Origin of the sequence: Neorhizobium sp. T7_12 (assembly GCF_002968535.1) — a bacterium.
Lineage (GTDB): Bacteria > Pseudomonadota > Alphaproteobacteria > Rhizobiales > Rhizobiaceae > Neorhizobium > Neorhizobium tomejilense.
The window spans coordinates 1-113497 of record NZ_PVBK01000017.1; the positions used below are offsets into that span (position 1 = coordinate 1).

Here is a 113497-nt window from a genome sequence, read left to right on the forward strand (position 1 = left end):
CGGTCCCAACCAGCATGCGCCAATCAATCAGTGATTTCTGAAGAACGAAAGTCGTCGTCGCCAGCAGCGCCGCCGCCCTCGTTCAGTGAGCGGGTTATAGAGCCGACCCCAGTTTGAAGTCAACAGCATTGATTCAGAAATCTTGAGAAATCGTACAAATTACTGTTTTCACAGGGTAATCTCCGATTTTGGAGAATCCTGAGGCGTTAATATTCGTTAACTGCACTCTATATAGGGCTCTTCATCGACCGCGGGACCGATTCACCCGTGAAGGCGGCCATTCCTTCCATTCTTGTGCCGCTGCGGCAAAACATGCGATAGCAGGATGCCCCCGAAACTCTCTGGAAAGTGGTCCCCCGTGCGCGTTCTCTCCGATGCCTTCATTCCCGAATTGCCGAACCCCTATCGCGGCAAGGTACGCGAGAACTACGATCTGCCGGACGGCAGCCGCATCATCATCGCAACCGATCGCCTCAGCGCTTTCGATCGCATCCTGACCGCGATCCCCGACAAGGGGCATGTCCTGACCCAGACCGCGCGTTACTGGTTCGAGGCAACAAAGGACATCTGCCCCAACCATGTGATCGCCTATCCGGATCCGAATGTGGTGATCGGCAAGCGGCTCGACATCCTGCCGGTCGAGATCGTCGTGCGCGGTTATCTTGCCGGCACGACAGGCACGTCGCTGCTCACCCTATATAAGAGAGGAGAGCGGACCATGTACGGGCTCGATCTCCCGGACGGCCTCAAGGACAACGAAATCCTCCCCGCCCCGGTCATCACGCCGACCAGCAAGGCCTTCGACGGCGGTCACGACGAACCCCTGACGCCGAGCGAGATCGTCGAGCAGGGGCTTCTGACCGCCGAACAATGGACGACCCTCTCCCGTTATGCGCTGGCGCTTTTTGCGCGCGGGCAGCAGCTGGCGGCGCAACGCGGCCTGATTCTCGTCGATACCAAATACGAGTTCGGCACGGATGCCGAGGGCACCATCATCCTTGCCGACGAGATCCATACGCCGGACAGCAGCCGCTACTGGATCGCCGACAGTTATGGTGAGGCCTTCCGCAACGGCACGCGGCCGAAGAGTTTCGACAAGGATTTCATCCGGGCCTGGGTGGTCGAGCGTTGCGACCCCTATAAGGATGAGATCCCTGCGATCCCGGCCGAGCTCGTCGAGGAGACCGCCAAAGTCTACCGCACGGCTTACGAGACGATCACCGGCGAGACTTTCGTGCCCGATACCAGCGGCGCGACCGTGCTCGACCGTATCCGCCGGAACCTGGCGCCCTATTTTACCGCGCGTTGAACAATTGCCGGAAAATCGATCCGGCATTATGAAGAGGATAGAGTGCGCAGACCGAGACGCAAGGCGGAAGAAACCCGCGGAGATATCCTCAACACGGCAGAGACGCTCTTCCGTGAACGGGGGATTGCCAAGTGTTCGATCGCCGACGTCGCCCATGCGCTGCACATGTCGCCCGCCAACATCTTCAAGCATTTCCATTCCAAGGCATCCCTGGCGGATGCCATCTGCGACCGGCATATAAGCCGCATGATCGGCCGGTTCGAAACGCTCGACGAGCCGGCGCCGGCGCCCGAACGGCTGGCGATCGTCGTCCGCAAGCTGATGGAGGCGCATCTCCAGGACCTCCGCGACAATCCCTTCCTGTTCGAGATGATCTTCCTGATGTCGGAGGCGGATCTGCCGAGCGGCCAGCATTACAAGCGGCTGATCGAGAACCTGTTCAGCGATCTGATACGGCAGGGCGTCGAAAGCGGTGCCTATAAATGTACCGACCCGCAGGCGATCAGCCAGCACGTGGCGGCCGCCTTTGCGAGCGTGCTGCATCCGGTCCTTCTGGCCAAGGCCGGTGAGGCGGAATTGCGTGACCGCTGCAATGGCCTTGCCAGACTTGTGAATGCTGCGCTGCAAAATCCGCTTGCCAAGTGACGGTTTTATATTTACGTCACTTTCGCGAACCTGGAACGCCGGTTGAACTTACGTTTTCGACCACTACTGTTCCGACCGCCTGAGACGGGTTAATCTCCCCGCCTTCCGCCCCGGCACATCCGCCTGCCGAGGCGATCGCCCAGATGTTTTGCCTTGGATGACGCCATGACCGGATGCAAACTGATACTTCCCCTGCTTTTTTCCGTGGCGCTCGCTGCCTGCAGCGATTCGGGTCAGACGCCGGCCGGCAACGGTGCGGCAGGCGGCGCTCCGCAGCGCCCGCCTCAACCGGTCAGCGTAGTGATCATGAAGAAGTCCGAGCAACCGATCACGGCCGTCCTGCCGGGCCGGGCGGCACCCTTCCAGATCGCCGACATCCGCCCGCGCGTCACCGGGGAGATCAAGCAGATCGCCTTCAAGCAGGGCAACGAGGTCAAGGCCGGAGACCTTCTCTACAAGATCGAGGACAGCACCTATGCGGCCGAGGTCGCCCAGGCGAAGGCGACCGTCTCGAAGGCGGAAGCCAGTATCCCGAGCGCCCAGGCGAACCTCTCCCGCTACGAGCGGCTGGTCAACAGCGGTGCGACGCAGATCGAATATGAGAGCGCGCGGGTGACACTTCTCCAGGCGCAGGCGGATGTCGAACAGGCCAATGCCGCGCTCAATGCCGCCCAGATCAATCTCGACCTGACCGAAATCCGGGCGCCCTTCGACGGCGTCACGTCGATCTCCAATGTCAGCATCGGCAATATCGTCACCGCCAACCAGACGACGGCATTGACGACGCTGCGCCGTCTCGATCCGATCTACATCGACCTGATCGATTCCAGCACCAACCTTCTCGAACTGCGCTCGGCCATGGCTTCCGGCCGCCTCAGCGGCGATCCGCGCAAGGCCGATATCCGCCTGACACTTGAAGACGGTACGGACTACCCGCTGACCGGCAAGCTGGACATGGCCGACATGGCCGTCAGCGAAACGACCGGCACCTACCAAATCCGCGCATTGTTCGATAATCCGAGCGACATGATCCTGCCGGGCACCTATATGCGCGCCACCGTCACCCTCGGTAACGAGAACGGTTACCTGATCCCGCAGCGTGCCGCGACGCGCAATGCCCGCGGGGAGCTTTCCGCCAAGTTCGTCACGGCGGACGGCAAGGTCGAGACCCGCATCTTCCCGACCAGCGGCGTTTCCGGCAGCAACTGGCTGGTCACGCAGGGCGTAACCGATGGCGACCGCCTGGTCGTCGACGGCTTCCAGTGGATCGCCGATGGCGCCACGGTTCAACCGGTCGAGGCGACCGTCGACGACAAGGGTTTCGTCGTCGAGGCGCCGAAACCAGCCGCTGCAAAGCCGTGAGGCCCCGAGCGGAACCGATCATGACGAAACGCGGCAAGGAATAATCTGAATGGCCAAGTTCTTTATCCGGCGACCGGTATTCGCCTGGGTCATCGCGATCGTCATCATGCTCGGCGGCGCGCTCGCCATTGCGACGCTCTCGATCTCGCAATATCCCGACATCGCGCCGACCACGGTCAGGATCACGGCAAGCTACAACGGTGCAAGCGCGGAAACCGTCGAGAAATCGGTGACGACGATCATCGAGGACGGCATGACCGGCCTTGACGACCTCACCTATATGACGTCGTCCTCCTCGACCGGCCGCGCCAACGTCACACTCACTTTCGGCAGCAGCGTTCTTCCGGACATCGCCCAGGTGCAGGTGCAGAACAAGCTGCAGCTCGTACAGTCGCAGCTCCCCGATGTGGTGCAGCAGGCGGGCATCGAGGTCGCCCGTTCGACCTCGAGCATTCTGATGGTCGGCGCGCTGGTTTCCACTGACAAGAAGCGAAGCTCCGTAGATCTCGGCGACCTGTTTTCCACGCAGATCGAGGACCAGGTCAAGCGTCTGGAAGGTGTCGGCAGCATCGACATCTTCGGGTCCGGTTACGCAATGCGCGTCTGGCTCGATCCCTACAAGCTGCAGAAATACCAGCTGACGCCCGCCGACGTGACGTCCGCGATCCAGTCCCAGAACACCCAGGTTTCGGTCGGCGCCCTCGGCGGCCTTCCGGCCAAGGCGGAGCAGCAGCTGACGGTCACCATGACCGCGCAAAGCCAGCTGACGACCGTCGACGATTTCGAGCGGATCATCCTCAAGGTCGAACAGGACGGCGCGACGGTGCGCCTCAGCGATGTTGCCCGCGTCGAGATCGGCGAAGAGAGTTATGGCGGCGGTTCCCGCCAGAACGGCCTGCCGTCCACCGGTTTCGCCGTGAACCTCGCGACCGGCGCCAACGCTCTCGATACCGCCGCGCGCGTCAGGGAGGCGCTGACCGCCATCGGACCCAATCTTCCGGACGGCGTGGAGATCACCTATCCCTACGACACGACGCCCTTCGTGCAGCTTTCGATCGAGAAGGTCGTTCACACACTCATCGAAGCGATCATCCTGGTTTTCGTGGTCCTGCTCGTCTTCCTGCAAAATCTGCGTGCCACGCTGATCCCGATGATTGCGGTGCCCGTCGTCCTGCTCGGCACGTTCGGGGTGCTGGCTATGACCGGATATTCCATCAACACGCTGACGATGTTCGCCATGGTTCTGGCCATCGGCCTTTTGGTCGACGACGCCATCGTCGTCGTCGAGAATGTCGAGCGCATCATGGACGAGGAGGGCTTGAGTCCGCTCGAAGCGACCGAAAAGTCCATGGGCGAGATCACCGGGGCCATCATCGGCATCGCGCTCGTCCTGACCGCGGTGTTTATCCCGATGGCCTTTTTCGGTGGCTCGACCGGCATCATTTACCGGCAGTTCTCGATCACCATCGTCTCCGCCATGCTGCTTTCGGCGCTGGTCGCCATCGTGCTGACGCCGGCGCTTTGCGCCACCATGCTGAAGCCGATCGATCATCACAAGAAACGTCGCGGCATTGGCGCCCTGTTCAATCGCGGGTTCGAGCGGTCTACGAGCGGATATGTCAGCACCATCGGCTATCTCCTGAAGCGCCCGTTCCGTGTGATGCTGGTGTTCCTGCTGGTGATCGGCGGCTGCGCCTGGCTTTTCACCAGGCTGCCGAATTCCTTCCTTCCGCAGGAAGACCAGGGCGTTCTGCTGACCATCATCCAGACGCCCGTCGGCGCCACCACGCCGCGCACCGACGAGGCGGTCAAGAAGGTCGAGGCCTATTTCCTCGAAAAGGAAAAGGACAATGTGGATGCTGTATTCGGCGTCCTCGGCTTCAGCTTCAGCGGAAGCGGCCAGAACAACGCGATCGTCTTCACCAAGCTGAAGGACTTCGCCGAGCGAACCAGGCCGGAGCAGTCCGCCGCAGCTATCGTCCAGCGGGCGAGCGGCTATTTCTTCAGCATCCGCGATGCGCAGGTCTTCGCGCTTCTGCCGCCGGCCATCCAGGGACTGGGCACGTCGAGCGGCTTCTCCATGTATCTGGTCGACAGCGGCAACAACGGCAATGCGGCGCTGACCACGGCATCGCAGCAGCTCATCCAGGCCGGCACCGGCAATCCGAACATCAGTTCGCTGCGCAGCAGCACCCAGCGGTCCGAAACCCAGCTCAAGATCCTGCTCGACCAGGAAAAGCTGGGCGCGATGGGCGTCGACCTCGCTTCGGTCAATTCGATGCTGGCGACCATCTTCGCTGGACGCGACGTCAACGACTTCACCCTCAACAACGAGCTGAAGCCTGTCTATGTCCAGGGCGATGCGCCCTACCGTATGCAGCCGGACGACCTGAAACACTGGTTCGCCCGCAACACTAGCGGCGAGATGGTTCCCTTCTCCGCCTTCAGCACCGTCCAGTGGATCAACGGCACGCCGCAGCTTGCGCGCTTCAACGGCACCAGCGCCATTCCCTTCGACGGCGCGGCGGGTCCCGGCGTCAGTACCGGCCAGGCCATGGACGAGATGCAGAGGCTGACATCCGCACTGCCTGGCGGTTATTCGGTGGCCTGGCAGGGCATTTCCTACCAGGAGCGGCTGTCCGGCTCGCAGGCGCCGATGCTCTACGCGCTATCGGTCCTGATCGTCTTCCTCTGCCTTGCGGCGCTTTATGAAAGCTGGTCGATCCCGTTCTCCGTCATATTGGCCGTGCCGATCGGCGTGCTCGGTGCGCTTTCCGCCGCGTATTTCTTCGGCCAGTCGAACGACGTCTACTTCAAGGTCGGGCTCCTGACGACGATCGGCCTGGCGGCGAAGAACGCCATTCTGATTGTCGAATTCGCCAAGGATCGTCAGGCCGGCGGGATGAAAATGATCGAGGCCACCCTCGAGGCCGCGCGCCTGCGACTGAGGCCAATCGTCATGACATCGCTCGCTTTCATCCTCGGCGTCGTGCCGCTGGCGATCGCGACCGGCGCCGGATCCGCGGCCCAGAACGCCATCGGCGTCGGCGTGCTGGGTGGTATGCTTTCTGCAACACTTCTCGGAATTTTCTTCGTTCCGTCCTTCTTTGTTGTCGTTAGACAGTTATCAAAGCGTGAAAAAGAGTAGGATGACGATTACGTTCGTTAACGTATTCGACCTTTAATGCCGTCAGAAGCTATGCGAATCGCTGCTGACGGGACAATCGGAAGAGGCATGAGTGCTGACCTTCCACGCGTTATAGGGCACTGGGACAGAAAAATGTTATCCATTCGTGTTGTTGCTCCTCTCACTATGCTGCTGCTTTCGGGCTGCGTCGTCGGTCCAGATCACAAGGCGCCGGAAATTGCTCTTCCGGGTAAATTTGCCGAAGCCGGCAAGACCAGCAACGGCGATGTTTCGCAGGTTGCCTGGTGGACCGCATTTAATGACAGCCGTCTGAACGGCTATGTAAATCAGGGGATCGGTCAGAACCTCGATATCCTCCAGGCTCTGGAGCGGATCACGTCTGCCGAGGCCAACGTTACCGTCGCCGGCGCGGGCGCTCTCCCGTCGCTGGATCTCTCGGCCGCCAGCACGACCACCGGCACTCGTACCAGCCCCGGTTCGTTCTCGCGGACGACCGTGACGGCGGGTACTGCCGATGCGTCCTGGTTCCTCGATCTTTTCGGCCTCTACAGGCGTTCCAAGGAAAGTGCGCTAGCAAGCCTCGATGCTGCCTATGCCAGCGAGGACGTCGCACGTCTCTCGTTCCTGTCTCAGATCGCCGCGGCCTATATCGACGTACGCTACTATCAGGAGCGTATTGCGATTGCCCGCCGGAACCTCGATTCGCGGCGCGAAACACTGAGCCTCACCAAGCTCCAGCTTGATGCCGGCGCGGCGTCCCGCCTCGATGTCGTCCAGTCGGAAGGCTTGGTCAATTCGACGATCGCGGAAATTCCGGGCCTGGAAACGAGTTTCCGGGGTGCGGCGCACCGTGTCGCCACGCTTCTCGCAATGCCTGCGTCGTCGCTCGTTCCTGAACTGCAGAAAGGCGCCCGCCAGCCGGTCGCCCGCTTCAGCACCAAGGCCGGCGTCCCGGCGGACCTGATCCGCAACCGTCCGGACATCCGTGCCGCGGAACGCCAACTCGCATCGGCAGTCGCCGAAATCGGCGTCGCCGAGGCCCAGCTCTATCCTGCCATTACGCTCGGCGGCTCCATTTCTCCGAGATACAACGCACTTACCCCCGGCCTCGATAGCCGGGCCTTGACCTGGTCCTTCGGGCCGCAGCTGAGCCTGCCGATCTTCGACGGCGGCCGTCTGCGCGGCAACGTCAAGATCGCCGAATCCAGCGCCCGCGGACAGTATCTCGCCTGGAAGCAGACGGTTCTGAACGCGGTCGAGGAAGTGGAAAATGCACTGGCCGCAGTCGCCCGCGACAGCCGCACGGTTTCCGCACTTCAGGCAACTGTGAAGTCCTACGAAGAAGCCCTGCAGCTCGGCACCGCCAGCTATCGTGACGGCGCTTCCTCGCTGCTCGACGTTCTCGACGCCCAGCGTGAGGTCTCGACCGCTCAGTCGAACCTCGCAGCCGCCGTGCGTCAGATGGCGCAGGACTACGTCTCGCTCAACGTAGCGATCGGCGGCGGTTACGCCTTCGGCAAGACCGATACCAAGGTCGCGTCGGTGGTCGTCAAGAAGTAGGCTCCGCCCCAACATAACCGACAACAAAAAACCTCCGGAGCCAGCGCTTCGGAGGTTTTTTTATCACCCCCGGAAAGGCCGGGGACGATCAATTCGACGATCAGTTCTTGGCGCGCTCGACGTAGGAATTGTCTTCGGTGGCGATCACGACGCGGGTGCCGGCATCGACATGCGGCGGAACCGCCGTGCGGATGCCGTTCGACAGCATGGCCGGCTTGTAGGACGAGGATGCCGTCTGGCCCTTGACGACCGGCTCGGTCTCGACGATCTCGAGCGTCACGTGGCGCGGCAGCTGAAGAGCCAGCGCAATGCCTTCATGCATGGACAGAACGCAGGTCATGCCTTCCTGAAGATAGGCCTTCTGGTCGCCCATCGTATCCACGTCCACCACGACCTGGTCGTAGTTTTCCGGGTTCATGAAGTGGAAGCCTTCGCCGTCTTGATAGAGGAACTGGTGGTTGACGTCCTCGACGAAGGCGCGCTCGACCTGCTCGGTCGTCCGCCAGCGCTCGGACACCTTCACGCCGTCGACGATGCGGCGCATATTGACCTGCGTGACAGGCGTGCCCTTGCCGGGATGGAAGTTCTCGGCGGTGAGAACGACATAAAGCTTGCCGTCCACATCGATGACGTTGCCCTTGCGGACAGAAGAGGCGATGACCTTGACCATAGGATTCCTTGTGGTGCGAACCGGCTTGTAACTGCCGAAAATGCGTCGTAGAGGACCGGGCGATAACCGGCCCGAAGGACGGATCGTCTGTTTTCCGGCCGGAACTACTCCAAAACCGCGCAAAGTGGAAGCCTTGCCGGGGAGAACCGGCGAAGAAAGCCGTAAATGAGCTCGTCGCGACCTGCCATATCCCGCTCGCCCTGGTGGACGCCGGCAAACCACGCCGACCGTCGGCCCTTCCTGATGGGCCGCAACGCGGTCCAGACGACGTTGCGCGACTTCTTCTCGCAGCGCGATTTCATCGAGGTCGATACGGCGACGCTCCAGGTTTCCCCGGGCAACGAGACCCACCTGCATGCCTTCGCAACCGAAGCGATCGCCATCGATGGCGGCAGGGCGCCGCTCTATCTGCACACGTCGCCGGAATTTGCCGCCAAGAAGCTGCTGGCCGCCGGCGAGGAGCGCATCTTCACCTTCGCGCATGTCTACCGCAACCGGGAACGCGGGCCGCTGCACCATCCGGAATTCACCATGCTGGAATGGTACCGCGTCGGCGAAAGCTACGAACAGCTGATGGCCGATTGCGCCGAGATGCTGGCACTGGCCGCCGACACCACCAGGACCGGGCGCTTTGCCTTCCGCGGGCTGGAAGTCGATCCTTTCGCCGAGCCGGAACGCCTGACGCTCGCCGAGGCCTTCGACCGGTTCGCCGGCATCGACCTGCTCGCTTCCGTCGCGACGAACGGCGATACCGACCGCGATCTCTTGGCGGCCGGCCTGAAAAAGGCCAATATCCGCTTTGCCGAAGACGATACCTGGGCAGACCTCTTCAGCAGAGTCCTGGTCGAGAAGGTCGAGCCGCATCTCGGCCAGGACCGCGCGACGATCCTCCACGAATACCCCGTTTCCGAGGCAGCGCTCGCCCGGCCGTCCCCCCGTGATCCGCGCGTCGCCGAACGTTTCGAGCTTTATGCCTGCGGCGTCGAGCTTGCCAACGCCTTCGGAGAACTGACCGACGCCGGCGAACAACGCCGCCGTTTCGAGCACGAGATGGCCGAAAAATCCCGCATCTACGGCGAACGTTACCCGCTCGACGAAGACTTTCTCGACGCGCTTTCGATCATGCCCGACGCGAGCGGCGCCGCACTCGGCTTCGATCGGCTCGCCATGCTGGCAACGGGCGCGACCCGCATCGAACAGGTCATGTGGGCGCCGGTCGCGGAGGTGTTTTCGTGACCGCAGTCCGTTCATTGAAAACCCCGGAAGATCTCGCGGCCGCCGGCCTGATCGAGCCCCAAAAGCTCGACGGCATCCGAGCCGTCGCAGACCGCTACGCGATCGCGCTGACGCCAACCGTGGTTTCGCTCATCGACCGAACCGATCAAAACGATCCGATCGCTCGGCAGTTCGTGCCAGATCCGAACGAATTGCTGACGACTCCGGAAGAGCGTGCCGACCCGATCGGCGATCAGGCGCACAGCCCGGTCAAGGGTATCGTTCACCGCTATCCGGACCGTGTGCTGCTGAAGGCCGTGCATATCTGCCCGGTCTATTGCCGCTTCTGCTTCCGCCGCGAGATGGTCGGGCCGCAAGGCGACGGAACGCTGGCGCCCGAGGAGCTGTCGGCGGCGCTCGCTTATATCCGCGAGCATCCGGAGATTTGGGAAGTGATCCTCACCGGCGGCGACCCGCTGGTCCTTTCGCCGAGACGGCTTGCTGCCATCATGCGCGGCCTTGCCGATATTCCCCATGTAAAGATCGTCCGCTTCCACACGCGGGTGCCCGTCGTCGAGCCCGAGCGCATCGACGCGGCAATGATTGCGGCACTGAAGGAAAACGGCAAGGTCGTCTACATCGCGCTGCACGCCAACCACCCGCGCGAAATGACCGACGCCGCCCGCACCGCCTGCGCCCGCCTGGTCGATGCCGGTTTTCCGATGGTGAGCCAGACGGTGCTTTTGCGCGGCGTCAACGACGATCCGGCGGTGATTGGCGACCTGATGAAGGCTTTCGTCGAGACCCGGATCAAGCCCTATTACCTTCATCATCCGGATCTCGCACCCGGCACCAGCCACTTCCGGCTGGATATCGCCGAAGGCCAGAAGATCGTCTCGGCGCTGCGCGGCACCATCTCCGGCCTCTGCCAGCCGACCTATGTCCTGGATATCCCCGGCGGCCACGGCAAGGCGGTGATCGGCGAAAGCGCCGTGCGCGGCGAAGGCGGCTGTTATTCCGTCAGCGATTTCCGCGGCGGGGAGCATGCGTATCCTCCGAAATGACACGGGTTCTTGTTCACGCGGCGAAATGCGCCCGTGGCTTGGCCCGGAATTGGAGAGCCCACACGAATGCGGAACCTCGATTGATTTTTAATGGTGGCTCCGCATTCGCGTGGCCTTCGGCGTCTTTTCGGGGCTTCCGGCCCCTACAGGTGATCATCTCGCCTCGCTGCGTGGCTTTGTTCGCGCCCATCCTTTCGGGACAGGCCTGCCACTTGCACGGCTCAACCGAACCGGACATGGCTGTCCGGGGGAGGCTTGATAGGGAGACTTCATCTCCCATGGCTTTCACCTCTTCCACCATCCCCGCACGTTACGGTTCCGATGAAAGCGCCGGCCTCCGCCTGCCCGCGAACGTCTCGCGAAACACTCCGGCGACGGAAGCGGGGGGATTGTAGGCATGGGTTTCGAGGGCGGGGAAAAAGAGGACGGTATTTTTCTCCCAAGGCTTTGAATAACCTCGCCGGGCTTCCTCTTCCCCGCCCCAACGTGTCCCCTCACGGCGAATGAACTGGCTTCCACATCGGAGGGGATAGGATCAGCTCACTCCTTCTCGACCGGCATATAAAGATCGCCACCGTCGCGATATTTCGCAGCCATGGCTTCCAGGCCCTCCTTCTGCGCTTCGGCGCGGATGTCGTGGGAAATCCGCATCGAGCAGAATTTCGGGCCGCACATGGAGCAGAAATGCGCCACCTTGTGCGCCTCCTTCGGCAAGGTCTCGTCATGCATCGAGCGGGCCGTTTCCGGATCGAGCGACAGGTTGAACTGGTCCTCCCAGCGGAATTCGAAGCGGGCGCGCGACAGCGCGTCGTCGCGCACCTGCGCCGCCGGATGGCCTTTGGCGAGATCGGCGGCATGTGCCGCGATCTTGTAGGTGATGACGCCAACCTTGACGTCGTTGCGGTCCGGCAGGCCGAGATGTTCCTTGGGCGTCACGTAGCAGAGCATGGCGGTGCCGAACCAGCCGATCATCGCCGCCCCGATACCCGACGTGATGTGGTCGTAGCCCGGCGCGATATCGGTGGTCAGCGGCCCGAGCGTGTAGAACGGCGCCTCGCCGCAGACCGCGAGCTGCTTGTCCATGTTGGCCTTGATCTTGTGCATCGGCACATGGCCGGGGCCTTCGATCATCACCTGGCAATCCTTCGCCCAGGCGATCTTCGTCAATTCCCCGAGGGTCTCCAGTTCCGCGAACTGCGCCGCGTCATTGGCATCGGCGATCGAACCCGGGCGAAGACCGTCGCCGAGCGAGAACGACACGTCGTAGGCCCGGGCGATGTCGCAGATTTCCTCGAAATGTTCGTAGAGGAAACTTTCCTTGTGGTGGTGCAGACACCACTTGGCCATGATCGAGCCGCCGCGGGAAACGATGCCGGTGACGCGGTTGACGGTGAGCGGGATATAGGCGAGCCGCACGCCGGCATGGATGGTGAAGTAGTCGACACCCTGCTCCGCCTGCTCGATCAGCGTGTCGCGATAGACCTCCCAGGTCAGGTCTTCGGCAACGCCGTTCACCTTTTCGAGCGCCTGGTAGAGCGGCACGGTGCCGATCGGCACCGGCGAATTGCGGATGATCCAGTCGCGGATATTGTGGATGTTGCGGCCGGTCGACAGGTCCATGACCGTATCGGCGCCCCAGCGGATCGCCCAGACCATCTTCTCGACTTCCTCGGCCATCGACGAGGTGACGGCCGAATTGCCGATATTGGCATTGATCTTCACCAGGAAGTTCCGGCCGATGATCATCGGTTCGGATTCGGGATGGTTGATGTTGGCAGGAATGATCGCCCTGCCTTCCGCGACTTCGCGCCGAACGAATTCCGGCGTCACGAAGTCCGGCACATGGGCGCCGAAACTTTCGCCGTCGCGGATGAGCGGCTCGCTGGCCGCCTGCCGGCCGAGGTTCTCGCGGATGGCGACGAATTCCATCTCCGGCGTGACGATGCCGGCCCGCGCATAGGCGATCTGGGTGACGGCCCTGCCCGTCTTCGCCTTGAACGGTTGGTTGCGGATCGGGAATTCCGGCGTCAGGTGGCTGCCGGACACGAAGCCGTTATCCTCCGGCCTGACGATGCGGCCCTCATAGGTTTCGACATCGCCGCGGGCGGCAATCCAGCTTTCGCGCAGGCGCGGCAGGCCGGCATCGATGCTGATCGCGGCGCCTTCGACGGTATAGGGACCGGAGGAATCGTAGACGGTGACCGGCGGTTCGCCGGAGGTCGGATGCAATGCGATCTGGCGCATCGGCACGCGGACGTCCGGGTGGATCGTTCCTGCTTTCAGGACCTTCGTGGAAACGGGAAGCGGGCCGGTGGTGACGACCGGGGTGAGCTTGGTGGTTGCGATATTCATGGTTCAAGGCTCCAAGGTTTGACGTTTGGAGACCCAGTTCCAGTGTTGGAATGATGGAAAAACACCCCGGAATGCGAAGGACGGTTTCCCGCCCTCGCTGCCGCAGCGCCCGCACCGTCCCTACGCCAGTATGAACTGGATCAGGTTCAACGGGTCACTGCGCCTCGGCCGGCCAAAGCCGTTCCGACCAGCAGTATCTCAGCCCCTTGGCGGGACCCCCCTGGTGAATGGCGCCATCAGAAACCCGCGGGCCGTTGATGTCAAGCCGGGCCATGCCGATGGCGATCGATCGGATTTTACGGAATCCCGCAGCCCTAACTTCACGACGTTTATTGCCGGAATCTTATGCTTTCCTGCGTAGTAACGTCCCCAGCGATGAACGCAGATTTGAACGATCCGGAGATGTCGAGATGAACGAGACCATTCGCGAATTGCTCACACGTGTAGGCGGCCTTCCGGTCGCGGTGACCGAGCTGGAAGACGGCGCCGATCTTTATGCGGCCGGCCTCTCCTCATTTGCATCCGTACAACTGATGCTCGGCCTGGAAGAGGCCTTCGACATCGAGTTTCCCGACAGCCTTTTGAACCGCAAGTCCTTCGCCAGCATAGCTGCGATCGAGCAGACGGTTTCGCATATCCTGAAAGCGCGCGAGGCCGCTTGAGATGAGCCTCCCCGCCTTTGCCGCCGACATGAGCCTGAGCGCCCGCGCTCACCGCGTGGCAACCGTAGCGGCCGAATTTGCCGACCGCGTCGATCATGACGGCCGCTTCCCCCGCGAAGCGGTCGATGCCATGAAAGCCGAGCGCCTGATCGGCATCCAGATCCCGGCCGCGTTCGGCGGCGAGAGCGCTTCGATCGCCGAGATCGCCGAGGTCTGCTCCATCCTGGGACAGGCCTGCGCCGCGAGCGCCATGGTTTTCGCCATGCACCAGATTAAGGTTTCGAGCCTCGTGGAGCATGGTGGCGACAGCGAATGGCATAAGGACTTCATGCGCGAGCTTGCCGGCCGCCAGCTTCTCGTCGCCTCCGCGACGACCGAGGGCGGCATCGGCGGCAATATGCGCAACTCCATCTGCGCGATCGAGGTCGAGGGCGACGTCTGCCGCCTGACCAAGGATGCGACGGTGATTTCCTACGGCGCCCACGCCGATGCGATCATGGTCACCTCGCGCTCCAACGAAAAGGCCGCACCGACCGACCAGGTCATGACCGTCTTCAAGCAAGGCCAGTATACCCTGCAGAAGACCGTCGACTGGGATACGCTCGGCATGCGCGGCACTTGCTCCGACGGCTTCCTCTTCAGGGGCGAGGCGCCGTCCGTCCAGATCTTTCCAAAGCCGTTCGCCGAAATCGCGGCGCAATCGATGCTCGCCACCTCGCATCTCCTCTGGAGCGCGGTCTGGTACGGGATCGCCGCCGATGCGGTACTGCGCGCCCAGGCCTTCGTGCGCGCCGCCGCCCGCAAGGCCGGCGGCACCCAACCGCCCGGCGCGCTGAGGCTCGCCGAAGCCTCGAACCTGCTGCAGCTCCTCAAGGCCGGCATCCTCTCCGGCCTCAGGATCTACGCGGATGCCAAGGCGGATCACGTCCAGCTGTCGTCCATGGCGTTTTCGATCGCCATGAACAACGTCAAGCTGGCTTCCTCCGAGACGATCCTGACCATCATCAACCAGGCGATGATCATCTGCGGCATCATGGGCTACAAGAACGGCACGCCCTACAGTCTCGGCCGGCATCTGCGCGACGCGCATTCCGCCCAGCTGATGATTTCCAACGACCGCATCCTCGGCAATACGTCGACCATGCTGCTCGTTCAGAAACCGGACACCAGCCTGCTCGGCTGACGCCCCGATCATTTCATATGTAAACCATTGAAAAGAATGAGGTAAAGCCATGGATATGCAAGTTTCCTTTCTCGACCGACTGTTCGATGCAGGCCTGCTGATCGAGACGGGCGTCGACGGGCTGTATGGCCGCAGCGGCCAGTTCGAAGACGTCATCGCCGCCTTCGAGCGGCTGATCGACAAGGTCGGCGGCGGCGATGGTGCCGAGGCGATGCGCTTCCCGCCGGGCATGAACCGCGCCTTCTTCGAGACCAGCGGCTATATGAAGAGCTTTCCGCAGCTCGCCGGCACGGTGCATTCGTTCTGCGGCAACGAACTCGACCATATGAGCCTGCTGAAATGCATGGAAGTCGGCGAGGAGGACTGGACCAAGGGCCAGGAAGCGACCGACATCGTGCTGACGCCGGCGGCCTGCTATCCGCTCTATCCGACCGTGGCGCGGCGCGGCAGCCTGCCTGCCGGCGGCGCTCTCTTCGACCTGCAGAGCTACTGCTTCCGCCACGAGCCCTCCAAGGATCCGGCCCGCCAGCAGCTTTTCCGCATGCGCGAATATGTCTGCATGGGCACTGAAAGCCACGTCACCGACTTCCGCCAGCTGTGGATGGATCGCGGCGTCGAGATGATGAAGTCGCTCGGCCTCGAGGTGGAGATCGACATCGCCAACGACCCGTTCTTCGGCCGCGCCGGCAAGATGCTGGTCAACAACCAGCGCGACCAGAACCTGAAGTTCGAGCTCCTGATCCCGATCACCTCCGTCGCCAAGCCGACCGCCTGCATGAGCTTCAACTATCATCAGGACAGTTTCGGCCTGAAATGGGGCCTCAACCTGGAAGATGGCAGCGTCGCTCACACGGCCTGCGTCGGTTTCGGCCTTGAGCGCATCGCGCTTGCGCTCTTCCACACCCATGGTCTGGACGTAAAAGAGTGGCCGGGCTCCGTCCGCGCCACGCTCTGGGGCTGATCCAATGACGGCGGTATTTCCGGCGCTCGATCCGGCGAACTACAGGACGCATGCGCTGCATTCGGCCGAGCGCATGTGGCCGGAGACGAATTGTTACGTCGATCTGTGGATAGAGGTGCTTTCGGCGCAGGGCCTGCCGCCGGAAGCCATGCTCGGTTTCACCCTGACCCAGGATTTCGAGGGCGACCAGTTCACCTTCTTCAAGGTGCCGCTCGAAGACCTCGAGACCCTGTTCGGCATCCGCGTCACCGAACTGGCGATCTTCGACCGGCCGGAATGGCATGTTACGGAGCAGATCCGCCGCGGCCGACTGACGCTGCTCGAACTCGACAGCTTTTACCTGCCCGATACGCGCGGCGTCGCCTATCGCCAGGAACACGGCAAGACGACGGTGGCGATCAACCGGCTGGACCTCGAACGCCGCGAGCTCGACTATTTCCACAATGGCGGCTTCTTCACCCTTTCCGGCGAGGATTTCGATGGCCTGTTCCAGTTGAACGCCGGCCCGGAAGCGCTGCCCTTCCTGCCCTATACCGAATTCGCCAAGTTCCCCGCCGTTTATCCGGATGCGAGGGAAATTCGCGAAACCGCCTGGAAGCTGCTCAGGCATCATTTTCCCCGGCGGCCGCAGGACAATCCCATCCGTGCGTTCGGCAAAGTCTTCCCGGCGCAGGTGGAGCGGATCGCCGAGAGGGATTTCGGCTTCTTTCACAAATACGCGTTCAACACGCTGCGGCAGGTCGGCGCCAATTTCGAGCTGCTGGCGAGCCATCTCGCCTGGCTGAACCACAAGGCGTTCGCCCAGCCTGAACGGCAGGCGCTGAGGATTTCGGAAGTGGCGAAATCCACCCAGTTCCAGCTTGCCCGCGCCCTGACCCGCAAGAAGTTCGAACCGCTGGCGACAGCGCTCGATCCGGCCGCCGACGCCTGGGACCTCTTGATAGGAGACCTGGCATCGACGCTGAGCCACGCCCGCGAGGCCGCGTGAGCCTTCTTTCCCCGATCGGATCAAGGACCAGCCTTCTTGCCGAGGGCTGGTCTTTGGCGTTGACGGAGCCCGGCGCCTACACCCTGCCGTCCGATCTTCCTCCGGACCTGGAATGCCTCCCGGCCATGGTGCCCGGCACGGTCGCCGCCGCCCTGGAGGCCGCAGGCCGCTTCGACCGCAACAATCCCGAGCCGCTGATCGACAGGGATGCCTGGTATAGCTGCCCGCTTGCCGGTGAAGCACCCGGACCGGCGATCCTGCGGTTTGCCGGGCTTGCGACTGTGGCCGAGGTGTTTTTCGGCGAGACGCTGATCCTGTCCTCGACAAGCATGTTTGAAAGCCACGATGTCGCCGTGGAACTGACGGGCACCGAAGCGCTGTCGATCTGCTTTCGAGCCCTGAAACCGCATCTGGAAAAGGCCGGACCTCGTGCCCGCTGGCGTCCGCGGCTGATGAACAGCCAAGGCCTCCGCCTGATCCGCACGACCGCACTTGGCTTCATGCCGGGATGGTGTCCGGAGGTTCATGCAGTGGGACCCTGGCGGCCGGTTTCGGTGATGCGCATCGCCGATAACCGCTTGGCTTCGCCCCCCTCATCCGGCCCTGCGGGCCACCTTCTCCCCGCCGGGGAGAAGAGGGAGCTCACCATCTCCGCCGAGCTTGATGAAAGCGAAGCAGGCCTTCTCAAGGTCAGCTTTGCCTTTGACGGACCGTCCCACGATCTCCGTCTCGTCTGCAATGGCAGAGAGACCCATTTTACAAATGACGGCGGCCGATATTCGGCCGAGCTTCACCTGCCGGGAATAGAACCCTGGTGGCCGCATACCCATGGCGCGCCAGCGCTTTACGACGTGGCGCTCAAGGTCGATGACGAAGAATTCCCGCTCGTCCGGACCGGCTTCCGCAGCCTGAAGGTCGATCGCGGCACGGACGGCGACGATTTCGCCGTCATCGTCAACGGCGAGAAGATATTCTGCCGCGGCGCCGTCTGGACCTCCGCCGATATCGTCGATCTGCCGGGCGATCGCGCCGGCTATGAGCCCTGGCTCAGGCTCGCGAAAGACGCGGGCATGAACATGATCCGCATTCCGGGCATCGCCACCTATGAAAGCCCGGATTTCTTCGCGCTGTGCGACGAGCTCGGCCTGCTGGTCTGGCAGGATCTTATGCTTGCCAATTTCGACTATCCGGCGGGCGATCCGGATTTCGTGATTCACGTGAAAACGGAGGTCGAGCAATTCCTGGCGCCGACGCAGGCCTCGCCGTCGCTGGCGGTCCTTTGCGGCGGCAGCGAAATCTACCAGCAAGGCGCCATGCTGGGCCTGCCGGAGCGGATCTGGAAAGGTCCGCTTTGCGAAGAAATCCTTCCTGCCTTGGCTGCCGATTGCCGGCCGGACCTGCCCTATGTGGCGAACTCGCCCTCCGGCGGCGCCTTGCCTTTCTACCCGAATGCCGGCGTCGCCCATTATTACGGTGTCGGCGCCTACAAGCGGCCGCTCGAGGATGCGCGGCGGGCGAATATCCGTTTCGCAGCTGAGTGCCTGGCCTTTTCAAACCTCTCCGATTCGGAAACGCTGGCCGGCTGCAAATCCGGAATTCCGCGTGATGCCGGGGTGGACTGGGATTTCGAGGACGTTCGCGATCATTACCTCGGCACGCTTTATGATGCCGATCCGCAGACGCTGCGTGCGCAGCAGCCGGAACGATATCTCGCCCTCTCCCGCGCCGTGACCGGGGAGGTGATGGAAGCGGCCTTCGCCGAATGGCGCCGGCCCGGCTCGACCTGCAACGGCGCGCTCGCCTTCACCTTCCAGGATGTCATGCCCGGTCCCGGCTGGGGCGTGGTTGGCGTCAACTGCGTGCCGAAACCTGCCTGGTTCGCACTGAAGCGGGCCTTCCGGCCGGTCCAGGCCATGTTTGCCGACGAGGGCACCAACGGGCTGGATATCCACCTTCTCAATGAAACACCCGCCGACCTGCCGGTGATTCTCGAACTCGCCTGCCTGCGGGACGGCAGGATGCCGGTCGTATCCGGCCGCCGAGAGCTGACGCTTACCTCGCGCAGCAGCGAGAGCATCGCCTCGACCGACCTGTTCGGCGCCTTCTTCGACACCAACTACGCCTACCGTTTCGGCCCACCCTCTCACGACGTGACGGTTGCGCGGCTGAAACACGCGCAAACGGGGGAGATTGTCGCGGAGGCTTTCCATTTCCCGCTTGGACGCGCCCACGCTTTCCACGATGCGGAGATTGCGGTTTCGGTCGCAGAGGGCGACGGAGAGTTCTGGCTGGAGCTTTCGACGGATAGTTTTGCGCAGTCGGTCAGCATCGAATGTGCCGGTTATCGCCCCTCCGACAATGGCTTTCACCTGGCGCCCGGCGCAATCAGGCGCATCCACCTTGCCGTACTCCCAGAGGCCGCCGACAGACCCGGCGGCACGATCCGTTCACTCGGCAGCGATCGAATCCTGCGTTTTTGAATAGGCGAGCTCTTCCAGCGGAAAGCGGAAGGCCATTTGCCTGAGAGCCTTGAGATAGGCAGCCCGGGCGTGCTCCGGCGTCAGATTGTGGTCGGCATCCGGAATGATCTCCGCCGATACATTGGGGAAACGGCTCAAGCCGGACCCGTCATGGCCGAAATAAAAATCGTATTGCTCGAGGCCGAGATCGTTTTCGCTATAGATCAGCGAGATGGAGGTGCCGCGCAGGTGGAGGGTGCGGAAAGCGCCGTAGATCGCCCGACCCTCGGGCAGGAAACCACGAAAGGCATGCAGGATCTTGTGCTTGGCCCGATTGCCGAGGCTCTTCGCGATATTGCGGGCCGCGGCAATGGTATCGACCTCGCCTCGGATGATGCGCTTGAACGTTTCGGCTCTTAAGGCCCGCCTGCGATAGTCCTGCAGGCTGCGCGTGCCGTTGACGATCGCATCCTCGACCGAGCGCCCCGGCGACCAGCGAAACACCGCGGGATTGACGGATACATTGCCGGCGATGCGCGGTTCGGCGACCGAGGCCTGGAAGCCGAGATAGGCACCGCTGCAGCGGCCCGCGGTCACGACCGGCGTTAGGCGGCGGCTTTGGAGAAAATCGATCGCCTCCGATACGTCGGCATTTTGGGTGGAATGATAAAGGACCTGCTCCGGCCGGCCCGGCACCGGCGGGCTATCGCCTGCATTGGCCGTATCGAAACGCAGCGAAGGAATGCCGGAGCGTGCCAGCGACCGGGCCAGCGCCACCGTCGAGCGGCCCCAGCCGGCATGCCTGTCGTACGCCGATGTCAGGAAAAGCACCGTGGCGCCCGCGCGGCCGTGGTTCGGCTCGCAGAGGACCCCGAACAGCCGTTCGTCGAGCCCGAAACGAACCGGGGTTTCCGTGAAACCGTCACCGATGAGCGGCTCCGCCTGCACCGGCGGGCGGTGCGCCGCGGAGATTGCCTCCGCGGGTAACGCAGCGATCCAGTCCGCCAGCTTGTCCGCCACCGGAAGCGGCAATCTTGCAATCGCCGGGTTGGAGACCAGCTGATCATAACCTTCGAAAGCCTGCTCGGTCACATCCGCCCCGAGCGCCCGGAGCCGCGCGGCGAATTGCATATCGGCCGGCCGGTCAGCCCGTCCGACGACCAGAACGCGCGGCGCGGCCTGCCGATCGATCATCAGCAGATCGACCTTGCGAACCTCGTCGGCGATCTGGCCGGGCATGGTGAGGGAAGCGATGGACACACCGGTCTTGTCGCGCTGCTCGTCGGCAAGGCCCAGATTTTCATCTACCACCCTGGACCAGACCGCAAGCTCGCGAATATGCAGGCGACCGGAAACGACCGGCGCCATATAGGCGATGCCGGCCAGATCTTCGAGCCTGTCGGCGGCCTTGGTCGCGACGACGGCCCCCAGGCCTTGGGAAACGAGGACGATCCGCTCGCAGCCGGAAAGCGCCTTGAGATGGGTGGCAGCGGAAACGAGGCTGTCGGACCAGACGGAAAGCCCGCCCTCGAAGTCGAAGTTGTCAAGCGCATCGCCGGTCCCGGGATAGTCGAACCGCAGGCTGGCAATGCCGCGATCGGCAAGCTTTTCCGAGATGATGCGCCAGAACTTGCGCGTGCACATTTCCTCCAGTCCCCAGGGGCTGGCAAACAGCACGGCCACGCCGGACGGCGCGGCTCCCGCGGGCGGTGGCGTGAAAAGCCCGACGGTGCTGTCGAACGTCAACGGTTGCGACGCCGCGCGTTGAAGCAGGGGCGAGGTTCCCCCGGCGGCCGGGGATTTATGTCGAGCGTCCATCATGGTCGTGCCGGCAGGTTTTTGATCACTGCGCCAGCAATACGTCCGGCCTTGCTTCCAGGCGCTTAAACTATCCGGCGCAATTTTACCGATTGCAGCCGGATTGTTCCGAAAAGACGCGGGAGAGAATCTGCATCTGCGGCCGGTCGCCGCTTTTGGTCGGCTGGATGTTGAGCGGCTCGTTTTCCGGCCACCATTCGCCGCCGGCCCAATAGGACCAGCCGCAACCTGCCACCATAACCTTTAGCAAATGCGAATCGTTGCCGAAGCGCTCCCGCGGCGGTGATGCGCGCGCCGACGGCGCAAAAGGAACGGAATTTTGGGTGGCTGGCTTTAAGGTCGGCAGGTAAGAAGCTCATCTGGACAGACAAACAAGACGGGCTGTACACATTCCAGAACCAAGACTGGGCCTCGCCGGGCATTTTCCCGTCCTACGTGGGGTCGGATATTGTCCGGCACCAATTTTATGTATACACGGAGTGGCCGACCGATGGCAGAGGAGGGAGAATTTGCATGAACAACTATGTCCTGACCGTATCCTGCAAGACGACACGCGGCATTGTCGCGGCGATTTCCGGCTTTCTGGCGGAAAAGGGTTGCAACATCATCGACAGTTCGCAGTTCGATGACCTCGACACGGGCAAGTTCTTCATGCGCGTCAGCTTCCTCTCCGAAGAAGGCGCCGAACGTCCGGCACTGCTCGAAGGCTTCAAGCCGATCGCCGACCAGTTCGAGATGGAATGGGAGATTTTCGACACCGAAGAGCGCATGAAAGTGCTGCTGATGGTGTCGCGTTTCGGCCATTGCCTCAACGACCTGCTCTACCGCTGGAAGATCGGTGCCCTGCCGATCAACATCGTCGGCGTCGTGTCCAACCATTTCGACTACCAGAAGCTCGTGGTCAACAACGACATTCCTTTCCACCACATCAAGGTGACGAAGGAAAACAAGCCGCAGGCCGAAGCCCAGCTTCTCGATCTGGTCGAGCAGAGCGGCACCGAACTCATCGTGCTGGCCCGCTACATGCAGGTCCTGTCCGACAGCCTCTGCAAGAAGATGTCCGGCAAGATCATCAACATCCACCACTCCTTCCTTCCGTCGTTCAAGGGCGCCAACCCCTACAAGCAGGCCTATACCCGCGGCGTGAAGCTGATCGGCGCGACGGCCCATTACGTCACCGCCGACCTCGACGAAGGCCCGATCCTCGAGCAGGACACGGTGCGCATCACCCATGCGCAGTCGGCCGATGACTATGTTTCGCTCGGCCGTGACGTCGAAAGCCAGGTCCTGGCGCGCGCCATCCACGCCCATATCCATCACCGCACCTTCATCAACGGCAACCGCACCGTCGTCTTCCCGCCGAGCCCCGGCTCCTACGCTTCGGAGCGCATGGGCTGAGGCTCATCCAAAGTCGGTAGAAAGGCCTATGGACGCAGGCCTTTAACGCTCTATCCTCTTCGGAAGCGCCCTTCCGGAGAGGTTCATGTCCGACATACTGCCCGAACTCATCGAGCCTCCTGCAAATGACGTTCCGATCGAAGCGATCGAGGACGTTCTACGTGACCATTACGGGCTTTCCGGGCAGATCTTCCCGATCGAGGGCCGGCAAAACCCCTATTTCCTGATCGACAACGGCCACATGCGCTACCTGCTCAAGGTGGCGCCCGCCGAAGGGCCTCTCGAGGAGATCGAGGCTGAACACGCCCTGATGCGCCATATCCTGCGCAGCCCGGACGGGCCGCGGGTTCCCGAGCCGGTGGTGACCAGGGATGGCGGCGATACGCTCGTCCTGCCGCTCGGCGGCGAAGACCGGTGCATCCGGCTCCTCACCTTTCTCGACGGCACGGCTCCGCCAAGTGGCGAGAAACTGCCGGACCAGGCCGTGGCAGCCTTCGGGGCAATCTCCGCAGCACTTGCAAAAAGCCTGCTGGATTTCGAACATCCGGTCCTGCAGCGCGAGCCGGAAGGGGACCTGCGCAAGGCCGGCCCGCAGACGGTCACGCTTCTCTCCGCCGTCGCCGACCAGGAAATCCGCGACGTGATCGCCAAGGCGATGGTGACGGCGCTCCGGCGCATCCAGCCGCTCGGGCCCAGCCTGAGGGTCGCGGCGGCGCACCAGAACATCAACGGCGAAACCGTCGTCGGCGAGGATACGGACGGCGCATGGCTGCCGACCGGGGTGACGGACTTCACCGGCATTTCCAACGGCTGGCTGGTCGCAGGTTTCGCCAATACCTGCGCCTATCTGCTCGCCGACCGCGACGGCGATCCTTTCGCGCTGCTGCCGGCGATCCGCGCCTATCACGACATCTACCCGTTCACCCTGAACGAACTCGAGGCGCTGTGGCCGCTGGTCGTCGCCCGCACCGGCATCCTCGCCGCCGAAGCCGAAAGCCGTCAGACCGGGTCACCCGACGACCAGCAAACCAGGGAAGGCGCGGAGAAACGCCGCGCCGTCCTGAACGCCGCAGCCTCCGTTGCGCCGGCACAGGTACTTGCGGCCATCCTTGATACGACGGGCATGGAAAAACCGCTGCCGGAGATAGGCCGCCTCCTGCCCGATATCGACCCGGAAACTTTCCGGCTGGTGGATTTGAGCGTCACCAGCCCGCTTCTCTACGGCGGGAACTGGACGGATGCCGACAACGACTGGAAGCTGCTTGCCCACATCGCCCGGGAGACCGGCCGGGCCAGCACCCGCTACGGTGAATACCGGCTTTCGAAAAGCAGCACCGACCCGCAGCAGGAACCGGAAAGTTTCGCGCTTCACATCGATGCCTGCATACCCGCCCGGATGCCGGCGGTGGCGCCCTTTGCGGGTACGCTGAAAACCGCCGGACCCCGCCTCGTCCTTGTCGGCCGCGACCTGACCCTGCATGTCGAAGGCCTCGAATGTATGCTGGCCGAAGAGACCGAGCTCGCCGCGGGTGACCCGCTTGGTGTCATCGCGGGGGCCGAAAATTCCGTCGGCGGCCTGCGCCTCAGGTTCTGCCTCGACCCGGATCTCGTGCCGCCGCTCTTCTGCAAGCCGACCGAGGTGGGCACGTGGGCGAGATTATGCCCTTCGCCGTCGGCGCTGCTCGGTATCGACGCGAATGCCCCGGCGCCGAAATATCCCGATCAGCCCGCCCGCGGCTGGAGGGAATACCTCTTCGACGCGACGGGTCGCAGCGCCCTCGATCTTACCGGCCAGGCGCCGCTGATCGGCTACGGACATCCGCGCCTTGCTGCCGCGGCCTACCGCCAGACCATCCTCCTCAACCGCGCCGCAGGCCACCCGTCTGAATCGGAAGAGGCTCTGCGCGCCCAACTGACCGAGCTTGCGCCCGAAGGGCTGAGCCATGTCTTTTTTGTCTCTGGCCGCGCGGAGGCGCTGGATCTCGGCTTCAGGCTTGCCCGCAGCCATACCAACAAGCGTGGCATCATCGGCCTGCCGGGGCTGCGGACGGACCGTCGGGATCCGGACTTCTTCACCGTTCCATCCGTTGGAACGGCAACCGACATGATCCACGATCTCGACGATGTCGCGGCTGTGCTGGCGCAAGGTTATGGCGAGGCCGCGAACCTGGACGGGCCCTTGACGGAGCTTCGGCAGAAGGCCGGCCTGCTGATCGTCGACGAAACCGGAACCGGTTATGGCCGCCTCGGCCACCACACCTGGGGCTTTTCGCACCGGGGGCTGGCGCCGGACATCGTGTTTGTGGACGGGCCGGAGGGCGGCGCTCCGTCGTTTCTGATGACACGGCCCGAGATCGCCGCAAACCTCCCCTCGGACCAACACCCGCCGGCGATCTGCCCCGTCAGGGCGGCCTCAGCCATCGCGGCGCTCGACGTTATCCGGGAGGAACAAATGCGCGAAAATACGCGCGAGATCGGCAGCCATCTGAAGACACGGCTCGAAAGCCTGGCCGAACGTTTTCCCGCGATCTCCGCCGTATCGGGAAGCGGGCTGCTGCTCGTCATCGATCTCACCAACGAAGCGGCGGACCTCGGCGAACGGCTGCGACCCGGCATTGTCGCGGATATCGGCACTCCCAGACGCCTCGTCCTGCGTCCGCCGCTGTGCTTCAGCCGCCAAAGCGCGGACGGGCTGGTGGATCGGATCGAGACCCTGCTCTCGGAAATTTGAGGTGGCCGATCCGGTCGTTGCCGGAAATTTTCCACCGTCGATCCTTGCTTGAGTGGAAAAGCCACCTATCTCTGGGCTGACAGGCGTTAGCCAAGAATCGCGAATGAAATTTCACAATTCGGCCTTCTTCCTGTCATCAGTCGGAAAAAAATTCTAGGTAGACTGATTTTCGTTGATCATTTTGTGGGATTCGCCTACAGATGATTTTCGTTCGGCCTGCTGAGTCTGGCTGATTTTCGCGCAACACCGTGAAGGGAGAGTGACATGTTTAAATTCATCCGCGTCGCCGCCTTTGGTGAGGCCGCGTTCAAAATGAATGGCACGGATCGCCGCTCCCTTCCGTGCTGTCGAATGTAACGCTTCAGTTCAATCGTTCCTGAAAATTTTCATTCGCCAGAGCTGCGTCGCAAGCAGCCAAAGCGGGAGTCTGCCATGCAGAAGCAAGTAATCGAGTTCGGCGGCGAGCCCGTCGGTATTGTCATTCCTGACGCGGACCGGCTGAAGTTCATCGCCGTGAAATTCCATGTCATCGATCTGGACGAGCAGCGTTTCGGCTCTGCCGACGAAGTGCGTCTTGCCATCCGCGAGCTGGTTCGCTCGCGCAACAGCGCCTCCGCGGCGCATGTCTGATATTTTTTAAGTTCAATTTCAAAAGCCGCCCCTGTGGCGGCTTTTTTATTGCGCTCAGAACGCAGTGAAGGTCATCGTCGTCAGCGAACGTTCGATGCCCGGGATCGACGCGATCTTCTCGTTCACGAAGCGGCCGATCTCGTCGTTGTCCTTGATATAGACCTTCAACAGCAGGTCCCAGTCGCCGCTGGTCGAATACAGTTCGGACGCGAGCTCGGTCTTGTAGATGGCGTCGGCAACCTCGTAGGTCTTGCCGGGCTTGCAGCGGAGCTGGACGAAAATAGGTTTCATGGACGTCTTCCCGTCGGTCGGATCGCCTGAGCGATCATGATGGACATGTCCGACTATTGGCCGATGCCGCCGCCGTTCGCAAGCATATCCTGGCGATTCTCGTCGTGATGAATTTCGTCGGTGATCCAGTCCCGGAAGGCGGCAAGCGGCGGGTAGGTCGCCCGGTCGGGCGGATAGACGAGATGATATTGCCCGGTCTCCATCTTCTCGGCCTCCACGGCGGGCACCAGCAGGCCCTGTTCCAGTTCGCGCCCGATCAGGAACCGCGGCAGCAGAGCCGCACCGAGGCCGGCGGTCGCCGCCTCCACCATGGTCATGAACTGGTCGAACAGCATGCCGTGCAGCGCATCGAAGCCTATCCGGTTCCTGGAAAACCACAATTCCCAGGCATCCGGCCTCGTGTTGAGATGCAGGAGAGGCGCCCGAAGCATGTCCGCCGGCGTTTGAAGATCATGCTTGGTCTTGAAGGCCGGGCTGCAGGCCGGCACGACCTCCTCATCCATGAGAAAGGTGAGCGTGGCGCCCGGCCAGCGGGCAGAGCCGAAATGGATCGCGGCATCCAGAGTATCGAACCGGAAATCGAAAGGCTCGAGCCGCGTGATGAGATTGACGACCACGCCCGGATGTGCCTCCAGAAAGCGGCCGATGCGCGGGGTGAGCCATCGCGTGCCGAAAAACGGCAGGACTGCGAGGTTCAGCGTGCCGCCGGATGGATTGGCCCTGAGGTTGAGCGACGCATGCGAAATGCGCCTGAGCGCCTCCCGCACCTCGCGGGCATAACCGTCGCCGGCAAGCGTCAACCGGATCGTCTGCCGTTCGCGCAGGAACAAAGCCACGCCGAGCTGTCTTTCCAGCGCCGAAATCTGGCGGCTGACGGCGCTCTGGGTGAGGCCAAGCTCGTTTGCCGCCGCAGTGACGCTGCCGGTGCGGGCCGCCGCCTCGAAAGCGGAGAGCAGCGAGAATGACGGGAGAAAGCGCCGGGGTGGCAGCATGTCATTCCTCCAGCGAATGATCTGTTGAGAACATGTCGATATTCATCGATAACGGCTCCCTGTAAAGAGTTGGCGATCAACGCTCCCGGACAATCATCATGCTGAACGATCCCCGCTCTCACGGCCTCTGGGAAAAGACCGCTCCCGCCCGCCGCCCACCACCCGGCTGGAGGAGGCGATATCTGCCGATGTGGTGATTGTCGGCGGCGGATATACGGGTCTCTCGGCCGCCCTGCATCTTGCGCAAGCGGGGACCAATGTCGTGCTGCTCGAGGCGGCCGAGATCGGTTTCGGCGGCGCCGGCCGCAATGTCGGCCTCATCAATGCCGGCATGTGGGTGATGCCCGACGATTTCCCCAAGGAACTCGGCCCGGTCTACGGCGAACGCCTGCTCGACCTGCTCGGCAACGGCCCCGCCCTCGTCCGCGAGCTGATCGACAAACACGCCATCGCCTGCGAGCTCGAAAAGAACGGCACGCTGCATTGCGCCGTTGGCCCGGAAGGGCTGAAGGAACTGGAGGAGCGCGCCCGGCAATGGCAGGCGCGCGGCGCCCCGGTGACTTTGCTCGATGCCGCCGAGACGGCAAGACGTGTTGGTTCCACCGCCTATTCCGGATCGCTGCTCGACATGCGTGCCGGCACGCTGCAGCCGCTCGCCTATGCGCGTGGTCTTGCCCATGCGGCGGTGAAGGCCGGCGCCAAGCTTTATACCGGCAGCGCGGTCACCGGCACCGGTGAGATCGACGGCCGAAAATTCGTCAAGACCGCCTTCGGCCAAGTTACCCCCGACTGGGTGATCGTCGCAACCGACGCCTACAGCACAGGCCCGTGGGAAGAGGTGCGGCGCGAACAGGTGCACCTGCCCTATTTCAATCTCGCCACCACGCCGCTCAGCGACAACCTCCGCCGTTCCATCCTTGCCGGGCGTGAGGGTTGCTGGGACACAAAGGAAATCCTCTCTTCCTTCCGCATGGATCAGGCAGGCCGGCTGGTCTTCGGCTCGGTCGGCGCCCTGCGCGGAACAGGTACGGCGATCCACAAGAGCTGGGCTCGGCGCTCGCTGAAGCGCATCTTCCCGCAGCTCGGTGAGGTGGAATTCGAGGCCGAGTGGTACGGCAAGATCGGCATGACCGACAACGCTTTGCCGCGCCTCCACAAATTCGGCCGCAACACGATCGGTTTTTCGGGGTATAACGGCCGGGGCATTGCGCCCGGCACGACGTTCGGCAAGCTGCTTGCAAAACATATCCTCGGGGAGGTCTCCGAGGCCGACCTGCCGCTGCCGCTTTCTAACCCGCAGGAACCGGCCTTCCGCGCCATCAAGGAAGCCTATTACGAAGCGGGCGCACAGGTCGCCCATTTCGCCGGCGAGCGGTTCTGATTGCGAAACCGCCACCGATTTGTAGATTGACGAAAATTACACATCCGGAGACTGACATGACGCTCGCCACACTCGATCTCGCCGCTGAGGTGAAAAACATTCTGGGCGGTCTCGGCGTAAAGGCCGAAAGTTATACCGGCGGCACGCTCGCCGTCCGTTCGCCCATCACAGGCAAAGAGATCGGCAAACTGCCGGAAGAAACCGCAGCAGGCGCCGCAAAGGCGATCGACGCCGCCCACGCAGCTTTCCTCGAATGGCGGCTGGTGCCGGCCCCGAAGCGCGGCGAACTGATCCGTCTGCTCGGCGAAGAATTGCGTGCAGCCAAGACCGCACTCGGCCGGCTGGTCTCGATCGAAGTCGGCAAGGTAACCTCCGAAGGTCTCGGTGAAGTGCAGGAAATGATCGACATCTGCGATTTCGCGGTCGGCTTGTCCCGCCAGCTCTACGGCCTGACCATCGCCACCGAACGCTCCGAACACCGGATGATGGAAACCTGGCATCCGCTCGGCGCCATCGGCATCATCTCCGCCTTCAATTTCCCGGTCGCGGTCTGGTCCTGGAATGCGGCGCTCGCGATCGTCTGCGGCAATTCCACCGTCTGGAAGCCGTCCGAAAAGACGCCGCTGACCGCGCTCGCCACCCAGGCGATCTTCGAAAAGGCGCTCGCCCGTTTCATCGCCGACGGCGGAAAGGCCCCGAAGAACCTTTCGACCGTCCTGATCGGCGGCCGCGATATCGGCGAAGTCCTGGTCGACCATGACAAGATCCCGCTGGTTTCCGCGACCGGCTCCACGGCCATGGGCCGGGCCGTCGGCCCGCGGCTGGCGTCGCGCTTCGCCCGCTCGCTGCTGGAACTCGGCGGCAACAATGCCGCGATCGTCGCCCCGACCGCCGATCTCGACCTGACGCTTCGCGGTGTCGCCTTCGCCGCCATGGGCACCGCCGGCCAGCGCTGCACCTCGCTGCGTCGCCTCTTCGTGCATGACAGCGTCTATGAAACGCTGGTGCCGCGCCTCGCCAAGGCCTACCAGTCGGTGACGATCGGCAGCCCGCTCGAAAACGGCAACCTCGTCGGCCCGCTGATCGACAAGACGGCTTACGACAAGATGCAAAAGGCGCTGGAAGCCGCGAAGGCCGAAGGCGGCAAGGTGACCGGCGGCGAACGTGTCCACCAGGACGAGGCGGCCGACGCCTATTACGTCCGCCCGGCGATCGTCGAAATGCCGGCCCAGTCCGGTCCGGTCAAAGACGAGACCTTCGCGCCGATCCTCTACGTGATGAAATATTCGAGCTTCGACGAAGCGCTCAACCTGCACAACGACGTGCCGCAGGGCCTTTCCTCCTCGATCTTCACCAACGACATGCGCGAGGCGGAAACCTTCGTCTCCGCCCGCGGCTCGGATTGCGGCATCGCCAACGTCAATATCGGCCCTTCGGGCGCCGAGATCGGCGGCGCGTTCGGCGGCGAGAAGGAAACCGGCGGCGGCCGCGAATCCGGCTCCGACGCATGGCGGGTCTACATGCGCCGCGCCACCAATACGCTGAACTACGGCCGCACCCTGCCGCTCGCGCAGGGCGTCAAGTTCGACATCGAATAACCGATGACGGGATTGCTGAACCTGTTGACCGATATCGAAGGCGTGGCCGTCGGCCATGCCACCGATCTAGCCTTGGGTTCAGGCGTCACCGCGATCGTCTTCGACGAACCGGCGATCGCCTCCGGCTCCGTGCTCGGCGGCGCGCCGGGCGGGCGGGATACTGCCCTGCTCGATCCTTCTATGACTGTACAGACGGTCGATGCCTTCGTGCTGTCCGGTGGTTCCGCCTTCGGTCTCGATGCGGCCGGCGGCGTGCAATCGGGCCTGCGCGAAATCGGCCGCGGTTTCCAGGTCGGCAGCGTCCGCGTGCCGATCGTACCGCAGGCGATCCTGATGGATCTCCTCAACGGCGGCAACAAGGACTGGGGCCTGCATTCGCCGTATCGCGAGATGGGATACGAGGCATTCAAGGCCGCCGCCAAGGATGAGTTCGGGCTCGGAACCATCGGCGCCGGAACAGGCGCCACGACGGCAACGTTCAAGGGCGGCATCGGCTCGGCAAGCGCCCGGACTTCGACAGGTCATACGGTCGCGGCCCTGGTTGCCGCCAATGCCCTTGGCTCGGCGACGATAGGCGAAGGCCCGCATTTCTGGGCCGCTCCCTTTGAAGAAGACAAGGAGTTCGGCGGGCTTGGATTGCCTCAGACCTTCGACAATCGCATGCGCCTCAAGGGCCGCAACGTGACGTCGACGACGATAGGCGTCGTCGTCACCGATGCCGTGCTGACCAAGGCACAGGCGCACCGGCTTTCCATCCTCGCCCATGACGGCCTGGCCCGCGCGATCCTGCCGGCCCACCTGCCCTTCGACGGCGACACGATCTTTTCGGCGGCGACCGGTGCGAGGCCTTTAGGCGAGCCATCGGATTTCATGGAACTCTGCCATCTGGCGACGCTGGTGACCGCGCGTGCCGTGGCCCGCGGCGTCTACGAGGCGACGGCTTTGCCCAATGCAGGCGCCCAGATCGCATGGCGTGACAAATTCACTTCGCCGGCTAAATAGTTTTCAAGGCTTCTTCGAGCCGCGGCCAGTCGTTCTCGCATGGAAGGCCAATTCTCAGATCCTCGGGCCGTTCCTCGAACCGGCGCACCAGAATGCCGCGCTCTCCAAGATGCCGGAAAACCACCTGAGCGCGCGGATCCCGGATGAAGCGGAACAGCGACGTCCCACCCGTAACAGCTATTCCCGCAGCCCCGAGCAAGGCATCCAGCCGCGCCGCATCCTCCTTCAACCTGAGCCGCATTGCGCCCTGCCATCCGACATCGGCGAGTGCCTCGTTCGCCACGTGCAATGCCGGGCCGGACACCGCCCAGGGACCCAGCCGGTTTTCGATTCTGGCGGCGGCTTCCGGATGCGAAATCACCAAACCGAGCCGCAAGCCGGCCATGCCGTAGAACTTGCCGAAGGAGCGCAGCACGACGAGCCCGCCGGCATCGACCGCGTCTGTGACGCTCGATGCTTCCGAGACGTCCATGAACGCTTCATCCACGACCAGCAGCCCACCCTTCGCGCGCATGACTTCTGCGAGCCGCAAAAGATCGGCACGCGGGACGATACGTCCGGTCGGGTTGTTGGGATTGACGATGACGGCGAGGTCCGCTTCCGCCAACCGACCCAGATCGTCGGTTTCGGTGACTTCCAAACCGGAAAGCCGCGCCGCGCGGGCATGCTCCGCATAGGTTGGCGAAAGAACCGCTGCACGGCCTTTCCGGGCGATCAGATCGGCGACCATCGGCAGCAGGATCTGCGTCCCCGGCCCCGCCGCGACATGTGCCGCCGACGGCGCACCGTAGGCAGCAGCGGCGAGGGTTTTCAGTCTTTCCGCCGATGCGACGTCGGGCAGTCGCGTGAAAGCATTGTCCGGCAGGGGCGAATGCGGATAGGAATGCGGGCTGATACCGGTGGAAAGATCGACCCAGGGTTCCAGCGCATGTGGAAACAGCGCCCGGGCACGGGAAAGATTACCGCCATGCTGTATCGGATCGCCAATTTCACCGCCAATCTCAGGGCCTGCCAACTTCATGTTCCTTCTCGCATTTTTCGCGCTGATCACGGAGCGCATCGTGGGTTATCCGGACTGGCTGTTCCGCCGCATCGGCCATCCGGTCACCTGGATCGGCGCACTGATATCCCGGCTCGACCGCGATCTGAACCGCGAAAGCGACGACTTCTCCACGCGCAAGCGAAAGGGCGTGTTCGCGCTTCTGGCGCTTCTCGGCATCACCGTCCTGCTCAGCCTGGTGATCGAATACGACCTGAGAATGATCCCCCTCGGACCGATCCTGCTGGTGGTGATCGCCGCGAGCCTGCCGGCGCAGAAGAGCCTTGAAACCCATGTCGAGGCCGTGGCGACGGCGCTGCGATACGGAGGCCTGGATGCCGGGCGGAAAGCGGTCTCGAAGATCGTCGGGCGTGATCCGGAAAAGCTCGACGAAGCCGGCGTCTGCCGCGCCGCGATCGAGAGCCTGGCCGAGAATTTTTCGGACGGCGTCGTGGCGCCGGCCTTCTGGATGGGGATCGGCGGTCTTGCGGGGGGCGTCGGCTACAAGGCGGCCAATACCGCCGACAGCATGATCGGCCATAAGCTGCCGCGATACGAAGCCTTCGGCTGGGCGGCCGCGCGGTTCGACGATCTCATCAACCTGCCCGCCTCGCGCCTGAGCGCCCTTCTTTTCGTGGTCGCTGCGGGTTTCATCGATCGCGCCTCGCCGGGCAACGCCATCCGCGCCATCAGGCGGGATGCCCGCCATCACCGGTCGCCGAATGCCGGCTGGCCGGAAGCGGCGATGGCCGGCGCGCTCGGCATCGCGCTCGCCGGGCCGCGCAGCTATGGCGGACAGATGATCGAGGCGCGGTTCATGGGCGAGGGCGGGCGTTCCGAGCTCACCTACGACGACATTCGCCGCGCGCTGAAACTCGCCCGCGTCGCCGACGCGCTGCTGATCGGCCTTTTCGGCCTCTTGGCGTGGATCATCTGGCAAGTTTGAGCAGCCCATCGAGATCGAGATGCTTTTCCATATGGCCGGCCAGCCGGTCCAGCACCGCGTCCACGCCGGCCTCGTAATCGAGGCCGGAGGCAGAACCTCCGAGCCGCTTCAGCCAGGCCGACCGCTGCCGATCGTCGGAAAACAGACCGTGAAGATAGGTGCCCCAGACCCGGCCATCCGCCGATATCGCGCCTTCCGGGTTGCCGCCGACGATTGAGAACGGGCGTCGGCAATCTGCGCCGGACGTCCGTCCGATGTGCATTTCATAACCGGACAGAGAAATACCGTCGAAGCTTTCGCCTGAGACGGCCTCCAGCCGTTTATCGCCGGAAAGAATCGTCTCCACATCCAGCAAGCCCAGCCCTTCGATCGAGCCGGGTGGCCCTTCGGTTCCTTCCGGATCGGAAATGGTTTTTCCAAGCATCTGATACCCGCCGCAGAGGCCGAGCACCCGACCGCCACGGCGGACATGCGCTGCAATATCCACGTCGAAACCGGCCGCCTTCAGCGCCCGCAGATCGGATATCGTCGCCTTCGAACCCACCAGCAGCACGAGATCGCAATCTCCGGGAATGGCCTGTCCCGGCCGGACCCGGATGAGATCGACATCCGGCTCCGCTTCCAGCGGATCGAGATCGTCGAAATTGGAGATATGCGGCAGGATCGGCACCGCGATCCTGATCTTCGCGCCAGCCTTCCGCACAGAAGGTGCATTGAGGCCAAGCGCATCTTCTGCCGGCAGCCGGGCCGCATCAGCAAAATGCGGCAACAGCCCGACCGACTGCCAGCCGGTGAGTTCCCCGATCATCCGCATGCCGTCGGCGAACAAGGCCGGATCGCCGCGAAAGCGATTGACGATGAAGCCCCGGATCATCGCCGCATCGTCGGGATCGAGCACCAGCCCGGTGCCGGCGAGGCTGGCGATCACCCCACCGCGGTCGATATCGCCGATCAGCACCACCGGCACGTCGGCGGCCCGGGCAAACCCCATATTGGCGATGTCGTTGTGGCGAAGATTGATTTCCGAGGCGCTGCCGGCGCCTTCGACCAGGACGAGGTCGGCCTGGTTGCGGAGGATTTCGAAACTTTCCAGGACCCGCGGCATCAGTGTCCGCTTGAGCATCTGATACTCGGCGGCCTTGGCATTGCCTTCGACCTTGCCTTGCACCACCACCTGCGCCCCGACCTCGCTCTGCGGCTTCAGGAGCACCGGGTTCATGTGGACGCTGAGCGGCGCGCCGGCGGCGCGCGCCTGCAACGCCTGCGCCCGGCCGATTTCGCCGCCATCCGCGGTGACCGCGGCATTGTTCGACATGTTCTGCGGCTTGAACGGCATGATCTTCAGGCCGCGCAGCGTAAAGGCGCGGGCAAGCCCGGCCACGACCAGCGACTTGCCCACATCCGAGCCCGTTCCCTGAAACATCAGCGCCCGAGCTGGCTTGGACCCAACCATGGCTAAAACTCGATGCCGGCCTGGGCCTTCACGCCCGCCTTGAAGTGGTGTTTGACCAGCGACATCTCGGTCACCATGTCGGCGGCCTCGATCAGCGCCGGCTTGGCGTTGCGGCCGGTGACGACCACATGCAGATCCGGCCGCCGTGCCTGTAGCGCGGCGACGATCTTGTCGAGATCGAGATAGTCATAACGGAGCGCGATGTTGAGTTCGTCGAGGATGACGAGCCCGATCGTCTCGTCCGCCATCAGCTCGAGTGCCTTTTCCCAGGCCTTTTCCGCCGCGGCGACGTCGCGCTTCAGGTCCTGGGTCTCCCAGGTGAAACCCTCGCCCATCGTGTGCCAGACGACGCGGTCGCCGAAGACGGCAAGCGCGGGCTGCTCCCCGGTCGACCAGGCGCCCTTGATGAACTGTACGACGCCGACCCGGCGGTTGTTGCCGAGCATGCGCAGCGCCAGGCCGAAGGCGGCTGTGGATTTGCCCTTGCCGGGGCCGGTATGGACGATGAGAAGACCCTTTTCCTGGGTCTTCTCGGCCACTTCCGCATCCTGAACCGCCTTGCGGTTCGCCATCTTGGCGCGGTGACGCTCGACGGACGCCTCGTCGATCTCCTTCACCGGGAAACAAGCTTCGCCGGAGATCCGGCAGAAGCTCCCTCGCCAGCGCGGAACTTTTCGCGGACGACCCCGGCCAGCGCACCGAGCACCGCCCAGAACACCAGGTTGGTGGCGTAGACGGCGTTGACGAAGCGAGCATGGAGATCCATCGGGACCGCCGTTTCATGGCTTGGCGGCAGCGGCGCGCCGACCAGATGCGGGGCGATCAGCAGCACGATCGCAAGGGCTGCAAACACAGCCGAGCGGGTATAGGCGAGCAGGCCGAGACCCACTGCCGTGCAGACCGCCGTCGAGACCCACCAGATCTGGCGCGGGCCGAGTTCCGCAGCCGGCATGCCGGGCAGTTCCGGCGGCAGGCCGAGGCCGGGCGCGAGAATGACGGCGAGGAAGCCGGCAATGCCGAACATCAGGCCACCGCGCCAGCCCTTGAAGCCGCCGAACGCTTCCGAGGCGGCAACCAGGACAAGGGCAAAACCGATAGCCGACAGCATGTCGGCGGCAGCAGTATAGATGAAACGCTCGAAGCCATCGGCGGGAGCCCAGGCTTCCTCGCCGTGGTGATGCTCGGCGGCGGATGCCGTGGCGCCTGCGGCAGGTGCAGCATCATGGCTGTGGCCCGCCTCGGGCGCGGCATTTTCGAACACTTCCGCCTGCAGGATCAGCGGCACGGTGGAGAAGCTCTGCATCACGGTCAGCAGCAGTCCGGACAAAAGTCCGGCGATCACCGCCGTGAAGACGATGTTGCGAAACAACGACATTGGGGAGAACTCCTCAGTGGCAGGGGAAGGCGAGCGAGTGGCGCGTGTCATGCGCGGCGTTATGGACGACTTCCAGATGCGAGAAGCCGACAAAGCCGACGATGAACAGGCCGAGCAGGGCCGTCATGCTGAGGGGGATGATTTTCGAAGCGGAGAGGCTGACTGCAGCTGCAGCAGAATTCAGTACCATGATCTCGTCCTTTCGCCCTCCACCCGAGGGCCGTTCACGTTCTTTGCCGCCTCTGGCAGGTCTCCTGGCTCGCGGATCGGACGCCTTCTCCCGCCTTCCCAGGATACCGTTGACCGGATTTCCCAGTGGCTTGACGGCCGGACGGCCGTTTTGGTCGAAGACTTTCCGCTTACAGTTGCGGGGGCAGCCGCGGGTTGGACGGCAGAATTCCGTCGCACCGCATTCCCTCTAAAACCCTTTCGGGCACCATAGGCTCGGTCACTATAGACGAATTCGGCGTCACGGCAATCGCCTTTGCGACGCATTGACATGGGCCTGCGACCGGGCTTACTTGAAGAGAGATGGTCCCTTTCCGGCAACGGGGAGGGCTAAGAGAGAATGCGGTGCGATCCCTTTTTCAGGATCAATGCCGCGGCTGCCCCCGCAACTGTAGGCGGCGAGCCATTGCCTAAAACGGCCGTTCGGCCGTCAAGCCACTGGGAAATCCGGCCAACGGTATCCTGGGAAGGCAGGCAAATGGCGACGACCCGCGAGCCAGGAGACCTGCCGTCCGATTAATTTTGCTTCACCGGGCGGGGTGCTCCGGAGGAAGTTTCTCGATCACCGCAGAGGGATTTCGACCTTCTGCTCCGCGCCCCGATTTTTCGACCCCGGCGGGAACGCGGCTGACCGATGAGTGACCACCGACCAGATGATCCGGCAACCGCCGGCCCGGCAGATGTGACGATTTTCGTCTGCACCAATTGCCGTGACGCGTCCGACGGCGAAATCCGACCGGGCATCGCACTGATCGCGGCGCTGCGCGAGGCAGCAAGCGGCAAGCCGCTCGCGGTCAAGCCCGTCACCTGCCTTGCAAATTGCGAAAAAAGCCCGAGTGCCGCCTTCAACCACAAGAGCGGCTGGTCCTATGTCTTCGGCCACCTGTCGCTCGACAATGTCGAGGACATCGTCACCGGTGCGATGATGCTGGCCGAGGACGAGCGCGGCTTCCTTCCCCTTCGCGGTCGCCCGACCTGCCTGCGCGGCAAGGGCATGACGGCCCGTATTCCACCCTTTCATCACCACGAGGACATGCCATCATGAGCGTTTCGTTCGACCGCGTTCCCTGCACCGTCGTTACCGGGTTCTTAGGCGCCGGCAAGACCACGCTGATCCGCAACCTGATCGAAAACCTGAAGGGCAAGCGGCTGGCGATCATCGTCAACGAATTCGGCGATGTCGGCATCGACGGCGACGTGCTGAAGGGCTGCGGCATCGAAAGCTGCCCGGAAGACAACATCATCGAGCTTGCCAACGGCTGCATCTGCTGCACCGTGGCGGACGATTTCGTGCCGGCGATCGACCGGATCCTGGCCATCGAACCCCGCGTCGATCACATCCTCATCGAGACCTCCGGCCTCGCGTTGCCAAAACCCCTCGTCCAGGCCTTCCAGTGGCCTGACGTCAAGGCACGGGTGACTGTCGACGCGGTGATTGCCGTCGTCGACGGACTGGCGCTTGCCGAAGGTCGCGTAGCCGACGATCACGAGGCGCTGGAAGCGCAGCGCGACGCGGACGGCTCGATCGACCATGACGACCCGGTCGAGGAAGTGTTCGAGGACCAGGTGGCGTGCGCCGACATGATCGTGCTCACCAAGAGCGACCTCCTGGATGCCGCCGGCCTCGCGACCGCCAGGGATCGCGTGTCCGCCCATCTGCCACGTGCCGTAAAAATCGTCTCGGCCGCCAACGGCGCCATCGATCCGGCCGTGCTGATCGGCCTCGGCCTCGCCGTCGAGGACGATATCGAAAACCGCAAGACCCATCACGACGACGAACTCGACCACGATCACGACGATTTCGACAGCTTCGTCGTCGATCTGGCCGCAGTCACCGACGCCGAACAGCTCGCCGCACGCATTTCCGCGACGGCGGAGGCGGAAAACGTGCTGCGCATAAAAGGCTTCGTGGAAGTCGCGAACAAGCCGATGCGCCTGCAGGTTCAGGCGGTAGGATCGCGCGTGAACCATTATTTCGACCGCGCCTGGGCACCCGGCGAAGCGCGGACAAGCCGCCTCGTCGTGATCGGCGAAAAAGGCATCGACCGCGCCGCGATCGAAAGGATGCTGGCCGCATAAGAAGGCCCGAGGGAAGGATGCACATACTCGCCACCACATCGTCGTCGCTTGACGACCTCATCGAACCGGTCGACCTCAACCAGTCGCCGGCCGATGTGGTGGTGCTGTCCTTTTCCGGCAGCGACCTGAACGGCATCGCGGCCGTCTGGGGCTCAAACTTGCCGAGCCTGCGGCTGACCAGCCTTTCCGACCTGCGCCATCCGATGTCCGTCGATCTCTGGATCGAGAAGACGGCGGCCCATGCCAAGATCATCCTCGTGCGCATTCTCGGCGGTTACGATCGCTGGTCCTACGGTGTCGAGGAGCTTTCGCGGCTGGCGCGCCGCAGGAAGATCGCGCTGGCGCTGCTGCCCGGCGAATGCAGCATCCGCGACGAACGGCTGATCGCGGCCTCGACCGTTGCGGAAGACCGGATCGCCGGCATCCTGAGCTGTTTCCGCGAGGGCGGTCCGGCGAATATGCGGCTTCTGGCGACGCTGCTGACGACGCTGGCCGAGGGCAAAACGGAAACGCTGCCGCAGGCAGCCCCGGTGCCGAAGGCCGGCTATTACGCACCCGGAACAGGCATCGTCGAGGCCAATGAACTGCTGGCCCGCTTTACGCCGGATGCGCCGCGCCTGCCTATCCTGTTCTACCGCTCCATGCTGCTTGCGAATGACGCGGCGCCGATCGACGAGCTGTTCCAAGCAGTGAAAAAGCGTGGTTTTGCACCGGTGCCGATCTTCGTCGGCGGGCTGAAGGAGCCGGATGCACTGGCCTTCGTCGAACAGGCGGTCTCGGACCTGAAACCTGCGGCCATTCTTTCCACCACCGCCTTTGCCAGCGGCACCGACGGCAACGGCGAAACGATTTTCGACCGCACCGGCGTGCCGGTCTTCCAGATCGTCGTCGCCACGACCCGCCGCGATGGCTGGGCGGAGAACCGGCGCGGCCTCAACCCTGCCGACCTCGCCATGCACGTCGTCCTGCCCGAGCTCGACGGGCGCATTCTTGCCGGCGCGATCTCCTTCAAGGCAGGCGAAAGCTCCGCCAACCTCGTCAACCAGCCGGAACCGGACCGGATCGAACAGGTCGTCGAGCGTATCGCTGCCTTCCTCCGGCTCAAAACCACGCCACGGCCCGGGCGCAGGATCGTCATCCTCATGCCGGACTACCCGAGCGCACCGGGCCGTACCGGTTATGCCGTGGGTCTGGACGTGCCGCAGAGCGTGCTCGGGATGCTGCACGAACTATCGGTTGCCGGCTATGGTGTTTCAGATATCCCCGAGACTCCGCGTGATCTCCTGGACCGCCTGAGTGCCAAATCCGCCGGCCACGTACGCTCCGCCTACGATCCCCTACCCGTTGCAGAGGCGGCGTGGGGCGGGACCGAAGCCGACGAAGACTTCAGGGACGGCGCTTTCCGTTTCCGCGCCGCGAGCTTCGGCAATATCACCGTCGCGCTCGCGCCCGATCGCGGCCGCAATGCCGATCGCCGCGCCGACTATCACAGCCCGGACCTCCCCCCGCGCCACGCGCTGATCGCCTTCGGCCAATGGATGCGCGAAACGCTCGGCGCGCATGCGATCGTCCATGTCGGCGCGCATGGGACACTCGAATGGCTGCCAGGCAAGACCGTGGCGCTGTCGAAGGATTGTTTTCCCGAGATCGTCACCGGCGGGCTGCCAGTCATCTATCCCTTCATCGTCTCCAATCCCGGCGAGGCGGCGGTCGCGAAACGGCGGATCGCCGCCGTCACCATCGGCCATCTGCCGCCGGTCCTGGCCGGCGCCGGTCTTTCCGACGAACAGAAAAAGCTGGAACTGCTGGTCGACGAATATGCCCAGGCCGACGGGCTCGACCGCCGCCGCCGCGACCGGCTGTCCAAGCTGATCGTCGAGACCGCCCGCGACACCGGACTGGCCGGCGAGGCCGGCGTTTCGAACAGTGACGATCCGGATGCGGCGCTCACCCGCATCGACGCATTTCTCTGCGATCTCAAGGACTTTTCGATCAAGGACGGCCAGCACGTTTTCGGGCAGGTGGCGCCCGGCGATGACGATACGCTGCGCGTCCAAAGTGCCGAAACCGAACGACAGGCCTTGCTCGACGCACTGGACGGCAAGCACATCCGCCCAGGCCCATCCGGCGCCCCGGCCCGCGGCCGCCGCGACGTGATGCCGACCGGCCGCAACCTCTTCGCCAGCGATCCGCGCACGCTTCCGACGCCGACCGCCTTCGAACTCGGCAAACGTGCGGCCGACGAAATCCTGCGGCGTTATCTCCAGGATCACGGCGACTGGCCGAAAAGCCTTGTCTTCGATCTCTGGGGCAGCGCGTCCCTGCGCAGCGGCGGCGAGGAAGTCGCCCAGGTTCTGGCGCTGATGGGGGCGAGACCCGTGCAGGATACGGCGACAGGCCGCGTCACCGGCATCGAAGTCCTGCCGCCGGCAGCGCTCGGCCGCCCGCGCGTCGACGTGACGCTGAGGATTTCCGGCCTGTTCCGCGACATGTTTCCGGCTCTCATCGCCCTGCTCGACGCCGCGATGCGCGCCATCGCCAGCCGCGAGGAAGCGTCGGGCGACAATCCCCTGGCCGAAGAGACACAAGCGCTCGGGCACGTACCGTCGCGCATCTTCGGCTCGGCACCAGGCACCTATGGCTCCGGCATCGAGGAAAAGCTTGCCGACGGCACTTGGGGCGAACGCGAGGAGCTGGGTCGCATCTATCTCGATGCGACGAGCCATTCCTTCGGCGGCGCGGAGGGCGATGCCAGCCACGTGCCCGGCCAGTTCGCAAACCGCATCGGCACCGCCGATCTGCTGATCCATACGGGCGACGATCCCGGCCGCGACCTGCTGGACGGCTCGGCCGATGTCGCCTTCATCGGCGGATTTGCGGCGGCAGTCGCGGCACTCGGCGGCAAGGCGGACGTGATCGCACTCGACACCACCGATCCTCAAAAACCTCGTGCCCGTTCGATTTCCGAAGCTGTGACCCGCGTGGTGCGCGCCCGCGCCGTCAATCCGCGCTTCATCGCCGGCCAGATGCGCCACGGCCCGCGCGGCGCAGCGGAACTGGTGGAAACGGTCGACCGCCTGATCGGTTTTGCCGAAACCACCCATGCCATTCCGCAATCGCTGATCGAGGCGACCTACGACGCCTATCTCGGCGATGAAAAGGTTCGCGACTTCCTGCTGAGCCAGAACCCGGAAGGCGCACGCTTCATGGCAGAGCGGTTCCGCTCGGCGCTTCGCCGCGGCCTCTGGCATCCCCGCCGCAACGCGGTCGACGCTGAGCTCGAAATGCTCACCCGGGAGAAGGTCGCATGACGGCGCTCTCCCTCGATCGAAGCACGCTGGATATGCGCCGCGGCGCCTGCCCCGCCCTGTCGGCCCCGATGATGACCGGTGACGGGCTTCTCGCCCGCGTCGCGCTGACGGACGCGATCACCTCGGCACAACTCGCCGAACTCTGCCGGATGGCACTGCGCCATGGCAACGGCGTTCTCGATATTTCCGCCCGCGGCAACCTGCAAGTCCGGGGACTGAGCGAGGCCTCGGCTCCCGTTCTCGATGCCGATGTCCGCGCGCTGAACCTGCCGCTTCGCGAGGGACTTGCTGTCGAAACTCCGCCGCTGGCGGGGATGGACGACACCGAGATCGCCGATCCGCGCCCGATAGCCGAGGCGATCCGCCAAGGTGTGCGCGACATCCTCGGCCTTGCTCCAAAGATGTCGGTGGTGGTTGACGGTGGCGGGCGGCTCAGGCTTTCCGACCTCCTGGCCGATATCCGGCTCACCGCCGTTTCCAGCGATGAAGGCATCTACTGGACCCTGCTTTTGGGCGGGACCGAAGCAACCGGCCGTGTTTTCAATGTTTTACGTGAAACAGAGGCCGTCTCCGCCACTCTGGCGCTGCTTCGAAAGCTCGGCGAAAAGGGACAGAAGGCGAGGGGACGCGATCTCGCCGCCGGGTTGCCCACGAACGATGTGCCCAGCCGGCCAGCCTCGCCTTTCGGCACCTTCCGCCTCTCCGAAGATCTTTTCGCGGCAGGCATCGGCCCGGCCTTCGGTCAGGCAAAAGCCGAGGACCTGATCGCTCTTTGCGACGAAGCCGAGCGACTGGGAATACAGTCCCTGAAACCGGCCTTCGACCATTCGCTCCTGTTTTTTGGCACTCGAACCGCCTGCGAAGCTCTGACCGTTTTTGCCGGCAGCAACGGCTTCGTCACCTCGCCGAGCGATCCGCGTTCGGCGATTGCCGCTTGTCCCGGAAGCCCCGCCTGCAATTCCGCAACCGTCGCCACCCATGAACTCGGCGCCAAAGCGGCGGAAGAGTGCGGCGATCTGCTGGACGGCTCGTTCAAGCTGCACGTGACCGGCTGCCCCAAGGGCTGCGCCCATCCGCAGCCGTCAGCGCTTGCACTCTGCGGAACGGCCGCCGGCCTTTCGCTTATCGCCGGAGGAAAAGCGGCCAACGAGCCCTTTGCCTCGGTCGCTTTTGCCGATACCAACAACTCCCTTCGCCGCATCGCCGATCTTGTCCGAGACGAAAGGCGCGCAGGGGAAAATTCCGCCGCCTGCCTCGCCCGTCTGGGACCGCGCCGGCTTGCTGCGGCCGTTACGTCAGGAAGATCATGAACAGTTACGATTACATTCGCGAAGGCGACGCGATCTACGAAAAATCCTTCGCGATCATCCGCGAGGAAGCGGATCTCTCGCCTTTTTCGTCGGAACAGGCTGAGATTGCGGTCCGCATGATCCACGCCTGCGGGTTGGTCGAGGCGGCTCAGCATTTCCGATTTTCCAAGGATTTCGTCGCGCAGGCGCGAGGCGCGCTGCATGCCGGCAAGCCGATCTATTGCGATGCTGAAATGGTGGCGCACGGCATTACCCGCGCCCGCCTGCCGGCCCATAACCAGGTGATCTGCACGCTGCGCGACAGCCGCACGATCGAGCTGGCAAAGACCATCGGCAATACCCGCTCGGCTGCCGCGCTGGATCTCTGGGACGATCTCGAAGGCGCAGTCGTTGCGATCGGCAATGCGCCGACCGCGCTCTTCCGCCTGCTCGAAATGCTCGACGCCGGCGCGCCGCGTCCGGCTGCCATCATCGGCATGCCGGTCGGTTTCGTCGGCGCTGCGGAATCCAAGGAAGCGCTGATGGAAGCGACGCTCGGCATTCCCTATGCGATCGTGCGCGGGCGCATGGGCGGTTCGGCGATGACGGCTGCCTGCGTCAACGCGCTGGCGAGGGCCGGACTGTGAACGCGGCACTCATCAAGGGCAGGCTCACCGGCGTCGGCACCGGACCCGGCGACCCCGAACTGCTGACGCTGAAGGCGGTACGTGCCATCCAGGAAGCGGACGTGATCGCCTTCTTCTGCAAGAAAGGCAGCAGCGGCAACGGCCGCGCCATCGTCGAGGCACATATCCGGCCAGGTACGCTCGAATTGCCGCTGGTCTATCCGGTCACGGTCGAGACCCACAAGGACGAAGCCGATTATCGCGGTCCGATCGCCGATTTCTTCGATCGCTCCGCGGACGACATTGCCGCACATCTCGATGCGGGCAGGCACGTCGCGGTACTGAGCGAAGGCGACCCGCTGTTCTACGGATCGTACATGCACCTGCATGTGCGGCTGGCCGGCCGCTACCACGCGGAAGTCATCGCCGGCGTCACCGCCATGTCCGGCTGCTGGTCGATGACCGGCATGCCGCTCGTCCAGGGCGACGACATTCTAAGCGTGCTGCCAGGCACGCTGTCCGAAGAGAAGCTTGCGGAGCGGCTTGAAAACACCGACGGCGCAGTGATCATGAAGGTCGGCCGCAACCTGCCAAAAATCCGCCGGGCGCTGGCCTCCGTCGGAAAACTGTCCGGAGCGCTCTATGTCGAGCGTGGCACGATGGCGAACGGCGCAGCGCAGCGTCTGGAAGAGCGCGACGAGAGCCCTGCCCCGTATTTCTCGATCGTCCTCGTGCCCGGCTGGAAGACACGGCCATGACAACCGGTTCGTTGACCGTCGTCGGCCTCGGCCCCGGCAATCCCGACCAGATGACGCCGGAGGCGGCCGCCGCAGTGACGTCTGCGGAGGATTTTTTCGGCTATTTTCCATATATCGACCGTTTGAACCTCCGCCCCGACCAGCGCCGCCACGCATCCGATAACCGGGAGGAACTGGTGCGCGCCCGTGCCGCGCTCGAAATGGCGGCGGGCGGAGGCAAGGTCTGTGTCGTCTCGGGCGGCGACCCCGGCGTGTTCGCCATGGCCGCCGCAGTCTGCGAGGCGATCGACGAAGGTCCGGCCCTGTGGCGCGAGATCGATTTTTCGGTCGTTCCCGGCATTACCGCCATGCTGGCCGTCGCGGCCAAAGCCGGTGCGCCGCTCGGCCATGATTTCTGCGCCATCTCGCTTTCGAATAATCTGAAGCCGTGGGATGTGATCGAGAAACGCCTGGTCGCAGCGGCGACGGCCGGGTTCGTGATGGCCTTCTACAACCCGATCAGCAAGGCGCGCCCGCATCAGCTCGGTGAAGCCTTCGCTATTCTGCGCGCCCACCTGCCCGGCACCGTGCCGGTGATCTTCGGCAGAGCGGCAGGCCGACCGGATGAAGTCATCCGGATCGTGCCGCTTGCCGAGGCGGCAGGCGATATGGCCGACATGGCGACATGCGTGATCGTCGGCACTGCGGAAACGCGGCTGATCGAGCGGGAGAACGGGCGCCCGATCGTCTATTCCCCGCGTTACTTCAGGGGCACCGGCGCATGATCGAGCCAGGCGAGCATCTCCTCCACGGTCTCGACGGACGGCACATCCGGCAGGTCCGGACGGCGGATCAGGACGACATCGATACCAAGTTCACGCGCAGCGGCGATCTTGCCGTAGCTCGCCGGACCGCCGCTGTTCTTGGCGACGATGACCTCGATGCCGTGGTCTTGGAGAAGCTGGGCCTCGTCCGCCTCTTCGAAGGGGCCGCGCGCGGTCAGATAGACGGCGTTCGGGACGGAAAGCGGCGGCTCGACCGGATCGACGCTACGGACCAGGTAATGGTGCCGGGGCGCGGCCTCGAAGGGCAGAAGTTCCTGCCGGCCGAGCGTCAGGAATGCTTTTCGGGGGACCTTTCCCAGCGCATTGACCGCATCGGCGACACCGTCGACATCGATCCAGCGGTCACCGGGCTGCCTCACCCAGGCCGACCGTCGCAGGGCGACAAGCGGAACGCCGGAAATCTCGGCGGCTTTGGCAGCATTGCGGGAAATCTGAGCTGCATAGGGATGCGTCGCATCGATCAGGATCGAGATGCCTTTTTGCCTGAGATAGGTGGCAAGCCCTTCGGCACCGCCAAAACCGCCGACACGCACCGGCACGGGTTGCTCGGCCGGCGCGCGTGTGCGCCCGGCAAGCGACAGCTCCACGGCAAACCGCGGATCGCCGGCGAGCTTTCCGGCCAGCGCGCGGGCTTCCGCCGTACCGCCGAGAATGAGGATGGAACGTTGCAAGATGCCTCCTGAATCAGTTCGCAAACCTTTAAACCAAAGCCGCTGGCTGTCCATCGTCGGCATCGGCGAGGACGGCGTACCGGGCCTCGGCGACAATGCCCGCTCGGCAATTGCATCCGCCGTCGTTGTCTTCGGCGGCAGGCGGCATCTGGAACTGGCAGCCTCCGTTATCACCGGCGAAGCCCGGCAGTGGCCGACACCGTTTGATGCAACAATGCGCGACGTCGTGGCGCTGTGTGGCCAAAAGGTCTGCGTGCTGGCCTCCGGAGACCCTTTCTTCTTCGGCGTCGGCGCAACGCTGTCCCGCCATGTCGCGCCTGAAGAATATACCGCCTATCCTGCCCCCTCGGCCTTTTCTCTGGCCGCCCCAAGGCTCGGCTGGCCGCTGCAGGACATCGAAATGGTGTCATTGCATGGCCGTCCGCTCGATCACATCCGACCGCTACTGCATCCTGGCCGGCGGATCATCGCGCTGACATCCGATGAAAACGGGCCGGCGGCGCTGGCGGAGCTTTTGTCCCGCACCGGTTTCGGGCCTTCTCGGATAACTGTTCTGGAATCTTTGGGCGGCGCGGCGGAACGTATCCGTTCACAACAGGCGGATGAGTTTGCGCTACCGGATATCGATGTGCTGAATGTCGTCGCCATCGACGTGAAGGCCGAAGCTGGAGCCTTTATCCTTCCGCGCGCTTTCGGGTTGGACGATACGCTGTTCGAACATGACGGGCAGATCACCAAGCGTGAAATCCGGGCGCTGACGCTCTCGGCACTGGCTCCGCACCGCGGCGAACTGTTGTGGGATATCGGCGCCGGCTCGGGTTCGATCGGCATCGAGTGGATGCTGGCCGATCCTTCCCTGAAAGCGATTGCGATCGAAGCCAACGCCAATCGGTCAGCACGGATGGGGCGGAATGCTTTGGCATTCGGCGTGCCTGGCCTGCGCATCGTCGAAGGTGAGGCGCCGGCGGCTCTGGCCGGCCTGCCGCAGCCGGATGCGATCTTCATCGGCGGCGGCGGCAGCGAGCCTGGCGTTTTCGATCATGCCCTGGAGGCGCTGAAGCCCGGCGGGCGGCTGGTCGCCAATGCCGTGACGCTGGAAATGGAAGCGGTTCTCCTGGCAGCGCATGCGAAACTCGGCGGCGAGCTGATCCGCATGGAGGTTTCGCGCGCAGCGCCGATCGGCGGCATGTCGGGCTGGAAGCCGGCCATGCCGGTCACCCAATGGAGCTGGACGAAACCAGGAGTGAAACCATGATTGCCGCAGGTCTCGGCTGTCGCAAGGGGGCGTCCGCGGAGGCGCTGCTTTCGGCGCTTTCTGCCGCCTGCGCCGAGGCGAATATTTCACGTGAATCCGTCTCCCTTCTGGCAACCGGCGAGATCAAGCGGCATGAGCCGGGGATGATCGAGCTTGCGGAGCGGCTGCGCCTGCCCTTGCAGATTGTCGACGAGGCGGCGCTGAAACAGACGGAAGCCCGAACCAGAACCGTTTCGCAACACAGCCTTGCGCAAACCGCCACGCCAAGCCTTTCCGAAGCCTCTGCACTGGCCGCGGCCGGCGAGGCTTCGGAACTGATTGTCGCGCGGCTGATCGCCGATGGCGCCACCTGCGCGCTGGCACGCTCGAAGGACCATTCATGACCGTGCATTTCATCGGCGCCGGACCGGGCGCCGCCGACCTCATTACCGTGCGCGGCCGCGATATTCTCGCCCGCTCGCCCGTCTGCCTTTATGCCGGCTCGATCATGCCGAAGGAACTGCTCGACTATTGCCCGAAGGATGCGCGGATCGTCGATACCGGGTCGCTGTCGCTGGACGATATCGAGGCGGAATACGTGGCGGCACATCAGGCCGGCCAGGATGTCGCGCGGCTGCATTCCGGCGATCTTTCCGTCTGGAGCGCCGTCGCAGAACAGATCCGCCGGCTGGAGAAGCACGGCATCAACTACACGCTGACGCCGGGCGTGCCCTCCTTCGCTGCCGCCGCCGCGGCTCTGAGGCGGGAGCTGACCATTCCGGAAGTGGCGCAGAGCCTGATCCTCACCCGCGTGTCCGGCCGCGCTTCGAAAATGCCGGATGGAGAGACGCTGGCAGCCTTCGGCGCCACCGGCGCGACGCTGGCAATCCACCTCGCCATCCACGCGCTCGACCGCATCGTCGCGGAACTGACACCGCTTTATGGCGCCGATTGCCCGGTCGCAATCGTGGTTCGCGCCTCCTGGCCGGAAGAACGGATCATCCGCGGCACGCTTGCCGATATCGAGGCGAAGCTGGCGGCGGAGCCAGCCGAACGCACGGCGCTGATTTTCGTGGGCAAAGGCCTGGGCGCTGCCGATTTTGTCGAGAGCCAGCTCTACAATGCCGATTATGTGCGCCGCTTCCGTCCCGGCTGGCCTCAGGCCGGCGACAAGGATTCCGAATGATCGGACGGCGTAAACGCGGTCCGGCCGACCAACCGGCCCTCGCGATCGAAGACCAGAATTTCCAGCGCGACCTCAGGCTGTTTGAGCGCCTTGGCGGCCGTCTTCCAGGCGAGCGCGGCAATCCGGTCGCCCAGCGCCAGTCCGTTTTCGCCCGCGAGCGCGAACGCCTGGGATACGGTATTGGCAGCCGCTATCTGCGCCGCAAGCTCGTCGCTCGCCCCGGCTTCACCGGCGAGTTTCGCCAGAGCTTCGAGATCGGCCAATCCGCGCTTGGAGTGGACGTCGAGCATACCCTGCGCGAGCTTGGTCATCTTGGCGACGCCACCGGCGATCGTCACTTTCGGCACCGGATGATCGCGCAGATATTTCAGCATGCCGCCGACGAAATCGCCCATGTCGATCAGCGCGATCTCGTGCAATCCATGATGCGCCTGCACCGCCTTTTCGGACGTGTTGCCGGTGGCGCCTGCCACATGATCGAGCCCGGCGGCACGCGCCACGTCGATGCCGCGCCAGATCGAATGGATCCAGGCCGAACAGGAAAAGGGAATGACGATCCCCGTCGTGCCGAGGATCGATATGCCGCCCACGATTCCGAGCCGGCCGTTCAGCGTCTTCTCGGCAATTTTTTCCCCATCGGCGACGGAAATCTCGACCTCGAAATCGGCCTCACCGCCGGCGACCTCGGCGATCGCCTGGGCGATCATCTTGCGCGGCACCGGATTGATGGCGGGTTCACCGACGGGCAGCGGCAGACCGGCGCGGGTGACGGTGCCAACGCCTTCGCCGGCCTTGAAGGTGATGCCGCTGCCGGCCGCGCCGCGCCGCACGGTGCTCTTGATCAAGGCCCCATGGGTGACGTCCGGGTCATCGCCGGCATCCTTGATGATCCCGGCTCTCGCAAATCCCTCGCCGGTCTCTTCGACGGCGAGGGCGAAAGACGGCGTCTGCCCGCCGGGCAAAGTCACCATGACCGGATCGGGAAATTTTCCGGAAAGGAGGGCAAGACAAGCCGCCTTGCTCGCCGCCGCCGCACAGGTTCCCGTGGTCCAGCCACGACGAAGGTTCTTGCCATCCACTTCCATGGCCGTTTCTATAGCCCGACCGGGCCCGAGCGTCACCGGTCAAAGGTCCGCATATGAATGAAAGCATCGAAACTATCGTCGCAGCACCCGTCTTCGAGCCCGGCCATGTCTGGCTCGCCGGCGCCGGCCCCGGCCACCCGCGTTACCTGACGCTGGAAGTCGCTGACGCGATCGGCAAGGCGGACGTGATCGTCCATGATGCGCTGGTCTCCGACGGCGTGCTGTCGCTCGCGACGACCGCCGAACTTGTCTTCGTCGGAAAACGCGGCGGCAAACCCTCCGTCGCCCAGGATGACATTACCGGCCTGCTGATCGAACTCGCCCGCAAGGGCCGGCGTGTCCTGCGGCTGAAGGGCGGCGATCCCTTCGTGTTCGGGCGCGGCGGCGAGGAAGCGGAAGCGCTTGCCCGGGAAAACATCCCGTTCCGCGTCCTGCCGGGCATGACCTCGGCGCTGGCGGCTCTCGCTTCCGCCAATATTCCCGCGACGATGCGGGGGATGAGCCGCGCGATCACCCTTGCGACCGGCCATGCGGCCGGCAGTCCCGGCGACCTGGACTGGAAGGCGCTGGCGAAAACCGGCGAGCCGATCGTCGTTTATATGGGCGTCAGCACGATCGGCACGATCGCCCGGCTGCTGATCGAAGGCGGGTTGCCGCCGGAAACGCCGGTCGCGGTGCTGATGGCGGCGACGACGCCGGACGAACGCTCGCTGACCGCAACGCTTGCAACGGTCGAGGCCGAGGTCGCGCGGCAGAAATTCGCCGCGCCCGCCCTGATCGTCATCGGCCGGATCGTCTCCATGCAGGCCGTCCTGTCGGGAGGCAGACCATGACCGCCCGCGCGCTCATCATCGGTGCGCCGCGTTCCGGCTCCGGCAAGACCAGCGTCACCATCGGCCTGCTGCGTGCCTTTGCCCGCCGCGGCGTCAAGGTGCGCGGCATCAAGACAGGCCCGGATTATATCGATCCGGGTTTCCACGAGGCCGCGACGCATCGGCCGGGCCTCAACCTCGACAGCTGGGCGATGGCGCCGGATTTGCTGCGGCACCTGGCTCGCGGACAGGCGGAGGATGCAGAGCTGCTGCTGATCGAAAGCGCCATGGGCCTTTTCGACGGCATCGTCAGCGAAGAGAACCGATCGGGCGCGGCCTCGGATCTCGCCCGGCTGTTCCGCCTGCCCGTGCTGCTGGTGTTGGACGTCTCCGGCCAGTCCCAGACCGCGGGCGTGATCGCCTATGGCTTTGCTCATTACGATCCGACCGTGAAGATCGCCGCCTGCGTGCTCAACCGGGCCGGCAGCGAGCGGCACAAGAAACTGTGCGGCGATGCCATCCAGGCGGCCGGGATTCCCGTCGTCGGCACCGTCCTGCGTGATCCCTCGCTGGTTCTGCCCGAACGGCATCTCGGCCTGGTGCAGGCGAGCGAACATCCGGAAATGGACGCGCATATCGAACGGTTGGCCGACGCCATGGAGGCTTCGCTCGACCTCGATGCTATCTACGCCGCCGCAAAACCCTTCAATATTCCCAGCGGTTCGGCGGAAAAATCCCTGCGTCCGCCCGGCCAGCGGATCGCGCTGGCGCAGGATGCCGCCTTTACCTTTCTCTACCCGCATCTGATGCGCGAATGGCGCTCCGCCGGCGCGGAGGTTGTTCCCTTCTCGCCCCTGGCCGATGAAGCGCCGACTGTCGGCTGCGACGTCTGCTGGCTGCCGGGTGGATACCCCGAACTGCATGCCGGACGGCTTGCGGCGGCCGAGAATTTCAAGACCGGCCTAGCGCGATTTGCGGAAACGAAACCGGTTCACGGAGAGTGCGGCGGCTACATGGTGCTCGGAGAAACGCTGGAGGATGCCGATGGCGTGACGCACGCCATGACCGGTCTCCTGTCCCACCGCACCAGTTTCGCCAAACGCCGGATGAACCTCGGTTACCGCCAGGCGGAGATCGCCGAGAACAGCCCGCTCGGCGGCAAGGGCGATACGATCCGCGGCCATGAGTTTCACTATGCCAGCGTTGTTTCGCCGGGCACAGACGCCGCCTTTGCAACGATCGCCGACGGTGGCGGCAAGCCGATCGGTCCGACGGGCGGCCGCCGGGGCGGCGTTAGCGGCGCCTTTTTCCACGCGATTGCACGCGGCTAACCGGCAGCGGCTGAAAGCGCCCGAAGCGCCGCAACCGCACGTTCGGCGTCCGCTGCCGGCACGAAGATATGGTCGTGGTAATAGGCCGCGACGACATTCGCGCTGACGCCCTCCTTGGTGAGCGCCGCCGCCATCGCCGCAGTCATGCCGACCGCTTCCAATGAAGAGTGCACCATCATGGTAATGCAGCGAAGCGGCATGCTTGAGGCGAGCTCGGCCTTTTCGGCAACCTCTCTCGGCAGGATCAGTGTCAGGCCTTCCTTCTCGAAGAACAGTCCGATCGGCTTCAGCGCCAGATAATCGTGCATTTTCTCGGGCGGCACAGTCGCATAGACGAATTCACCGTCGACAAGAACCGGCTCAAGGCTCGCAAGCAAGGTGGAAAGGTCGGTGATTCCGCTCATGAGGCCTCCAAAGATCGCTCCATAACCGAGGTTAAGACGGCGATTCACGACCCGCAAGACCCGATATCGCTTCCAAAATAATCGCCCGCGCGGCAAATCCTGTCTTGCGCGTCCCTCGCCAGCTTTTAGTCTGCGCTGCTACGAGGCTAAGCCCCTCGAAGGATTGATTTCTAAAAGCAAGGTGTTCCGGTGACGGATTTCGAAAAGACCCGCTCGCTCTTCTATCTGCCGGAAGGCATGATCTATCTCGACGGCAATTCACTCGGACCGCTGCCGCTTGCAGCCAGGGAACGCGTGGCGCGGCTGATGACCGACGAATGGGGCGAGCTGCTGATCAAGGGCTGGAACAAGGCCGGCTGGATGGCGATGCCGCGGCGGATTGGCGACCGGGTGGCCAAGCTGGTCGGGGCGGTAGAAGGCACGGTCGTCATGGGCGACACCCTGTCGATCAAGGTCTACCAGGCGCTCGCTTCGGCATTGGAACTGGTGCCGGAACGCAAGGTCGTATTGTCAGACAGCGGCAATTTTCCGTCCGACCTTTATATGGCGCAGGGCCTGATCGGCTCGCTCGGCAAAGGTCTTGAGCTGAAGATCGTCGAGCCGGAAGAGGTCGAGGCCGCGATCGACGAAACCGTCGCCGTGGTCATGCTGACGGAGGTGGACTACCGCACCGGGCGGCTGCACGACATGAAGGCGCTGACCGAAAAGGCGCACGCCGCCGGCGCGATCACCGTCTGGGATCTTGCCCATACGGCCGGGGCCCTGCCGGTCGATCTTTCCGGTGCGGACGCGGATTTCGCGGTCGGCTGCACCTACAAATACCTCAACGGCGGGCCCGGCGCGCCGGCCTTCATCTATGTCGCGCCGCGCCATGCGGACAAGGTGCGGCCGGCGCTGTCCGGCTGGCTGGGGCACGAACAGCCCTTCGCCTTCGATCTCGGTTATCGTCCGGGCGGCGGCATCGACCGCATGCGGGTCGGCACGCCGCCGATCATCGGGCTTGCGGCGCTCGACGCAGCGCTCGATGCCTGGGACGGCGTCGACATGGCGGACCTGCGGCGGCAGTCGATAAAACTCTGCGATCTGTTCGTCGCGGAAGTCGAAAGGCGCTGCCCGATGCTGAAGCTCGGTTCCCCCCGCGACGGGACGAAGCGCGGCAGCCAGATTTCCTTCCTGCACGAGGAAGGCTATGCGATCATGCAGGCCCTGATCGCGCGCGGCGTGATCGGCGATTTCCGCGCTCCGAACGCCATTCGTTTCGGCTTCACACCGCTCTATATCGGCGAGGCCGAGGTGTTGGGAGCAGTGGATATCCTCGAAGACATCATGACCAATCACCTCTGGGACACCACCGAATATAGACAGCGGGCTCTGGTGACCTGATCGGATGACGGAAGAACGGCCTACGTCCCCCCGAAAGCTCTCCAAGGTCGTGCCCTACCGGCTCGCGCGCAGCAACGCGGAAATGATGAAGCTCGTCAGCCTGCTTTGCGAGGCCAACGGTTTCAAGCTGAACATCTGGCGGGTCATGTCGGCGATCGGCACCTATCAATCGATCTCGCCGATGGAGATCGGCAAGCTTACGACGATCGACAAGGCGATGGTGTCGCGCGCGATCCGCGAACTCGTGGACCGTGACCTGATCGACCGGCGCGCCGACGCACGTGATGCGCGATGGGCCCAGATCCAGCTGACGGCAGCAGGAACAGCCGTCTACGAAAAGATGGTTGCCGGCATCGATGCTCTCGAGAAACACATGTTCGGCGATCTGCCGCCCGAAAAGACCGCAGCATTCATGGACATGCTCGAACTGATCGAACGTCGCGCCAGGTTGGCCCGTGATATGGTGGAATTGAACGGTAAAGCCGGTTTGGCGCGGCTGTTGGGGCACGATGCCGAGTAAGGCTTGCGGACGCCGGTTGCATCCGAACCGGCCTTCGTAAGCTTTACATAACCATTATCAGAATTGTTTACAAAGAAACAATCTCCCTGTAAACAAATGGCAGGGCGGGAGGAGATCGCCCGCTTTTGTCCTGGGAGGATCCTATGAAGAACCGGTTTTTTGCTGGAATGGCGCCTGTTGCCGTCCTGTCCTTGTCCTTGTTTGCAAGCTCTGCACTGGCCGACATCACGATCGGTGTGACCATATCGTCGACCGGCCCCGGTGCGGCGCTCGGTATTCCGCTGAAGAACTCCGTCGAATTGTGGCCGGCCGAAGTGGGCGGGGAAAAGCTGAAGGTCATCGTTCTCGATGATGCCGGCGACCCCTCGGTTGCCACCACCAATGCTCGCCGCTTCGTCAACGACGACAAGGTCGATGTCATCGTCGGTTCCGCGCTGACCCCCGCCTCGATCGCTGTTGCCGGTGTTGCCGGCGAAACCAGCACGCCGCATCTCTCCTGCTCGCCGGTTCCGCCGACCATTTCCAAAGGCAAGTGGACCTTCGTGATGCCGCAGGATGCCGGCCTGATCGCCAGGAACCTGTTTGCCAAGATGAAGGCCGATGGCGTCAAGACGGTCGGTTATATCGGCTTCTCGGACAGCTACGGCGACCTGTGGATGGGCCAGTTCAAGGCGATCGGCGAACAATACGGCCTGAAGGTCGTCGCCGACGAGCGTTATGCCCGTCCCGACACCTCCGTTTCCGGCCAGGTGCTGAAACTCGTGGCCGCGCGTCCGGACGCCGTCTTCGTCGGCGCCTCCGGCACCGGTGCCGCGCTGCCGCAGATCGGCCTGCGCGAACGTGGCTTCGCCGGCAAGATCTACCAGACCCATGGCGCCGTGACCTTCGACTTCCTGCGCATCGCCGGCAAGGCTGCCGACAACACGATCTTCGCCTCTGGCCCGGCCATGGCGCCGGAAGCCCTGCCCGATACCGCCGAGACCAAGGCCGAAGGCATGGCCTACGTCACGGCCTACGAAAAGAAGTTCGGTCCCGGTACTCGCACCCAGTTCGGCCCGCATATCAACGACGCCATGGCCATCCTGAAGAAGGCCATCCCGGTCGCGCTGAAGAAAGCAAAGCCCGGCACGCCGGAATTCCGCGCGGCTCTGCGTGACGCCATCGAAACCGGCGGCCCGTTCCCGGCGAGCCAGGGCGTCTTCAACTTCAAGGCCGACGATCACCTCGGCCTCGACGACCGCGCCGTCGTGCTGTTCACAGCCAAGAACGGCAAGTTCGAGATCACCAAGTAAGCGGGCAAGTAAACGAGGCCCGGCGTCCACGCCGGGCCTTTTTGCAGCGTCTTTTCTGTTATCGGGGGAAATTCTTTGGACGCGATGATTGCGACCTTCCTGATCCAGGATGGTGTCACCAATGGCGCGATCTATGCGCTCCTCGGTCTGGCGCTGGTCCTGCTCTTTTCGGTCACGCGGGTGATCTTTATTCCCCAGGGCGAATTCGTTGCCTATGGCGCGCTGACGCTGGCGCTTCTCGACGGTGGGAAGGTGCCCGCCACCACCTCGCTTCTCCTCTGTTTCGGGGCGATTGCTTTCCTGTTCGACCTCTGGAGCATGCGCCGCGGCACCGATATCCGCGCCTTTCTGCGCAGCCTCGCGCTCAACCTGGTGCTCCCCGGCGTGATCTACGGCATCACGATCGTGCTTGCGCCGCTCGATCTTCCGTCTGTCGCGAAGGCCCTGCTCACCATTCTGATCATCACGCCCATGGGCGTGTACGTTTATCGGATCGCCTACCGGCCACTTGCCGATGCGTCCGTGCTCGTCCTGCTGATTGCCTCGGTTGGCGTGCATCTCGCCATGATGGGGCTTGGCCTCGTCTTCTTCGGCGCCGAAGGCCTGCGCGCCGAGCCGCTCGCCGACGACAACTACACGATCGGAGCCTTGATGGTGAGCGCCCAGAGCCTCTGCATCTACGGAGCGACGATCGCGATCATCGTCGGCCTCTACATGTTCTTCGAGCGAACCCTGCTCGGCAAGGCGCTGCGTGCGACCGCCGTCAACCGGCTCGGCGCACGGCTGGTCGGCGTCCGCACCCATCTGACCGGCGTCACCGCCTTCACGTTGGCAGCCGCCATCGGGGCCGTTTCCGGGGTGTTGATCGGCCCGATCACCACGATCTATTACGACACCGGCTTCCTGATCGGCCTCAAGGGTTTTGTCGCGGCGATCATCGGCGGGCTTGCGAGTTTCCCGATCACCGCGATCGCCGCGATCGGCGTCGGCCTGGTCGAAGCTTTCTCTTCCTTCTTCGCCAGCAGCTACAAGGAGGTCATCGTCTTCGGTCTCATCATTCCCGTTCTGATCTGGCTGTCGCTGAGCGGCGGCTTCCACGAGGAGGAGTGAGCGATGAAGATCGAGCGTTTGCTTCCCGGCGTCGCCGGCATCGTTTTCCTGGCGATCATACCGCTCCTGCCGGTGCCGCCCTTCTGGCTGACGATCCTCAACAATATCGGCCTCGCCTCGCTGGTGACGATCGGCCTCGTGCTGCTGACCGGCGTCGGCGGCCTCACCTCGTTCGGCCAGGCCGCCTTCTGCGGTTTCGGCGCCTATACGACGGCCGTGCTGAGCACGAACTATGGCTTGTCGCCGTGGCTGACCCTGCCGTTGTCGCTGATCGTCGGCGCGGCGACCGCCCTGCCGCTCGGCCTCATCACCGTGCGCCTTTCCGGCCACTTCCTGCCGCTCGGCACCATCGCCTGGGGCCTGGCGCTTTATTATCTGTTCGGCAAAATCGACCTCCTCGGCCGTTACGACGGCATTTCCGGCATCCCGCCGATTGAATTCGCCGGCTATCGCTTCATGAGCGACGGGTCGATCTATTACCTCATCTGGTTTTTCGTGATTGCGGTCGCGATCGGTGCGAAAAACCTGCTCGACTCGCGGATCGGCCGTGGCATCCGGGCACTGCGTGGCGGCGGTCAGGCAGCGGAAGCCTTCGGCGTCAACATCGTCCGCGCCAAGCTCACCGTCTTCGTGTTCGCCGGCGTGGTCGCGGCCCTTTCCGGCTGGCTCTACGCCCATATGCAGCGCTCGGTGAACCCGACGCCGTTCGGGCTCAGCATGGGCATAGAATATCTGCTGATGGCCGTGGTCGGCGGCTCCGGCCATGTCTGGGGGGCAATCTTCGGTGCCAGCATCGTGCTGATCATGAAGGACGTGCTACAGCGTTTCCTGCCGGACCTGATCGGCACGACCGCCAATCTGGAAATGGTCGTTTTCGGCATCCTGCTGGTGGTGATCCTGCAGCTCGCCCGGGACGGCCTCTGGCCATTCGTCTTAAAGCTCCTGCCGAAGCGGCCCGCGCGGTCTCTCCCGGCGTCCGACGACAGGCTTGCCAAGCGAACGCTCGCGCCGGCCGGCTCGTCGCTGATCAAGGTGGAAAAGGCGCGAAAAGCCTTTGGCGGCCTGGTGGCGGTCAACGATGTCAGTTTCGAAGTGCGCGCCGGCCAGGTCGTCGGCCTGATCGGGCCGAACGGCGCCGGCAAGAGCACGACCTTTAACCTCATCACCGGCCTTGCTTCATTGACCAGCGGATCGGTTTTCTACGAAGGCCAGCCGATGACCGGCGACAGCCCGCGCGAAGTCGCCAAGCACGGCATCGCCCGCACCTTCCAGCACGCAAAAATCCTGCCCGACATGTCGGTGCTGGAAAACGTCGCGCTCGGCGCGCATCTGCGTGGCTTGGCCGGTGTCTTCAGGAGCTTTTTGCGGCTGGAGCGCAGGCAGGAGGCGACGCTGCTCGCCGAAGCTGCCTTCCAGCTCGAACGCGTCGGGCTCGGCGCATATCGCGACCGGCCGGCCGGCGATCTGGCGCTCGGCCAGATCCGCATCCTGGAGATCGCCCGGGCCCTCTCCGCCGATCCGGCCGTGCTGCTGCTCGACGAACCCGCGGCGGGCCTGCGTCACGGTGAAAAACAGGAGCTCGCCAACCTCTTGAAGAAGCTGCGCGAGGAGGGCGTCAGCGTGCTCCTCGTCGAACATGACATGGGCTTCGTCATGGGCCTCGTCGACCATCTCGTGGTGCTCGATTTCGGCACCCTGATTGCCGAAGGCAAGCCGGCGGACGTGCGCAAACATCCGGCGGTCGTCGCCGCCTATCTGGGAGGTGTCGCATGAGCGGAAACCTGCTCGAACTCTCCGACCTTCACGTCTCCTACGGCCGAGCCGAGGTGCTGCACGGCATATCGATGAGCATGAAGCCCGGCAGCATCGTCACCGTGATCGGTGCAAACGGCGCCGGCAAATCGACGCTGCTCAACGCCATCATGGGCATCGTCCCCTCCTCCGGCGCGATCGTCTACGACGGCGCGCCCGTGCCGCGCTCGGTCGAAGGCCGCGTTGCCGGCGGTCTCTGCCTGGTGCCGGAAAAACGCGAACTGTTCTCCACCATGTCGGTCGAGGACAATGTCGAGCTCGGCGGCTTCCTGCGCAGCGCCGCTGAACGCGCCGAGACGCGCGAGGATGTCTACGCGCGTTTCCCGCGCCTGGCCGAACGCCGCAAGCAGCTGGCCGGCACGCTTTCCGGCGGCGAACGGCAGATGCTGGCACTCGCCCGCGCCCTGATGAGCCGGCCGCGCCTGCTGCTGCTCGACGAACCAAGCCTCGGCCTGGCGCCGAAGATCGTCATCGACATCCTCAACATCGTCTCGGAACTGCGAAAGACCGGCGTCTCTATCCTGCTCGTCGAGCAGAATGCCCGCGCCGCGCTCGAAATCGCCGACGAGGGTTACCTGGTCGAATTGGGCGAAGTCCGCCTTTCCGGCCCGGCAAGCGAAATGGCGGTCAATCCGGCGCTGATGGAAAGCTATCTCGGCACTCATTCCTGATGAGACAATTCGGTCGGGCCAAGGTCGGTCAATCGAAGCTCTCGACCAGCTTCCGGCGAAACTCGTCCATGCGATAGACCGGCGTGGATGGCAGCGGGATCATGCCCTTCTGCCAGTTCCAGCCCTCGAGGCGTTTCAGGAGATCCGGGTTGCCGCTGACGATATGCATCGGCACGTCGCGCGAGGCGCCTTCGCCGGTAACGATAGACGCCGGCTGGTGATCGCCGAGCAGGATGAACAGCGTGTCCTTGCCGTAACGCGCCATGTAGGAGCCGAGCGTCTCGAGCGTGTAGTCGATCGAGGTGAGGTATTGCGCCCGCACGCGGTTGGGATCGGCCCAGACGACTGAGGGCGGGTCGCCGCTTTCCGCCTGCGCATTGAAGACGGCACCGTCGCCGACCTTATCCCAGGGGATCAGCGACGGGAGCGGCGTCCAGGGAGCGTGGCTGGAGATCAGCGCCATTTCCGCCATGACCGGTTTGTGGCCGGGCTCGTCACGGGCCTGCCGCTCCAGCCTCTCGAACGCCTCGAGCGTGAACTGATCCGGCATCGTCACCCAATTGAAGGGTTTTCCGCGATACCCGAGCCCCCCGGCAGCATGGATGCTGTCATAGCCGAAATAACCGGCTTCCGGCCAGTCGAGCGTGATCGCCGGCATGACCGCTGTGGTGCGCCAGCCGGAGGAGCGGAAGAGGTTGTTGAGGCTTGTCCGCTCGCTGGTGATCATCCGGTCGTAACGACCCTGATTGTCGACCCAGAGGCCGGAGAGCAGCGTGCCATGCGCCAGCCAGCTGACGCCGCCGACCGTCGGCGAAGTCAGCCACCCACTGCGTGCCTCCAGCCCCGCCGCCTTGATCTCCCTCTCCACCGAGGTCAGCCGGCTGCCGACGCGCGCCGCATAACGCGGATCCTCGATCGCGCTGCGGCCATAGGATTCGATGAAGACCAGTACGACGTCCGTGCCGGCAAGCGCCGAGAAATGCGGCCCGCCGGAAACCGGATCCTGCTTCAGCTCCTCCTCGAACCGGGCGAGATCGGCAATCGACCGCTTCACCATGGTGACGCGGTTGACGAAATAGGAGACGGCATGCGCCTCGACGCCAAGGTTGCGGCGATCGGGGTCCTGAACCGCAAGCGCCACCAATCCGATCAACAGGACCGCACCGCTGACGCGAACGGACATGCGCCGGGCTCCGCGCGAAAGTCCCCGGAAACCGCCGAGCGACCAATAAAGGACGGCCGCGACAATCAGCCAGGCCAGAAGGCCCGCGCAGATGATCCCCACCGCCTCGGTGACGCCGACCGCCCCGCTCAGGAGGTTCCAGCCGTCGGTGAGGATCTTGAGGTCGAGATAGGGATTGAACGGCCGCTGGAAAGCGGTGCCGGTGCCGATGTCCGCGAGTTTCAGGAACAGCATCGCTGCCAGCAGCAAGGTGACGGCCCACCGCAAAAAGGGAAAGGCTGGACCGGCCAGCACCGAAGCCAGCAACGCAACCCCCGCCACCTCCAGCGGAAATCTGAGCTCGGAAACATCGGTGAAATGGGAAGGAACGGCGAGGATGGCCGCAACGATCGCCAGCGCAATCGTGATCCTCAGAAATGCCGATCCATTTGCCTTGCGCTGCGCGATATGCCCTATTCTGGCGGCGTCACTCTGGCGAAAAGGCCGAAATTCGTTCATGCGCTGTTCCTGCAAAACCTTCGGCCTATGCGTTTTCTGAAGCTTATAGGCTTATCTGCGGCCTTCGCACTTCTCATTGCCGTGATCCTGCGCTTCGATCCGCAACGGATTGCCGCAAGCCTGACCTCGGCCGATCTGACCTATATAAGCGCCGGCCTCATCCTCGTGCAGGTGCAGATCGTACTCTCGGCGCTCCGCTGGCGGTTCACGGCAGCCCGACTTGGCCAGCACCTGAGTGTCGGGAAAGCGATAGGCGACTATTATCTCGGAACGCTGCTCAACCAACTTCTGCCGGGCGGAGTGGCAGGCGATGCCGTTCGCGCCGTCCGCAACCGGGCCCATGGTGATGGTGGGTGGAGGGTGCCGGTGCAGGCTGTGCTATTCGAGCGGGTCGCCGGGCAGGGGGTATTTTTCGTCATCGCGACCTTCGGCGTCATGCTCTGGCCGCTTCTGGGCGGGGCGGCGATCCCCGAAAACCTGCGCCATCTTCTCTCCGGTTTCGCACTCGTCGCCGCCGGCCTCGCCATCGTGTTCCTGCTGCTGCTCCGCCTGCCCCCGCGCCGCGTTCAGCCCCTGCTTGCAGCGCTGAAGACAGCGCTGGCGCAGGTCTTCCTGCGGAACCGGGCCTGGATCGTGCAGACGCTGTTCAGCCTCGTCATCGTCGCAAGCTATATCGCGATGTTCATGCTCGCCTCGGCAGCTGTCGGGGCACCCTTACCGGCGCTCGCGGCTGTCACCGCTATTCCGCTCTGTCTGCTGATGATGCTAATCCCCGCCACCATTGCCGGCTGGGGCGCCAGGGAGGCGGCAGCGGCAGCCCTCTGGCCGCTCTTCGGTTATGCCGCGTCCGACGGCGTCGCCGCCAGCATCCTCTACGGCATTCTGGCGCTTGTCGGCGCAGCACCCGGCCTGGTGTTCATCTTGGTGTCGCTATTCAGCAGACGGAGCCGCTGACCCGTCAGGCCTCCAGCCGAGCGTAGATATCGCCGGAGGACACCCGATCGGCAAGGCCGGCAATCTCGGCCAGCATCGCATCGGCGGTTATCCATTCGTCATGGACGAACCGATGCCGCTCGCCCTCGACCCGGTTGAAGCGATAGGGACCGCGTTTGCGCAGATGGCCGATCGCTTCCTCGGCGATTTCCATCGTCGCCGGGATATATTCGAAGGCGATCAGCGGGATGGGATGGTGCAGCCCGGCGATGATATCCGCCTCGGCGCCCTCCACGTCGATCTTGCAGAAGGCCGGCAATCCGTATTCTTCGATCAGCGCATCGAGCGTCGTCATCTCCACGCGCTCGACCCTATCCCAGGTGACGTTGCGAAAACCGGAGGTCTTTTCGACTTTCGAGATCCAGGACGAGGATATGCTGGTCACGGTCGGGTGGCGGCTGGAAATATGCAGATCGACGCTGCCGGGCTCCTTGCCGACCGCCTTGCGCAGCAGCGTCAACTCTTCGCCGGCGAAGGAACGGGCAATGAAATCGGCAAACAACGGCTGCGGCTCCAGCGCGACGATCCTGGCGCCGAGCAACAGAAGCGTCCGGCTGCGGCTGCCGGCATGCGCACCGATATCGAATACGAGATCGCCTTTGCGGACGACGCCCGCATAAAACCGCTTCAGCGAGGAACGCCGCCAGGGCTGGCCGTAATAGATCAGCAGCGAGCGCGTGAGGCCCAGGGAAGCGGAAAAATCAGGCCGCGGCATGATGGCTCCTGCTCGCACTCACCAGGAAGATCACGTCGACGGCGAAGGAATAGGTGAGCGAGGCGAGGGCCGCAGCCGCAAGCAGGGTGGAGACCGGCGAGGTAACGACCGGAAACAACATCAGACAGAGCGCCACGCCCTGAACGACGCAGATCGCCTTGCGGCGCATCGAATGAGGCAGTTCGCCCCTCAGCGCCGGAAAGACCGCCTGCGCCCCGACATAGGCATAGCGCATCAATCCGATCAGCAGGACCCAAAGTCCCGCCTTGCCGAGCCACACGGCCGCGAGCGACAGGAAGAGGATCAGCAGCGCGTCGATCTCCATGTCGAATCGCGCGCCGAACCGGGAAGACGTCCCCGCCTGCCGTGCGACGAAGCCGTCGACACCATCCAGGACAAGCGCAAAAGCGACTAGGAAGCCGAGCATCCACAAGGCGCTCTGGTCGAAGCCCACACCGAATTGCGGCGACGCCAGCACCATCCCGCCTAAAACCGACGTAAGCGCGGCACGGATTGTCGTGACGATATTGGCCGCGCCGAAACGCCCATGCCCATGCGCGCGCAGATTGCCGAGCGCGACGGCGGAAATCGCCGCGTAGATGATGAAGGCGCAGCAGGCCGCGGCCGTATCGATGCCGAGCCAGTCGCCGAGGAAATGCATGGCCGAAACCAGCGCGGCAGCAACGGTCATGGTGACCGCATAGGCATCGAGTGAGAGCAACCGGTGAGCCCTGCGTGCCGCCTGGCGATCCAGCGGCCCGGCATTCATCCAGTCAGCCATCGGACGTGCCTTCGTCGTCCAAGGGATGATATGAAATATTCATGACGCTCTCCTCACAGGCACTACATGGAGAAGAATACGGTGGGCAGCAAAGGCCGGATCCGCGAAGCCGCGTCAAATAAACGTGATGGCCATATCGCCCTCTCGCCGGACGGCTCCCTTGCCGTCATCCTCGAAGCCTCTAGGTCTGGATTGTTATGGCGTGAAAGGTGCGAGGCGTGACAAGGCGTGAGACAGCCCCGCGTGCGGCGGTGCAGAAGGAGGGACGAGCCCTCTGGATCGAGGAGACGGGCCGTTGCGCGCTTCGGCAGGAGGAGCTGCCGGCGGCCTGCGAGGACGAGGTTGTCGTCCGCACGCTCTATAGCGGCATCAGCCGGGGTACCGAATCGCTCGTTTTTGCCGGACGGGTGCCGGAAAGCGAATACGAGCGCATGCGCGCCCCGCACCAGGCGGGCCAATTCCCCTTCCCGGTGAAATACGGTTATGCCGCCGTCGGCGTGGTCGAAGAAGGGCCTGAACATCTCGTCGGCAAAACGGTCTTCTGCCTGCATCCCCATCAGGACCGTTTTCGCATGCCCGTTTCCGCCGCCCACCCGCTGGTCGATGGTTTGTCCCCGCAGCGCGCCGTGCTGGCCGCCAATATGGAAACCGCGCTCAACATCACCTGGGACGCAGGCATTCAGCCAGGCGACCGGGTAACGGTGTTCGGGGCCGGCGTGATCGGGCTCCTGGTCGCCTACCTTGCCTCGCGGATCATCGGCACCGAAGTGGTGATTTCCGATATCGAGCCGGATCGCGCCGGACCTGCCGAGGCTCTCGGCCTCCGTTTTTCATCTGCCGGTCATCTGCCCCATGATTGCGACGTGCTGATCAATGCCTCCGCCTCGGCGGACGCCCTGGCGACGGCGCTCGATCACGCCGGTCTCGAGGCGCGCATCGTCGAGGCCAGCTGGTATGGCGAAAAGCATGTGGAGATCCCTCTCGGCGGCGCTTTCCATGCCAAGCGGCTTTCCATCGTCAGCTCGCAGGTGGCCTCCCTGCCGCCGGGACGGCGCGCCCGCTGGGACAACAGGCGACGCATGGGCAAGGCGCTCCAGCTTCTCGCCGACGACCGGCTCGACCACCTGATTTCGGGCGAAACGCCGTTCGAGACCATCGCTGCCGATTATGCCGAGATTATCGGTTCGGCCGCCACGCTCTGTCATCGCATCAAGTATTGAAGGAATTCCCGCATGTTCGCCGTCGAAGTCCGCGATCACATCATGATCGCGCATAGTCTTGCCCGCCCGGTTTTCGGCCCTGCCCAAGGCATGCACGGAGCGACCTTCGTGGTCGACGCCGCCTTCTTCACCAGCGATCTGGACGAGAACGGCCTTGCGGTGGATATCGGGCTAGCCACGGACGTGCTGAAGGAAGTGCTGGCCCCGCTCAACTACCAGAACCTCGATACGCTGGAGATTTTCGCGGGCAAGGTGACGACGACGGAATTCCTCGCCAAGCACATATTCGACCGCATCGCCGATGCCGTCCGGAACGGCCGGCTCGGCGAGGGTGGTAGCCGCATCCGCAAACTGCGGGTCATGCTGCACGAATCGCACACCGCCCGCGGCTGGTTCGAGGCCGAGCTGTGAGCCGCGATCTCGTCTTCGCTTATCCGGGCGAGCTGGAAACCCGCACGGGCGGTTACGGCTACGATCGCCGTGCCGTTGCGGCCCTGCGCGATCTCGGCTGGAATGTCGAACTGATCTCCCTCGGCAACGGCTTTCCGAACCCGGACTCAAAACAGCTCGGCGATGCCGGGCGGAGGCTCTCCGGGCTAGCCGATGACAGTCTCGTGCTGCTCGACGGACTAGCCTTCGGCGTGATGGACGAATGGGCCGGGCGCGAAGCGAAACGCCTGAAGATCGTGGCGCTCGTGCACCACCCGCTGGCGCTGGAGACGGGGCTCGACAGCAAGCAGCAACAGGCTGCGGCCGCCCGGGAGAAGGCGGCTCTGGCGCACACCCGCGGCGTTATCGTCACATCGGATGCCACCGCCGCCGAACTGGCCGCCAATTACGCCATTCCCGCGGAAAAGATCACGGTCGCCATCCCGGGCATGGATCCGGCACCGCTGGCTGTTGGTGGCGGCGATCCGCCTCTGATCCTCAGCGTCGGCACGCTGACCCACCGCAAAGGCCACGACATACTGATCTCTTCGCTCGAAAAGCTGCGCGATCTGCCATGGACCTGCCGCATCGTCGGCAGCAAGGTGCTCGATCCCGGCATCGCAGCAGAGCTCGAACGCCAGGTCGCCCAATCCGGGCTCGGCAACCGCATCGAACTCGCCGGCCAGATCGACGACACCCGCTCCGAATTCGCCAAGGCCGACATCTTTGCGCTGGCGAGCCGTTATGAAGGTTACGGCATGGTGTTCGCCGAGGCGCTCGCCCAAGGGCTGCCGATCGTCGGCTGTGCGGCGGGGGCCGTGCCGGACGTCGTGCCCAAAAGCGCCGGCTTTCTCGTGCCGCCGGACGACCCGGACGCCTTTGCCGCCGCTCTGCGACGGCTGCTGGAGGAGCCCGAAACCCGCATTTCCATGGCCGACGCCGCAGCGATCGCCGGTGCCGGGCTTCCCTCCTGGCGGGACACTGCCGTCACCATCTCCGGTTTTCTGGAAACGGTTCCATGAGCGGCTTCGACAGGGACTGGCTGGCGCTGCGCGAGCCCGTGGATGTTCTCGCACGGGACGCAGACCTGCTGGCAGCGGCTGTACAATCCCTCGAAAGCGCCTCGGCCCCAACCGTCCTCGATATCGGCTGCGGCACCGGCTCGACCTTCCGCGTGCTCTCGCAGAGACTTCGAAAGCCGGCTCACTTTCGGTTTTTCGACCATGACCACCGGCTGCTGGACGAAGCCCGCCGCTTGCACGGCGATGCTGTCGACCTCATCCACGGGGATCTCAACGACATCGGAGCGCTGCCACTCGCCGAAGTCAGCCTCGTGACCGCGTCTGCGCTCTTCGATCTCTGTTCGGAGCAGTTCATTCGCCGTTTCGTCGCCCATATCGCGCAGAGCGACGCCAGTCTCTACGCGGCGCTCAACTATGACGGCCGGATGCGCTGGTCGAAGCCGCATCCGCTGGACGAGGCCGTGCTTGCGAGCTTCAACGCCCATCAGCTGAGCGACAAGGGTTTTGGATTTTCGCTGGGGCCGGGGGCGTGGGAGACGCTGGCCGATTGCCTGAGGGAGAGCGGTTATACGGTGAGGACCGCCGAAAGCCCATGGACGATGACTGCAGACCATCGCGAGCTGCAGCGTCTGTTCCTCGACGGAGTGGTGCGCGCAGTCTATGAATACGGCCAGCTCGACGAGAACGAAATCCGCGATTGGGCCGATTTCCGGCGGAAAATGGTCGATCGCGAAGGCAGCCTATGCCAGGTCGGCCATCAGGACATCCTCGCAATCCGCTGAGACAGTCGCCTGCTGCGCTTCCATGCGGAAATTGCAGTTGAATACGATATCCGTGCCGATATTGTAGACCTGAACCTCCGGGCGGCGGGCTTCCGACAAACGGTCGATCGGCGAAAGGCGGATGCCGGCGGGACCCGAACCGATGATGATCGGCGCGACCGAGATATGCAGCCGGTCGACCATCTGGGCGTCGACAAAGCGGGAAATGGTGGTTGCGCCTCCCTCGACTAGCACCGTGGTGAGGCCGCGTTCGGCGAGCGCCTCGACAATATCCCGCGGCGCGAGCCCCCCATCCGCCTGGCGCGGCAGCCGGATGATCGTGTGCCGGACGTTGCGGCGCGGAATGTCATCGGCCTGCAGAACGAGCACCGGCGCGCCCCCGTCATGCAGCATCTTGGCCCGCTCCGGCATGCGGCCATTGCAATCCACCACGACGCGCACGGGGCTTCTGCCGCTGACGGCACGAACCGAAAGACTGGGGTTGTCGGCAGCGACCGTCCCGACCCCGACGATCACTGCATCCACCAGCGCCCGGCACCGGTGCAGATGGGCAATCCCGTCGCAGCCCGACACATCCTGGGCATCGCCGGTCGGCGTTGCGACGCGGCCATCCAGAGACTGGCCGACCTGGGCCAGAACCAGAGGCTCGCCGCGGATTGCGATCGGCCTGTAGAGCGAGAGACCGGAACCATCGACATCGGCGGAGAGCGCAACCGGGCGCAAGGAGCCTTCGCGAAGCGAAAGCAGATGCTGCCACAGCTCTTCGGTCATCCTCACTGATCGCATGTCCCGCCTCGTCTTCCGGCCGAAAAAGATGAATGCCGGCACCCGCAAAAGGTTCCTCGCCCGCTGCATTCTCCCATAGCTGTAATACGCGCGAAAAATTTCACCAGATCAACATCCCGTCAACCACCAGACGGAAAAAGTCCCTGCTGCCGTGGTAAGGAAAAGGCAAGCTCGGTTGCCGACTCCACCGCCGCGAGAAGCTCATGACGCGCGGCAATGTCCAGCACTTGCTCACGAAAGCCATGCCCCCGACGGCTTCGGATAGTCGCGATGCGATCTCCATGGGTATCCTCAAGGCCATGCAAATGTAATAGATGAAGCCCGGCCAATCGAGTGCAGCTTGTGATGAGAGATATCCAGGAACAGAGTATTATCGAAAGCCTGTCCCAGCGGCACGGGTTCAGCCCTGGTGTGGTCGAGCATCTTGCGATGGCCTTGATCGCCGGGCATGCCAGTCAGGCACAGTTCAACCACGTCGAGCTTGGCGGCATGGGGCAATGGTCAAGCGGCGGCATGATCATGATCGGTGACATGTTCAACAATGGGTTGAAGCACCGGGTGGATATGCTTTGCTCGGAGATTGCCGCTTATATCCGCTCTGGGGAACTCTCCGGCCCGAAGGTAGATCGGCCCTATCAATCTCAGAGCCAGGGAGACGGAAACAGCTTCTTTTACCAGTCGAGTTCGCATAGCGGCTCGTGGCCGCAAAATCTCGGCCAGCCCTCATCGACTGGCGCGCAGAATAACCTTCGCTATGCCTTCTTCCCGGCAAGCCGCCGCCTGGCCATCGATGTAAACGGGCAGATCACGGTATACGACACAAAAGACCATAACATCGGCGGTTTTTCGCAGCAGCAGAGCGGCGACCAGTCGTTGACCTTCACCTCACAGCACGGGCTCGTGCGCGTATCGGAACTGGAAATCGTATCGTCCGCTGACAACAGACCGGCACCGACCGAAGAACAGGAAACGCCGTCAGGCCAGAGCCCGAGCGTCGATATTCCATCGATAGCTGTTCTGACCCCAGATATTCGCTCCTCGCCGATTGGCGTCGATCCAGACGATATCATCAGCAAGATTGAACGACTTGCTGGTCTGCATTCGAAAGGAATACTCTCAGACGACGAATTCACGGCGAAAAAGACGGAGCTGCTTAAGCGACTGTAACGCTGGCAGCCCCAGGATCGTCATGGCGGAGAGGGTGGGATTCGAACCCACGGTGCCCTCGCAGGCACGCCGCATTTCGAGTGCGGTGCTTTCGACCACTCAGCCACCTCTCCGCTTAAGACGTGATGACGCGTTGGTCAGCGCGGGCGTTCTCATAGCGGGCAAACATGGGGCTGGCAAGGGGCGAATATCAAGTCTTTACATCCTTTCGTCTTGACAGTTTTTTGCCGCTCGCGTATGTCCGCTCGCGATCAGGCGTGGAAAAGTATCCATGCCTCTTTGTTTGTGTGGAGGTTGTTGGAACAGCCACGCGAATTCCACCGGCAGCAAGTTCCAGAAGATCGTCTCTTTCGAAACCCTGCTAGAGCCCGACTGATAAAAAGACGGCCGCCTTTTAAATAGGGCAGAGCCGGAACGAACATGAAAGGATAAAAAATGTTCGCAGTCATCAAGACCGGCGGTAAACAGTACCGCGTGGCAGCCAACGACGTGCTCACCATCGAAAAGCTGGAAGCCGAAGCTGGTTCTGTCGTAGAATTCAATGAAATCCTGGTTGTCGGCGTTGGTGCCGATGCCAAGTTCGGCGCTCCCTTTGTTGCGGGTGCGACGGTCAAGGCCGAAGTGGTCGAGCATAATCGCGGCAAGAAGGTTCTTTCCTTCAAGAAGCGTCGCCGTCAGAATTCCAAGCGGATTCGCGGCCATCGCCAGCATCACACGGTCGTCCGCATCACGGACATCTTGGCTTAACAACGGGTTTCGAAGGGTAAAGGAGAACTCCAATGGCACATAAAAAAGCTGGCGGTTCGTCGCGCAACGGTCGCGATTCGAATTCCAAGCGCCTTGGCGTGAAGAAGTTCGGCGGCGAAGCTGTCATTCCGGGCAACATTATCGTGCGTCAGCGCGGCACGCAGTGGCATCCGGGTCAGAACGTCGGCCTCGGCAAGGACCACACGATTTTTGCACTCACCACCGGCAATGTGAACTACCGAACCAAGGCCAATGGTCGAGTGTTCGTGTCCGTAATGCCGAAAGCCGAAGCAGCAGAATAAAGCCGGCAAGCGTTTTAAGCAGCCGGTGTCACATCGACCCGGCTGAACGCCCAAAGGTTCAGTCAGAAAAAAGGGAAGATGGGACACCACCATCTTCCCTTTTTCTTTGCCCCCAACAGGAGGACTGAACATGCAAGGCGAATTACTGAGGGCGAGCCAATCCCGGCCGCCAGAGGATCGGTTAAGACCCGACCGGTCGAGAAGCGATTGCCCCGTCTTACTGTCGCAGAGGTTAGTTCTGCGCACCCCCCATGAAGAAGACATCGACGCACTTGCCCATCTCGCCAACAATGCGAATATCGCGACCATGGTGTCGCGTATGCCGCATCCCTATACGGCTAAAGACGCAGCCGATTTCGTGCGACGCACGAAGGCCGGCGAGATTGGCAAATGCGTCTACGCCATCACGCGAGGAGACAACGGCGCCTTTCTCGGTTGCTGCGCGCTTGAACCGCAACAGGACGAAAGAACGCTCGAACTCGGCTATTGGCTGGGGGAACCCCATTGGAACAGGGGTTATGCCACGGAAGCCGCCCATGCCCTCATCGACATGGCCTTCCGCACCCGCAACAACATCGACCATATCGATGCCCGCTGCCGGGTGACCAACATCGCCTCCCGGCGGGTGATCCAAAAATGCGGTTTCCAGTTCCAGGGCACCGGCATGATCGATTGCCTGGCGCTTGGCGGCATGGTCGCCGTCGAGTGGTTCCGGCTCGACCGCAAGACCTGGATGTCCTTGAGAAGCTGGGGAGAACTGCGATGAACGCCGCCGTCCTCCAGAAGACGAGTTCGACTGTCACGATGCCCGGCCCCTGCCCGGTCATCACCACGGAAAGGCTGGTTCTTCGCCCGCACAAGATCACCGATGCGACGGCAATCGCCGAATCGCTCGGCGATTTCAAGGTCGCACGCATGCTGGCGCGGGTGCCGCAGCCCTATGACCGCCAGGACGCGCTGGATTGGCTCGTCCCGCATGCATCCGGCATCCTGCCGGACTGGACGCTGGCCATCACCACCGGTGACGACACCCATATCGGCGCCGTCTGCCTGGAGCCGAGACGCGGTCAATGGCGTCTAGGCTACTGGCTGAACCGGCTCTACTGGGATCGGGGTTACATGACCGAGGCGGTGGCCGGGGCGCTGGAACGTTTCTTCCGACGGATGCCGGAAGCGCAGGTCTTTTCCGGCGCCTTTGCTGACAATCTGGCCTCGCTGAACGTCCAGAAGAAGCTCGGCTTCACCATCGTCGATGCAAACCAGCTCTTCAGCCTGTCCCGCAACCGCCTGGTCCCGCATATCGAGACCATGCTTTTGCCCGAGGATTTCCGGCGGCCGGCCCGACCGTGACGCTCAGGTAACAAAGATCCGGCGGAGGAAGCTCCGCCGGATCACTCACTCGACCTCGACCCAGACCGGGAAATGGTCGGAACCAGGCGCCTCATTGTCGATCCAGGCGTTTTTCAGCCGCGGCACCAGCCCGGCATTCACGAAGCAATGATCGAGATGCATCTTTATCGGCCCGTCGCCCGGCGGCTTCGCCCAGGTATAGGTCTCCGGCGTTACCGACCCAAGGCGGTCCAGCACGTCGACGGGTTCGTTGGCGCGCAGGATGCGGCCGTAATAACGGTCTCGCTGGCCGGCCATGGCGATATACTCGATCGATTCCGGCTCCATGTTGAAATCGCCCATCAGCAGGAAATCCTCCGGCAGCGGCAGATCGGGGAAACCCTCTTCGGCGCCGCCGGTCAACGAGCCGCCCTCCGAGACGAAGTCCAGCACCCGCTCCTTAAGATAACGGATCTGGCCGAGCCGTTCATCGGCAGAAACATGGTCGAGGTGGACGGAATAGACCCGAAGCGGCCCGCCGGGTGCAACGATGACCGCTTCCAGCGCGCCGCGCTGCAGGTTGAGCATCTCGACGGTGCGGCTGCGGGGCAGCAGAAGATGGCGGGTGGCAAGGATCGGCCAGCGCGACAGGATCATGTTGCCGAACTGGGAACGGCGCTCGATGCGGCGACCGTTCTCGACCGAGACGTCGAGCAGCAGGTCGCAAGGTGCGCCATAGATATGAAAATGGTCCGGAAACAGATCCGAGAAGCGGGCGACAAGATCCACATGGCCATTCCTGGGGAAACCGCGGGTCACTTCCTGAAGCGCGATCACATCCGCTCCCTCGATACTCGCGGCGATGCGTTCGGGATCGAACACGCCATCCATGCCGACCCCGTATTGAATGTTATAGCTGACGAACTTCATGATATTCTTTGACCTCCGCCCCAACCGACGATATCGAAACCCCTATCGACATGCACTGAGCGCCCTAACTGAAGCGACAGGCATCCCGACTAACACAAGACTGACGGCGACAAGATGAAATTTCTCGACGAGGCAAAAGTCTATATCCGCTCCGGCGACGGCGGCGCGGGCGCGGTCTCGTTCCGGCGGGAAAAGTTCGTCGAATTCGGCGGACCCGATGGCGGTGACGGCGGGCGCGGCGGCGACGTCTGGGTGGAGGCCGTCAACGGCCTCAACACCCTGATCGATTTCCGCTTCCAGCAGCATTTCAAGGGCCAGACTGGCACCCACGGCATGGGCCGCAACCGCACCGGCGCCAATGGCGGCGAAGTGACGTTGAAAGTGCCCGTCGGCACCCAGATCTTCGAGGAAGACAACGAGACTCTGGTCATCGACCTCACCCGCGAAGGCCAGAGGTTCCGGCTCGCCAAGGGCGGCAATGGCGGCTTCGGCAATACCCATTTCAAGAGCGCGACCAACCAGGCGCCGAACTGGGCCAATCCCGGGCTTGAGGGCGAGGAAAAGACCATCTGGCTGCGGCTGAAGCTGATCGCCGATGCCGGCCTCGTCGGAATGCCGAATGCCGGCAAGTCGACCTTTCTTGCCAGCGTCACCCGCGCCCGTCCGAAGATCGCCAACTACCCGTTCACGACGCTGCATCCCAATCTCGGCGTCGCCACCATCGACGGCCGCGAATTCGTGCTCGCGGATATTCCCGGTCTGATCGAAGGCGCCCATGAGGGTGTCGGCATCGGCGACCGGTTCCTCGGCCATGTCGAACGCACCCGGGTGCTCCTGCATCTGGTCTCCTCCGTCGAGGAAAAGGTCGGCAAGGCCTACAAGACCGTCAAACACGAACTCGAGGCCTATGGCGGCGGCCTGATCGACAAGCCGGTCATCGTGGCACTGTCGCAGATCGACGTGCTCGACGACAAGGAGCTGAAGAAGAAGGCGAAGGAACTGGAAAAGGCCTGCGGCCAGACGCCGTTCCTGATCTCCGCCGTCACCGGCAAGGGGATGACCGAGGTGCTGCGCGCGCTACGCGACGTGATCGTCGAGGCGAGCGGCGTCAACGAAACCGCGCTGCCCGATCGTTCGACCCCCATCCAGGATTTCGATGAGGACGAGGACGAATGACGGCGGTCCGCAAGCCTCTCGCCGGCCATCGCCGTATCGTCATCAAGATCGGCTCGGCACTGCTCGTCGATCGCAAGACGGGCCTGAAATCGCAATGGCTTGACGCCATCTGCGCCGATATCGCCGCGTTGAAGGCGAGAGGCATCGACGTTCTGGTCGTCTCTTCGGGCGCCATCGCCATGGGCCGCACCGTGCTCGACCTGCCCTCGGGCGCGCTGAAGCTCGAAGAGAGCCAGGCGGCGGCGGCCGTCGGCCAGATCGCGCTTGCCCGCGCCTGGTCGGAAAGCCTGTCGCGCGATGGTATCATTGCCGGCCAGATCCTGCTGACGCTGGGCGACACGGAGGAGCGTCGCCGTTACCTTAACGCCCGTGCCACCATCAACCAGCTTCTGAAGATCGGCGCCGTGCCGATCATCAACGAGAACGATACGGTCGCCACGACCGAAATCCGCTATGGCGACAACGATCGCCTCGCCGCCCGCGTCGCCACCATGACCAGCGCCGACCTGCTCGTGCTCCTGTCCGATATCGACGGCCTTTACACTGCTCCGCCGCATCTCGATCCCGACGCGAAATTCCTGGAATTCGTGCCCGCAATCACGCCGGAGATCGAAGCCATGGCCGGCGGCGCTGCGTCCGAACTGTCGCGCGGCGGCATGCGCACCAAGATCGACGCCGGCAAGATCGCCACCGGCGCCGGCTGCGCCATGATCATCGCATCCGGCAAGACGGAGCATCCGCTGCGCGCCATTGAAGAGGGCGCCCGCTCCTCCTGGTTCGCGCCCTCCGGGACCCCCGTGACTGCACGGAAAACCTGGATCGCGGGCCAGCTTCAGCCGGCCGGCGAACTTTTCGTCGATGAAGGCGCTGAAACCGCGCTCGGCACCGGCAAGAGCCTGTTGCCCGCCGGCGTGCGCCGCATCAACGGCCATTTCCATCGCGGCGACACGGTCGCGATCATCGGCATCGACGGTCGCGAGATCGCCCGAGGGCTTGTGAGCTACGACGCCGAAGAGGCACGCCAGATCACCGGGCGCAAATCCGGCGAGATCGAAGCGATCCTCGGTTATGCCGGCCGCGCCGCCATGGTCCATCGCGACGACCTGGTGATGACCGGGCCGGCGAAACGTAAAGCCAAAAAAGAAGACCGCAAGGAGGATGCCGCCCATGCTTGATATGGTTGCAAAGGCAGGCGACGTCGCAACTGTGATGGGCGAGATCGGTCGCAATGCGAAGGCTGCGGCCCGCGAGCTCGCAACGGCTTCGACCGACGCGAAGAACAAGGCGCTCCAGGCGATGGCGGACGCGATCCTTGCCGCCAGGGATAAGATCCTCGCCGCCAATGCCGCGGACCTGAAGCAGGTCGAGGGCAAGGACCTTCTGCCGTCGTTCATCGACCGGCTGACACTCACCGAAAAGTCGATCGCCGGCATGGCTCAGGCGCTACGCGAGATCGCCGAGTTCAAGGATCCAGTCGGCGAAGTCATCGCCGCCTGGGACCGTCCGAACGGGCTCCATATCGAACGCGTCCGCACCCCGCTTGGCGTCATCGGCGTGATCTATGAAAGCCGGCCGAACGTCACCGCCGATGCCGGCGCGCTCTGCCTCAAGGCCGGCAATGCCGTGATCCTGCGCGGCGGCTCCGATTCGGCCCGATCCTCGGAAGCGATCCACGATTGCCTCGTCGCCGGCCTGAAGACGGCGGGCCTTCCGGAACACGCGATCCAGATCGTGCCGACCACCGACCGTGCCGCCGTTGGCGCCATGCTGTCGGGCCTCGATGGCGCGATCGACGTGATCGTGCCGCGCGGCGGCAAGAACCTCGTCGCCCGCGTCCAGAACGAGGCGCGTGTGCCGGTCTTCGCCCATCTGGAAGGCCTCTGCCATATCTACTTGGACGCCTCCGCGGACCTGGAAATGGCCAAGAAGATCATCGTCAACGCCAAGATGCGCCGCACCGGCGTCTGCGGAGCGGCCGAGACCCTGCTGGTCGACAGTGCCGGGATCGGCACGCATCTGATGCCCGTCCTCGAAGCACTGACGGAGGCTGGCTGCGAAATCCGCGCCTCGGCGGCCGTCCTCAAGGTGTTTCCGGGCTTCAAGCCTGCGACGGAAGAGGACTGGCGCACCGAATATCTCGACGCGGTGATCTCGGTTGCGATCGTCGACGGCATTTCCGGCGCCATCCGCCACATCAACACCTATTCCTCGAACCATACGGAGGCGGTGATCGCCGAGGATCCTGAGGTCGTCTCCCGTTTCTTCAACGAACTCGACTCAGCGATCCTGCTGCACAATGCCTCCACCCAGTTCGCCGATGGCGGCGAGTTCGGCATGGGCGGCGAGATCGGCATTTCGACCGGCAAGATGCATGCGCGCGGCCCGGTCGGCGTCGAGCAGCTGACCTCGTTCAAATACCGGGTGCACGGCACCGGCCAGATCCGGCCCTGATCCCGCGTGACGGAAGAGACGATCGACCGCCGATATCTGGTCATGCCGCATGCCGAACGAGGCATGGCCGTCGGCCTGTTGGGCGGTTCGTTCAATCCGCCGCATGAGGGTCACCTCCTGGTCGCCGAGATCGCGCTTCGCCGGCTCGGCCTAGACCAGCTCTGGTGGATGGTGACGCCGGGCAACCCGCTGAAAAGCCGCTCCGGGCTGGCCTTGCTCGGCGACCGGCTGGCGATGAGCGAAAAGCTGATCGACGACCCGCGCATCAAGATCACCGCCTTTGAGAAGACGCTCGGCGGATCCTATACCGCCGATACGCTCTCCTTCGTGAAGGCCAGGAACCCGCTCGTGCATTTTGTCTGGGTGATGGGCGCCGACAGCCTGAAAACCTTCCATCTCTGGCAGAAATGGCAGACGATCGCCTCGACCTTCCCGATCGCCGTCATCGACCGGCCGGGAGCAACGCTGTCGTTCCTGTCGTCGAAAATGGCCCGCACCTTCGATTACGCCCGGGTGGACGAGGATGACGCGGGCACGCTCTGGAAGCGGCGCGCGCCGGCCTGGACCTTCATCCACGGCCCGCGTTCGGCGCTGAGCTCCACGGCGATCCGCGCCGCAAACGACCAGAAATCGGACTAGCATCGGCCGAGCTGCTGCGACGAAAGGGGTCTACATCTTTCTATCACCTTTTCGGACGCTCTCTTGAAAGATTAAGAATTCGATGCCACCTTTAATACAGCGGCCGAGCGTGAATCGGATTCGCTTCAAGTGCCTGTTGCTGTTACCCGGATGAAAGGACAAACCCTGACAACAGTACACGCCAAGGGCAGGACGGCCTCCGTTCTCCCGCAGAGCCTGGAACGTGGCGCCGATGCTGCCGCCCGCGCTCTCGAACTGGTCCTCGCAAGTCTCGAGGACTCCAAAGCTGAAGAGATTGTCACCATCAACATTGCTGGAAAATCAGCGCTCGGGGACTACATGGTCGTTGTCTCCGGACGATCGAACCGGCATGTCATGGCCATCAGCGATCACCTGATTTCCGACCTGAAGGACGAGGGGCTGGGAACCGCCCGCGTCGAAGGACAGGAGACCGGTGACTGGGTGCTCATTGACACCGGCGACATCATCGTTCACGTGTTCCGGCCTGAAATCCGCGCGTTCTACAACATCGAAAAGATGTGGGCGACGCCGGATATCCAGGAAGGCACGCTGCTGCACTGACGGGTTCGGGCATGTCCTGAACCGGTCGGACTGAGGTCGAAATCACGCGGCTGGGTGCGAACTCGCCGCAAGGTGGAATTTTCGGCCCCAAAATCAACGGATCAGGACATGCGAATAAGCCTTTTCGCCGTGGGACGGCTAAAGACCGGACCGGAGAAGGAACTTGCGTCCCGATATCTCGACCGCTTCGCCAAGGCTGGCCCAGCGGTGGGTCTGGAATTGTCGAAACAGATCGAGATCCAGGAAAGCCGGGCGGCGAATGCCGATACCCGCAAGCGCGAGGAAGCCGGCGCGCTCGAAAAGGTGCTTCCCGAAGGCGCGGTTCTCATTCTTCTCGACGAACGCGGCAAGGCACTCGACAGCGAGGCTTTTGCGGCCACGATCGGCCGATATCGCGACAGCGGCAAACGCGATCTGATGCTGGCGATCGGCGGCGCCGACGGGCTCGATCCGGACTTGCGCGAACGGGCCGACATGGTGCTCAACCTCGGCTCGATGACATGGCCTCATCAACTGGTCCGCATTCTGATCGCCGAGCAGCTCTACCGCGCCGTCACCATTCTTTCGGGCCATCCCTATCACAGGGCTTAAACGGTCGTTTACCTTCAAACACGATGTTGTTTGTGGCCTCGCCGGGCAAATCAGCTTAGGCTTTCTCGATCCGGCGAATAGCGGAGCGGGAATGCGGACAACCAGGATCACATCGTACCGGCGCGCGCTGCTTCTGGCGGCGGGTCTCGGTCTCGCGCTGGTTCCGCCCCTCCAGGTCTCCAATACCGCCCGCGCCCAGAACGCGGCCTCGCCGACGGCGCCCCAGGCGGCACCGGCCACGGCCGTCGACCCCACGGCCGATCTGCAGCGCCGCCGCAACGAAACCCGCGGCGAACTGGAAGTTCTGACCAAGAGCATGAAGATTTCGGGCGACAGGGCTGCCGCCATCGAAAAGACCATCGCCGATATCAGGAAGAACACCGCCGATGTCCGCCAGGCGCTGATCGATTCTGCGGCACGCCGCAAGAGCCTGGAAACCAAGATTCTCGACAGCGGAAAGAAGATCACCGAACTGAAGCTCAAGGAGGACGGTATCCGCACCTCCCTGCGCGGCCGCCGCGCGGTGCTGGCCGAAGTGCTCGCAGCCCTCCAGCGCATGGGCCGCAATCCTCCTCCGGCACTCCTGGTGACGCCGGATGATGCGCTCGCCTCCGTTCGCAGCGCAATCCTCCTCGGCGCCGTCGTTCCCGGCATGCGCCACGAGGCGGACAAGCTCGTTGCCGACCTTCAGTCCCTGGCTTCTCTCCAGGCCTTGGCGATGACCGAGAAGACCACCGTTTCCACCACCATTGCCGCGAGCCTCGAAGAGGACCGGCGCATGGCCCTGCTGCTTGCAGAAAACGAAAAGTTGAACAAGCGCAACACGGCCGATCTCGACGCTGAGCGCCGCCGCTCCGAGGAGCTCGCCGGCCGCGCCACAACGCTCGAGAACCTCATCCAGTCGTTCGAAGGCGAGATCGCCTCGGTGCGCGAGGCGATCGACCAGGCACGCGCCGAGGAAGAACGGCAGCGCATGATGTCGGACGCCGAGCGCGAAAGGGCAAAGCAGCTTGCCCAAAGCGGCGTGCCTGACAAAAACCGCATTGCGCCCGCATACGCGTTTTCAAGCCTCAAGCAGAAGCTGGAGCTTCCGGTCGCCGGAGATGTATTGCGGTGGTTCGGCGACGCCGACGGGACAGGGCACACGGCGAGAGGCATGACTGTTGCTTCGAACGCGGGTGCGGTGGTGACGGCGCCGGCTGACGGCCTGGTGGTTTTCGCCGGAGCCTTCCGGAGTTACGGACAGATGATCATCCTCAATGCCGGAGATGGATACCATCTGGTTCTGACCGGCATGGACGTTGTGAATGCGCGGCAGGGCAAGTTCGTTTTCGCAGGTGAACCCATTGCCGTGATGGGTGAGAAAAGAGTGGCAAGCGCAACCGCATTGGCGCTGGAAACAGATCGTCCAACGCTTTACATTGAATTCCGAAAAGATGGCACACCGCTCGATTCCAAGCCGTGGTGGACCTCGAAAGAAACTGGAAGGGCACGAAATGATTCGTAGGGCTTCTCTTGTCATCGTCGGTGCACTCTTGGGTGCGACCGCGATGAGCGTGATTTATTCGGCCGGTGTGCCGGCGCAGGCCGCCGGCCCTTCGACCTACCGGGAATTGTCGATCTTCGGTGACGTGTTCGAACGGGTCCGCGCCCAGTATGTGACGCCGCCGGATGAGGAAAAGCTGGTCGAGAACGCCATCAACGGCATGCTGACCTCGCTCGACCCCCATTCGAGCTTCATGAATGCCAAGGATGCCGAAGACATGCGCACGCAGACGCGTGGCGAGTTTGGCGGCCTCGGCATCGAGGTGACGATGGAGAACGAACTCGTCAAGGTCATCGCGCCGATCGACGATACGCCCGCTTCCAAGGCCGGCATTCTGGCAGGCGACTTCATCTCCGAGATCGATGGCGCGCCGGTGCGCGGCCTGAAGCTCGAAGAAGCCGTCGAGAAGATGCGCGGCGGCATCAACACCCCCATCAAGCTGACGATCATCCGTCAGGGCGCTGACAAGCCGCTCGACATCACCGTTGTACGCGACATCATCGCGGTCCGCGCCGTGAAGTCCCGTGTCGAAGGCGGCGATGTCGGTTATGTCCGCGTCATCTCGTTCACCGAGAAGACCTATGACGACCTCGAGAAGGCGATCAAGAAGATCAAGGCGGACGTCCCGGCTGACAAGCTGAAGGGCTACGTGCTCGACCTGCGCCTCAACCCGGGCGGTCTGCTCGATCAGGCGATCAACGTTTCCGACGCTTTCCTGGAACGTGGCGAAGTGGTTTCGACCCGCGGCCGCAATGCCGACGAGACCCGCCGTTTCAACGCCGGCCCCGGCGATCTGACCGACGGCAAGCCGGTCATCGTGCTTGTCAACGGCGGCTCGGCTTCCGCTTCGGAAATCGTCGCCGGTGCGCTCCAGGATCTGCGCCGTGCCACGGTTCTCGGCACGCGCTCCTTCGGCAAGGGTTCGGTTCAGACGATCATCCCGCTCGGCGATGCCGGCGCGCTGCGTCTGACCACCGCGCTCTATTACACGCCGTCGGGCAAGTCGATCCAGGGCACCGGCATCCAGCCGGATATCAAGGTCGATCAGCCGCTGCCGGCGGAACTGCAGGGCAAGATCCGGGCTGAGGGCGAATCCAGCCTGCGCGGCCACATCCAGGGTGCAGCCGAGACCGACGAGGGTTCCGGTTCCGCAGCCTACGTGCCGCCGGAAGCCAAGGACGACATCCAGCTCAACTATGCACTCGACCTTTTCCGCGGCGCCAAGAAGGACCCGTCCTTCCCGCCAAGCCCGGATAAGGCGGCGGCAGCCACGATCAAGAAGTAAAGACATCATCGGGCCGGCCAGCGTGACGCGTCGAAAACGTCTCGCTGGCCGGTTCTTCGTATCTGCAGAAGAAACGCGGAACAGACCTTGGGCACCGATCTCCATGCACCGCTCGGACAGAACCGGCCGGCCGCTCGGCGACGGAACCGAAGGTTTTCTCTCGCAATCGTTTTCGCGATGCTGGCGGTTGCTGGTGTCCTGGGGCTTTCGCTCTACGCCATGCGCGGCGATGATGCCCTGAAGCAAACCGCTTCCAACCTTCCGGCCGCTTCCAAGCCGGAACCGACCCAGCCTTCCGCCAAACCCGATCCGAACGCGGCGCCGCAGCCATCCGCCGGCATGCCTCGTTCCGATCCCGGTTCCGGCGCCAATATCGAGCGGACGCTCACCGATGACGGGTCGGTGGTGACCAAATACACCCCCCGCCCGCGCGACGGCAGTGGAGCGGTGATGATCGGCACCCAGCGGATCGGCCAGGACCCCCGCATGGCTGCCCAGCCCAACGACGCGCTTCTGGAAGATTCGCCCCATGGCCGGCTGCCTGTTGTCGGACCTGGCGGGCAGCGCCCGATGGATCAATATGCGCGCCCCTGGTCGGGCGCGCGCGGAACCCGCATCGCGATCGTCGTCGGCGGTCTTGGCCTCAGCCAGACGGGCACCCAGCGGGCGATCCGCGACCTGCCGCCGACAGTGACGCTCGCCTTTGCCGTCAGCGGCAACAGCCTGCAGCGCTGGATGCAGGAAGCCCGCCGCGCCGGCCACGAAATCCTGATCCAGGTGCCATTTGAACCGTTCGATTACCCGGCAAACGATCCCGGCCCCGGGACGCTGCTGACCAAGATGTCAGCGAAGGATAATCTTGGCCGCCTTCACCGGGCGATGGGCGAAATTACCAACTATACCGGCGTCATGAACTATCTCGGCGGCCGCTATCTCTCGGATGCCGGCGCGTTGGAGCCGGTCCTGCGCGATATTTCCAAGCGGGGACTGCTTTTCCTCGACGACGGGACATCCGCGCAGTCGAAGACGGCGATCGTTGCCAAGACGATCGAACTGCCCCATGCCTTTGGCGATCTGACTCTTGACGGGCAGCTGCAGAAGGACGCCATCCTCAAGAAGCTCGACGAACTGGAGCGCATTGCCGGCCGCAAGGGCACGGCGATCGGCATCGCCTCGGCTTTCGACGAGAGCATCGATGCGATAAGGCAATGGAGCGAGGAAGCCTCGCAGCGCGGTATCGAGATTGTAGGCGTCTCGTCGCTCGCGAGCGAAAGCGTCGGACCGTAATCGATCGGAGTTATCCATGAGCAAGAAAGACAAACGTTCGGTCGTCGCCGAGGAGCTTCCCTATCGCCCCTGCGTCGGCATCATGGTTCTGAACCACGCAGGCCTCGTCTGGGCCGGCCGACGCATCAGCCAGGGCAACAGCGAATATGACGGCTCGCCGCAGCTCTGGCAGATGCCGCAGGGCGGCATCGACAAGGGGGAGGACCCGCTTCCCGCCGCCTATCGCGAGCTTTACGAGGAAACAGGGATGCGCTCCGTCACCCTGCTTGCCGAGGCGCAGGATTGGATCAATTACGATCTGCCCGCACATCTGATCGGCATCGGGCTGAAAGGGAAATATCGCGGCCAGACCCAGCGCTGGTTCGCCTTCCGCTTCGACGGCGACGAAAGCGAGATTGCCATCAACCCACCGCCTGGCGGACATGCGCCGGAGTTCGATGCCTGGGAATGGAAGCCGATGGCAGAGCTTCCCGGTCTGATCGTGCCCTTCAAGCGCGCCGTCTACGATCGGGTCGTCGCGGAGTTCACCCATCTGGCCAAGGTGGCGACCGAACGGCTCTGACTACCGGGGCAGCTGCCATCTCAAACAGTTTCATGGCGAAATGAAAAACCCGGCGAAGCGGATGCTTCGCCGGGTTTGTATGTTCAGGTACAGCCGATTATTCGGCGGAGTCGGCAGATTCTGCGTTGAGGAGGCCGTAACGCTCCTCGCCGATCTTTGCCAGCAGATCGAGTTGGGTTTCGAGGAAGTCGATATGGCCTTCCTCATCCATCAGAAGCTCTTCGAAGAGCTTCATCGAGACGTAGTCGCCGGCCGCGTGACAGATATCGCGGGAAGCCTTGTAGGCCGTGCGGGCATCATATTCCCCGGCAAGATCGGCCTCCAGGACTTCCTTGACGTTCTGGCCGATGCGCAGCGGGGCAAGCGTCTGCAGGTTGGGGTGGCCTTCGAGAAAGATGATGCGATCGATGAGACGATCGGCATGATGCATTTCTTCGATCGATTCCGCCCGCTCTTTTTTCGCGAGCTTCTTGAAGCCCCAATCGTCCAGCAGGCGATAATGCAGCCAATACTGATTGACTGCGCCTAGCTCGAGAAAAAGTGCCTCGTTAAGCCGCTCGATGACCTTTGAGTCGCCTTTCAATGTCCGCTCTCCTGTTTTCCTCATGGAATTGTCTCAAGCGGGACATATATACGACCACCTCGTCTTCCGTCGAGTGGTGCGCGGCGTGATATTCCTCGGTTGTGCGGATGATCAGGTCGACAACGCTCGGGAAGCAGCCGCAGCAGCGGCCGCGTTTCGCCATGGCGTGATAGACCTTTGACGGTACGATGAGCTGCCAACAGTCGTCGTCAAGGAGCTGCGTGATGACGTCCTTGATTTCCCTGTCGGTGATGTAATTGCAACTGCAAACCAGCATTCTCGGTCGACCTGCCAAACATGACCTGTATCATCTTCTTTTTGCGAAAGCGGACAGGAGATGTCAAGAAAGAATCGACATATATGAGTCACTTCTTAAGGGAGGCTGCCATGCCCACGGCTTCTTCCTTTGTATCATTACATCGGTAATTAGTGGAAATTGCGGCCTTTCGGCATGACGCTCCCTGGTCCGGCTTCGTAGGAATCGCGAGGCACCGCCCCCTTTGCACTCCCCCTGCCTGCCTCCTCCATTCCATTCGAACGCCTCTTCTGCCGGTGGTCGCTGTTCGATTGCAGCGCCTCATCCGAGCGGGCCGATACGCCGAGCCGCTTTGCCTCCTTCTGCAGCAGACCCAGCATCGGGGTAATATCCTCGATATGCTCGACCACGGTATGGATGACGCCGCTCTGGCTTTGCAGTCTCCCCCGGATCTTCACCAGCCGCGCGCCCATCACGACCGGCCGGTAACGTTCGAAAATCTTCGACCAGACGATCGCATTGGCAACGCCGGTCTCGTCTTCCAGCGTCATGAAAATGACGCCCTTGGCCGAACCCGGCCGCTGCCGGACGAGAACGATCCCGCCGATCGTCACCCTCTGTCCGTTCGGGACAGTCAAGAGATCGACGCTCCGGGTAATCCCCATCGCCTTGAATTCCTCCCGCAGGAAAGAGACCGGATGCGCCTTCAGCGAAAGCGAGAGATAACGGTAATCCTCGACCACCTGTTCCCCGGGCAGCATTTCCGGAAGCGTCACTCTCGCCTCGAGCCTCAAATCCGTGCGATCGGCCACCTCGAACAGAGGCAGTTTCTCGGCAGCCCTCCTGGCATCGAGCCCCCTGACCGCCCAGAGCGCCTCACGACGATTGAGCCCTACGGAGTTGAAGGCATCGGCATCCGCGAGCCGCTCGATATCCGACTTGTCGAGGCCGGACCGCTGCCAGAGATCATGGATCGAGGTATAGCCCTCTCCGCGGTTGGCGATGAGCTTCTCGACCATGTCTTTTTCGGCAAGGCCTTTGACCTGGCGAAACCCAAGCCGCACGGCCCGTCGGGTCTTGATGACGTCCCGCATGGATCCATGGCGCTTATCGATCGCATTCCTGTCAAAGGCAGCCGCTTCCAAAGTGCAATCCCAATCCGAGCTATTGATATCGACGGGAAGAATTTTGACGCCATGTTCCCGCGCATCGCGAACGAGCTGCGCTGGCGCATAAAAGCCCATTGGCTGGGAATTCAACATCGCCGTACAGAAGACATCCGGGTAATAGGCCTTGACCCAGGAAGAGGCGTAGACAAGCAAAGCGAATGAAGCCGCATGGCTTTCCGGAAACCCGTATTCGGCAAAACCCTCGATCTGACTGAAGCAGCTTTCTGCAAATTCCTTGGAATAACGCTCGTTTTTCAGCATACCCGCAACAAAATCGTTCTTAAATTCCTCCACTCTTCCCGATCGCTTGAACGTTGCCATCGATCGACGGAGCTTGTCCGCTTTTTCAGGAGAAAAACCGGCTGCAGTTATTGCAATCTGCATTGCCTGCTCTTGAAAGAGAGGGACGCCTAGCGTGCGTTCAAGGACCTTTTCCAATTCCGGACTGGGATATTCGATCGGCTGTTTGTTCCGTTGGGCTTCGCGCCGTTTTAGATACGGATGGACCATGTTTCCCTGGATGGGACCAGGTCTGACAATCGCCACTTCGACAACAAGGTCATAAAACTTTTCGGGTCTCAGCCTTGGCAACATGCTCATCTGCGCCCGGCTCTCGATCTGGAAAACTCCGATCGTGTCCGCACGGCAGATCATGTCGTAAACAGCCTTCTCGGGCCGCTGCTGCAATCCGGCCAATGTCTCATTGACCTGATAATGCCGCCGCATCAGATCGAACGCTTTTTTGAGGCAGGTCAGCATGCCGAGCGCCAGCACGTCGATCTTCAGGAGCTTCAGGGTGTCGAGATCATCCTTGTCCCATTCGATCATGTAACGGCCCGGCATGGCTGTTTTCATGATCGGCACTATTTCGTCAAGCCGGTCGCGCGTGATCAGGAAACCGCCGACATGCTGGGTGAGATGGCGCGGGAAACCCATAAGTTCCTGCGCATGCGAAAGAACCTGTTTTGTCACAAAGTTGGCAGTGTCGAGACCCGCGGCTTTTGCGTCTCTTTCCGACGTGCCTTCATCCGACCAACCCCACACCGTGCTCGAAAGTGCCGCCTGTACATCCTCGGAGAGCCCAAAAGCCTTGGCAACCTCACGGCCGGCCATTCGGGTCCGATAACTCGTAACCGCCGCCGTCAGGCCGGCATGGCGAAAGCCATAATGCTGATAAATGTACTGGATCACCTCCTCGCGCCGCGCATGTTCAAAATCGACATCGATATCCGGCGGTTCGTTTCGTTCGGTCGAAATGAACCGTTCAAAGAGCAGTGTCGTGGATGTCGGATCGACTTCGGTAATACCGAGACAATAACAGACGCTGGAATTGGCCGCTGAGCCACGCCCCTGGCAGAGGATCTTCAACTCATAGCGGGCATGCCAGACGATGTGGCGAACCGTCAGAAAATAAGGCTCGTATTGCATCTCCTTAATGAGATTGAGCTCATACCTGATCTGCTCGGAAACCTTCTCGGGGATCTTATCCGGATAACGCCACCTGGCGCCCTCCCAGGTAAGACGCTCCAAGATTTCCGATACGGTTTCACCCGGAACGCTCTCATCCGGGTAATTATGGCTAAGCTCATCAAGAGAAAAACGCAGGCGGCTGAAAAAGCTTCGCGCGTTCGAAATCGCATCCGGATAAGCATGAAAAAGCCGGGTCATTTCGGCGGCCTGCTTGATATACCTCTCTCCGTTCGGGGCCAAGCGAAAGCCCGCTTCCTGAACCGTTACATGTTCACGAATGGCGGTCACGACGTCTGAAAGCGATCGCCGTTCAGGAAGATGGAAAAGCGGCAGGTTCGTTGCAATCAACGGCAGACGGTTTTGGAAAGCCATCCGAGAAAATATCGCAAAGATAAGTCTATCCCGCCCGTCATAGGTCGGCGACAGGGCGAAATAGATATTTCTGCCGAATTTTTCTCGATAGTCCTTCAGCTTTTTATTCAGGTCAACCAGATACCGGGCATCTGCAGCACGCGAAAAATCCGGAACGACGGCGAGCATCATTTCTTCTTTGCACCATTCAAGAAGATCCCATTCCTCAAGGATGCAGGAACCCTTCTCCGTCCTGAGGTTTCCGCGACTCAGGAGACGACAGAGATTCGCCCAGCCTTTACGATTCAGGGGATAGACCAGCACGTCCGGCGTATCATCGGCGAAGACGAGCCGTGCCCCCGGATAAAAGGCGCAAGGTTCGATCGCCTCTTCTTCGTCTTCTTTCCTGCCTTCCTTCTTCTGACGCTCGTAGGTCTCCTTCATATTCCGGACCTGACTATGGGCGCGTACTACGCCGGCAACCGTATTCCGATCGGCAATCCCAAGCCCGGAGAGGCCAAGCACACTCGCGGTAACAACCATTTCCTCCGGCCTTGCCGTGCCCTCCAGGAAGGAGAAGTTCGTCTTGGCACCGATCTCGAAAAAAGCCGGGACGCTCGTCATGCGAAAATCCCGTGCACCCGCCAGGTCGGTGCAGCCTTGCCGGCAACGTAATGACCTGCGCGGAAAATCCAGAAGCGGCGGCCCGCTTCACTTTCCAGCTGGAAATAGTCCCGCTCTTCAGCATCCTCCTCGTCATGCCACCATTCGGGCGAAATCCGCTCCGGCCCTTCGGCGCGGATGACTTCATGGACGATACGGCGCCAACGGAAACGCCGGGGAGGCCCATCCGGCACCGTTGCCGCAAAGGCTTCCACGAGTTCCGGGTGACGGAAGAGCCGTAAAGGTCGGTCGCTTCTCGGCACGAAGGCGAAAAGCTCCTCGGTCTTTTCTCGGACGATCCGTGCCGCGATCGCCGGCACAAATATTTCCGCGCGCTCCGGCATATGGCTTTGTTTGGGATCGGCGATCTGCAGACAGTCGGCCCCGAGCCGGGCCGAGACCCGGTCGATAAAATCGGCAAGTGAGATTTCGCTGTCACCATTGCCGGTGAAATCGCCCTGCGAAATCCTGAAGACATCGTATTGCAGCACGTTGAGACGCAGGAGCTCGAAACCGAAGCCGGCGTCGAGATCGTCATGCACCGCGTTCAGGCGCTCGGAAAACAACGAGGAGATCCGTTTCGGATCCTGCAACGGCTGCGAGGCGCCGGCCGCGATGCGAAACACCCGGCCATCGACCCGGAAAAGCACCAGTTCGAAAACCCGCCCCCCGACACCGCGAGCCTCCAGTTCCGATTTCAACGAAATCGCAATCTGGCCGGTGAGCTGGAGAATATGCTCTTCCGCCTGGATCGGCTCGGGAAGCCTCCGCTCGGCGGAAAGGGCAGCCACCGGACGGCGAGGCGAGATGGCTTCCTCATTGTGCCCGAGCGCCTGATCCAGCCGAAGCAACAGGTGCATGCCGAAACGGCGAGCCAACGGCGCACGCGGCATGGGCAGAAGGTCGCCGATCCTTTTCAGCCCGAGCTTGTAAAGCGATGCGACGGTGGCCTCATCGATGCGCAGAGCGTTGACCGGCAAAGGCGCCAGCACCTCCTCCGTCACCTGATCGGTGATCACGCCGCCGCGGCCGAAGCGGCAGGCCGCCCATGAGAGGCCCGGCGACGAGGAGATCGCTCCTTTGACATCGAAGCCCATCTGCAGAAGCCGGCCAAGAATATCCTTCAGCAGGACTTCCTCGCCGCCGAAGAGGTGGGCACAGCCGGTGATGTCGAGAAACAGGCCTTCGCGGCCGTCCAGCGCCACCAGCGGGGTATAACGATCGCACCAATCGGCGATCGCCTCGAGAAGGCCCTGGTCCGCAGCGTCATCTTCGTCCACCACGTCGATCTTCGGAAACATGGCCCGCGCTTCCGCCAGCCCCTGCCCGCGCTTCAGCCCAAGACGTTCGGAAACCTCGTCGAGCGCTGTGAGCCGCATGGCGTTTTCGCGCCGGCCGGCACAGAGGATCGGCGGATGATGCTCAGGACGCCCTTTCCAACGCCATGACAGTCCCCAGAGCCGGCGCGCGATCCTGTCGGTCGGCAGATGCGGGAAGACGAGCGCCAGGATGCGCTGGCGGGTTGCGGAAAGAAAAAGCCTCTCCTGTGTCTTGGCCAAGGGAAAATTGACGGTCATGGGGGTTCCACTCCAGAAGTAGGGACAGAGGAGCCGGGTTACGACTCTTCTCCAGGGTCAGCCTGAAAACGGGATGACCGATGCTGCCGCCAAGCACGGATCCATCCGGAAGATGCCGGTGAGCCGCCGGCGCCGGTTCGACAAGAAAGCGGAACGAGGCGCTGCTCGCCTCCTCCTCTCCCGCATGCCGCAACAAAAAGAGTGGCCGCGCCGCCGCCTTTGCCCTCAGACCCAGCCTGCGACTTTCGGTGAGCCCGAAATGCTTGGGATTTCCCCGGATTTCGAGAATGACGGCGACAAGAGCCCCGCTCGCCAATGCGGTCTCGGCAAGCCACAGGGCATCGTCCAACTTGCATGGCGAGGCGTAAAGAATATCCCGGCGGCTCAATCCGAACTGTTTGAGACCGATGGAATAAGGAATTCCGGCCTCCTGCATGGAGACGACATCACAGATCCAGAGAAGCGGCGCCTCGCTCGGCTGTCTCGCCTTGAGGTGAGACGCCAGCGAGAGAGCAAGGCCGCTTGCTGCCCCGGCATCCCCCATCAAACGGGAACGGATTTCCGTGATGCCGTCGAGCGGCAGGCCACCTTCCAAGGCGGTATCCATCGGCGGTACGCCGAATGGCAGACGGGGTGGGTTGTTCTTGGATTTCCTGCCCTCCGGATCGGCAGCCGAGTCCGCCTGTTCCGCCGCGGCAAGCGCCGGCAGAGATTTTCCCTCCAATCTGGCGATCTGTTCGCGCAGGGCAAAAAGCGTCTCCTGCGCCGTGGCGTGCTCGGCCATGGCGTCAGCTCCATCTGTACATGTTCTCTTTATGTTCTTATGGATTCCAGAGCTGCCCGAAAGAGTCAACAACCAAATCCTGGGAATCTTTTCCTTGGATCCTAGGCCGATGATTCTTCACTCGAAAAATATCGCGGGAGGTACTATATGGGCCTGATCAGAAGGAGAGCCTATGGCCCGCATCGACCAGACCGACGATTGGCAGGATCGCCACGCGCCGACGATCAGCACATTCGAGTCGTTGGCGATCGAAGCCTATGGTCATTTACCGGAGGAATTCCGGGCTCTCACCGTCAACCTGACGATCGAGATCGAGGATTTTCCGGACGACGACGTTTTCGAGGATATGGCACTCGAGACGCCTTTCGACCTGCTCGGCCTTTTCGAAGGCCGCGGCATTTCCGAGCGGTTCAACATGGAAACGGGCGAATTGCCGAACCGCATCCGGCTTTATCGCCGGCCGATCCTGGACTACTGGGCGGAAAACGAGGAAACCCTGGGCGATATCATCACCCATGTGCTAATCCACGAGATCGGCCACCATTTCGGCCTCAGCGACGACGACATGGAGCGCATCGAGGCCAGCGCCGACGAAGCTGCACAGCGCTGATCCCCTGACGGGAGCTTATTGCTCGCCGAGCTTCATTTCGGGGTCATATTCCTTGCCGTGAACGGTTTTCGTCACCGCCTGGCCGCACTGCATCTCGCCGGTCGTGGCGTTGAAGGCATAGGTGGGCGAGCCGGAAAGTTCCCACCCCTTGTTCAGCGCCGCCGTCACCTTGTGGCAGAAGGAGGAATCGTCGGGGCCGCTGAGGAAGCGATACAGTTTCATGGCGTTCTCTTTCTTGCAGCAATGATCCGGGCCGTGGCGGCAAGTCTTTCGGCCTCCGCCAGATGCAGCCTTTCGACCATCTTGCCGTTCAGGTTGATGATGTTGAGATGTTGCGCTCCCGGTTCCGCAAAGGCGGCGATCACCGCTTCCGCCTCTTCCACGGCCCGTGGATCCGGCCCGAAATGCCGGTTGGCGGGTTCGATCTGGGCCGGATGGATCAGCATCTTGCCGGAAAAACCCATGGCGCGGCCCTGGGCACATTCCGCTTCGAAGGCTTTCGCATCGCTGAAGTCGTTAAAGACGCTGTCGATCACATCGATGCCATGGGCGCGGCCGGCGAGCACGATCTGCATCAGCCAGGGCACCAGATAGGCGCGGCCCAGCTGCGGCAGCACGCCTGTTTCCTTGCGCAGGTCGTTGAGGCCGACCACGAAACACTGGAGCCGCTCGTCGACAGGGGCAATCGCCGGCGCATTCAGGACGCCCTTCGGCGTTTCGATCATCGCCCAGATGGCGAGATCGTCCGGAGCACCGGCTTCGGACAGGATATCCGCCACCGCCTGGACCTGCGACATATGCTCGACCTTCGGGATCAGCACGATGTCCGGAGAGACTTCGGTCACGAGATCCATGTCCGCCTTGCCGAACTCGGTTTCGAGCGGGTTGATGCGGATGATCGTTTCCCTGCCCTTGAGCGGATTTTCCGTAAACAGCCGGCGCAGGTTCTCGCGGGCTTCCGCCTTCTTTTCCGGCGCGACGGAATCTTCGAGGTCGAAGATCGCCGCGTCGCAATCGAGGCCATGCACCTTTTCCAATGCCCTCGTGTTTCCGGCCGGCACGCTCAGAATCGACCGGCGAGTATGAAAGGAGGCGGATTTGATATCGGTCAAGGCGATCATCGGCGCTTTGTGCCAATCTTTTTGGTCTGCGGCAATACTGCATGCCCAAAGCCCCTTGCAAGAAAGGGCGCAAGGCTCCACATTCTTTGGTGAGAAAGGTATATACCATGCAAAATATTCGCGTCTTCTTCGTCATCATATCGGCCATCGCCGTGCTCGCCATGGCAGCACTTCTGACGGCTTCGCTGACCGTCGCCTTTGCCGGCATTCTCGCAGTTCTGTCCATCGGGCGTGCGCTTTCGGCGCGGCTGAAGCCGGTTCCCGTTCGGGCCAAGACAAGCAAGCGCGAGATGCGCGTCTGGAACGACGGCCGCGGCACGATCATCGACCTTTGATCGTTCTAAGCGCTGACTGAGACGAATACGCCGGTTTCCGGCGTGTTGGCGTACCGGTTCACGCCAAACAGGCCTTCAAATCTGCGTCGATTTGCTTTATGGCAGCTTCCGCAGATAAGTCCACCTGGAGGCAGATCATGGAAAAGTTCACCAAGCTCACCGGCGTTGCGGCGCCGCTTCCGGTCATCAATATCGACACGGACATGATCATTCCGAAGGATTACCTCAAGACCATCAAGCGTACCGGTCTTGGCAAGGGTCTCTTCTCGGAAGCCCGCTACAAGGACGACGGTTCTGAAAATCCCGATTTCGTGCTGAACAAGCCGGCCTATCGCAACGCCAAGATCCTGGTCGCCGGTGACAATTTCGGCTGCGGTTCCTCGCGCGAACACGCGCCGTGGGCGCTTCTCGATTTCGGCATCCGCTGCGTCATCTCGACGAGCTTCGCCGACATTTTCTACAATAACTGTTTCAAGAACGGCATCCTGCCGATCGTCGTTTCCCCGGAAGATCTTGAAAAGCTGATGGACGATGCCGAGCGCGGCTCGAACGCCATCCTCTCGATCGATCTGGAAGCCCAGGAAATCACCGGCCCGGATGGCGGCTCCATCCATTTCGACATCGATCCCGGCCGCCGCCACATCATGCTCGAAGGCCTCGACGACATTGCCTCGACGCTGAAGAGCGATGCGGCGATCAGCACTTTCGAGAACAACAACCGAGCCGCTCGCCCCTGGCTCTGATTTCCGGAGCATCCTGATGGTCAAGCGGATTTCCTCCGGATCGCCCTTCGAAGCACGGATCGGCTATTCGCGCGCCGTGGTGGACCGCGACATGGTCTATGTCTCCGGTACCACCGGCTACGACTATGCCAGGATGGAAATGCCCGAAGACGCTGCCGCCCAGACGCGCAACACGCTCGGCACGATCGAAAAAGCGCTGAAAGAGGCCGGCAGCGGCCTCCAGGATATCGTCCGGGTGCGCTACTACCTCACCGACATGGCCGATTACGATGCCATCGTGCAGGTTCTCGGCGAGACCTTCTCCGAGATCCGGCCTGCGGCCACCATGGTCGTGTGCGGCCTCACCACGCCAGAAATGAAGATCGAGATCGAGGTGACCGCCCGCATCGGCGCCGGCAGTCCCTGAAACCTTTCCAGCCTCGTCCTTTGGCAGGCTCGGACGAGGTTATGCCAGGCGCGGAGAACCCGCGCGGGAGGACGCGAGCCTGCGAAACCCGCAAGGACACCAAACGATATGGCAAAGAACCTCTTCCTCCTTCCCGGCGACGGCATCGGCCCCGAGGCCATGGGTGAAGTCCGCAAGATCATCGCCCACATGAACAGCGCCATGAAGGCCGATTTCGTCCTCGACGAAGGACTGGTCGGCGGCTGCGCTTATGATGCCCATGGCGCCGCCATTTCCGAAGAGGATATGAGCAAGGCCATGAATGCGGATGCCGTTCTTTTCGGCGCTGTCGGCGGCCCGAAATGGGACCAGGTTCCTTATGAAGTGCGCCCGGAAGCAGGCCTCCTGCGGCTGCGCAAGGACATGGAACTGTTTGCCAACCTGCGTCCGGCCATCTGCTATCCGGCGCTTGCCTCGGCCTCCTCCCTGAAGCCGGAACTGGTCGAAGGCCTCGACATCCTGATCGTCCGCGAATTGACCGGCGGCGTCTATTTCGGCGAGCCGAAGGAAATCGTCGACCTCGGCAACGGCCAGAAGCGCGGCATCGATACCCAGGTCTACGATACCTATGAGATCGAGCGTATCGCAGGCGTCGCCTTCGAGCTTGCCCGTACCCGCAAGAACACCGTCTGCTCGATGGAAAAGCGCAACGTCATGAAGTCGGGCGTGCTCTGGAACCAGGTGGTCACCGAGACGCACAAGGCGAAATATTCCGACGTCAAGCTCGACCACATGCTGGCCGATGCCGGCGGCATGCAGCTGGTCCGCGCTCCGAAACAGTTCGACGTGATCGTTACCGACAACCTGTTCGGCGACATGCTCTCCGACGTCGCGGCCATGCTGACCGGCTCGCTCGGCATGCTGCCGTCCGCATCGCTCGGCGCACCCGACGCCAAGACCGGCAAGCGCAAGGCGCTTTACGAGCCGGTCCACGGTTCGGCGCCAGACATCGCCGGCACCGGCGTTGCCAACCCGATCGCCATGATCGCCTCGTTTGCGATGTGCCTGCGTTACTCGTTCAACATGGTCACGGAAGCCGACAATCTCGAAAAGGCGATTGCCAACGTGCTCGATCAGGGCATCCGCACCGGCGACATCATGGCCGAAGGCGCCCGCAAGGTCGGCACCGCCGAGATGGGCGATGCGATCCTCAAGGAATTCGTAAGCCTCTCCGCCTGATACACCGATCGAGGTGCCTTTCCGTCGCGGCGGAAAGGCATCTCGACATTGCGCTCGGCATCCCGCTACCCATATTGCGGAATCTATGGGAAGAAGCGGCGCGGGATCGGTCCCGCGCCACGGAAGAGGCCGATGAAACGAACAATCGAAAAACTGAAACATCGGCGGTATCGCCATCCATCCGGACCACCGTCGCCGCGATGGCTTTCCTACGCGCTGGTCACGGTCAACCTGATCCTGATCGCCTTTTTCCTGCTCGATGCTCCGGTTGGCTCCTATGCCGCCCATACGCCCAACGTGCTGCTGCCGATCGGCAAGGCGATTACCGATTTCGGCACGTCCGGCTGGATCCTTTTTGCGGCAGCACTCCTCTTCTTCGAAGCGCTCGCCGTTATCCGGCTCGCACCCGGCCTGAAAGCCCGCTTCCAGGCAATGCTGGTCAGCCATGTTGCGGCTTACATCTTTGTGGCCGTTGCCGGCTCTGGCCTTCTCGTCAACCTGGTGAAGCGCATCATCGGCCGCGCCCGCCCGGTTCTTTACGAGCAATGGAGCTTTTACGGGCTCAGCCCCTTTTCCGGCTCCCGGTTCGAAAGCTTTCCTTCCGGTCACGCAACTACGGTCGGGGCATTCCTGATGGCGCTGGCGCTGCTCGCTCCGCGCTACCGCCTGTTCTTTCTGATCATGAGCTTCTGGCTCGGTTTTTCGCGCGTCATTGTCGCGGCGCATTATCCGAGCGACGTGATTGCCGGTCTCTCCTTCGGCGCCTGGTTCTCGGTCATCATGGCGATCGTGTTTTCCCGCTACGGGCTGCTCTTCCGTCAGGAGCCTGACGGTTGGCCGGTTCCGCGCCGGCCCATTCCTCTCCTCTTGCGCCCCAATCGGGCGACATTGCCATTCCCGCTCCGCGGCATTCCGCCGAAGCGGAGAGACTAAATACTCAAGGCGTGTCGCGCAAAACGGCAAGGATTCCGGAGCATCATTAAGCCGAAGCGTAGGTGCCGGATCAAAGATACCGGCTCGAATTCCATAAGAACCTTCAAAAGCATAAGGGCCCGGCACATTGTACCAGGCCCCTTTTTTATCTGCTGATCTTGCCTCAGTGAGCGAGATCGACGTCCCGTTTCTCGCGGACGAACAGCACGCCGATTACGACCGTCAAAAGTGCGAAGATGACGGGATACCAGAGTCCTGCGAAAATATCGCCGGTGGAGGCGACGATGGCGAAGGAGGTGGCCGGCAGGAGGCCGCCGAACCAGCCGTTACCGATGTGGTAGGGCAGGGACATGGCCGTATAGCGAATGCGGGTCGGGAAGAACTCGACCAGGGCAGCAGCGATCGGGCCGTATACGATGGTGACGTAGATCACCATGATCGTCAGGATCGCGATGACCGTCAACGACTGACCGTTAGCCAAGGCGGAGAAAAAGCCGCTGACCTTGACCTTGCCCGGATCGTTTGCCGCCGGATAACCAGCCGCAACCATAGCCGGGCCGAGCGCTGCATTGAAGGCTGGGGCATCGGTGAAGGATATCGGCGCTCCGCCATTGACGACGAGTTGGGCCGGAGAGCCCGCAGGCGCGTCCACCAGCGTGTAGCGGAAAGCCTGAGTTGACATGGTGCGGCGCATCACATCGCAAGGCGTCGTGAAGGTGCGGATGCCGACCGGGTCGAACAGGGAACCGCAGGTGGCGGGATCGGCCCTGACTTCAGCCTTCACGGCTTCGATCGCCTTGGAATAGGTCGGGTTGGCCGCCGTTGTCAGGGCGCTGAACAGAGGGAAGTAAGTTACTGCCGCGAGAAGGCAGCCCGCCAGGATCACCGGCTTCCTTCCGATCCGGTCAGAAAGAGAGCCAAACACCAGGAAGAAGGGTGTTGCGATAATCAACGCCCAGGCGATCAGCACGTTGGCTGTCAGAAGGTCGATCTTCAGCACAGTCTGCAGGAAGAACAGGGCGTAGAACTGTCCCGTATACCAGACGACCGCCTGGCCGACCACGAGGCCGAACAACGCGATCAGCACGATCTTGCCATTCCCCCAGTTACCGAAAGCTTCCGACAGCGGGGCCTTGGACTGGGTGCCCTCTTCCTTCATCTTTTTGAAGAGCGGTGATTCGTTCATCTGCAAGCGAATGTAGATCGATATGATGAGCAGGATGATCGACAGAAGGAAGGGAATGCGCCATCCACCCTGAAGCCCGAAGAGAATCGGCTGCGAGGTCGCGAAGGCTTCCTCGCCCATGTTGAGGCGCAAGGTCACGATCACGAACAGCGACAGGAGCAGACCCATGGTGGCCGTGGTCTGGATCCAGGCGGTATAGAAACCTCGCCGGTTCCGCGGCGAATGCTCGGCAACATAAACCACCGCGCCCCCATATTCACCGCCGAGCGCCAGGCCTTGAGCCATGCGTAGCGCCACGAGAATGATGGGCGCAGCAACACCAATCTGGTCATAGCTTGGCAGAAGACCGACCGCAAAGGTCGACAGGCCCATGATCAGGATGGTGAGAAGGAACGTGTATTTGCGGCCGACGAGATCGCCAAGACGACCGAAAACCAGAGCGCCGAAGGGGCGGACAAGGAAGCCGGCGGCAAAGGTCAGCAGGGCGAAAATCGCCTGCGTTGCCGGCGGGAACTGCGAGAAGAACTGCTTGCCGATGATCGCGGCCAGCGTTCCGTAGAGATAGAAATCGTACCATTCAAAAACGGTGCCGAGCGAGGAAGCGATGATCACCTTCCTCTCCTCGGCCGTCATCGGCTTCGTTCTGGCGTCGACCGCCGTTGCGACATTTGCCATTGTCGTCCTCCCAACAAGTGAAACTGAGGCGCCGGACTTCCCTGTCTTTTCCCTCCTGAACAAGGACGTGGCGACGCATTGTCGCAGATTGCCAGAATTCAAGGGCTAAAGAGAGCGATGCTTTGGGATTATGACTTTCGTCTAATATCGCGCCTGCCGTGCACAGCGGATGCTGCGGCGCGGCATAATGGCAATGCGGTGCATCACCTGCGTCAGCCATCGCTTGACTCGTTGCGAAAATCTTTTAAACAGCTTCGCGAACGGGAAGACACCCACATGCGCGCCTGCGAATTTCATATCGCTGCTTCCGCACTGCCGGCCATCCAGGCTGCGCAGCGGGCGTGTTTTGCCGCTTTCTCCAAAACCAAGGCCAAAACGACGACGAAAACCGTCTGACGTCTCTGGCCGCCGCTCTCTCCCCGGATGGTCGGGGACAAGGAATTCCGCGAATTGATCGCGGCTTCCCCCTCACCAGATCGAGGAGAGACAGAAAGAGGGCACAAAATGGGTTTCAAGATCGCAGTCGCCGGTGCAACCGGCAATGTCGGCAGGGAAATGCTGACGATCCTTTCCGAACGCGGCTTCCCGGTCGACGAAGTCGTGGCGCTGGCATCCGCCCGTAGCCAGGGAACCGAAGTTTCGTTCGGCGACCGGACGCTGAAGGTTTCCAACCTGGAAAACTACGATTTTTCCGACACCGATATCTGCCTGATGTCGGCAGGAGGCGAGGTTTCCAAGAAGTGGTCGCCGAAGATCGGCGCCCAGGGCTGCGTCGTCATCGACAACTCGTCCGCCTGGCGTTACGACCAGGACGTTCCGCTGATCGTTCCGGAAGTGAACCCTGACGCGATCTCCGGCTTTACCAAGCGCAACATCATCGCCAATCCGAATTGCTCGACCGCCCAGCTCGTCGTTGCCCTGAAGCCGCTGCACGATTTCGCCAAGATCAAGCGCGTCGTCGTCTCGACCTACCAGTCGGTCTCCGGCGCCGGCAAGGAAGGCATGGACGAGCTCTTCACCCAGACCCGCGCCGTCTTCGTCGCCGATCCGGTCGAATCCAAGAAGTTCACCAAGCGCATCGCCTTCAACGTCATCCCGCATATCGATAGCTTCATGGAAGACGGCTATACGAAGGAAGAGTGGAAGGTTCTCGCCGAAACCAAGAAGATGCTCGACCCGAAGATCAAGGTGACCTGCACCGCCGTGCGCGTTCCGGTCTTCATCGGCCATTCGGAATCGGTCAACATCGAGTTCGAAAACGAGATCAGCGCGGACCAGGCCCGCGATATCCTGCGCGAAGCTCCGGGCTGCCTCGTCATCGACAAGCATGAGAACGGCGGCTACATCACCCCTTACGAATGCGCCGGCGAGGATGCCACCTACATTTCCCGTATCCGTGAGGATGCGACGGTGGAAAACGGCCTCAATATCTGGGTCGTTTCCGACAACCTGCGCAAGGGTGCCGCGCTCAACGCCATCCAGATCGCCGAATTGCTGGTCAATCGCGGCCTGATCAAGCCGCGCAAGGCTGCTGCCTGATAAATAATAAATTTATTAAGCATGTTCCGATAGAAACCCCGGCAGAAATGGCGGGGTTTTTCTTTCGAATCACCCATATCACGAACTATTCATGAACGGGTGAGTTGCGATTGTTTGCAACCGCCGCCATAAGGCCGAAACAATGCACATTATCCGGACGCTTCCGACTTAGGCGATCCGGCTCCTGGGGACGGGTTTGACCGCATGAAGAAGATTTTGCTGGCAGGATTGATCGCAACCGGTTTCATGACCGCTAGTCCGGCGCTTGCCGCACTCCAATGCGGCAACGATTCATCCGGCTTCGCCCGCTGGGTCGAAGAGTTCAAGCGGGTTGCCCCTTCGAGCGGCATCAACCCCTCCGTCGTCGAGAAGGCCTTCTCGAACGTCTCCTACAACCGTCCGACCATCAGCGCCGATCGCGGCCAGAAAAGCTTCAAGCTCTCCTTCGAAGACTTCATGAAGAAACGCGGCGGGGCCGCCATCATCTCCCGCGGCAAGGGCATGAAATCCGGCAACGCTTCGCTGTTTGCGCAGATCGAACGCCGCTACGGCGTGCCGGCTGGCCCGATCATCGCCATCTGGGGCATGGAAACCGGTTTCGGCAGCTTCATGGGTGATCAGCACACGCTTTCCGCCGTTGCGACGCTCGCTTACGATTGCCGCCGCTCCGCCTATTTCACCGAGCAGCTTTATGCGGCCCTTCAGCTCGTCGGCCGTGGCGATCTGAGCATCACCGCCCGCGGTGCTGCTCATGGCGAGATCGGCCAGACCCAGTTCCTGCCGCTGAACGTCGTCCGCTATGGCGCCGACGGCGACGGCGATGGCCATATCGACATGGTCCGCTCGCGTGCCGACGCGCTCGCCTCGACCGCCAACTTCCTGAAGGGCCACGGCTGGAGGCCAGGTGCCGGTTATCAGCCGGGCGAGCCGAACTTCGGCGCTATCCAGGGCTGGAACGCCGCGAGCGTCTACCAGAAGGCGATCGCCTATATGGGCGCGCAGATCGACGGCCAATAAACCTGCCGGCTATCAAGCTTCGCTTCACCTGAAAAACTCAGGCCGACGCCTGTTCGGCCTGCTCCGGCGGTTCGGTGAGGTCCGGGCGAACAAAATCGCCCTTGGCGTCCATGATCCAGAGCTCGCCGGTCGAAATGTCGAACCAGGCGCCGTGAATGCCGAGTTTCCCCTCTTCGCCGAGTTTGCGAACAAAGGGAAACGTCTGCAGATTGGCGATCGAATTGCGGATCGAGACCCGCTCCAGCGCCGTCTGGCGTTCGGCCTGCGTCATGAACTCGTTGTTCTGGATCTGCTCGGCGGCGGGCTTCACCAGCCCCATCCACTTGCCGATGAAGTCGCCCGGCGACAACGGCTCCATGGCAGGATCGAGAGCTGCCCGGATGCCGCCGCAACGGCCATGGCCCATCACCACGATATTGTCGATCTCCAGCACCTGAACGGCATATTCGAGCGCTGCCGAGGTGGCGTGAAACTGGCTGTCGGGCTCGTAGGGCGGCACCATGTTGGCAACGTTGCGCACGACAAAAAGTTCGCCCGGCCCGCAATCGAAAATGGTCTCCGGCGCAGAACGGGAGTCACAACAGGCAATCAGCAGCGTGTGGGGCTTCTGCCCGCTATCCGCCAGCACCCGGTAACGCTCGCGTTCGTCACTATAGCGACCGCTCATGAAATTGCGGTAGCCCGCCAGAAGTCTGTCAGGAAAATCCGTCATGGAGCAACGATTATAGCGCCGTCGAGCGAAGATCAACGGCCATTGTGCATCTGCGAACTTCCGATGCCGATTACCGCTTGATCCGCTGCAAGGGATGCACGAGCCGGCGCATCTGAACCATCGCCATGGGAGTGGAAAGGCTCGACGCGTCCGTCTCCAGCGTCAGTTCGTCGCCGCCGCGCTTGGCGGTGCGCGCAAGGACTTCGAAAACGCTCGCCGTTGCCAGCTGCAGCGCCTTTTCCTCCTCCATGCCGGCCAGGATGCGCCCGAGGAAGAGCGCTCCCAGGAGGTCGCCGAGCCCGTTCGGGGGATTGTCGATCAGCCGGTGTTCGGCAAGCAGCGCATGTTTGCCCGTCAGGTAGAGATTGCCTGTACCACCCGCCATCATCGGCACGGCCGAGGTCACCAGGATGCGCGGCGGCCCGAGCGCGATTGCGGCATCCATGATATCGTTGTTGGTTTCGAGCGGTGCGCCGGAAAGCCAGGCGAGTTCGTAGCGGTTCGGGGTGGCGATCGTCGCCAGCGGAATGAGTTCGTCACGGATCGCTTCCGCCGTCGGCTGCGGAATGTAGAGCCCGCCGAGATCGCCCATGACAGGATCGCAGACATAGAGAAGGCCCGGGTTTTTCTCCTTCAGCGCCCTTATCAGCCGCGCCACCGAACGCGGCTGGGCGGCATTGCCGAAATAGCCGGTCAGCACCGCCTTCACTTCTCCGAGCCATGGCGCGCGAATAAGATCGTCTATAGCCTTGTCGAAATCTGATTCGGGAAAGGTCAGCCGTGTAGAAGGCCCATGACCGGGATGCCAGGGGAGGACGACGGTCGGCATTGCCCAGACGGGAAATCCCAGCGTCTCGAGCGCGAAGACGGCGGCGCGATTGCCGACCGAGCCGCGCACGACATGACTGGAGATGACGAGGACGGCACTGCTGGTATCCTGCATGAGATTGCTTTCCGGCTACGATGGCCCTGTTGATCGTTTCTTCGTCGCCGCATGTCAACAAGCCTTCACGGAACAATGAAACGTGTAGTGCCGACGGACATGGATCAGCCACGTTGCTGCACGATGACACACATCTAATTTATTCCGTCCGGGGACGGAAAAAGGGGAGAGGGACATGGCCGTCAGGCAGAATCCGAAACGGGAAAAACAGATCGAAAGCGCGCGCAAGATCGTCGCTGCGAGCAAGGGGCCGCATCTCGACCCGCTTATCCTGTTCGCCCGGGCCAGCACTGACGACATCGAAAGCTATACGCCGGAAATGCTGGCGCTTTCCGCCAATCATGCAGCCGAGCGGCTGATGGCCTGGACGCGGATCCGGGCCGACATCACGGTCGAACCGATCGCCGGTGTCGAGCCGGACGGTATTCCGGTCTCGGTGCTGACCGTCGTCGACCGCAACATGCCCTTCCTGTTCGACTCGGTCATGGGCGAGGTGACCGCCACCCACCGCGACCTCACCATGGCGGTTCATCCGATCCTGGTCGTTGAGCCGGGCAAGGAACCGGCGCTCCGCTCCAATGAGCAGCCCAGCAACCCGGCTCATCATGTGAGCCTCATCCAGATCCATCTTTCGCCGCTCAACGAGGAACAGGCGGCTTCGCTCACCGAGCGCATCCGCTACATCCTCGACCAGGTTCATCTGTCGATCACCGACTGGGGCTCCATGCTGGAAGTCCTCGACGGCGCCGCCAAGCAACTCAACAATTCGACAAGCCGCCGCAAGGCCGATCGCGACGAGGCGCTGGCCTTCCTGGACTGGCTGCGCGACGACAACTTCACCTTCCTCGGCATGCGCGAATACGTCTATTCCGGCAAGGGCACTGAGGCCAAGGTTGAACGCGGCAAGGGCCGCGGTCTCGGCATCCTCTCCGATCCGGATGTGCTGGTGCTGCGCCAGGGCAAGGACGCGGTGACGACCACGCCGGAAATCCTTGAGTTCCTTGACGGGCCCGATTTCCTGATCGTCACCAAGGCCAATGTGAAATCGGTGGTGCACCGCCGCGCCTATATGGATTATGTCGGCGTCAAGCGTTTTGACGAAAAGGGCGAAGTGGTCGGCGAACTGCGCGTCGTCGGCCTTTTCACGGCAACCGCCTATACCCACTCCGTGCGCGACATCCCTCTCCTGCGCGCCAAGACCGGCCGGGTGGAGGAGCAGTTCGGCTTCGATCCTGACAGCCATTCCGGCCGCATGCTGGAAAACACGCTCGAATCCTATCCGCGTGACGACCTCTTCCAGATCGATGTCGATCTGCTGGCCCGCTTCTGCGAGCAGATCATGGAACTGAGCGAGCGTCCGCGCGTCCGGGTCCTGCCGCGCATCGACCATTTTGACCGTTTCGTCTCGGTGATCGTCTATGTGCCTCGCGAGGACTACAATTCGCTGGTTCGCGAGAAGGTCGGCGACTACCTGACCAAGGTCTATGACGGCCACGTCTCCGCCTATTACCCGGCTTTCCCGGAAGGCGGCGTCGCCCGCGTCCACATGATTATCGGCCGGCGCGGCGGCAAGACGCCGAGGATCGCGCAGGGCAAGCTCGAGGAAGCGATCCGGCTCATCGCCACCCCCTGGGAGGACCGCTTCGCAGCGCTTGCGGAGGAGGGACCGCGGCTCACCGTCACCCAGGCCTTCCAGGAAGCCTTTTCGCCCGAGGAAACCTTCGCCGACCTGCCGGACATCGCCGCCTGTGCAGCCGGCGAAACGATCCGCATCGCCTTCTATCGCCGCCCCGGCGACGCCGCCAACACCGTGTCGCTGAAGATCTTCCACAAGGACCGGCACCTGTCGCTCTCCCGCCGCGTGCCGCTTCTCGAAAACCTTGGCTTCCACGCCGTCAGCGAGCAGACGTTCGAGATCGAGGTCGGTCCGGAAAACGACCGCAAGCTGATCGTCCTCCACGACATGGAACTGCAGCTCGGCGACGGGCGCGAGGTCGACCTGTCCCGCGAAGGCCTGGCTCTGGAAGAGGCCTTCCTCTCCGCCTTCGAAGGCCTGATCGACAATGACACCTTCAACCGGCTGGTTCTGCTGGCCGGCCTGTCCGCCCGCGAAGTCACGGTGCTGCGCGCATATTCCCGTTATCTGCGCCAGACCGGCATCGTTTACTCGCAGGCCTATATCGCCGACACCCTGGTGAAATACCCGGCCATATCCGCCGCCATCTTCCGCCTCTTCCGCGACGGCTTCGACCCGAAGATCACTGAGAAGGCCCGCGTCAAGAAACTCACCGACCATCACGCCGAAATCGAAGAAGCGCTCGGCAACGTGCCCAATCTCGACGAGGACCGCACGCTTCGCCGTTTCGTCAATGCGGTCGATGCCACGCTCCGGACCAACTACTTCCAGCGCGATGCCAATGGCGCCCCGCACCGGATGTTCGCCTTCAAGCTCGATCCGAAGCTGCTGGACGGCCTGCCGGAACCCCGACCCTTCCGCGAAATCTTCGTCTACGGCACCGAGGTCGAAGGCGTGCACCTGCGCTTCGGCAAGGTTGCGCGCGGCGGCCTGCGCTGGTCGGACCGCGGCGAGGACTATCGGACGGAAATCCTCGGCCTCGTGAAGGCGCAGCAGGTCAAGAACGCCGTGATCGTGCCGGTCGGCGCCAAGGGCGGCTTCTTCCCGAAAATGCTGCCGCCGGCGAGCTCCCGCGACGCATTCTTCAATGCCGGCCGAGAAGCCTACAAGACCTTCATCCGCACCCTCCTGTCGATCACCGACAATATCGTCGGCGCCGACATCGTCGGGCCGCCGGACACGATCCGCCTCGATGGCGACGACCCCTATTTCGTGGTTGCCGCCGACAAGGGTACGGCGACCTTCTCCGACACCGCCAACGGCCTGGCGCAGGAAGCCGGCTTCTGGCTGGACGATGCCTTCGCCTCCGGCGGTTCGGTCGGTTACGACCACAAGAAGATGGGCATCACCGCTCGCGGCGCCTGGGAAGCCGTGAAACGGCATTTCCGCGAGAAGGATATCGACATCCAGACGACGCCGTTCACAGTCGCCGGCGTCGGCGACATGTCCGGCGACGTCTTCGGCAACGGCATGCTGCTGTCGCGCAAGATCCGCCTCATCGCGGCCTTCGACCATCGCGATATCGTCATCGATCCGGATCCGGATCTCGAAAAGTCCTTCGCCGAGCGCGAACGCATGTTCGCCCTGCCCCGGTCGAGCTGGCAGGATTACGACAAATCAACCCTTTCCGAAGGGGCGATGGTCATTTCCCGCTCGGAGAAGTCGGTAAAGCTCACCAGGCAGACCGCTGCCGCAATCGGTATCGACAAGACGACGGCGACGCCCTTCGAGATCATGACCGCGATCCTGAAGAGCCCGGTCGACCTCCTCTGGTTCGGCGGCATCGGCACCTATATCAAGGCAACCTCCGAAACCGATGCGGAAGTCGGCGACCGCGCCAATGATCCCATCCGCATCACCGCGGCCGAGGTGCGCGCCAGCGTCATCGGCGAAGGCGCCAATCTCGGCATGACCCAGAAGGGCCGCATCGCCTATTCGCTGAATGGCGGGCGCTGCAATTCCGATGCGATCGACAATTCCGCCGGCGTCAACTGCTCCGACGTCGAGGTCAATATCAAGATCGCCCTCAATTCGGCCATGCAGGATGGGCGGCTTGCCCGCGACAAACGGAACCAGCTTCTCGCCTCGATGACCGAAGAAGTCGGCCATCTCGTGCTGCGCAACAACTATCTGCAGCCGCTGTCGATCTCGCTGACCGAACGCAAGGGTACCGGCAACCGCGAAGAACTTTCACGGCTGATGTCCGTGCTGGAATCGCAAGGCCAGCTCAATCGCAAGGTCGAAACTCTGCCCGATGATGCGGAGCTTGCGGAGCGTTATTCCTCCGGCAGACCGCTGACCCGGCCAGAAATCGGCGTGTTGCTCTCCTATTCGAAGATCGTTCTCTTCGATGCCCTGCTCGACAGCAGCCTGCCGGACGACCCCTATTTCTCGGCCGTCCTGAAGGCCTATTTCCCGGCCAAGATGCAGAAGGCTTACGCGGCGGACATCCAGTCCCACCGCCTGCATCGCGAAATCGTCGCCACCACGCTCGCCAACGAGGCGATCAACCGCGGCGGCCCGGGTTTTGTGCAGCAGATGAGCGATATGACCGGCGCTACGGCAGCAAATGTCGTCAAGGCTGCCTTCCTTGCCCGCGACGGCTTCGAACTTCCCAAGCTCTGGGCCGAGATCGATGCGCTGGATGGAAAAATCCCCGGCCAGCTGCAGAACGATCTCTACGCCCGCACCACCGAGACCTTCGCGGAAGCAACCCGCCTCATCCTGCAGACGCAGGTCGGCACCGGCGACATGGACGGCGCGATGAGCCGGCTCAAGGCCGCGATCAAAGGGCTGCGCTCCTCACTGGCGGGCGGAGATTTCGTGGAAACCGCAGCCCGCGCCTCGGAACTCGAAGCGCAGGGCATACCGGCATCGCTTGCCCGTGAAATCCTGTTGCTGTCGACGCTGGTCCTGGTGCCGGAGATCATGCTGATCGCCGACCGCACCGGTGAAACCATGGCGCGCGCCACCGAGAGCTATTTCACTGTTACCGAAACCTTCCGCATCAACCGGCTGATCGGCGCAGGCGAACGTATCAGCACTTCGGAACACTACGAGAGCCTGGCGCTCTCCCGTAGCCTGCAGCAGCTCGCCTCGGCGCGCCGCGACATCGTCATCGCCGCGATGACTGCCCATCCGAAGGAGAAGAAGCCTTTGGAAGCCTGGGTCGGCGGCGACCGGGTGCGGGTGAACCGCATCGGCGCCGAACTGGTGACCTTGAGCGAAAGCGGCGAGTTGACGCTTCCGAAGATCACCGTCGCGGCCGGTCTCCTGAGCGATCTTGCGCATGGTCGGGCGATGTAGGACAACGGATAGAACTGGCTGATCCGGGGGAAAAATGGCCGTTACTGATGTGGACGAAGCGCCGGCAAAAGCGAGCCGGCGCGGCATCTGGGGCTGGATGTTCTTCGACTGGGCGGCCCAGCCGTTCTTCACCGTCGTCACCACCTTCATCTTCGGCCCCTATTTCGTCTCCCGGCTGACCGAGGACCCGGTCTCGGCGCAGGCGGCGTGGAGCAACATGGCGACGGTCTCGTCGCTGGTCATCGCCGTCTTCTCCCCCATCCTCGGCTCGATCGCCGACCAGGCCGGCCCCCGCAAACCGTGGATCGCCTTTTTTGCGATGATCAAGATCGCCTGTGTCTCGGCCCTCTGGTTCGCAGAGCCCGGTTCTCCGATCATCTGGCCGATGATCTTCATGATCTTCGCATCGATCGCCGCGGAGTTCTCAACCGTCTTCAATGATTCGATGATGCCGCGGCTGGTCTCCAAGGCGGATGTCGGGCGGATCTCCAACGTCGCCTGGGGGCTTGGTTATCTCGGCGGCATGATCGTGCTGATCGCCGTCGTGGCGCTGCTTGCCGCCAATCCCGAAAGCGGCAAAACGCTGATCGGCATCCCTCCGCTTTTTGGCCTCGACCCGCATCTCGGCGAGGACGCGCGGATCACCGGTCCGATCTCCGCCCTCTGGTATTTCCTGTTCATCCTGCCGATGTTCTTCTTCACGCCGGACGCCAAAAAGGGCCTGCCGCTCGCCGCGGCGGTCCGCTCCGGTATAAGGGAACTTGGCGGCACGCTGCGGGACCTGAGGCAGCGTACAGGTATCGCGAAATTCCTGGTCGCCCGCATGCTCTACCAGGACGGCGTCAACGGCCTGCTGATCCTCGGCGGCACGTTTGCGGCCGGGATGTTCGGCTGGGCGACGATCGAGATCGGCATCTACGGCATCATCCTGAATGTCGTGGCGATTTTCGGCTGCATCGTCGCCGGGTGGCTCGACCGCCTGCTCGGCTCGAAGATCGTCGTGATCATCAGCCTCGTCCTGTTGCTGGTGGCAACCCTCGGCATCATTTCCACCGGCCCCGGCTTCGTCTTTTTCGGCCTTCTGCCTCTTTCGGCAGAGGATAGCGGCGGCCTGTTCGGCACCGCGGCGGAAAAAGCCTATATCCTGTTCGGATTGCTGATCGGCATCGCCTTCGGCCCCGTCCAGGCCTCGTCCAGATCCTATCTCGCCCGCAGCGTCAGCCTTTCCGAGACCGGCCGATATTTCGGCATCTACGCGCTCTCCGGCCGGGCGACGAGCTTCCTCGCCACGCTGTTCTTCTCACTCATGACCTATGCCAGCGGCTCCGCCCGGCTCGGCATGGCGACGCTGCTGATCTTCCTCGTGGCAGGGTTGCTGCTGCTGCTTGCGACGCCGTATCCGGCAAACAGGTCTTCGAAATAAGCGGGATCGGCGCTGCTTGCGGGGGAGATGGCGGCAGGGCGGATAGGTGTCCCACGGCACACCCCCAAGAAAATTTCATCCCCGCATTTCCCCGCCCTCTTGATCCATGCCTACAATCCCCTCGCTTCCGTCGCCGGAGTGTTTCGCGAGACGTTCGCGGGCAGGCGGAGGCCGGCGCCCTGATTGGACCTGTAACGTGCAGGAAAGGTCAGGGAGGTGAAAGCCATGGAGTGCGCGTCGAAAGGCAAGCCTTCCTATCAAGCCTCCCCCGGACAGCCATGTCCGGTTCGGTTGAGCCGTGCAAGTGGCAAGGTTTCCCGAAAGGAGATCGCAAATAAAGCCACGCAGCGAGGCGAGATGATCACCTGTAGGGGCCGGAAGCCCCGAGAAGACGCCGAAGGCCACGCGAATGCGGAGCCATACTATTATTTTACTATGAGGTTCCGCATTCGTGTGGGCTCTCCGATCTTTGAAAACCACGGCAGGAGACTGCGCGGGGGCTCCGGAGTGTTGGCCGAGGGGCCGGAAATCGATGACGTCGATTTCAGCGAACCGACCGCGTATCCCGCGAAGGCAATCGAGTGTGCCTGAAAGCCTCTCAATGCCGGAAATGCCGCATTCCGGTAAACACCATCGCCACGCCATGCTCGTCGGCAGCAGCGATCACCTCGTCGTCGCGCATCGAGCCGCCCGGCTGGATGACCGCCGTGGCACCGGCGGCAATGGCCGAAAGCAGGCCGTCCGCGAACGGGAAGAACGCTTCCGAGGCGACCGCGGAACCCTTGGTCATCGGCTCGGCCCAGCCCATGGCCCTGGCCGCCTCTTCCGCCTTGATGCCGGCAATGCGGGCGGAATCGATGCGGCTCATCTGGCCGGCGCCGATACCGGCCGTCTGGCCGTTCTTGGCGTAGACGACCGCATTCGACTTCACGTGCTTGGCGACCTTGAAGGCGAACTTCATGTCTTCGAGTTCGGTCGGCGTCGGCGCGCGTTTTGTGACGACGCGCAGGTCGATGTCCTCGACCATGCCGTTGTCGCGGGTCTGGACCAGTAGGCCGCCCGAAACGGTCTTCGCCGTCAGGCCGCGCGAACGCGGGTCCGGCAAGCCGCCGGTGACCAGCAGGCGCAGGTTCTTCTTGGCAGCGATGATCGCCTGGGCCTCGTCGGAAACCGCCGGCGCAATGATCACTTCCGTGAACAACTTGACGATCTCTTCGGCCGTCTCCGCGTCGAGAAGCTGATTGACCGCAATGATGCCACCGAAGGCCGAGGTGGAATCGCAGGCGAGCGCCCTGAGATAAGCGTCTTTGAGGCTCGGACCGGTCGCCACACCGCAAGGGTTGGCATGCTTGATGATCGCGCAGGCCGGCGCCTTTTCCGGCGAGAATTCGGCGATCAGCTCGAAGGCGCCGTCCGTATCGTTGATATTGTTGTAGGAAAGCTGCTTGCCCTGAAGCAGTTTTGCGGTCGCCACGCCCGGGCGGTTTTCGCCGGTCACGTAGAAGCCGGCGCTCTGGTGCGGGTTCTCGCCGTAGCGCATCTCTTCTTTCAGCACGCCGCCGATCGTCCGGTAGCGCGGGATTTCAATGTCGAGCGCTTCCGCAAACCAGTTCGAGATCGCCGTGTCATAGGCGGCCGTGCGGGCATAGGCCTTGGCGGCGAGCTTCTGGCGGAAGGCATAGACGGTCTGCCCGTCATTCGAGCGCAGCGCCTCGATCAGTGCCGGATAGTCGGAAGGATCGGTGACGGTGGTCACATAGGCATGGTTCTTGGCGGACGCGCGGATCATCGCCGGCCCGCCGATATCGATATTCTCGACCGTCGTCGGATAGTCGCCGCCGGCGGCGCGCACTTCCTCGAACGGGTAGAGGTTGATGACGGCAAGATCGATGCCTTCGATATCGTGTTCCTTCATCGCGGCGACATGTTCCGCGTCGTCGCGGATCGCCAGCAGGCCGCCGTGCACGGTCGGGTGCAGCGTCTTCACCCGCCCGTCCATGATTTCCGGAAAACCGGTGACTTCCGACACGTCGGTCACGGCAAGGCCCGCGGCGGCGATCGCCTTGTGCGTACCGCCCGTCGACAGCAGCTTCACGCCCCGCTCGGTGAGGGCCTTGGCAAGCTCGATGATACCGGTCTTGTCGGAGACCGAGAGCAGCGCGGTGCGGATCCTGATGCGGTCGGGAGCGGGGATTTTCTTGGAAACGACGGCCATCGGTCTCTCCTGGAAAGGCGCCGCGGTACCCGGCGCGAAGGTAAGATGGCCGCCCGTTAGCACAGCTTGGCGGAAGAAGAAACGGCCTATTCGCCGCGTCTCAGCATCCAGCGTATTTCCGAAGTCTCCGGCGGAGAAAACTCGATGACGAGCTGCTGGCTCGGCCGCACGCCGGAGACGTCGGCAAAGAAGATGTCCTCGTCGATCATCACCTGCAGCCCCGGTGCCGCAAAGATCCAGGTCTCTCCATCCGGCGCACGCATACTGACGCTCTCCTCGTCCCGGCGCGACAGCGTGATGACCGGATGGATGTGGAAACGCGCCACCGCCAGGAACGGCCCGCTTTCGGCCACCTCGCCCTCCGGCAGGAAGAGCCTATCGTGGCCCTTGATCTTGTTGCCCTTCACATTGAGGCCGATCTCGCGTTCGTGGAAATAACCGAACTGGTGGACGTAGCCGTCGTGGCTGGCCCGCAGCCAGTCATTGCCATGCAAGTCGTCCCAGCGCTCGACCTCCACTTCCGACACGCCGCCGAGCAGCATCGAGCCTGCGAACCGGGACCGGATGATGCGGCTGGACGACGTTTCGTTCAGCGTCACCGTCGAATGGGCGGGCGTCGAGCGTGCCATGTGCCGGTAGTTCCGCCCTGCATATTTCGGCGAACCGCAATTGACGATGAAGCGGTGCCGGCCGGCCGACATCTCGAAGGACAGGCAGCCCGCATGCGCCCCACGAGAAAGCCCTGGAGAGAGCGGGCGGCCGGTATCGACGATCAGCGTCGTGCCGTCCGCCGAGAGGCGATGATAGTTCATGTGCGGCAGCGCCTTGAACGGCTTGCCGGCTGTCTCGTCATAACGCAGCACCGACATCAGCTCGCTCGCGGGCGTCGAGCTCGCGCCGTTGAACAGCGCCAGATCCCCATCCTGATGCCGGAAGAAGCGGAGCGCCGGATACATGCGATCGATCGTCGGAATGAGTTTTTGCGGCAGGTCATGGCCAAGATTGATATAGGTCTGACGAAGCGGCAGGAGATCGATCAGCAGGTCGAGCACCGCACGCGGATTGCGCGACACATGCCCGCCATCGGCAAGGATCTGACGTTCAAGCTCCCGATCCAGGCGCCTACCCTCGCGCCTGATATAGGCGGCCCGTGTCGGCATCGAGATCGAGGCCATGGCAAGCGCGATCCTGAGCCTCAGCCGCGTATCGCCCTCCGGCGTGCAGCCGGCTATCTTCCTCAGATACCGGACCTGATAGGCGAGGCTTTTCATGAAGCGGCGGTAGAAGCCGGCTTCTGCGCCCTGCAGCACGACGGTGGAATGCGAAAGCCAGGCGATCACCCGCTCCGCTGCGACATGCGCTTCCCACGCAATGCCCTGCGGCCGTCGACCATAAAGCGCGATCCAGTCCGCGACCACCTGTCGGGCGCTGGCACAGGCAGCTTCCGTCTTGTTGGTGCGGATATGGCGGAGCCAGGCAAAAGAATGCAGCCGCTCTGCCGCGGCTCGCGACGGCAGCTCGACGGAGAACGGCGATTGACCGTAGGTTTCGAGGATCCGCCCCGCGAGCGGGAACCGCCCTTCCAGGATTTCCTCCGCCACGAACGGATCGAGCGCCCTCAGATCAGTCGGCGCGACGATCAGCCGATCCGGCACCTGCATGGAAAACGAGGTCGCGGCCAGGCGGAATCCGGCGGAACGCCGGCAAAGGCGTCGCCAGATTTCCCGCAAGCCGAAGGACATCAGCCTTCGGCGATCCGCGAGCCGCATCTTCAATCTGGAATACTCCGCAGGAATCAGCCTCCGCCCCGCCGGCGGGAATCAACTATTAGATTGTTCGAAAGTATCAGTCCGTATGGTGAAGAAAACCTTACCGCACCTGAAGGACGCTCGCGAAGAAGCCATCCATGCCGCCAACAAAATTTTCGCTGGCGGGCAGCATGGCCGGCGTGGTGCGGAATTCGCCGAGCGGCGAGATCGCCCCCTCCAGTCCCGGCCAGTCCTCAGGGTTGACGGCCACGCGTTTCAATTCGGGATGGTCCTTGAGCACGCGCACGACCAGTTCCTCCCCCTCCAGCGAATCGAGCGAGCAGTTGGAGAAAACGATAATGCCGCCCGGTTTCACCAGCGTGACGGCGTGCCGCAGCATCTTTTCCTGCAGAGCGGCGAGCTTCGTCACATCCTCCGGTCCCTTGGTCCAGAACACATCCGGATGCCGGCGCGTCGTGCCGGTCGAGGAACAGGGCGCATCGAGCAGCACGCCATCAAGCGGTTCCGCCGGCTTGAAATCGAAAAGGTCGCCGCCGACCAGTTCCGCCTCGTAACCGAGCCGCCCGAGGTTTTCTTTCAGCCGTGCCAGCCGGTTGCCGGATTGCTCGACTGCGATCACCTCGGCACCGGCCGCGATCAGCTGTGCCGTCTTGCCGCCGGGAGCGGCGCAGAGGTCGGCGACCTTCTTGCCCTTCAGGTCGCCGAACAGCTTTGCGGGAATGCTGGCGGCGACATCCTGCACCCACCAGACACCTTCATCGAACCCTTCGAGCGCGGAAACCGCGCCATCGAAGGCCGCAAGGCGGATGCTGCCGGTCGGCAGAACCGTGCCGCCGAGCTTTTCGGCCCAGGCTGCGGGATCGGATTTGACCGTCAGGTCGATGGCAGCCGGAACGAGCTGAGCTTCGGCGATACGATCCGCCTCCACCTCGCCATAGAGGGCGACCAGGCGCTTGCGGAACCAGGCCGGCACCGGGGAAATGGTGGCGGTCGCAGCAAGGATATCGTCCTTTTCCCGGTCCAGCCGGCGCAGGACCGCATTCACCAGCTTGGCGAAACGGCGGTTGCGCGGGTCGCGATTGGCCTGTTCGACCGCGAGGTCGACCGCGGCATGCGGCGGCACGTCGAGATGCAGGATCTGTGCGGCAGCAATCACCAGCACGTGGTGAAGCGCCCGAGCGCCCTCCGGCAGCGGCGTGTCGATCAGCGAAGCGATCGCCGCCTCGATGCGCGGCAGATGGCGTAGCGCGGTGTTGAGGATGGCGCGCGTCAGCGCCCGATCGGCATCGCTGAGCGCCCTATAGGCCGGATTGCCATGGACGAGGTCGAGCATGCCGTCGAGCGAAATCTTTCGGTCGACGACGGCCGCCAGAAGTTTTGCGGCGGTGACCCGAACCTCGAGGCCTGCCTTGAAGGGACCGCTTTCCTGCTGCGAGTGTGCCGGCTTCCTGCGCTGTTCCGCTGGTTTTCCCGATGGCTTGTATGACTTCTTGTTTTTCTTGGCTTCGTTCAAGACCAGGGACCTTTGCGCGGTTCATTCGAGCCGCGACGACCCCAACCGGTATTCGGAACGGAGCGCGCGGTGCGCTGCGGTCTATCAGCCTGGAACCCGGCCGTCGAGGCACTGGCCCGAGAACCACCGGGGAACTGGCCGGCCATCTGCTGCAGCGCGGCGATCCGGTTGCCGGTGTCCGGGTGGGTCGAGAACAGGTTGTCCATGCGCTCGCCCGACAGCGGGTTGATGATGAACATATGCGCCGTGGCCGGGTTGCGCTCGGCCTCGTAGTTAGGGATCTGATGCGCCGCACCGGCGATCTTGCCAAGTGCGGAAGCGAGCCACAACGGGTTGCCGCAGATCTCTGCACCGCGACGGTCGGCCGAATATTCGCGTGTCCGGCTGATCGCCATCTGCACCAGCATCGCCGCGAACGGAGCGACGATCATCGCCACCAGCACGCCGACGAAACCGAGCGGATTGTTGTTTTCGCGGTTGCCGCCGAAGAAGAAGGCGAAATTGCCGAGCATCGAGATCGCGCCGGCAAGCGTCGCGGTGATCGTCATCGTCAGCGTATCGCGGTTCTGGATATGCGCGAGTTCATGCGCCATCACGCCCGCCACTTCCTCATGCGTCAGCCGCTGCATCAGCCCGGTGGAAGCCGCGACCGCGGCGTTCTGCGGGTTGCGGCCGGTCGCAAAGGCATTCGGCTGCGGATTGTCGTAGACATAGACTTTCGGCATCGGCAGGCCGGCATTGGCCGAAAGATCGCGGATCATGTTGTAGAATTCCGGCGCGCTGCGCGCATCGACCTCCTGCGCATGATAGGCCGACAGAACCATCTTGTCGGAATTCCAGTAGGAAAACAGGTTCATCCCGGCAGCGATCACCAACGCGATCATCATGCCGCCCGTGCCGCCGATCAGAAAGCCGATCCCCATGAAGAGGGCCGTCATGAAGGCCAGAAGCATGGCGGTGCGCATTACATTCATCGTCATCTCTCCCGTTGCCGATATCGTCCCAGGGCGGTTAAAGGGTTTTCCACTGGGCCCGAACGCCCTATGATGTGGTCAATTCGACCAGAATTTTCAATAATCCACCCGGCGAAGCCCACGATGCAAAGCGCAGATAACGACAATTCAGAAATCGTACCGGAAGAAGGTGCGCCCAAGAAGCCACTTTCCCCAGCCGCCGAGCGCGCGCTCAAGGAAGCCGAGGAACGCCGCCAGGTGGCCGCCAAGGCCGAAACGCCGCAAGAATTCGGCGGCCGCGGCGGTGCCGACCCCGCCCGCTTCGGTGACTGGGAGATCAACGGCCGGGCGATCGATTTCTAAGCAAATATTCCTATTGACTTCGCTAATGGATCGGAATTTATTCCTCTTCATGATCAAGTCGCTTCTGATTCTCACTGGCATCGTCGCGGTGTTCGCCACCAAAGCGGAAGCGCGTGACGAGATTTCCGGGCCGGTGGCAGCCGAAATCCTGCGGGTCATCGACGGCG

At 62.9% G+C, this 113497-nt stretch carries 101 protein-coding genes, 1 tRNA gene, 2 pseudogenes and 3 riboswitches (1 of these 107 cut by a window edge); of the genes and pseudogenes, 70 read left to right on the plus strand and 34 right to left on the minus strand.

Translation table 11 applies throughout. The features are described 5' to 3' along the window. Nucleotides 1–358: 358 nt before the first annotated feature. The 5 genes from C5J26_RS25690 to C5J26_RS25710 all read left to right on the plus strand — a co-directional run bounded on the left by C5J26_RS25690 (nt 359) and on the right by C5J26_RS25710 (nt 8024). Nucleotides 359–1309: a phosphoribosylaminoimidazolesuccinocarboxamide synthase gene (locus C5J26_RS25690; protein WP_105404358.1), complete on the plus strand. Its 951-nt coding sequence runs from the start codon at nt 359–361 to the stop codon at nt 1307–1309. 42 nt (nt 1310–1351) lie between these two features. Next, complete coding sequence (locus tag C5J26_RS25695; protein ID WP_172746072.1) at nt 1352–1954, plus strand: TetR family transcriptional regulator; 603 nt, start codon at nt 1352–1354, stop codon at nt 1952–1954. Between the two features lie 165 nt (nt 1955–2119). Beyond that, nucleotides 2120–3316 (plus strand): efflux RND transporter periplasmic adaptor subunit, encoded by a 1197-nt coding sequence (locus tag C5J26_RS25700; RefSeq protein WP_105404360.1) that lies wholly within the window; start codon nt 2120–2122, stop codon nt 3314–3316. A 49-nt stretch (nt 3317–3365) separates the two neighbouring features. Then, complete coding sequence (locus C5J26_RS25705) at nt 3366–6464, plus strand: efflux RND transporter permease subunit (protein WP_105404361.1); 3099 nt, start codon at nt 3366–3368, stop codon at nt 6462–6464. 132 nt (nt 6465–6596) lie between these two features. Then, nucleotides 6597–8024 (plus strand): efflux transporter outer membrane subunit, encoded by a 1428-nt coding sequence (locus C5J26_RS25710; protein WP_105404362.1) that lies wholly within the window; start codon nt 6597–6599, stop codon nt 8022–8024. 100 nt (nt 8025–8124) lie between these two features. Here C5J26_RS25710 and efp read toward each other — a convergent pair whose 3' ends face one another. Further along, nucleotides 8125–8694, minus strand: coding sequence for an elongation factor P (efp, locus tag C5J26_RS25715; RefSeq protein ID WP_038591328.1), 570 nt, complete (start codon nt 8692–8694; stop codon nt 8125–8127). Nucleotides 8695–8859: 165 nt separating this feature from the next. On the opposite strand from efp, the gene epmA reads away from it, so the two are divergent. After that, on the plus strand, nt 8860–9930 hold the full coding sequence (gene epmA, locus C5J26_RS25720; protein ID WP_105404363.1) for an EF-P lysine aminoacylase EpmA: 1071 nt from the start codon (nt 8860–8862) through the stop codon (nt 9928–9930). Further along, entirely contained in the window at nt 9927–10973 is a 1047-nt protein-coding gene (locus C5J26_RS25725) for a lysine-2,3-aminomutase-like protein (protein WP_105404364.1), read from the plus strand. Before epmA ends, C5J26_RS25725 begins: the two co-directional genes overlap by 4 nt. 540 nt (nt 10974–11513) lie before the next feature. Here C5J26_RS25725 and thiC read toward each other — a convergent pair. Then, entirely contained in the window at nt 11514–13325 is a 1812-nt protein-coding gene (thiC, locus tag C5J26_RS25735; protein ID WP_105404366.1) for a phosphomethylpyrimidine synthase ThiC, read from the minus strand. A 99-nt stretch (nt 13326–13424) separates the two neighbouring features. Next, a riboswitch (TPP riboswitch) is annotated at nt 13425–13557 on the minus strand. A gap of 178 nt (nt 13558–13735) precedes the next feature. On the opposite strand from thiC, the gene C5J26_RS25740 reads away from it, so the two are divergent. From C5J26_RS25740 to C5J26_RS25760, 5 genes are read left to right on the plus strand one after another with little or no spacing between them, the layout of a single operon-like run. Beyond that, entirely contained in the window at nt 13736–13987 is a 252-nt protein-coding gene (locus tag C5J26_RS25740; protein ID WP_046606773.1) for an acyl carrier protein, read from the plus strand. A 1-nt stretch (nt 13988) separates the two neighbouring features. After that, nucleotides 13989–15170: an acyl-CoA dehydrogenase family protein gene (locus C5J26_RS25745; protein WP_105404367.1), complete on the plus strand. Its 1182-nt coding sequence runs from the start codon at nt 13989–13991 to the stop codon at nt 15168–15170. 49 nt (nt 15171–15219) lie between these two features. Then, nucleotides 15220–16131 (plus strand): amino acid--[acyl-carrier-protein] ligase, encoded by a 912-nt coding sequence (locus C5J26_RS25750; protein ID WP_105404368.1) that lies wholly within the window; start codon nt 15220–15222, stop codon nt 16129–16131. A 4-nt stretch (nt 16132–16135) separates the two neighbouring features. Further along, on the plus strand, nt 16136–17119 hold the full coding sequence (locus C5J26_RS25755; protein ID WP_105404369.1) for a DUF1839 family protein: 984 nt from the start codon (nt 16136–16138) through the stop codon (nt 17117–17119). Beyond that, on the plus strand, nt 17116–19599 hold the full coding sequence (locus tag C5J26_RS25760; protein WP_105404370.1) for a glycoside hydrolase family 2 protein: 2484 nt from the start codon (nt 17116–17118) through the stop codon (nt 19597–19599). Before C5J26_RS25755 ends, C5J26_RS25760 begins: the two co-directional genes overlap by 4 nt. Here C5J26_RS25760 and C5J26_RS25765 read toward each other — a convergent pair. Together C5J26_RS25765 and C5J26_RS25770 are read right to left on the minus strand one after the other, a co-directional pair. After that, nucleotides 19567–21324 (minus strand): alpha/beta hydrolase, encoded by a 1758-nt coding sequence (locus C5J26_RS25765; RefSeq protein ID WP_245441272.1) that lies wholly within the window; start codon nt 21322–21324, stop codon nt 19567–19569. The two genes, C5J26_RS25760 and C5J26_RS25765, sit on opposite strands and share 33 nt — an antisense overlap. 157 nt (nt 21325–21481) lie before the next feature. Continuing rightward, nucleotides 21482–21646, minus strand: coding sequence for a hypothetical protein (locus C5J26_RS25770; RefSeq protein ID WP_206051225.1), 165 nt, complete (start codon nt 21644–21646; stop codon nt 21482–21484). 263 nt (nt 21647–21909) lie between these two features. Here C5J26_RS25770 and purU point away from each other — a divergent pair, with 263 nt between their 5' ends. The 3 genes from purU to C5J26_RS25785 all read left to right on the plus strand — a co-directional run bounded on the left by purU (nt 21910) and on the right by C5J26_RS25785 (nt 26155). After that, nucleotides 21910–22794: a formyltetrahydrofolate deformylase gene (purU, locus tag C5J26_RS25775; RefSeq protein WP_105404372.1), complete on the plus strand. Its 885-nt coding sequence runs from the start codon at nt 21910–21912 to the stop codon at nt 22792–22794. 85 nt (nt 22795–22879) lie between these two features. Next, a complete protein-coding gene (locus C5J26_RS25780; protein ID WP_105404373.1) occupies nt 22880–25525 on the plus strand; it encodes an aminotransferase class III-fold pyridoxal phosphate-dependent enzyme in 2646 nt (881 codons plus the stop codon). Nucleotides 25526–25957: 432 nt separating this feature from the next. Further along, the gene (locus C5J26_RS25785; RefSeq protein WP_007765631.1) at nt 25958–26155 is read left to right on the plus strand and encodes a hypothetical protein; all 198 of its coding nucleotides are present in this window, start codon (nt 25958–25960) and stop codon (nt 26153–26155) included. A gap of 54 nt (nt 26156–26209) precedes the next feature. Here the strand turns inward: C5J26_RS25785 and C5J26_RS25790 are convergent, their stop codons facing one another. After that, on the minus strand, nt 26210–26446 hold the full coding sequence (locus C5J26_RS25790; RefSeq protein WP_007765628.1) for an Lrp/AsnC ligand binding domain-containing protein: 237 nt from the start codon (nt 26444–26446) through the stop codon (nt 26210–26212). 53 nt (nt 26447–26499) lie between these two features. Continuing rightward, entirely contained in the window at nt 26500–27438 is a 939-nt protein-coding gene (locus C5J26_RS25795; RefSeq protein WP_105404374.1) for a LysR family transcriptional regulator, read from the minus strand. Nucleotides 27439–27536: 98 nt separating this feature from the next. Here C5J26_RS25795 and C5J26_RS25800 point away from each other — a divergent pair. The 3 genes and pseudogenes from C5J26_RS25800 (at nt 27537) to C5J26_RS25810 (ending at nt 31419) form a co-directional block, all read left to right on the plus strand. Further along, a pseudogene (locus C5J26_RS25800) lies at nt 27537–28819 on the plus strand (NAD(P)/FAD-dependent oxidoreductase). Between the two features lie 56 nt (nt 28820–28875). Beyond that, nucleotides 28876–30417 (plus strand): aldehyde dehydrogenase family protein, encoded by a 1542-nt coding sequence (locus tag C5J26_RS25805; protein WP_105404375.1) that lies wholly within the window; start codon nt 28876–28878, stop codon nt 30415–30417. A 3-nt stretch (nt 30418–30420) separates the two neighbouring features. Further along, nucleotides 30421–31419 (plus strand): P1 family peptidase, encoded by a 999-nt coding sequence (locus C5J26_RS25810; RefSeq protein WP_105404376.1) that lies wholly within the window; start codon nt 30421–30423, stop codon nt 31417–31419. On the opposite strand, the gene cobD is transcribed toward C5J26_RS25810, so the two are convergent. Next, nucleotides 31412–32440, minus strand: a complete 1029-nt coding sequence (gene cobD, locus C5J26_RS25815) for a threonine-phosphate decarboxylase CobD (protein WP_105404377.1) — start codon at nt 32438–32440, stop codon at nt 31412–31414. The genes C5J26_RS25810 and cobD overlap by 8 nt on opposite strands. On the opposite strand from cobD, the gene cbiB reads away from it, so the two are divergent. Continuing rightward, on the plus strand, nt 32439–33404 hold the full coding sequence (cbiB, locus tag C5J26_RS25820) for an adenosylcobinamide-phosphate synthase CbiB (protein ID WP_105404378.1): 966 nt from the start codon (nt 32439–32441) through the stop codon (nt 33402–33404). The genes cobD and cbiB overlap by 2 nt on opposite strands. On the opposite strand, the gene C5J26_RS25825 is transcribed toward cbiB, so the two are convergent. The 4 genes from C5J26_RS25825 to C5J26_RS25840 are packed head-to-tail and all read right to left on the minus strand — an operon-like array spanning nt 33388 to nt 36422. Then, entirely contained in the window at nt 33388–34857 is a 1470-nt protein-coding gene (locus C5J26_RS25825; protein ID WP_105404379.1) for a cobyric acid synthase, read from the minus strand. The two genes, cbiB and C5J26_RS25825, sit on opposite strands and share 17 nt — an antisense overlap. A 2-nt stretch (nt 34858–34859) precedes the next feature. Further along, complete coding sequence (cobO, locus tag C5J26_RS25830; protein ID WP_037087557.1) at nt 34860–35474, minus strand: cob(I)yrinic acid a,c-diamide adenosyltransferase; 615 nt, start codon at nt 35472–35474, stop codon at nt 34860–34862. Beyond that, nucleotides 35471–36232: a CbtA family protein gene (locus C5J26_RS25835; protein ID WP_105404380.1), complete on the minus strand. Its 762-nt coding sequence runs from the start codon at nt 36230–36232 to the stop codon at nt 35471–35473. Before C5J26_RS25835 ends, cobO begins: the two co-directional genes overlap by 4 nt. A gap of 13 nt (nt 36233–36245) precedes the next feature. Further along, nucleotides 36246–36422, minus strand: coding sequence for a CbtB-domain containing protein (locus C5J26_RS25840; RefSeq protein ID WP_080956597.1), 177 nt, complete (start codon nt 36420–36422; stop codon nt 36246–36248). Nucleotides 36423–36458: 36 nt separating this feature from the next. Continuing rightward, nucleotides 36459–36688: riboswitch (cobalamin riboswitch) on the minus strand. Between the two features lie 59 nt (nt 36689–36747). Continuing rightward, a riboswitch (cobalamin riboswitch) is annotated at nt 36748–36988 on the plus strand. A 106-nt stretch (nt 36989–37094) separates the two neighbouring features. Here C5J26_RS25840 and C5J26_RS25845 point away from each other — a divergent pair. The 7 genes from C5J26_RS25845 to C5J26_RS25875 are packed head-to-tail and all read left to right on the plus strand — an operon-like array spanning nt 37095 to nt 45287. After that, entirely contained in the window at nt 37095–37505 is a 411-nt protein-coding gene (locus C5J26_RS25845; protein ID WP_038547130.1) for a DUF1636 domain-containing protein, read from the plus strand. Continuing rightward, nucleotides 37502–38539: a cobalamin biosynthesis protein CobW gene (gene cobW, locus C5J26_RS25850; RefSeq protein WP_105404381.1), complete on the plus strand. Its 1038-nt coding sequence runs from the start codon at nt 37502–37504 to the stop codon at nt 38537–38539. The genes C5J26_RS25845 and cobW overlap by 4 nt, the downstream gene beginning before the upstream one ends. Before the next feature lie 17 nt (nt 38540–38556). Further along, complete coding sequence (cobN, locus tag C5J26_RS25855; RefSeq protein WP_105404382.1) at nt 38557–41850, plus strand: cobaltochelatase subunit CobN; 3294 nt, start codon at nt 38557–38559, stop codon at nt 41848–41850. Continuing rightward, nucleotides 41847–43160 carry a precorrin-3B synthase gene (gene cobG / locus C5J26_RS25860; RefSeq protein ID WP_245441274.1) on the plus strand — a complete coding sequence of 438 codons (1314 nt, stop codon included), beginning with the start codon at nt 41847–41849 and terminating at the stop codon, nt 43158–43160. The genes cobN and cobG overlap by 4 nt, the downstream gene beginning before the upstream one ends. Continuing rightward, nucleotides 43157–43786, plus strand: coding sequence for a precorrin-8X methylmutase (locus tag C5J26_RS25865; protein WP_105404383.1), 630 nt, complete (start codon nt 43157–43159; stop codon nt 43784–43786). Before cobG ends, C5J26_RS25865 begins: the two co-directional genes overlap by 4 nt. Then, nucleotides 43783–44523, plus strand: coding sequence for a precorrin-2 C(20)-methyltransferase (locus tag C5J26_RS25870; RefSeq protein WP_105404384.1), 741 nt, complete (start codon nt 43783–43785; stop codon nt 44521–44523). Before C5J26_RS25865 ends, C5J26_RS25870 begins: the two co-directional genes overlap by 4 nt. Continuing rightward, the gene (locus tag C5J26_RS25875; protein ID WP_105404385.1) at nt 44520–45287 is read left to right on the plus strand and encodes a precorrin-3B C(17)-methyltransferase; all 768 of its coding nucleotides are present in this window, start codon (nt 44520–44522) and stop codon (nt 45285–45287) included. Before C5J26_RS25870 ends, C5J26_RS25875 begins: the two co-directional genes overlap by 4 nt. Here the strand turns inward: C5J26_RS25875 and C5J26_RS25880 are convergent. Next, nucleotides 45263–46018, minus strand: a complete 756-nt coding sequence (locus tag C5J26_RS25880; protein ID WP_105404386.1) for a cobalt-precorrin-6A reductase — start codon at nt 46016–46018, stop codon at nt 45263–45265. The genes C5J26_RS25875 and C5J26_RS25880 overlap by 25 nt on opposite strands. A gap of 1 nt (nt 46019) precedes the next feature. Here C5J26_RS25880 and cbiE point away from each other — a divergent pair, with 1 nt between their 5' ends. Genes cbiE through cobM form a run of 3 tightly spaced genes read left to right on the plus strand, consistent with a single transcriptional unit; the run spans nt 46020 to nt 48438 of the window. After that, entirely contained in the window at nt 46020–47273 is a 1254-nt protein-coding gene (gene cbiE / locus C5J26_RS25885; RefSeq protein ID WP_105404387.1) for a precorrin-6y C5,15-methyltransferase (decarboxylating) subunit CbiE, read from the plus strand. Beyond that, nucleotides 47270–47656, plus strand: coding sequence for a cobalamin biosynthesis protein (locus tag C5J26_RS25890; RefSeq protein WP_172746074.1), 387 nt, complete (start codon nt 47270–47272; stop codon nt 47654–47656). The genes cbiE and C5J26_RS25890 overlap by 4 nt, the downstream gene beginning before the upstream one ends. Further along, complete coding sequence (gene cobM, locus C5J26_RS25895; protein ID WP_105404389.1) at nt 47653–48438, plus strand: precorrin-4 C(11)-methyltransferase; 786 nt, start codon at nt 47653–47655, stop codon at nt 48436–48438. The genes C5J26_RS25890 and cobM overlap by 4 nt, the downstream gene beginning before the upstream one ends. On the opposite strand, the gene C5J26_RS25900 is transcribed toward cobM, so the two are convergent. Next, nucleotides 48411–49523, minus strand: coding sequence for a cobalt-precorrin-5B (C(1))-methyltransferase (locus tag C5J26_RS25900; RefSeq protein ID WP_105404390.1), 1113 nt, complete (start codon nt 49521–49523; stop codon nt 48411–48413). The two genes, cobM and C5J26_RS25900, sit on opposite strands and share 28 nt — an antisense overlap. 53 nt (nt 49524–49576) lie before the next feature. Between C5J26_RS25900 and cobA the strand changes: the two genes are divergently transcribed. Further along, the gene (cobA, locus tag C5J26_RS25905; RefSeq protein ID WP_105404391.1) at nt 49577–50356 is read left to right on the plus strand and encodes a uroporphyrinogen-III C-methyltransferase; all 780 of its coding nucleotides are present in this window, start codon (nt 49577–49579) and stop codon (nt 50354–50356) included. Continuing rightward, nucleotides 50353–51666 carry a cobyrinate a,c-diamide synthase gene (locus C5J26_RS25910; protein ID WP_105404392.1) on the plus strand — a complete coding sequence of 438 codons (1314 nt, stop codon included), beginning with the start codon at nt 50353–50355 and terminating at the stop codon, nt 51664–51666. Before cobA ends, C5J26_RS25910 begins: the two co-directional genes overlap by 4 nt. On the opposite strand, the gene C5J26_RS25915 is transcribed toward C5J26_RS25910, so the two are convergent. Next, a complete protein-coding gene (locus C5J26_RS25915; protein ID WP_105404393.1) occupies nt 51663–52070 on the minus strand; it encodes an ACT domain-containing protein in 408 nt (135 codons plus the stop codon). The two genes, C5J26_RS25910 and C5J26_RS25915, sit on opposite strands and share 4 nt — an antisense overlap. Nucleotides 52071–52259: 189 nt before the next feature. On the opposite strand from C5J26_RS25915, the gene kynU reads away from it, so the two are divergent. The 6 genes from kynU (at nt 52260) to C5J26_RS25945 (ending at nt 58858) form a co-directional block, all read left to right on the plus strand. Beyond that, nucleotides 52260–53453, plus strand: coding sequence for a kynureninase (kynU, locus tag C5J26_RS25920; RefSeq protein WP_105404394.1), 1194 nt, complete (start codon nt 52260–52262; stop codon nt 53451–53453). 4 nt (nt 53454–53457) lie between these two features. Then, nucleotides 53458–53973, plus strand: coding sequence for a MarR family winged helix-turn-helix transcriptional regulator (locus C5J26_RS25925; RefSeq protein ID WP_105404395.1), 516 nt, complete (start codon nt 53458–53460; stop codon nt 53971–53973). Nucleotides 53974–54116: 143 nt separating this feature from the next. Further along, on the plus strand, nt 54117–55265 hold the full coding sequence (locus C5J26_RS25930) for an ABC transporter substrate-binding protein (protein WP_046636773.1): 1149 nt from the start codon (nt 54117–54119) through the stop codon (nt 55263–55265). A 75-nt stretch (nt 55266–55340) separates the two neighbouring features. After that, a complete protein-coding gene (locus C5J26_RS25935; RefSeq protein ID WP_105404396.1) occupies nt 55341–56375 on the plus strand; it encodes a branched-chain amino acid ABC transporter permease in 1035 nt (344 codons plus the stop codon). Between the two features lie 3 nt (nt 56376–56378). Continuing rightward, nucleotides 56379–58148: an ATP-binding cassette domain-containing protein gene (locus C5J26_RS25940; RefSeq protein ID WP_105404397.1), complete on the plus strand. Its 1770-nt coding sequence runs from the start codon at nt 56379–56381 to the stop codon at nt 58146–58148. After that, nucleotides 58145–58858: an ABC transporter ATP-binding protein gene (locus tag C5J26_RS25945; RefSeq protein WP_105404398.1), complete on the plus strand. Its 714-nt coding sequence runs from the start codon at nt 58145–58147 to the stop codon at nt 58856–58858. Before C5J26_RS25940 ends, C5J26_RS25945 begins: the two co-directional genes overlap by 4 nt. 28 nt (nt 58859–58886) lie before the next feature. Here the strand turns inward: C5J26_RS25945 and C5J26_RS25950 are convergent, their stop codons facing one another. Then, the gene (locus C5J26_RS25950) at nt 58887–60539 is read right to left on the minus strand and encodes a sulfatase-like hydrolase/transferase (protein WP_105404399.1); all 1653 of its coding nucleotides are present in this window, start codon (nt 60537–60539) and stop codon (nt 58887–58889) included. A 27-nt stretch (nt 60540–60566) separates the two neighbouring features. Here C5J26_RS25950 and C5J26_RS25955 point away from each other — a divergent pair, with 27 nt between their 5' ends. After that, a complete protein-coding gene (locus C5J26_RS25955; protein ID WP_105404400.1) occupies nt 60567–61493 on the plus strand; it encodes a lysylphosphatidylglycerol synthase transmembrane domain-containing protein in 927 nt (308 codons plus the stop codon). A 4-nt stretch (nt 61494–61497) separates the two neighbouring features. On the opposite strand, the gene C5J26_RS25960 is transcribed toward C5J26_RS25955, so the two are convergent. Further along, nucleotides 61498–62247, minus strand: coding sequence for an FkbM family methyltransferase (locus tag C5J26_RS25960; protein ID WP_105404401.1), 750 nt, complete (start codon nt 62245–62247; stop codon nt 61498–61500). Continuing rightward, entirely contained in the window at nt 62234–63028 is a 795-nt protein-coding gene (locus tag C5J26_RS25965) for a CDP-alcohol phosphatidyltransferase family protein (RefSeq protein ID WP_105404402.1), read from the minus strand. Before C5J26_RS25965 ends, C5J26_RS25960 begins: the two co-directional genes overlap by 14 nt. Before the next feature lie 218 nt (nt 63029–63246). Here C5J26_RS25965 and C5J26_RS25970 point away from each other — a divergent pair, with 218 nt between their 5' ends. Genes C5J26_RS25970 through C5J26_RS25985 form a run of 4 tightly spaced genes read left to right on the plus strand, consistent with a single transcriptional unit; the run spans nt 63247 to nt 66481 of the window. After that, nucleotides 63247–64248 (plus strand): zinc-binding alcohol dehydrogenase, encoded by a 1002-nt coding sequence (locus C5J26_RS25970; protein ID WP_245441276.1) that lies wholly within the window; start codon nt 63247–63249, stop codon nt 64246–64248. A gap of 12 nt (nt 64249–64260) precedes the next feature. Beyond that, complete coding sequence (locus tag C5J26_RS25975; protein ID WP_046612005.1) at nt 64261–64659, plus strand: 6-carboxytetrahydropterin synthase; 399 nt, start codon at nt 64261–64263, stop codon at nt 64657–64659. Then, nucleotides 64656–65699: a glycosyltransferase family 4 protein gene (locus tag C5J26_RS25980; protein WP_105404404.1), complete on the plus strand. Its 1044-nt coding sequence runs from the start codon at nt 64656–64658 to the stop codon at nt 65697–65699. The genes C5J26_RS25975 and C5J26_RS25980 overlap by 4 nt, the downstream gene beginning before the upstream one ends. Then, entirely contained in the window at nt 65696–66481 is a 786-nt protein-coding gene (locus tag C5J26_RS25985; RefSeq protein WP_105404405.1) for a class I SAM-dependent methyltransferase, read from the plus strand. The genes C5J26_RS25980 and C5J26_RS25985 overlap by 4 nt, the downstream gene beginning before the upstream one ends. Here C5J26_RS25985 and C5J26_RS25990 read toward each other — a convergent pair. After that, the gene (locus C5J26_RS25990) at nt 66440–67267 is read right to left on the minus strand and encodes a dihydrofolate reductase family protein (protein WP_105404439.1); all 828 of its coding nucleotides are present in this window, start codon (nt 67265–67267) and stop codon (nt 66440–66442) included. The two genes, C5J26_RS25985 and C5J26_RS25990, sit on opposite strands and share 42 nt — an antisense overlap. A 345-nt stretch (nt 67268–67612) precedes the next feature. Here C5J26_RS25990 and C5J26_RS25995 point away from each other — a divergent pair, with 345 nt between their 5' ends. Further along, nucleotides 67613–68434 carry an SHOCT domain-containing protein gene (locus C5J26_RS25995; protein ID WP_105404406.1) on the plus strand — a complete coding sequence of 274 codons (822 nt, stop codon included), beginning with the start codon at nt 67613–67615 and terminating at the stop codon, nt 68432–68434. A 23-nt stretch (nt 68435–68457) separates the two neighbouring features. Here the strand turns inward: C5J26_RS25995 and C5J26_RS26000 are convergent. Then, nucleotides 68458–68547: transfer RNA gene (locus C5J26_RS26000), tRNA-Ser, on the minus strand. Nucleotides 68548–68869: 322 nt separating this feature from the next. Here C5J26_RS26000 and rplU point away from each other — a divergent pair. The 4 genes from rplU (at nt 68870) to C5J26_RS26020 (ending at nt 70833) form a co-directional block, all read left to right on the plus strand. Next, complete coding sequence (gene rplU / locus C5J26_RS26005; protein WP_007757413.1) at nt 68870–69181, plus strand: 50S ribosomal protein L21; 312 nt, start codon at nt 68870–68872, stop codon at nt 69179–69181. Nucleotides 69182–69213: 32 nt separating this feature from the next. Continuing rightward, nucleotides 69214–69483 carry a 50S ribosomal protein L27 gene (rpmA, locus tag C5J26_RS26010; protein ID WP_105404407.1) on the plus strand — a complete coding sequence of 90 codons (270 nt, stop codon included), beginning with the start codon at nt 69214–69216 and terminating at the stop codon, nt 69481–69483. 130 nt (nt 69484–69613) lie between these two features. Further along, entirely contained in the window at nt 69614–70249 is a 636-nt protein-coding gene (locus tag C5J26_RS26015) for a GNAT family N-acetyltransferase (RefSeq protein ID WP_046606681.1), read from the plus strand. Then, on the plus strand, nt 70246–70833 hold the full coding sequence (locus C5J26_RS26020) for a GNAT family N-acetyltransferase (protein WP_105404408.1): 588 nt from the start codon (nt 70246–70248) through the stop codon (nt 70831–70833). Before C5J26_RS26015 ends, C5J26_RS26020 begins: the two co-directional genes overlap by 4 nt. 45 nt (nt 70834–70878) lie before the next feature. Here the strand turns inward: C5J26_RS26020 and C5J26_RS26025 are convergent, their stop codons facing one another. Then, nucleotides 70879–71742, minus strand: coding sequence for an endonuclease/exonuclease/phosphatase family protein (locus C5J26_RS26025; protein ID WP_105404409.1), 864 nt, complete (start codon nt 71740–71742; stop codon nt 70879–70881). 114 nt (nt 71743–71856) lie between these two features. Between C5J26_RS26025 and obgE the strand changes: the two genes are divergently transcribed. From obgE to C5J26_RS26075, 10 genes are all read left to right on the plus strand, one after another. After that, nucleotides 71857–72918 (plus strand): GTPase ObgE, encoded by a 1062-nt coding sequence (obgE, locus tag C5J26_RS26030; protein WP_105404410.1) that lies wholly within the window; start codon nt 71857–71859, stop codon nt 72916–72918. Beyond that, complete coding sequence (gene proB, locus C5J26_RS26035; protein WP_105404411.1) at nt 72915–74093, plus strand: glutamate 5-kinase; 1179 nt, start codon at nt 72915–72917, stop codon at nt 74091–74093. The genes obgE and proB overlap by 4 nt, the downstream gene beginning before the upstream one ends. Further along, nucleotides 74086–75369 carry a glutamate-5-semialdehyde dehydrogenase gene (locus C5J26_RS26040; RefSeq protein ID WP_105404412.1) on the plus strand — a complete coding sequence of 428 codons (1284 nt, stop codon included), beginning with the start codon at nt 74086–74088 and terminating at the stop codon, nt 75367–75369. The genes proB and C5J26_RS26040 overlap by 8 nt, the downstream gene beginning before the upstream one ends. A gap of 42 nt (nt 75370–75411) precedes the next feature. Next, a complete protein-coding gene (locus tag C5J26_RS26045; RefSeq protein WP_371681951.1) occupies nt 75412–76008 on the plus strand; it encodes a nicotinate-nucleotide adenylyltransferase in 597 nt (198 codons plus the stop codon). A gap of 150 nt (nt 76009–76158) precedes the next feature. Then, nucleotides 76159–76590 carry a ribosome silencing factor gene (rsfS, locus tag C5J26_RS26050; protein WP_046636738.1) on the plus strand — a complete coding sequence of 144 codons (432 nt, stop codon included), beginning with the start codon at nt 76159–76161 and terminating at the stop codon, nt 76588–76590. A gap of 108 nt (nt 76591–76698) precedes the next feature. After that, complete coding sequence (rlmH, locus tag C5J26_RS26055) at nt 76699–77181, plus strand: 23S rRNA (pseudouridine(1915)-N(3))-methyltransferase RlmH (protein WP_105404414.1); 483 nt, start codon at nt 76699–76701, stop codon at nt 77179–77181. A gap of 91 nt (nt 77182–77272) precedes the next feature. Next, a complete protein-coding gene (locus C5J26_RS26060; RefSeq protein WP_105404415.1) occupies nt 77273–78688 on the plus strand; it encodes a murein hydrolase activator EnvC in 1416 nt (471 codons plus the stop codon). Then, nucleotides 78678–80012: a S41 family peptidase gene (locus C5J26_RS26065; RefSeq protein ID WP_046636735.1), complete on the plus strand. Its 1335-nt coding sequence runs from the start codon at nt 78678–78680 to the stop codon at nt 80010–80012. Before C5J26_RS26060 ends, C5J26_RS26065 begins: the two co-directional genes overlap by 11 nt. Before the next feature lie 87 nt (nt 80013–80099). After that, a complete protein-coding gene (locus tag C5J26_RS26070) occupies nt 80100–81299 on the plus strand; it encodes a divergent polysaccharide deacetylase family protein (RefSeq protein ID WP_105404416.1) in 1200 nt (399 codons plus the stop codon). A 16-nt stretch (nt 81300–81315) separates the two neighbouring features. Further along, a complete protein-coding gene (locus tag C5J26_RS26075; RefSeq protein WP_105404417.1) occupies nt 81316–81861 on the plus strand; it encodes an RNA pyrophosphohydrolase in 546 nt (181 codons plus the stop codon). A 97-nt stretch (nt 81862–81958) separates the two neighbouring features. Here the strand turns inward: C5J26_RS26075 and bfr are convergent, their stop codons facing one another. The 5 genes and pseudogenes from bfr to C5J26_RS26100 form a co-directional block, all read right to left on the minus strand. Next, on the minus strand, nt 81959–82444 hold the full coding sequence (gene bfr, locus C5J26_RS26080; protein WP_007764418.1) for a bacterioferritin: 486 nt from the start codon (nt 82442–82444) through the stop codon (nt 81959–81961). Beyond that, nucleotides 82410–82813: pseudogene (locus C5J26_RS33720) on the minus strand (bacterioferritin-associated ferredoxin). Before C5J26_RS33720 ends, bfr begins: the two are co-directional and overlap by 35 nt. 57 nt (nt 82814–82870) lie before the next feature. Then, complete coding sequence (locus C5J26_RS26090; protein WP_105404420.1) at nt 82871–86314, minus strand: error-prone DNA polymerase; 3444 nt, start codon at nt 86312–86314, stop codon at nt 82871–82873. Next, nucleotides 86311–87864 carry a DNA polymerase Y family protein gene (locus tag C5J26_RS26095; protein WP_371681952.1) on the minus strand — a complete coding sequence of 518 codons (1554 nt, stop codon included), beginning with the start codon at nt 87862–87864 and terminating at the stop codon, nt 86311–86313. Before C5J26_RS26095 ends, C5J26_RS26090 begins: the two co-directional genes overlap by 4 nt. Further along, nucleotides 87776–88714, minus strand: coding sequence for an ImuA family protein (locus C5J26_RS26100; protein WP_105404422.1), 939 nt, complete (start codon nt 88712–88714; stop codon nt 87776–87778). The genes C5J26_RS26095 and C5J26_RS26100 overlap by 89 nt, the downstream gene beginning before the upstream one ends. Before the next feature lie 172 nt (nt 88715–88886). On the opposite strand from C5J26_RS26100, the gene C5J26_RS26105 reads away from it, so the two are divergent. Then, the gene (locus C5J26_RS26105) at nt 88887–89324 is read left to right on the plus strand and encodes a metallopeptidase family protein (protein WP_038547261.1); all 438 of its coding nucleotides are present in this window, start codon (nt 88887–88889) and stop codon (nt 89322–89324) included. A 15-nt stretch (nt 89325–89339) separates the two neighbouring features. Here the strand turns inward: C5J26_RS26105 and C5J26_RS26110 are convergent, their stop codons facing one another. Then, on the minus strand, nt 89340–89546 hold the full coding sequence (locus C5J26_RS26110) for a DUF1737 domain-containing protein (protein WP_007764402.1): 207 nt from the start codon (nt 89544–89546) through the stop codon (nt 89340–89342). After that, on the minus strand, nt 89543–90445 hold the full coding sequence (locus C5J26_RS26115; protein WP_105404423.1) for a CoA ester lyase: 903 nt from the start codon (nt 90443–90445) through the stop codon (nt 89543–89545). The genes C5J26_RS26110 and C5J26_RS26115 overlap by 4 nt, the downstream gene beginning before the upstream one ends. A 107-nt stretch (nt 90446–90552) precedes the next feature. Between C5J26_RS26115 and C5J26_RS26120 the strand changes: the two genes are divergently transcribed. From C5J26_RS26120 to lpxE, 5 genes are all read left to right on the plus strand, one after another. Further along, nucleotides 90553–90780: a hypothetical protein gene (locus C5J26_RS26120; protein WP_105404424.1), complete on the plus strand. Its 228-nt coding sequence runs from the start codon at nt 90553–90555 to the stop codon at nt 90778–90780. A 137-nt stretch (nt 90781–90917) separates the two neighbouring features. Next, nucleotides 90918–91523 (plus strand): 3-isopropylmalate dehydratase small subunit, encoded by a 606-nt coding sequence (gene leuD, locus C5J26_RS26125; RefSeq protein WP_046634664.1) that lies wholly within the window; start codon nt 90918–90920, stop codon nt 91521–91523. 16 nt (nt 91524–91539) lie between these two features. Beyond that, nucleotides 91540–91929: a RidA family protein gene (locus C5J26_RS26130; RefSeq protein ID WP_046636724.1), complete on the plus strand. Its 390-nt coding sequence runs from the start codon at nt 91540–91542 to the stop codon at nt 91927–91929. 108 nt (nt 91930–92037) lie between these two features. After that, a complete protein-coding gene (gene leuB / locus C5J26_RS26135; protein WP_105404425.1) occupies nt 92038–93147 on the plus strand; it encodes a 3-isopropylmalate dehydrogenase in 1110 nt (369 codons plus the stop codon). Between the two features lie 132 nt (nt 93148–93279). Further along, nucleotides 93280–94080 (plus strand): lipid A 1-phosphatase LpxE, encoded by an 801-nt coding sequence (gene lpxE, locus C5J26_RS26140; RefSeq protein WP_105404426.1) that lies wholly within the window; start codon nt 93280–93282, stop codon nt 94078–94080. A gap of 163 nt (nt 94081–94243) precedes the next feature. On the opposite strand, the gene C5J26_RS26145 is transcribed toward lpxE, so the two are convergent. Continuing rightward, nucleotides 94244–95941, minus strand: coding sequence for an MFS transporter (locus C5J26_RS26145; protein ID WP_105404427.1), 1698 nt, complete (start codon nt 95939–95941; stop codon nt 94244–94246). Between the two features lie 78 nt (nt 95942–96019). Between C5J26_RS26145 and C5J26_RS32880 the strand changes: the two genes are divergently transcribed. The 3 genes from C5J26_RS32880 to C5J26_RS26155 all read left to right on the plus strand — a co-directional run bounded on the left by C5J26_RS32880 (nt 96020) and on the right by C5J26_RS26155 (nt 98497). After that, nucleotides 96020–96337: a hypothetical protein gene (locus tag C5J26_RS32880; RefSeq protein WP_172746076.1), complete on the plus strand. Its 318-nt coding sequence runs from the start codon at nt 96020–96022 to the stop codon at nt 96335–96337. A gap of 108 nt (nt 96338–96445) precedes the next feature. Further along, entirely contained in the window at nt 96446–97480 is a 1035-nt protein-coding gene (locus C5J26_RS26150) for an aspartate-semialdehyde dehydrogenase (RefSeq protein WP_046636720.1), read from the plus strand. 204 nt (nt 97481–97684) lie between these two features. Then, nucleotides 97685–98497: a lytic transglycosylase domain-containing protein gene (locus C5J26_RS26155; protein WP_105404428.1), complete on the plus strand. Its 813-nt coding sequence runs from the start codon at nt 97685–97687 to the stop codon at nt 98495–98497. Between the two features lie 37 nt (nt 98498–98534). On the opposite strand, the gene C5J26_RS26160 is transcribed toward C5J26_RS26155, so the two are convergent. Both C5J26_RS26160 and pdxY read right to left on the minus strand, forming a co-directional pair. Then, the gene (locus C5J26_RS26160) at nt 98535–99209 is read right to left on the minus strand and encodes a carbonic anhydrase (protein ID WP_105404429.1); all 675 of its coding nucleotides are present in this window, start codon (nt 99207–99209) and stop codon (nt 98535–98537) included. A gap of 70 nt (nt 99210–99279) precedes the next feature. Next, nucleotides 99280–100152, minus strand: coding sequence for a pyridoxal kinase PdxY (pdxY, locus tag C5J26_RS26165; RefSeq protein WP_037086250.1), 873 nt, complete (start codon nt 100150–100152; stop codon nt 99280–99282). Nucleotides 100153–100327: 175 nt separating this feature from the next. Here pdxY and C5J26_RS26170 point away from each other — a divergent pair, with 175 nt between their 5' ends. After that, nucleotides 100328–105094 carry an NAD-glutamate dehydrogenase gene (locus C5J26_RS26170; RefSeq protein WP_105404430.1) on the plus strand — a complete coding sequence of 1589 codons (4767 nt, stop codon included), beginning with the start codon at nt 100328–100330 and terminating at the stop codon, nt 105092–105094. Between the two features lie 34 nt (nt 105095–105128). Further along, nucleotides 105129–106517: an MFS transporter gene (locus C5J26_RS26175; protein ID WP_105404431.1), complete on the plus strand. Its 1389-nt coding sequence runs from the start codon at nt 105129–105131 to the stop codon at nt 106515–106517. 598 nt (nt 106518–107115) lie between these two features. On the opposite strand, the gene purH is transcribed toward C5J26_RS26175, so the two are convergent. The 4 genes from purH to htpX form a co-directional block, all read right to left on the minus strand. Next, a complete protein-coding gene (gene purH / locus C5J26_RS26185) occupies nt 107116–108732 on the minus strand; it encodes a bifunctional phosphoribosylaminoimidazolecarboxamide formyltransferase/IMP cyclohydrolase (protein ID WP_105404433.1) in 1617 nt (538 codons plus the stop codon). A gap of 86 nt (nt 108733–108818) precedes the next feature. Beyond that, nucleotides 108819–110501 (minus strand): heparinase II/III family protein, encoded by a 1683-nt coding sequence (locus C5J26_RS26190; protein ID WP_105404434.1) that lies wholly within the window; start codon nt 110499–110501, stop codon nt 108819–108821. 100 nt (nt 110502–110601) lie between these two features. Beyond that, complete coding sequence (locus tag C5J26_RS26195) at nt 110602–112014, minus strand: RsmB/NOP family class I SAM-dependent RNA methyltransferase (RefSeq protein ID WP_105404435.1); 1413 nt, start codon at nt 112012–112014, stop codon at nt 110602–110604. Beyond that, nucleotides 112011–112988, minus strand: a complete 978-nt coding sequence (gene htpX / locus C5J26_RS26200) for a zinc metalloprotease HtpX (protein WP_105404436.1) — start codon at nt 112986–112988, stop codon at nt 112011–112013. Before htpX ends, C5J26_RS26195 begins: the two co-directional genes overlap by 4 nt. A 123-nt stretch (nt 112989–113111) precedes the next feature. Between htpX and C5J26_RS26205 the strand changes: the two genes are divergently transcribed. Both C5J26_RS26205 and C5J26_RS26210 read left to right on the plus strand, forming a co-directional pair. Continuing rightward, nucleotides 113112–113330 (plus strand): DUF1674 domain-containing protein, encoded by a 219-nt coding sequence (locus tag C5J26_RS26205; protein WP_105404437.1) that lies wholly within the window; start codon nt 113112–113114, stop codon nt 113328–113330. Nucleotides 113331–113379: 49 nt separating this feature from the next. Next, on the plus strand, nt 113380–113497 hold the 5' end (the start) of the coding sequence (locus C5J26_RS26210; protein WP_105404440.1) for a thermonuclease family protein. It continues 329 nt past the right edge of the window; only the first 118 of its 447 coding nucleotides appear in the window; its start codon is at nt 113380–113382; the stop codon falls past the right edge of the window.

What these genes read in the sequence shown, in the direction of transcription:
- C5J26_RS25975 (WP_046612005.1), top strand. Translation starts at nt 64,261, where the DNA reads ATGTTCGCCGTCGAAGTCCGCGATCACATCATGATCGCGCATAGTCTT.
- C5J26_RS26065 (WP_046636735.1), top strand. Translation starts at nt 78,678, where the DNA reads ATGATTCGTAGGGCTTCTCTTGTCATCGTCGGTGCACTCTTGGGTGCG.
- C5J26_RS26160 (WP_105404429.1), bottom strand. Translation starts at nt 99,209, where the DNA reads ATGACGGATTTTCCTGACAGACTTCTGGCGGGCTACCGCAATTTCATG.
- C5J26_RS25835 (WP_105404380.1), bottom strand. Translation starts at nt 36,232, where the DNA reads ATGTCGTTGTTTCGCAACATCGTCTTCACGGCGGTGATCGCCGGACTT.
- purH (WP_105404433.1), bottom strand. Translation starts at nt 108,732, where the DNA reads ATGGCCGTCGTTTCCAAGAAAATCCCCGCTCCCGACCGCATCAGGATC.
- C5J26_RS25950 (WP_105404399.1), bottom strand. Translation starts at nt 60,539, where the DNA reads ATGAACGAATTTCGGCCTTTTCGCCAGAGTGACGCCGCCAGAATAGGG.
- C5J26_RS25875 (WP_105404385.1), top strand. Translation starts at nt 44,520, where the DNA reads ATGACAACCGGTTCGTTGACCGTCGTCGGCCTCGGCCCCGGCAATCCC.
- cobG (WP_245441274.1), top strand. Translation starts at nt 41,847, where the DNA reads ATGACGGCGCTCTCCCTCGATCGAAGCACGCTGGATATGCGCCGCGGC.
- C5J26_RS26205 (WP_105404437.1), top strand. Translation starts at nt 113,112, where the DNA reads ATGCAAAGCGCAGATAACGACAATTCAGAAATCGTACCGGAAGAAGGT.
- C5J26_RS26150 (WP_046636720.1), top strand. Translation starts at nt 96,446, where the DNA reads ATGGGTTTCAAGATCGCAGTCGCCGGTGCAACCGGCAATGTCGGCAGG.
- C5J26_RS26060 (WP_105404415.1), top strand. Translation starts at nt 77,273, where the DNA reads ATGCGGACAACCAGGATCACATCGTACCGGCGCGCGCTGCTTCTGGCG.
- C5J26_RS25940 (WP_105404397.1), top strand. Translation starts at nt 56,379, where the DNA reads ATGAAGATCGAGCGTTTGCTTCCCGGCGTCGCCGGCATCGTTTTCCTG.
- cobD (WP_105404377.1), bottom strand. Translation starts at nt 32,440, where the DNA reads ATGAAGTTGGCAGGCCCTGAGATTGGCGGTGAAATTGGCGATCCGATA.
- cobN (WP_105404382.1), top strand. Translation starts at nt 38,557, where the DNA reads ATGCACATACTCGCCACCACATCGTCGTCGCTTGACGACCTCATCGAA.
- C5J26_RS25805 (WP_105404375.1), top strand. Translation starts at nt 28,876, where the DNA reads ATGACGCTCGCCACACTCGATCTCGCCGCTGAGGTGAAAAACATTCTG.
- C5J26_RS25785 (WP_007765631.1), top strand. Translation starts at nt 25,958, where the DNA reads ATGCAGAAGCAAGTAATCGAGTTCGGCGGCGAGCCCGTCGGTATTGTC.
- C5J26_RS25795 (WP_105404374.1), bottom strand. Translation starts at nt 27,438, where the DNA reads ATGCTGCCACCCCGGCGCTTTCTCCCGTCATTCTCGCTGCTCTCCGCT.
- C5J26_RS25705 (WP_105404361.1), top strand. Translation starts at nt 3,366, where the DNA reads ATGGCCAAGTTCTTTATCCGGCGACCGGTATTCGCCTGGGTCATCGCG.
- C5J26_RS25710 (WP_105404362.1), top strand. Translation starts at nt 6,597, where the DNA reads ATGTTATCCATTCGTGTTGTTGCTCCTCTCACTATGCTGCTGCTTTCG.
- rlmH (WP_105404414.1), top strand. Translation starts at nt 76,699, where the DNA reads ATGCGAATAAGCCTTTTCGCCGTGGGACGGCTAAAGACCGGACCGGAG.
- C5J26_RS26020 (WP_105404408.1), top strand. Translation starts at nt 70,246, where the DNA reads ATGAACGCCGCCGTCCTCCAGAAGACGAGTTCGACTGTCACGATGCCC.
- C5J26_RS26045 (WP_371681951.1), top strand. Translation starts at nt 75,412, where the DNA reads ATGCCGCATGCCGAACGAGGCATGGCCGTCGGCCTGTTGGGCGGTTCG.
- C5J26_RS26155 (WP_105404428.1), top strand. Translation starts at nt 97,685, where the DNA reads ATGAAGAAGATTTTGCTGGCAGGATTGATCGCAACCGGTTTCATGACC.
- C5J26_RS26130 (WP_046636724.1), top strand. Translation starts at nt 91,540, where the DNA reads ATGGTCAAGCGGATTTCCTCCGGATCGCCCTTCGAAGCACGGATCGGC.
- C5J26_RS26190 (WP_105404434.1), bottom strand. Translation starts at nt 110,501, where the DNA reads ATGCGGCTCGCGGATCGCCGAAGGCTGATGTCCTTCGGCTTGCGGGAA.
- C5J26_RS25955 (WP_105404400.1), top strand. Translation starts at nt 60,567, where the DNA reads ATGCGTTTTCTGAAGCTTATAGGCTTATCTGCGGCCTTCGCACTTCTC.
- C5J26_RS25930 (WP_046636773.1), top strand. Translation starts at nt 54,117, where the DNA reads ATGAAGAACCGGTTTTTTGCTGGAATGGCGCCTGTTGCCGTCCTGTCC.
- leuB (WP_105404425.1), top strand. Translation starts at nt 92,038, where the DNA reads ATGGCAAAGAACCTCTTCCTCCTTCCCGGCGACGGCATCGGCCCCGAG.
- C5J26_RS25965 (WP_105404402.1), bottom strand. Translation starts at nt 63,028, where the DNA reads ATGGCTGACTGGATGAATGCCGGGCCGCTGGATCGCCAGGCGGCACGC.
- C5J26_RS25960 (WP_105404401.1), bottom strand. Translation starts at nt 62,247, where the DNA reads ATGCCGCGGCCTGATTTTTCCGCTTCCCTGGGCCTCACGCGCTCGCTG.
- C5J26_RS26040 (WP_105404412.1), top strand. Translation starts at nt 74,086, where the DNA reads ATGCTTGATATGGTTGCAAAGGCAGGCGACGTCGCAACTGTGATGGGC.
- C5J26_RS25910 (WP_105404392.1), top strand. Translation starts at nt 50,353, where the DNA reads ATGACCGCCCGCGCGCTCATCATCGGTGCGCCGCGTTCCGGCTCCGGC.
- C5J26_RS25990 (WP_105404439.1), bottom strand. Translation starts at nt 67,267, where the DNA reads ATGCGATCAGTGAGGATGACCGAAGAGCTGTGGCAGCATCTGCTTTCG.
- C5J26_RS26015 (WP_046606681.1), top strand. Translation starts at nt 69,614, where the DNA reads ATGCAAGGCGAATTACTGAGGGCGAGCCAATCCCGGCCGCCAGAGGAT.
- C5J26_RS26170 (WP_105404430.1), top strand. Translation starts at nt 100,328, where the DNA reads ATGGCCGTCAGGCAGAATCCGAAACGGGAAAAACAGATCGAAAGCGCG.
- C5J26_RS25925 (WP_105404395.1), top strand. Translation starts at nt 53,458, where the DNA reads ATGACGGAAGAACGGCCTACGTCCCCCCGAAAGCTCTCCAAGGTCGTG.
- thiC (WP_105404366.1), bottom strand. Translation starts at nt 13,325, where the DNA reads ATGAATATCGCAACCACCAAGCTCACCCCGGTCGTCACCACCGGCCCG.
- C5J26_RS25995 (WP_105404406.1), top strand. Translation starts at nt 67,613, where the DNA reads ATGAGAGATATCCAGGAACAGAGTATTATCGAAAGCCTGTCCCAGCGG.
- purU (WP_105404372.1), top strand. Translation starts at nt 21,910, where the DNA reads ATGAACAACTATGTCCTGACCGTATCCTGCAAGACGACACGCGGCATT.
- C5J26_RS25945 (WP_105404398.1), top strand. Translation starts at nt 58,145, where the DNA reads ATGAGCGGAAACCTGCTCGAACTCTCCGACCTTCACGTCTCCTACGGC.
- C5J26_RS25810 (WP_105404376.1), top strand. Translation starts at nt 30,421, where the DNA reads ATGACGGGATTGCTGAACCTGTTGACCGATATCGAAGGCGTGGCCGTC.
- pdxY (WP_037086250.1), bottom strand. Translation starts at nt 100,152, where the DNA reads ATGCAGGATACCAGCAGTGCCGTCCTCGTCATCTCCAGTCATGTCGTG.
- C5J26_RS25700 (WP_105404360.1), top strand. Translation starts at nt 2,120, where the DNA reads ATGACCGGATGCAAACTGATACTTCCCCTGCTTTTTTCCGTGGCGCTC.
- htpX (WP_105404436.1), bottom strand. Translation starts at nt 112,988, where the DNA reads ATGAATGTAATGCGCACCGCCATGCTTCTGGCCTTCATGACGGCCCTC.
- rsfS (WP_046636738.1), top strand. Translation starts at nt 76,159, where the DNA reads ATGAAAGGACAAACCCTGACAACAGTACACGCCAAGGGCAGGACGGCC.
- C5J26_RS25790 (WP_007765628.1), bottom strand. Translation starts at nt 26,446, where the DNA reads ATGAAACCTATTTTCGTCCAGCTCCGCTGCAAGCCCGGCAAGACCTAC.
- C5J26_RS26120 (WP_105404424.1), top strand. Translation starts at nt 90,553, where the DNA reads ATGCAAAATATTCGCGTCTTCTTCGTCATCATATCGGCCATCGCCGTG.
- C5J26_RS25755 (WP_105404369.1), top strand. Translation starts at nt 16,136, where the DNA reads ATGACGGCGGTATTTCCGGCGCTCGATCCGGCGAACTACAGGACGCAT.
- C5J26_RS26115 (WP_105404423.1), bottom strand. Translation starts at nt 90,445, where the DNA reads ATGATCGCCTTGACCGATATCAAATCCGCCTCCTTTCATACTCGCCGG.
- cbiE (WP_105404387.1), top strand. Translation starts at nt 46,020, where the DNA reads ATGCCTCCTGAATCAGTTCGCAAACCTTTAAACCAAAGCCGCTGGCTG.
- C5J26_RS26100 (WP_105404422.1), bottom strand. Translation starts at nt 88,714, where the DNA reads ATGGCCGAGCACGCCACGGCGCAGGAGACGCTTTTTGCCCTGCGCGAA.
- C5J26_RS26025 (WP_105404409.1), bottom strand. Translation starts at nt 71,742, where the DNA reads ATGAAGTTCGTCAGCTATAACATTCAATACGGGGTCGGCATGGATGGC.
- efp (WP_038591328.1), bottom strand. Translation starts at nt 8,694, where the DNA reads ATGGTCAAGGTCATCGCCTCTTCTGTCCGCAAGGGCAACGTCATCGAT.
- proB (WP_105404411.1), top strand. Translation starts at nt 72,915, where the DNA reads ATGACGGCGGTCCGCAAGCCTCTCGCCGGCCATCGCCGTATCGTCATC.
- C5J26_RS26110 (WP_007764402.1), bottom strand. Translation starts at nt 89,546, where the DNA reads ATGAAACTGTATCGCTTCCTCAGCGGCCCCGACGATTCCTCCTTCTGC.
- rpmA (WP_105404407.1), top strand. Translation starts at nt 69,214, where the DNA reads ATGGCACATAAAAAAGCTGGCGGTTCGTCGCGCAACGGTCGCGATTCG.
- cobW (WP_105404381.1), top strand. Translation starts at nt 37,502, where the DNA reads ATGAGCGTTTCGTTCGACCGCGTTCCCTGCACCGTCGTTACCGGGTTC.
- C5J26_RS25985 (WP_105404405.1), top strand. Translation starts at nt 65,696, where the DNA reads ATGAGCGGCTTCGACAGGGACTGGCTGGCGCTGCGCGAGCCCGTGGAT.
- C5J26_RS25865 (WP_105404383.1), top strand. Translation starts at nt 43,157, where the DNA reads ATGAACAGTTACGATTACATTCGCGAAGGCGACGCGATCTACGAAAAA.
- C5J26_RS25915 (WP_105404393.1), bottom strand. Translation starts at nt 52,070, where the DNA reads ATGAGCGGAATCACCGACCTTTCCACCTTGCTTGCGAGCCTTGAGCCG.
- epmA (WP_105404363.1), top strand. Translation starts at nt 8,860, where the DNA reads ATGAGCTCGTCGCGACCTGCCATATCCCGCTCGCCCTGGTGGACGCCG.
- C5J26_RS26075 (WP_105404417.1), top strand. Translation starts at nt 81,316, where the DNA reads ATGAGCAAGAAAGACAAACGTTCGGTCGTCGCCGAGGAGCTTCCCTAT.
- cobA (WP_105404391.1), top strand. Translation starts at nt 49,577, where the DNA reads ATGAATGAAAGCATCGAAACTATCGTCGCAGCACCCGTCTTCGAGCCC.
- C5J26_RS25745 (WP_105404367.1), top strand. Translation starts at nt 13,989, where the DNA reads ATGAGCCTCCCCGCCTTTGCCGCCGACATGAGCCTGAGCGCCCGCGCT.
- cobM (WP_105404389.1), top strand. Translation starts at nt 47,653, where the DNA reads ATGACCGTGCATTTCATCGGCGCCGGACCGGGCGCCGCCGACCTCATT.
- C5J26_RS26105 (WP_038547261.1), top strand. Translation starts at nt 88,887, where the DNA reads ATGGCCCGCATCGACCAGACCGACGATTGGCAGGATCGCCACGCGCCG.
- C5J26_RS25780 (WP_105404373.1), top strand. Translation starts at nt 22,880, where the DNA reads ATGTCCGACATACTGCCCGAACTCATCGAGCCTCCTGCAAATGACGTT.
- C5J26_RS25890 (WP_172746074.1), top strand. Translation starts at nt 47,270, where the DNA reads ATGATTGCCGCAGGTCTCGGCTGTCGCAAGGGGGCGTCCGCGGAGGCG.
- leuD (WP_046634664.1), top strand. Translation starts at nt 90,918, where the DNA reads ATGGAAAAGTTCACCAAGCTCACCGGCGTTGCGGCGCCGCTTCCGGTC.
- lpxE (WP_105404426.1), top strand. Translation starts at nt 93,280, where the DNA reads ATGAAACGAACAATCGAAAAACTGAAACATCGGCGGTATCGCCATCCA.
- C5J26_RS25900 (WP_105404390.1), bottom strand. Translation starts at nt 49,523, where the DNA reads ATGGAAGTGGATGGCAAGAACCTTCGTCGTGGCTGGACCACGGGAACC.
- C5J26_RS25840 (WP_080956597.1), bottom strand. Translation starts at nt 36,422, where the DNA reads ATGGTACTGAATTCTGCTGCAGCTGCAGTCAGCCTCTCCGCTTCGAAA.
- C5J26_RS25845 (WP_038547130.1), top strand. Translation starts at nt 37,095, where the DNA reads ATGAGTGACCACCGACCAGATGATCCGGCAACCGCCGGCCCGGCAGAT.
- cbiB (WP_105404378.1), top strand. Translation starts at nt 32,439, where the DNA reads ATGTTCCTTCTCGCATTTTTCGCGCTGATCACGGAGCGCATCGTGGGT.
- C5J26_RS26090 (WP_105404420.1), bottom strand. Translation starts at nt 86,314, where the DNA reads ATGACGAGCGTCCCGGCTTTTTTCGAGATCGGTGCCAAGACGAACTTC.
- C5J26_RS25825 (WP_105404379.1), bottom strand. Translation starts at nt 34,857, where the DNA reads ATGGTTGGGTCCAAGCCAGCTCGGGCGCTGATGTTTCAGGGAACGGGC.
- C5J26_RS25740 (WP_046606773.1), top strand. Translation starts at nt 13,736, where the DNA reads ATGAACGAGACCATTCGCGAATTGCTCACACGTGTAGGCGGCCTTCCG.
- C5J26_RS25750 (WP_105404368.1), top strand. Translation starts at nt 15,220, where the DNA reads ATGGATATGCAAGTTTCCTTTCTCGACCGACTGTTCGATGCAGGCCTG.
- C5J26_RS26145 (WP_105404427.1), bottom strand. Translation starts at nt 95,941, where the DNA reads ATGGCAAATGTCGCAACGGCGGTCGACGCCAGAACGAAGCCGATGACG.
- C5J26_RS26175 (WP_105404431.1), top strand. Translation starts at nt 105,129, where the DNA reads ATGGCCGTTACTGATGTGGACGAAGCGCCGGCAAAAGCGAGCCGGCGC.
- rplU (WP_007757413.1), top strand. Translation starts at nt 68,870, where the DNA reads ATGTTCGCAGTCATCAAGACCGGCGGTAAACAGTACCGCGTGGCAGCC.
- obgE (WP_105404410.1), top strand. Translation starts at nt 71,857, where the DNA reads ATGAAATTTCTCGACGAGGCAAAAGTCTATATCCGCTCCGGCGACGGC.